Here is a 112,755-nt window from a genome sequence, read left to right as displayed (position 1 = left end):
GGCCCTTACGCGTGCCACGGGGCGGGCGTGCACCCGCCCCGGGCACGGCGAAGGGCCAGGGGCTGGAGTCGCTCCAGTCCTGGCCCTTCGGCTGCCGACGGCTACGTGCTCAGCGCACGCTCAGGCGCCGCCTCAGTTGTCGTCCTCGTCGATCAGAAAGCCCCGCATCGGCGCCGGCGCCTGCTGCATCGGCTGCGGCGCCTGCGGCCGCACCGGTGCCATCGGCTGCGTCATCGCCGGGGACATCTGCTGCTGGCCGCCGTAGGACGGGGCACCGCCCATGGACGGGCCGCCGCCCATCGGGCCGTTGCCGCCGTAGGACGGCGCACCGGCACCGGCGGACGCCATGGACGGGGCCGGCGGCAGCGAGGCCGTGGCCGGGGTCCGCGGCGGGGCCAGCGAGTCGTCCGCCTGGGTCTCCAGCTGACGCAGCTGCGACTCCAGGTAGGACTTCAGACGGGTCCGGTACTCGCGCTCGAAGCCGCGCAGGTCCTCGACCTTGCGCTCCAGCGTGGCGCGGGCGGACTCCAGGGAGCCCATCGCGACGCGGTGCTTCTCCTGCGCGTCCCGCTCAAGAGCGTCCGCCTTGGCGCGGGCGTCCCGCTCCAGGCCCTCGGCGCGGGAGCGCGCCTCGCCGACGATCTTGTTCGCCTCGGAGCGGGCCTCGGCGATCGCCTGGTCGGCGGTCTGCTGGGCCAGCGAGAGCACGCGCGCGGCGCTGTCGCCGCCGGGCTGCTGCGGAGGCTGCGGCTGCATCTGCTGCTGCGGGTGGCCCATGGGGCCGCCCTGCATCGGGCCGGGACCCATCGGACCGCCCTGCATCGGGCCGGGACCCATGGGTCCGCCCTGCATGGGGCCGGCGGGAAGCTGAGGAGCGCCGGAAGGCAGCTGCGGCGGGCCCATCTGCGGCGGCTGCTGCTGGACCGGCGGACCGGATATGGCCGCGGGCACGGGCGCGCCGGGACCGACGGGACGGTCCTGCGGCTCCGGCGGCTTGCGCATGGCCTGCTGCTGGTTCTGCGCGGCGGCGCGCGTCGCGGCGGCCAGCTTGGCGCGCAGGTCCTCGTTCTCGCGGAGCAGGCGGGTCAGCTCGGCCTCGACCTCGTCGAGAAAGGCATCGACCTCGTCCTCGTCATAGCCTTCTCGAAGGCGGACGGTCGTGAACTGCTTGTTCCGCACGTCCTCGGGGGTCAGCGGCATCTCTTCTTCACCTCTACGTAGTCGTCGGCAGTCGGCAGGACCGTATCGTCCACACTCACCTCGCGAGGGAGTTCACGACGGAGATGAGGATGTAGACGATGATCATCAGAACGAAGAAGGACAGGTCGAGTGCCACGCCCCCGAGACGCAGCGGCGGGATGAGCCGCCGCAGAAGCTTGAGCGGTGGATCGGTGACAGTGTAGGTGGCCTCCAGAACGACCACCATCGCCTTGCCGGGTTGCCATGAACGGGCGAACTGGAAGACGTAGTCCATGACCAGCCGGAAGATCAGGAAGACGAGGAAGCACATCAGCGCGATGTAGACCACCTGCAGTGCGACACCCATCCCGCGGTTCCCTCTCCCCTGGCTCTCGTGCTCTCAGCTTGCTCCGGCCGCTTCCGCGACCGGTCCGTCCGGTTTCGTTCTCAGCTCTGGTTGAAGAATCCGCCCTCTGCGATCCGGGCCTTGTCCTCCGCCGTGACATCGACGTTAGCAGGCGACAACAGGAACACCTTCTGCGTCACGCGCTCAATGCTGCCATGGAGCCCGAAGACGAGTCCGGCGGCAAAGTCGACAAGTCGCTTCGCGTCCGTGTCGTCCATCTCCGTGAGGTTCATGATCACCGGGGTGCCCTCGCGGAAGTGTTCCCCGATGGTACGGGCTTCGTTGTAGGTCCGGGGGTGCAGTGTGGTGATGCGGTACGGCTCCCGCTCGGACACGACCTTGGGCATGATCACCGGTGCGTTCTTCTCCAGGCTCGGGCGTTCGGGTGTGATGGATGCCACGGGGGCAATTCGGGCCGGACGACCGCTTTCGGCGAGTACCGGGGCAGAGTGGGCGACCGGTTCCCGGGGGGCGGGGGGCTGCACCACGCGCACCGGTTCCTCGCGCTCGATCTGGCGCGGCGGGGTGTGGCGTCGCTCCCGCTCGGGCTCCGGCTCCAGCTCGGGCTCGAAGTCGTCGTCGGGGTCGAAGCCCCGCCCGTCGTACCCATCGTCCTCCACGAGACCGAGGTAGACCGCCATCTTGCGCATCGCGCCGGCCATGCTCCGATTCCTCCGCTCTGTGGTGGATCGGCCTCGTCACCAAGTGCCCGCGATCCACGGGTCACCCCGCCGTTCGCGGAATGACCATATTTTCTGCTGTGGTCCGACCTGCTTCGCGACGTTACCCGAGCTTCGGGCGGACACCGAGTACCGCCGTACCGACGCGTACGTGTGTCGCCCCGGCAGCGATGGCGTCCTCGAGGTCCGCACTCATGCCCGCTGACACCATGTTCGCAGCCGGACGGGTCGCGCGCAGGGCAGTCGACAAATCCATCAGCCGGTCGAAGGCGGCCCGTTGCCTGCCCGCGTACGCGCCGACGAGCGGGGCGACGGTCATCAGGCCGCCGAGCCGCAGTCCGGGCGCCGCGTCGACGGCGGCCGCCAACTCCTCGATCCCGTCCGGCGACACGCCGCCGCGGTCGCCCCGGCCGCCGGCCTCGGCGTCGAGGGCGACCTGGATCAGGCAGCCGAGTTCGCGTCCGGCCCTCTCCGCGGCCGCGGAGAGGGAGGAGACGAGCTTGAGCCGGTCGACGGACTGCACCACATCGGCATAACCCACCACAGATCTGACCTTGTTGGTCTGCAACTGACCGACGAAGTGCCAGGTGAGATCGAGGTCGGCGCAGGCGGCCGCCTTGGGGGCGGCGTCCTGGTCGCGGTTCTCCGCGACGTTCCGCACCCCGAGTCCGTGCAGGATCCGCACGTCGCTCGCCGGGTAGGTCTTGGTGACCACGATGAGGGTCACCTCCTCGCGGGGGCGTCCGGCGGCGGCGCACGCGGCCGCGATCCGCTCCTCCACCCGCGCGAGGTTCTCCGCGAGTTCGGCCTTACGGTCCGTCATGCCTCTTACCTGCCCAACCAGACATATCCCGCGAGTCGCCCTGTGGTGCGATCGCGTCGGTACGAGTAGTGGTCCGGGGACTCCAGGGTGCAGACCCCGGCGTCCTCGACGTCGGTGACCCCGAGCCGGGCCAGCTGGGCGCGGACCCCGGCGGCGACGTCGACGGCGGGGGTGCCCCAGGAGGTCTCGGCGTACGCGTCGGGTTCGACGGCGGCGACCTCGGCGCGCATCGCCTCGGGCACCTCGTAGCAGCGTCCGCAGACGGCGGGTCCGGTGCGGGCGGTGATCCGGCCGGGCTCGGCGCCCAGCTCGGTCATCGCGGCGACGGCGGCGGGGACGACCCCGGCGATCATGCCCGGCCGCCCCGCGTGGGCGGCGGCGACGACCCCGGCGACCGGGTCGGCGAGGAGGACGGGGACGCAGTCCGCGGTGAGGACGGCGAGGCCGAGTCCGCGGCGGGTGGTGACGATCGCGTCGACGGCGGGGACGGCCTCGCCGCCCTCCCAGGCTCCGTCGACCACGGCGACTCCGGCGCCGTGGACCTGGTTCATCCAGACGACGAGCGACGGGTCGAGCCCCAGCTCCCCGGCGGCGCGGGCCCGGTTGGCCCGGACGGCCGCCGGGTCGTCGCCCACGGCGCCGCCGAGGTTGAGCTCCTCGTACGGAACGGCGCTCACCCCGCCCCACCTGTCGGTGAAGGCGAAGTGCGCGCCGTTCGTGGTGAAGCGGTGCCCTATCACTTCAGGAAGTCCGGCACGTCCAGCTCCTCGGCGGGGCTGTCCGTGTACGGGCGGGCCGGCGGGACCACCGGCGGGACGGGCGGCAGCGGGGCCTCGCTGACGGCCGGGGCCGGCTCGGCCGGAGGGGCGACGGGCTCCTCGCGGGGGGTCACCGTGCCGAGGCCGCCGAGCGGGCGGGGCGTCTCGGTGACGCGGGGCGCCGGGGCCGGCTCCTCGCGCTTGGCGGAGACCGAACCGATGATGTTGTCCCGGCGGGCCGGCGGCTGGCCGCCGTCGAAGCCGGCCGCGATGACGGTGACCCGGACCTCGTCGCCGAGGGCGTCGTCGATGACGGCGCCGAAGATGATGTTGGCCTCCGGGTGGGCGGCCTCGCTGACCAGCTGGGCGGCCTCGTTGATCTCGAAGAGGCCGAGGTCGCTGCCGCCGGAGATGGAGAGGAGCACACCGCGGGCGCCGTCGATGGACGCCTCCAGGAGCGGCGAGGAGATCGCCATCTCGGCGGCGGCCACCGCGCGGTCGTCGCCGCGGGCGGAACCGATGCCCATGAGGGCGGAACCCGCCTCGGACATGACCGACTTGACGTCGGCGAAGTCGAGGTTGATCAGACCCGGGGTGGTGATGAGGTCGGTGATGCCCTGGACACCGCTGAGCAGGACCTGGTCGGCCGACTTGAAGGCGTCGAGGACCGAGACCTGGCGGTCCGAGATGGACAGCAGGCGGTCGTTCGGGATGACGATGAGGGTGTCGACCTCTTCGCGGAGCTCGGCGATGCCGTCCTCCGCCTGGTTGGCGCGCCGGCGGCCCTCGAAGGTGAACGGGCGGGTGACCACGCCGATCGTCAGGGCGCCCAGCGAGCGCGCGATGTTGGCGACGACGGGCGCGCCGCCGGTGCCGGTGCCGCCGCCCTCGCCGGCGGTGACGAAGACCATGTCGGCCCCCTTGAGGACCTCCTCGATCTCCTCGCGGTGGTCCTCGGCCGCCTTGCGGCCGACGGCGGGGTTGGCCCCGGCCCCGAGGCCGCGGGTCAGTTCACGGCCGACGTCGAGCTTGACGTCGGCGTCGCTCATCAACAGTGCCTGCGCGTCGGTGTTGATGGCGATGAACTCGACGCCCTTGAGACCGACCTCGATCATTCGGTTGATGGCATTGACACCACCGCCGCCGACACCGATGACCTTGATGACTGCGAGGTAGTTCTGCGGTGCTGCCACGTCGAAGGCCTCTCGCCTCGAGTTACGTGTCGTCATTGCGCGGTGGTTGGCGCGCCGCGACGACGGATGCCGATGGGGTGGTCCGTGCGCCGACCCCAACCCTAACGTTGAAGTTTAGGGTTACCAGTGTCTCTGTTCGCTGGACTCTTCCGAACAGGACACTAAGTCGACAAGCGGCGCGCGTTCAACGAACACGCCGAACCTCCCGTTTTTCTTTTCACCCTATGTGATCACCCGTAGCGCTGGCCAACCAGGGTGCTGGCCAGCGCCGATGCGCGTCAACTCCCCGACGAGGCGGGCGCGCTGGGGGCACTTACGTCGAAGTGCCCCGCTTTGGGGGTCGCCTTCATGAGGGCGGTGAGCACCCGGGCCTTGGCGGGCCCGTGTTCGGCGCTCCCCCAGAAGACGGTGCGATCCCGGGTCAGCTCCAGAGTGACGGAATCGTACGAGGAGAGGCGTACGACACGAGTGTCCTTCGCGATCGCGTCCGGGAGTTCACTCCGAACGCGCACCGCCTCGGCCAGCAGGCGGTCCGCGTCGAACCGCCGCAGGCTGGGCGAAGCGGCCGCGTCGAGGACGAGCCGGGGCACTCCGCGGGGCGGAGTGGTGACGGTCGCGAACGGGACGGCGGCGGAGTCCACTTCGGTGAATGATCCGCGCTTCTCCAGAAGGAGCACCGGTTTCCGTTCGGTCACCTTCAGACCGATTCCGTGCGGCCAGGACCGGAATACGTCGACCGAGGCGATCCGGGGCAGTTTCTCCCTGAGTCGCGCCTCGATGGCTTCGGTGTCGACGGTGACCAGCGGCGCGCCGACCGGGACGGCGGCGACGGCCTCGACCTCGGCCGCGGCGAGCACCTCCGTGCCCGAAGTCTTCACACGTTCCACACGGAACCAGGTCGATCCGTAGAGGGCCCAGACCGTGCCGCCGGCGAGCAGCAGCACGCCGGCGGCGATCAGGGCGAGCCGCAGTCCGGTCGGGCGGAAACGGCCGCGCGTGCCCTCCGGCCGGGGCTGCCGGTCCGACGATCCTGGTCGCTTCCCGGTGCCGCTCTTCTCCGCGGTCGTCGGTCCGGCTGCCACGCGCGCCTCTTCCCTCGGTCCTCCGCTACGCCTGTCGGCGGGCGGCGATCGCCTCGTACACCATGCCGACGAGCAGGTCGTCGGCGTCCCGGCGGCCGAACTCGGAGGCGGCGCGGGACATCTCGTACAGCCGGTGCGGATCGGCGAGCACGGGCAGGACGTTGGCCTGCACCCACTGCGGCGACAGCTCCGCGTCGTCGACGAGGAGTCCGCCGCCGGCCTTGACCACCGGCTGCGCGTTGAGCCGCTGTTCGCCGTTGCCGATGGGCAGCGGCACGTAGGCGGCGGGCAGTCCGACGGCGGAGAGCTCGGCGACCGTCATGGCGCCGGCGCGGCAGAGCATCATGTCGGCCGCGGCGTACGCGAGATCCATCCGGTCCACGTACGGTACCGGCACGTACGGCGGCATCCCGGGCATGTTGTCGACCCGCGGCAGTTCGTTCTTCGGGCCGACCGCGTGCAGGATCTGGATGCCGGAGCGCTGGAGCACCGGGGCGACCTGCTGGACGACCTCGTTGAGCCGGCGGGCGCCCTGGGAGCCGCCGGAGACGAGCAGCGTGGGCAGGCTGGGGTCGAGGCCGAAGGCGGCGCGCGCCTCGGGGCGGACCCGGGCCCGGTCGAGGGTGGCGATGGTGTGCCGCAGCGGGATGCCGATGTAACGGGCGTTGCGGAGCTTGGAGTCCGGGGTGGCGACGGCGACGCCGGCCGCGTACCGGGAGCCGATCTTGTTGGCCAGGCCGGGCCGGGCGTTGGCCTCGTGGACCACGATCGGCACGCCGAGGCGCTTGGCGGCGAGGTAGCCGGGCAGCGCCACGTAACCGCCGAAGCCGACCACGCAGTCCGCCTTGGTCCGCTCCAGGACCTGCTCGGCGGCCTTGATGGTGCCGCGCAGGCGTCCGGGGACGGTGATCAGCTCGGGGGTGGGCTTGCGGGGCAGCGGTACGGCGGGGATGAGCGCCAACTCGTAGCCCCGCTCGGGGACGAGCCGGGTCTCCAGGCCCTTCTCCGTGCCCAGCGCCGTGATGCCCACGCTCGGGTCCTGCCTGCGCAGGGCGTCCGCGAGGGCGAGCGCCGGCTCGATGTGACCGGCGGTCCCCCCGCCGGCGAGTACGACATGCACCGAAATTCACCGCTCTCCGGACGGGCGCTTCTTGACGCGCCGTCGCATCGACTTCCATCTCACCCCGGCCCGCTTGCCCCATCCGGGGCGGCGCATGGCCAGGGCCGCTTTCGCGGCGGGTTCCTGTCGTGCGAACGCGATCAGGAGCCCGACGGCGAACATGGTCGGCAGCAGGGCCGACCCCCCGTACGAGAACAGCGGGAGGGGGACGCCGGCGATCGGCAGCAGACCGAGCACCGCACCGATGTTGATCACGGCCTGGGCCGTGATCCAGGTGGTCACGCCTCCCGCGGCGAATCGAACGAAGGGGTCCTCCGTGCGTCCGGCCACGCGGATACCCGCATAGCCTAGGGCCGCGAACAGGGCGACGACCGACAGCGTCCCCGCGAGGCCCAGTTCCTCACCGGTGACCGCGAAGATGAAGTCGGTGTGCGCTTCGGGCAGTTGGCCCCATTTTTCCACACTCGCGCCGAGCCCGGAACCGAACCATCCGCCCGACGCCAGAGCATAGATTCCGTGCGCGGCCTGGAGGCACGGGGCCCCCTCGCCGCCCGGATCGGTGGCGCCGATGCACTCGAAGCGCCGCATCCGGTTGGGGTTGGTCTTGATCAGCAGCACGCCGATCGACGTGGCCACCACGAGCACGCCGACGAAGAGGCGGGTGGGGGCGCCGGCCGTCCACAGCAGGCCGAAGAGGATCGCGGTGAGGATGATCGCGGTGCCCATGTCGCCGCCGAGCATGATCAGCCCGAGCAGCATGAAGGCGCCGGGGACCAGCGGCACGAGCATGTGCTTCCACTGGGCGAGGAGCTTCGTGTCCTGCTTGCGAGCGAGCAGGTCGGCGCCCCACAGGATCAGGCCCAGCTTGCCGAACTCGCTGGGCTGGAGCATGAACGGGCCGCCCAGCGAGATCCAGTTCTGGTTGCCGCCGACGGAATGCCCTATCCCCGGGATCTGCACGAGCACCATGAGGAAGACCGCGCCGACCAGGATCGGGTAGGCGAGCGCGCGGTGCAGCTTCACCGGCATCCGCGAGGCGACCAGCAGCAGGCCGGTGCCCAGCAGGGCGGCGAAGAACTGCTTGCGGAAGAAGTAGGACGGCACCAGCTCGTAGCGGAGCGCCGTGATCATCGAGGCCGAGTAGACCATCACCAGGCCGAGCGTGGTGATGAGCAGTCCCGCGCCGATGATCACGTAGTACGCCGTCAGCGGCCGGTCCCAGGCCCGCTGCGCCCGCGTGTAGAGCCCGCGTACGCCTCCGCCGCGCGCCCCCCTCGGGGTCGCTGGGACCCGCCCTCCGCCCGGTCGGGCGGAGGGCCGGCGCGTCCCGGCGATCTTGCTCGGCATGGTTCGCTGCCCCCTCCGGTCAGGCCCGGTAGGCCGGACCCTCGCAGTGGTCGGGTCAGGCGTCCCCGGTGGCGGCGAGGGCGCGGACCGCGTCCGCGAACGCCTCGCCCCGCTTGTTGTAGTTGGTGAACATGTCCATCGAGGCGCAGGCCGGGGCCAGGAGGACGGTGTCCCCCGGGCGGGCGAGCCGGGCCGCCTCGCGGACCGCCTCGGACATCGCCCCAGTGTCGGTCCGGTCGAGGTCCACCACCGGGACCTCCGGGGCGTGTCGCGCCAGGGCTTCGCGGATCAGCGCGCGGTCCGCGCCGATCAGCACGGCCCCGCGCAGCCGCTTCGCGGACTTCTGCACCAGCTCGTCGAAGGTGGCGCCCTTGGCGAGGCCGCCGGCGATCCAGACGATCGGGTCGTAGGCGGCCAACGAGGCTTCGGCTGCGTGGGTGTTGGTGGCCTTGGAGTCGTCGACGTAGGTCACGCCCTCGACCTCCTCGACCAGTTCGATCCGGTGCGGGTCGGGGTGGAAGGCCCGCAGCCCGTCGCGTACGGCCTTCGGCTCCACGCCGAAGGCGCGGGCGAGGGCGGCCGCGGCGAGCGCGTTGGCGATGTTGTGCGGGGCCGGCGGCTGCACGTCGGCGACCTCGGCGAGCTCCTGGGCGTTCTTCTGCCGGTTCTCGACGAAGGCCCGGTCGACGAGGATGCCCTCGACGACGCCGAGCTGGGAGGGGCCGGGGGTGCCGAGGGTGAAACCGATGGCCCGGCAGCCCTCCTCGACGTCGGCCTCGCGGACCAGGTCCTCGGTCACCGGGTCGGCCACGTTGTACACGCAGGCGATCTGGTTGCCCTCGTAGATCCGGCCCTTGTCGGCGGCGTACGCCTCCATGGAGCCGTGCCAGTCGAGGTGGTCGGGCGCCAGGTTGAGCACGGCGGCCGAGTGGGCGCGCACGGAGGGCGCCCAGTGCAGCTGGTAGCTGGAGAGCTCGACGGCGAGGACGTCGTACCGCTCCTCGCCGAGGACGGCGTCGAGGAGCGAGACGCCGATGTTGCCGACGGCGGCGGTCCGCAGCCCGGCCGCCTCCAGGATGGAGGCGAGCATCCGGGTCGTGGTGGTCTTGCCGTTGGTGCCGGTGATCGCCAGCCAGGGGGCCGCTCCGGGGCCCCGCAGCCGCCAGGCCAGCTCGACGTCGCCCCAGATCTCCACGCCCGCCTCGGCGGCGGCCGTGAAGAGCGGCTTGCCCGGCTGCCAGCCGGGGGTGGTGACGACCAGCTCGGTGCCGGCCGGCAGGGTCGCGCCGTCGCCGAGGCGGACGGTGATCCCGTCCGCCTCCAGTGCGGCGGCCTGCGTCCGGGAGCGCTCGTCGTCCCCGTCGTTGACCACGGTCACCACGGCGCCGCGGGCGGCCAGGGCCCGGGCGGCCGGGATGCCGGACACCCCGAGACCCGCGACCGTGACCCGCTTGCCCTGCCAGTCCAGCTCTTCGCTCACTTGTCGGCTGCCCATCCCGCGTAGAAGAGGCCCAGGCCCACGATGACGCACATGCCCTGGATGATCCAGAACCGGACGACGACCAGGACCTCGGACCACCCCTTGAGTTCGAAGTGGTGCTGGAGGGGGGCCATCCGGAAGACGCGCTTGCCGGTCATCTTGAACGAGCCGACCTGGATGATCACGGACATCGTGATCAGCACGAACAGGCCGCCGAGCAGGGCCAGCAGCAGCTCCGTACGGGAGCAGATGGCGAGACCGGCGAGCGCGCCGCCGAGGGCGAGGGAGCCGGTGTCACCCATGAAGATCTTGGCGGGCGAGGTGTTCCACCACAGGAAGCCGAAGCAGGCTCCCATCAGCGCGGAGGCCACGACCGCGAGGTCGAGCGGGTCGCGGACCTCGAAGCAGGCGTTCGGGTTGGTGAGGGTCAGCGCGTTGGCGCAGGACTCCTGGAACTGCCACAGCCCGATGAAGGTGTAGGCGCCGAAGACCATCACGGAGGCGCCGGTCGCCAGACCGTCCAGACCGTCCGTCAGGTTCACGCCGTTGGACATGGCCAGGATCATGAAGAGCGCCCAGACCACGAAGAGGACGGGACCGATCGACCAGCCGAAGTCGGTGATGAAGGAGAGCTTGTCGGAGGCCGGGGTCTGGCCGCGCGCGTCCGCGAACTGCAGCGAGAGCACGGCGAAGGCGATGCCGACGATCAGCTGGCCGGCCATCTTCGCCTTGGCCCGCAGACCCAGCGAACGCTGCTTGACGATCTTGATGTAGTCGTCGAGGAAGCCGACCAGGCCCATGCCGGCCATCAGGAACAGCACCAGGACGCCCGAGTACGTCGGGTCCTCGCCGGTGATGACCTTGGCCAGGGCGTACGCGATGAGCGTGGCCAGGATGAAGGAGATGCCGCCCATGGTGGGCGTGCCCTTCTTCCCGAGGTGGCCGCGCGGGCCGTCGTCCCGGATGAACTGCCCGTATCCCTTGCGGGCCAGCAGCTTGATGAGCAGCGGGGTGCCGATCAGGGTCAGGAAGAGGCCGATGGCCCCCGCGAAGAGGATCTGCCTCATCGGCCGGATACCTCGCCCTCAGTGTCGAGCAGCGCCAGGGCGACCTGCTCGAGACCGACCGACCGGGAGGCCTTCACCAGGACCACGTCCCCCGGGCGCAGCTCCCTGCGCAACAGGTCGACAGCCGCCTGCGCGTCGGACACGTGCACCGACTCCTCACCCCACGAACCCTCGTTATAGGCGCCCAGTTGCAGCCAGGACGCTTCCCTGTCCCCGACCGCGACGAGCTTGCTGACGTTGAGCCGGACGGCGAGCCGTCCGACCGCGTCGTGCTCGGCGAGCGACGCGTCACCGAGCTCGGCCATCTTGCCGAGCACCGCCCACGTACGGGCCCCGCGGGCCTGTCCGGCCCGGCCCATGGCCGCGAGCGCGCGCAGGGCGGCTCGCATGGACTCGGGGTTCGCGTTGTAGGCGTCGTTGACGATCGTCACGCCGTCCGGACGCTCGGTGACCTCCATGCGCCAGCGCGAAAGGGAGCCGGCCTCGGAGAGCGCGGTGGCGATCTCCTCGACAGGCATGCCCAGCTCGTGCGCGACGGCGGCCGCTGCGAGCGCGTTCGACACGTGGTGCTCACCGTACAGGCGCAAGGTCACGTCGCTGCACCCGGTGGGTGTGTGGAGCGTGAAAGAAGGCTGTCCGGCCTCCGTGAGACGGACGTTCTCGGCACGTACGGCCGCTTCGTCCGCTTCGCCGAAGAGGGTCACGCGGGCCTTGGTGCGGCTCGCCATCGCGCGGACGAGCGGGTCGTCGGCGTTGAGGACCGCCACTCCGCCGTCCTCGGCGGACGGCAGGGACTCGACGAGCTCGCCCTTGGCCTCGGCGATCTGCTCGCGTCCGCCGAACTCGCCGATGTGGGCGCTGCCCACGTTGAGGACGAGCCCGATCCGGGGCGGGGTGAGCCCGGTGAGGTAGCGGATGTGGCCGATGCCGCGGGCGCCCATCTCCAGGACGAGGTGCCGGGTCTCCTCGGTCGCCCTGAGCGCGGTGAGCGGCAGGCCGATCTCGTTGTTGAGGGAGCCGGGCGTCCAGACGGTGGGCGCGTGGTGGTCGAGGACCTGGGCGATCAGGTCCTTGGTGGAGGTCTTGCCGGCCGAGCCGGTGAGGGCGACGACATCGGTGCCGAGCCGCTCGACGACCGCGCGGGCGAGGGCGCCGAGGGCGCCCTGCACGTCGTCCACGACGATCGCGGGGACGCCGAGGGGGCGGACGGCGAGCACCGCCGCCGCGCCCGCCTCGACGGCGCGCTCCGCGTAGTCGTGGCCGTCGACGCGCTCGCCGGCGAAGGCGGCGAAGAGGCTGCCGGGCTTCACCTCGCGGGAGTCGATGACGACGGGCCCGGTGATCCGGGCGCCCGGATCCGGTATGTCGTGCGCCTGCCCGCCGACGATTTCGGCGATCTCGGCGAGGGAGAGGGCGATCACTGCTTCATCCCTGACTGTTCTGGTGACGGTGTTCGGTCGCCGCGGCGGCCGGTGCCCCGGTCGCCGCCTCGATCGCTTCGCGGAGGACCCGGCGGTCGTCGAAGGGACGGACCTGCCCGGCGATCTCCTGGCCCTGCTCGTGGCCCTTGCCGGCGACCAGGACGGTGTCGCCCGGCCGGGCGCGGGCGACGGCGGCGGCGACGGCGGCGGCCCGGTCGGGTTCGACCAGGACGTCTCCGCGCTCCGCCGCGGGCACCTCGGCGGCGCCCGCGAGCATCGCGGTGAGGATCGCGAGCGGGTCCTCGGAGCGGGGGTTGTCGGAGGTGAGGACGGCGGTGTCGGCGAGCCGGGCCGCGGCGGCGCCCATCGGGCCGCGCTTGGTGGTGTCCCGGTCGCCGCCGCAGCCGATGACCACGTGCAGCCGGCCCTCGGTGACCTCGCGCAGCGAGCGCAGGACCGATTCGACGGCGTCGGTCTTGTGGGCGTAGTCGACGACGGCGAGGTACGGCTGGCCGGCGTCGACGCGCTCCAGGCGGCCGGGGACGCCGGGGACGGCCGCGACGCCGTCGGCGGCGGTCCGCGGGTCGAGCCCGGCGGTCGCGAGGGTCGCGATGGCGGCGAGGGTGTTGGCGACGTTGAAGGGACCGGGCAGCGGGGCGGTGGCGGGGATCCGCACGCCCTCGGGGCCGACGGCCGTGAAGGTGGAGTCGGCGGCGCCCAGGACGACGTCCTCGGCCCGCCAGTCGGCGTCGGCACGGCCCTCGGCGGAGAAGGTGACGACCGGGACGGTCGCCTCCTCGGCGAGCCGGCGGCCGTACTCGTCGTCGGCGTTCACGACGCCGGTGCGGCTGCGCTCCGGGGTGAAGAGGGTCGCCTTGGCCCGGAAGTAGTCCTCCATGTCGGAGTGGAACTCCATGTGCTCCGGGCTGAGGTTGTTGAAGACGGCGACGTCGAAGACGCAGCCGTCGACCCGGCCGAGCACCAGGGCGTGGCTGGAGACCTCCATGGCGACGGCCTCGACGCCCCGCTCGCGCATGACGGCGAAGAGGGCCTGGAGGTCGGTGGCCTCCGGGGTGGTGCGCTCCGACTTGATGCGCTCGTCGCCGATCCGCATCTCGACGGTGCCGACGAGGCCGGTGTGCTTCCCGGCGCCGCGCAGGCCGCCCTCGACGAGGTAGGCGGTGGTGGTCTTGCCGGAGGTGCCGGTGATGCCGATCTGGAGGAGGCCCTCGCCGGGGCGGCCGTAGATCTCGGCGGCGAGTTCGCCCATCCGGCCGCGCGGGTCCTCGACGACGAGGACGGGCAGGCCGGTGGCGGCGGCGCGGTCGGCTCCGGCCGGGTCGGTGAGGACCGCGGCGGCGCCGAGGCCGGCGGCCTGGGCGGCGAAGTCGGCGCCGTGCAGGCGGGCGCCGGCGAGGGCCGCGTACACGTCCCCGGGGCGTACCGCCCGGGAGTCGTGGGTGATGCCCGAGACCTGGACGCCCTGTGCGGCGTCGGGGAGCTCGGTGCCCAGCCGTGCCGCGAGCTCGCCCAGGGGTGTCGGGCGGGCCCGCTCCGGGCGGGGCGGGGCGGTTCGGGACTGATCAGCGTGTGGCACGGCGGTGAGCGTACCGGGCGCACCCTGCGGGGGACCAAACGAGCCGGGGGCGTCGCCGGAGTTCGATTTCCGGTTCCCGGAGTGGGGGGTGATCGTCGTCACTGGTGGTGCTCCCGGGGGTCACGGGGTGGGTTCGAAGGTGACCGGCAGGCGGGGGGGTGCGCTGCCGGTGGGTGCCACGTGGAGGGTCTTGAGCGCGAACTCCATGACCTTCTTGTAGATGGGGCCGCAGATCTGGCCGCCGAAGTAGCTGCCCTTGGTGGGGTTCTGGATGGCGCAGTAGACGGTGACGCGGGGCTGGTCGGCGGGGGCGAAGCCGGCGAAGGAGGCGGTGTAGCCCTTGTAGCGGCCGAGTTCGGGGTCGACGCGGTTGGCGGTGCCGGTCTTGCCGGCGACGCGGTAGCCGGGGATGGCGGCCCGGGTGCCGGTGCCCTCCCGGTCGTCGACGACGGATTCCAGCATCTGTGCGAGGGTCTTGGCGGTCTGTTCGCTGACGACGCGGTGCTCGGCGGGCTTCTCGGCGGGGGTGAAGCGCCCGTCGGGGCCCTTGGTGCCGCGGACCAGGGTGGGTTCGATCCGTACGCCTCCGTTGGCGACGGTCGAGAAGACGGAGGCGGCCTGGAGGGCGTTGACGGAGAGGCCCTGGCCGAAGGGGATCGTGTACTGCTGGGAGGTGGACCAGTCCTCGGGCTTGGCGAGGATGCCGGGGGTCTCGCCGGGGAAGCCGAGGCCGGTGGGGCTGCCGATGCCGAAGCGGCGGAGGTAGCCGTCGAGGATCCGGTTGGACTCGGCCTGGTCCTTGCCGAGCTGGCCGGTGGCGAGGATGGTGCCGATGTTGCTGGACTTGGCGAGGACGCCGTTGAGCGTCAGGTACCAGGTCTTGTGGTCGATGTCGTCCTTGAAGAGCCGGTCGCCGCGGTGGAGCCGGTTGGGAACGGTGACGTGGGTGTCGGCGGTGGCCTTGCCCTCCTCCAGGACGGCGGCCATGGACATGACCTTGCTGGTGGAGCCGGGTTCGTAGGCGTCCTGGAGGGCGGCGTTGCCCATGGCGGCGGAGTTGGCGGCGGAGAGGTCGTTGGGGTCGAAGCCGGGGGCGTTGGCCATGGCCAGGACCTCGCCGGTGCGGGTGTCCTGGACGATGACGTAGCCGCGGTCGGCCCTGGACTTGCGGACCTGTTCGCTGATGGCCTGCTGGGCGGCCCACTGGATGTCCCGGTCGATGGTGAGCTCGATGTCGGAGCCGGGGACGGCGGGGGTGCCCTGGGAGCCGGCGGTGGGGACCTGCCGGCCGCCGGAGGCGGTGAAGCGGATCTTGCCGTCGCGGCCGGCGAGTTCGGTGTCGAGCATGGACTCGATCCCGCCGGCGCCGCGGCCCTCGGCGTTGACGTATCCCAGTATCCCGGCGCCGAGTTCGCCGTTCGGGTAGACCCGCTTGGTGCTGGGCTCGCTGAGGACGCCGCCGAGGAGGTTGACCCCGGTGCCGCCGGGCTCCCCGGCCTTCTCCGCGTAGACCTTCTTGAGGTCCTTGATCTGGTTCCAGACCTGCGGGGTCTGCTTGCGGGCGAGCAGGGTGTAGCGGGACTTGGGGGTACGGAGCTTCTTGGCGAGCTCCGCCGGCTCCTTGCCCAGGATCGGGGCGAGGAGGGCGGCGGCCTGCTCGGGCGCGTCGCGGAGCCGGGACTCCTCGGGGGTGAAGAGCTTGGGGTCGGCGGTGATGTCGTAGGCGTCGACGCTGGTGGCGAGGGCGATGCCGTTGCGGTCGGTGATCTCGCCGCGTTCGGCGGAGAGCGTGTACTCCTGGAAGCGGTACTTGTCGGCCTTGGCCGCGTACGCGCTGGCGTCGACGGCCTGGACCTGGAGCAGCCGCACCACGAAGACGAGCATGACGAGGGTGAGGCCGACGGAGATCAGCCGCAGCCGGGGCCGGGGGCTGCCGAGCTTGATGGTGCGCGGCCTGCGGGCCTGCGGCCGGGGCGCGGGGCGGCGGGCGGGCGGGCGCGCGGCGGGGCGGGACGCGGGCCTGGGCGGGCGGGCGGCCGCTCCGGATCCCGCGCGGGCGCCGGCCGCCGGGCCCGCTCCGGATCCCGCGGGGCGCGGGCGGGAGGGCCGGGCGGGGCCGGGGACACGGCGGCGCGGGGGCTCCTTGGAGGGCACTGCTCGGTCACCTGCCGGAGGTCGTGGGGGCGGTCGGGGTGGTTCCGGTGACGGTCGGCTTCGGGGTGGCGCTCGCGCCCGGCGCGGCCTGCCGCGGACCGGTGGCGGCGGGGTCGGGCGTACGGGCCGGGGCGCGGGACGGCGTGCGGGAGGGCTTCGGGGAGGCGGCGACGGTGGGCTCGCCGAGCACCTTGCCGTCGGGGCCGAGGAAGGCCGGGCTGCCGCCGGGGACCATGCCGAGCTCGCGGGCGCGGCGCTCCAGGGCGTCGGGCGCGGCGTTGGCGTCGACGTCGCGCTGGAGGGCCTGTTCCTCGTCGGTGAGCTCGGTGGTGCGGTCCTTGAGCTCGCGCAGCTTGAAGGAGCCCTGGTTGAGGGCGGAGTTCAGCAGCAGCAGGGTGATGAGGCCGCCGCCGAGGAGGAGGACGACGAGCAGGACGAAGGGGGTGCGGGCGGCCGAGCTGGGTCCGGACGGCATCAGCCGTCCGAGCCGCGCGGCCCGGCCTTTGAGCGGCCCCCTCGCCGCGCTCACAGCACGTCCTCCCGGATGCGCTCGACGCCCCGGAGCCGGGCGGGGGCGGCCCTGCGGTTCTCGGCCACCTCCTCCTCGGTGGGGAGTTCGGCGCCGCGGGTGAGGAGCTTGAGGCGGGGCTGGTACTTCTCGGGGACGACCGGCAGGCCGGGTGGGGCGGTGGTGGCCGCCCCGGCCGCGAAGACCTGCTTGACCAGCCGGTCCTCCAGGGAGTGGTACGAGAGGACGGCGACGCGGCCGCCGACGGCGAGCGCCTTCACGGCGGCCGGGATGGCTCGCTCCAGGACGCTCAGCTCGCCGTTGACCTCGATGCGCAGGGCCTGGAAGGTGCGCTTGGCGGGGTTGCCGCCGGTGCGCTTGGCGGCCTGCGGGAGGGCGTCGCGGATGAGCTCGACGAGCCGGGCGCTGTTGGTGAAGGGTTCCTTCTCGCGCTCGCGGACGATGGCGGAGACGATCCGCTTGGCCTGCTTCTCCTCGCCGTAGGCGCGCAGGATGCGGACGAGTTCGCCGGCCGGGTAGGTGTTGAGGACCTCGGCGGCGCTCATGCCGGTCGTCTGGTCCATGCGCATGTCGAGCGGGGCGTCCTGGGCGTAGGCGAAGCCGCGGTCGGCCTCGTCCAGCTGCATGGAGGAGACGCCGAGGTCGAAGAGGACGCCGTCGACCTTGTCGATGCCGAGCCGGTCGAGGACCTCGGGCAGCTCGTCGTAGACCGCGTGGACGAGGGTGGCGCGGTCCCCGTAGGGGGCGAGCCGCTCGCCGGAGAGGCGCAGGGCCTCCTTGTCGCGGTCGAGGGCGACGAGCCGGGCCTCGGGGAAGGTGCGGAGCAGGGCCTCGCTGTGTCCGCCGAGGCCCAGGGTGCAGTCGACGACGACCGCGCCGGGGTGCTGGAGGGCCGGGGCCAACATGTCCAGGCACCGCTGGAGCATCACCGGGACGTGTCGGTCGTTGCTCAACGCACCCTCTCAGAACGGGCACGGCGAGCGGGTAAGGGGGCGAGCCGTGGGTGCCGCCGCGCACACGGGGGAGAAACCGCTGCAAATCGCTCGATTGTCTCCAGGAACTCCGCGTCACTCTAGTCCACGGACGGGGCCGGTCAATCAACCGGCTGGCGCGTCGCGCGGCGCCGGGGGCAGGGGCGGGGATTCCGGGCGGCTCACCCGGTCGGCGGCGCCCGGCGGCCGCTGTGGGTTAGCTCACATGCGGGCCCATTGGCGCTCTTTGTCCTCTTCTCACAACGGGCCCGGCGGAGTGGTGCCCACTACCGTCGGAGCCATGACGACCTCCGCACACCCCTCCCCCGGCTCGCCCGGCGCGCGGCCCGCCGGCGGCTCGGTCACCGAGCGGCTCGTCGAGGCGAACGCGCGGTACGCCGCCGACTTCACCGACCCGGGCATGGACGCCCGGCCGGTGCTCCACGTCGCCGTCGTGGCCTGCATGGACGCCCGGCTCGACCTGCACGCCGCGCTGGGGCTCGAACTCGGCGACTGCCACACCATCCGCAACGCGGGCGGCGTGGTCACCGACGACGTGATCCGCTCCCTCACCATCAGCCAGCGGGCGCTCGGCACCCGCGCCGTGATGCTGGTGCACCACACCGGCTGCGGTCTGGAGTCGCTCACCGAGGACTTCCGGCACGAGCTGGAGGACGAGGTGGGGCAGCGGCCGGCCTGGGCGGTCGAGGCGTTCCGGGACGTGGACCAGGACGTCCGGCAGTCGATGCAGCGGGTCCGGACCTCCCCGTTCCTGCCGCACACCGACGACGTGCGGGGCTTCGTCTTCGACGTCACGACGGGGCTGCTGCGCGAGATCGACCCTGTGGAGAATGGTTCCGGCACCGGCCCGAGCACACCTTCCGCCGCCGCGTAAGACGACAAACCCCGGCATTTCCTCCGCAGTTGTCCACAGGCGAGTGACAGGGCCCGGCAAACCCAACAAGAATGCTCGGGTGACACCCCCCGTACATCCCAGCGGGGGCAGGTGTCCGTGTTCCTGCAAGGCCGAGGAGGGCCGGGGTGACGACCTATGACGACCGAGCGAGCCTCACAGACTTGACCACCACCGCGGAGCGCGTCCGCGGCTCGGTGGAGAGCGTGATCGAGGGCAAGCCCGAGGTCGTACGTCTCGCGCTGACCGTGCTGCTCGCGGAGGGGCACCTCCTCATCGAGGACGTGCCCGGCGTCGGCAAGACCATGCTCGCCAAGACGCTCGCGCGGTCGATCGACTGCTCGGTGCGCCGCATCCAGTTCACGCCCGACCTGCTGCCGTCGGACGTCACCGGTGTGTCGATCTTCGACCAGCAGCGGCGGGAGTTCGAGTTCAAGCCGGGCGCGATCTTCGCCCAGATCGTCATCGGCGACGAGATCAACCGGGCCTCGCCCAAGACCCAGTCCGCGCTCCTGGAGTCCATGGAGGAGCGCCAGGTCACCATCGACGGCCACACCTACGAGCTGCCCAGCCCGTTCATGGTCGTGGCCACCCAGAACCCGGTCGAGATGGAGGGCACCTACCCGCTGCCCGAGGCCCAGCGCGACCGCTTCATGGCCCGCGTCTCCATCGGCTACCCGAGCGCCGAGGCCGAGTTCCAGATGCTCGACGTGCACGGGGCGGTCAACCCGCTGGACGACCTCCAGCCGGTCGCCCACGCCCACGAGATCCTCAAGCTGATCGAGGCGGTCCGCGCGGTGCACGTCGCCGACGCCGTCCGGCGGTACGCGGTCGACGTCGTCGCCGCCACCCGCAACCACCCCGACCTGCGGCTCGGCGCCTCCCCGCGCGCCACGCTCCACCTGCTGCGGGCCGCCAGGGCCTCCGCCGCCCTCGCCGGCCGCGAGTACGTGCTGCCGGACGACGTCCAGGCGCTGGCCGTGCCGGTGCTCGCGCACCGGCTGCTGCCCACCGCGCAGGCCCAGCTCAACCGGCGGAACGCCGAGCAGGTCGTCCTCGACATCCTCCAGCGGACCCCCGTCCCGTCCTCGGCCCCGCCCGCCGGCCCGACCTACGGCCGGCAGACCGGCGGCCGGCAGCTGTGATGGCGACCCCCGCCGCGTCCCGGGGGCAGCGTGCCGACGACCGCGACGGCCCCCGGGCCGAGGACGGCCGGGGCGGCCTGCGGGCCGCCCTCGGCGGTCTCACCACCCGCGGCCGGTCCTTCCTGGCCGCCGGGGCGGCCGCCGCCGTCTGCGCCTACGTGCTCGGCCAGGCCGACCTGCTCCGGGTCGGCCTGCTGCTCGCCAGCCTGCCGCTGATCTGCGCCCTCGTCCTGCACCGCACCCGCTACCGGGTCGCCACCTCCCGCCTGCTCACCCCGCAGCGGGTGGAGGCGGGCACCGAGGCCCGCGTCCAGCTCCGCATGGAGAACGTCTCCAAGCTCCCCACCGGGCTGCTGATGCTCCAGGACCACGTGCCGTACATGCTCGGCCCCCGGCCCCGCTTCGTCCTCGACCGGGTCGAGGCCGGCGGCCGGCGTGAGGTCTCCTACCGGGTCCGTTCCGACCTGCGCGGCCGCTTCCCGCTCGGGCCGCTCCAGCTCCGGCTGAGCGACCCCTTCGGGATGTGCGAGCTCACCCGCTCCTTCAGCGCGTACGACACCCTGACCGTCGTCCCGCGGACCACGGCCCTGCCGCCGGTCCGTCTCGGCGGCGAGGCGTCCGGGTACGGGGACGGGCAGCAGCGCACCCTGGCCCTCGCCGGCGACGACGACGTCATCCCGCGCGCCTACCGGCACGGCGACGACCTGCGCCGGGTCCACTGGCGCTCCACCGCCCGGTACGGCGAGCTGATGGTCCGCCGCGAGGAGCAGCCGCAGCGCTCCCACTGCACCGTCCTGCTCGACACCCGCCGGGCCGGCTACCAGGGCTCCGGCCCCGACTCGGCCTTCGAGTGGGCCGTCTCCGGCGCCGCCTCCGTCCTCACCCACATGCTGGAGCGCGGCTACGCGGTCCGGCTGCTCACCGACACCGGCAGCGCGGTCCCCGGCGAGGGCTCCGACGGCTACGCCGGCGCGTCCTCCGTCGACTCCACGGAGACGGCCGGGCTGATGATGGACACCCTGGCGATCGTCGACCACTCGGACGGCGCCGGGCTCTCCCGCGCCTCCGACGTGCTGCGCGCCGGGAGCGACGGACTGCTCGTCGCCTTCCTCGGCGACCTCGACGAGGAGCAGGCCGCGCTGGCCGCCCGGATGCGCGGGCGGGCCGGCGCGGCCGTCGCCTTCGTCCTGGAATCCGGCACCTGGCTCACCGGCGGTGCCGTGGCCGGGGCCGTCGAGCACCGGGTCCGGCAGCTGCGCGAGGCCGGCTGGACCGTCGTCTCCGTGCCGCCCGGCGCCCGTATGCCCGATCTCTGGCAGCAGGCCGCCGGAGCGCTGCGGGAGACCGCCGCCGCAGACAGCTACGGAGGATGGGCATGAGCGGGCGCACCCGCCTGACACTGGCCGCCTGGGCGGCCTCCCTGATGGCCGCCGGCGCGCTGCTGCCGCTGGTCAAGCCGGCCACCTGGATCTTCACCGCCGCCTTCCTGCTGGCGCTGCAGAGCGGCACCGGCATGCTGTGCCGGCGGGTGCCGCTGGCCCGGCCGCTGACGGTCGCCGCCCAGCTGCTGGTCGGCGTGGTCGCGCTGACCGTGGTCTTCGCCCGGGAGCAGGCGTTCCTCGGCTTCCTGCCCGGGCCGCTCGCGGTCCAGCGGGTGGCCGAGCTGTTCCGCCTCGGCGCCGAGGACGTCTCCACGTACGCGATCCCCGCCCCGGACACCGAGGGCATCCGGCTGATGCTGGTCGCCGGCGTGCTGGCGATCGGGCTGCTCGTGGACGTCCTGGCGGTCACCTTCCGCCGCGCCGCCCCGGCCGGTCTGCCGCTGCTCGCGCTGTACTCGGTGGCCGCCGGGCTCTCCGGCGGCGGCGCCGGCCGGCTCTGGTTCCTGCTCGCCGCCACCGGCTACCTCCTGCTGCTCCTCGCCGAGGGCCGCGACCGGCTCTCCGCCTGGGGCCGGGTCTTCGGCGGCAGCCAGCGCTCCGGCCGGTCCGGGTCGCTGGTGGGCAGCGGCTCGTCCTTCGCGCCGGTGCGCACCGGCCGGCGGATCGGCGCGGTCGCCATGGGCACCGCCCTGGTGGTGCCGCTCGTCCTGCCGGGCTTCTCCGGCGGGCTGCTGGGCAACGGCGGCGGCGGGCCGGGCCAGGGCACCGGGGGCGGCGGCACCATCGCGGCCGTGAACCCGCTGGTCTCCCTCCAGGACAACCTGCGGCAGCCGGAGGACTTCGAGGTCCTCCGCTACCGGACCAACGCCCTGGACAACAGCAGTCTGTACCTGCGGCTGGTCGCCCTCGACCAGTTCGACGGCACCTCGTGGAAGTCCTCGGTCCGCCCGATCGAGGCGGTGCCGAAGTCGCTGCCGTGGCCCGACGGTCTCGCGCAGTCCGTCCGCACCTCCGAGGTGACCAGCAACTTCGTCGCCTCCGAGGGGTACGACCAGAAGTGGCTGCCGATGCCCTTCCCGGCCGCCCGGGTGGACATCGAGGGCCGCTGGCGGTTCGAGCCGGCCGGCCGGATGCTCGTCGGCGACGACAAGCAGTCCACCAAGGGCGTCCGCTACCAGGTGACCAGCCTCGACGTGCAGCCGACCGGGGAGCAGCTCGCCCAGGCCGGCCCCGCGCCCGAGCGGCTGCGCGAGGAGTACACCAAGGTGCCCGGCAGCCTCCCCGACGACGTGAAGTCGACGGCGCTGGAGGTCACCAAGGGCGCGCGGAACGACTACGAGCGGGCGGTCCGGCTCCAGGACTGGTTCGCCGAGGACGGCGGCTTCCGCTACGACGTCGACGTGACGTCCGGGACGGGCACGGAGGCGATCTCCCGCTTCCTGAAGGACAAGGAGGGGTTCTGCATCCACTTCTCCTTCTCGATGGCGGCGATGGCCCGCACGCTGGGCATCCCGGCGCGGGTCGCGGTCGGCTTCATGCCCGGCACCAACCAGTCCGACGGTTCGGTCTCGGTCGGCATCCGGGACGCCCACGCCTGGCCCGAGCTGTACTTCGAGGGCGCCGGCTGGACCCGGTTCGAGCCGACGCCGTCCCGTGGCTTCACCCCGTCGTACACCCGGCAGGCGACCCCCACCGCGGGGCCGACCGGTCCCGCGCAGCCCTCGCAGTCGGCCTCGGCGCAGCCCTCGGCGGCGCCGAGCGCCTCGGAGAGCTGCCCGCCGGAGATGCGCCGCCTCGGCGAGTGCGGCCAGGACCCGGCGGCGGCCGCCGACTCGTCCTCCGGCGGTGGTACGGACGTGCTGAAGGTGGCCGGATGGTCGCTGGCCGCGCTGCTCGTCCTGGCGCTTCCGCTCGTCCCGCTGCTGTGGCGGACCCGGGCGCGGGCCCGCCGGCTCGCCCCGGCGGCCGGGCCGCTGGCGGTGTGGCGGGAGATCGGCGACACGGCCTGGGACTACGGGGTCGAGCCGGACGAGGCGCAGACGCCGCGGAGAACGGCGGAGCGGATCGTCCGGGTGGGTGAGCTGCACGGCGCGGCCGCGGAAGCGGTGCACCGGGTGGCGGGGGCGGTGGAGGAGGCCCTCTACGCGCCGTCGCCGCGGCCGGTGGCGGGGCTGGGGCGGGAGGCCGAGCGGGTGCGGGCCGGATTCCACGCGGGTGCCTCGCGCGGCGTCCGTCTCCGTGCCCTCCTCGCCCCGCGCTCGGCGGTCCGCCTCCGCTGGGCCGCCTCGGCCCGCTGGACCACCCTGAAGTCCCGAGCCGCCACCCTCCGCCCCGCCCTGAAGACCCCCCGCTGACGGGCCCCCGGGGCCCGGGGGCACGGGCCCCCGGGGCCCGGGCTTCGGGGCGGCGCCTTCGGGCCCTCCGTGCCGACCGGCCCGGCTCCCGGGGCGGCGGCGCCGACCGGCCCTCCCCGCGCGGCGGTGCCCACCCTCACGCCGGGCGGCGCGGGGGCCGGCTTCGGGGCGGGCCCTCCGTGTGGGCAGGCGTTCCGCAGGGCGGAACGCCTGCACACAAACGAAACGGCGCAGCCGCCCTCGACTGGGCGCCGGGCGCGAGGGTGGCACCGGCCCAGGGGCACGAGGGACCGCAACGAAACGGCGGCGCCCCGGCCGGCGGAACGGGGCCCACGACGGAGCGGCGGCCGCCCGTGGCGGGGATATGGCGGCGCCCCGCCGGGGGCCGGCGGGGCGGGGTCGCTTGGGTGCGGGGTCTCCGCTCAGGGGGGCGTCAGTGGCCGCCGCCCTGCTGCTCGTCGCGGCGTCGCTGCCACCGCGCCTCGATCCGGTCCATCATCGAGCGTCGCGCCCGGACCTGATGGCCCCGGGCCTGCTGCGCCCGCTCGCCCGGCTTGGGCGCCTTGCGCCAGCCGGTGACCGCCAGGACCGCGCAGCCCAGCATGACGAGGAATCCCACCACGCTGATCCAGATCTGCTGTGCGACCATTCCGGCCATGAGGAGCGCGATACCCACCAGAAAGCCGGCGACTGCCTGGTAGACCCGTCGCCGGGTGTACGTGCGCAGCCCGCTTCCCTCGAGCGCTGTCGCGAACTTGGGGTCTTCGGCGTACAGCGCTCGCTCCATCTGCTCGAGCATTCGCTGCTCGTGCTCCGAGAGCGGCACGGAGTCCTCCTAGTCGTCGGTCGCGGGGGCGACCGGTTGCGGCCCTTTCAGGATAGGCAGGGAATCGCCCCCGTGAAACCCGCCCTCAATGCCGATCAGCCCATCCGGGCCGCCACGCGGTTCGGTTGGTGAGGCGTTGATTCCCCAGCCGCCCGTCCGTCATGCCGGATGGTTTCCCTCGATCATACGGCGCGAAGCCGCATATGGGGCGGCCTGTGGCAGAGCCGGGCCCGCACCTCCGAACGGGTGGCGCGGCCCCGGAGTTCCGCCGGGTCAGGCGGGCTTCTCGGCGAGCACGTGGAGCTGGGTGGCGACGGCGTGGAAGGCGGCCAGTTCGGCGGCGGCCGCCTCCAGCTTCAGCAGGGCCTCGGCGGCGCCGGGCTCGGTGTCGACGAGGACGCCGGGCACCAGGTCGGCGAAGATCCGTACGCCGTGGACGGCGCTCACGGAGAGGCCGGCCTCCTCGGCCAGTCCGGTGAGCTGCTCGGCGGTGAAGCGCCGGGGCACGGGGTCGCCGGCGCCCCAGCGGCCGTCGGGGTCGCCGAGCGCGGTCCGGGCCTCGGTGAAGTGTCCGGCGAGGGCGCGGGCGAGGACCGCGCCGCCGAGTCCGGCGCCGAGCAGGCTGAGCGCGCCGCCGGGGCGGAGCGCGGCCACCGTGTTCCGTACGCCCTCGGCCGGGTCGTCCACGTACTCCAGGACGCCGTGGCAGAGCACCGCGTCGTAGGCGCCGCGCTCGACCACGTCGAAGAGGCCGCGGACGTCGCCCTGGACGCCGGTCACCAGGTCGGCGACGCCGGCCTCGGCGGCGCGCCGCTCCAGGGCGAAGAGCGCGTTGGGGCTGGGGTCGACGACGGTGACGCGGTGGCCGAGGCGGGCCACCGGCACCGCGAAGTTGCCGGAGCCGCCGCCGGTGTCGAGGACGTCCAGGGCGGCGTTCCCGGTGGTCCCGACCCGGCGGTCGAGGGCGTCTTTGAGGACGTCCCAGACGACGGCGGTTCGCAGGGAGGCGCGCGACGGGCGCGACGACGCCTCGCGGCCGAAGGCGGGGGAAGGGTCCGGCACGGCTCTTGACTCCTCGGTGACGGGTACGGACGTCCCCACCCTATGGCCTTCGTGGCGCCGTGCGGATCAACCGGCGGCCCCGTCCGCCGGGGGCTGTCGGGGCAGTACCGGCTGGAGCACGAGCAGCCGCTCGACCAGGCGCAGGAAGTGGGCGGCGTCCCTGACCAGGTCGTCGGCCTCGCGCGGGGTGGCCGCGGCGGCGACCCCGGCCTCGGCGAGGGCACGGCGCGGGGCTCCGGAGGCGAAGAGGGCGCTCCATTCGGTGAGCTCGGGGGCGAGCTGCGGCAGCAGCTCCCAGGCGCTCCTTATGGCCTGGCGCCTGCGGGTGCGGGGGACGGGGCGGGCGCGGGCGGCGAGGACGGCGGCCGCGGCGCGCAGGGCGGCGAGGTGCGCGGTGGCGTACCGCTCGTGGGGCCGGTCGAGGGCGGCGGCCTCGTCGAGCCCGGCCCGGGCCTTGGCGAGCAGGTCGAGGGCGGCGGGCGGGGCGGCGGTCCGGCGGGACACGGGGTGGACGTCGGCTGCTGCGAAAGGACTGGCCATGACGAGCCTCCTGTCGTCGGGTGACGGCCTTGTCGCCGTCTGTGTCCATCGTGCAACCCCCCACTGACAATCGCCCTGACCTGGGGTTTTGCCAGCAAGGCGACTCCCGGGTAACTTTTGGACTGACCAGTCAGTTCAAAAGTGGGGAAGCGGGGGTGGATCCGTGGGATCCGAGGACCTGACCACACGACCGTCTTCGGAGGGCGCCGGCGGGAAGTCCGGCACGAGCGACGGCCCGGCGGCGCACGGCGCCGAGGTCGTGGTCGAGGGGCTGGGGCTCAAGGGCCCCCGCGGCTGGGCCTTCCGGGACGTGTCCTTCCGCGCCGGGGCCGGTTCGCTCGTCGCGCTCGAGGGCCCTTCGGGCACCGGCCGCACCTGCCTGCTGCTCGCCCTCACCGGCCGGATGAAGACCGGCGAGGGCCACGCCGAGGTCGGCGGCCTCCCGCTGCCGCGCCGGATGGCCGCCGTGCGCCGGGTCGCCGCGCTCGGGCAGGTCCCCGGCGTGAGCGAGCTGGACCCGTCGCTCACCGTCGCCGAGCACCTGCGCGAGCGGGCCCTGCTCCAGCGCCGCTTCGACGGCTCGGTCCGCGCGCTGCTGCGGCGCCCCGGCAGCCGGGCCGCCGAGGCCAGGACCCGGATCGACGAGGCCCTGACGGCCGCCGGGCTCGACCTCGCCGCCCTGCCGAAGGGCGAGCGGACCTCCGTACGCGATCTGGAGCGCCTGGAGGCCCTGCGCCTGTCGATCGCGCTGGCCCTGATGGGCCGCCCCCGGCTGCTGGGCGTCGACGACACCGACCTGAAGCTGTCGGACGCCGACCGGGCGGACGCCTGGGCGCTGCTGCGCTCGGTGGCCGCCGCCGGCACCACCGTCCTCGCCGTCTGCAGCGAGGCACCCGCCGACGCCCTGCGGATCACCACGACCGGCCCGCGGGACGAACCGGCCACCGAAGACGACATCACCGAGGAGGGGGCGGACGATGCGCTCGCCGAAACTGGCCGCGCTTGAGCTGAGGCGCTTCGGCAGGGGCAAGCTGCCGCGCGCCGCGCTGGTCGCGGTCCTGCTGCTGCCGCTGCTGTACGGCGCCCTGTACCTGTACTCGTTCTGGGACCCGTACGGCAGGCTCGACAAGCTGCCCGTGGCCCTGGTCAACGAGGACCGCGGCGCCGCCGCCGACGGCAAGCGGATCACCGCGGGCGAGGACATCACCGAGGGCCTGCTCGACAGCAGGACCTTCGAGTGGCACGAGGTCAGCGACGCCGAGGCGCGCAAGGGCGTCGAGGACGGCACGTACTACCTGTCCCTGACCGTGCCCGGCGACTTCAGTGAGCGGATCGCGTCCAGCTCCGGGGACTCCCCCGAGACCGGCGCCCTCAAGGTCCGTACGAACGACTCCAACAACTACATCGTCGGCCAGATCTCCCGGACGGTCTTCGCCGAGGTGCGCACCGCCGCCTCCACCAAGTCCTCCCGGACCTTCCTCGACAAGATCTTCATCTCCTTCTCCGACATCCACGAGGCCACCGCCGAGGCCGCCAAGGGCGCCGCCGACCTGAAGAAGGGCGTGGACAAGGCCAAGAAGGGGTCCAAGGACCTCTCCGACGGCCTGACCGACGCCAAGACCGGCAGCAGCGACCTGGCCGCCGGCCTGAAGAAGCTGGACAAGGGCTCCAAGGACGTCCAGACCGGTACGCGCCAGGTCGCCAACGGCACCCAGGCCCTCGCCGACAAGGTGAACGGCACCGCGGACAAGGTCCGCCCGTACCTGGCGAACAACGGCACGTCGATCCGCGACACCGCGAAGCTGGTCTCCGACTCGGCCACCGCCGCCCGCAACGACCTGGCGGACCTGGTCCGCCGCGCCCCGGCGCTGCGCACCGCCGCCCACAAGGCGGACGACACGCTCGGCCGGCTGCACCGCGAGTCCTGCGAGAAGCCCGGCGCCACCGCCACCCCGCAGATCGAGCTGCCGGAGGGCGTCACCCTCCCCGAGGGGTTCGTCCTCCCCGACACGAAGGAGTACTGCGCCGCCCTGAAGGAGGCGTCGACCACCGCCGGCGACGTCGCCACCGTCGCGGACGACGTGCACCAGCTGACCAAGGGCAGCAAGGGCGACCTGAAGACGCTCGACGAGCGGCTGAAGAAGCTCAAGAAGGAGGCCGACGAGCTGGCCGCGCGCGCCCCGCACCTGGACGAGGACGTCGAGGGCGCCATCCGGAAGATCAACGAGCTCAACAGGGGCGCGAAGAAGGTCGCCGACGGCGCCGAGCAGCTGCACACCGGCGTCACCGGCGCCCGCGCGGGCTCGGTCAGCCTGGACAGCGGCGTCGGCAGGCTGAAGAAGGGCGCCGGCGACCTCGACGGCGGCCTGTTCAAGCTGGCCGACGGCTCCGGCTCGCTCGCCACCGGTCTCAAGGACGGCGTCGACAAGATCCCGGACTACGACAAGGACGAGCGCGACCGGCGTACGGAGGTCATGGCCGACCCGGTGAAGCTGGCCGCGCAGTCGCTCCACAAGGCGCCGAACTACGGCACGGGCTTCGCGCCGTACTTCATCCCGCTCTCCCTCTGGGTCGGCGCCATGGTCGCGTACATGATCATCCAGCCGATGAACCGGCGGGCGCTCGCCGCGGGCGCCTCCGCCTGGCGGATCGCGCTGGCCGGCTGGCTCCCGGTGGCCGCGATCGGCGTCCTCCAGGTCGGCGCGCTCCTCGCCGTCCTGCACTGGGGGCTCGGGCTGGAGATGGCCAGGGCGGCCGGCACGATCGGCTTCCTCGCCCTGGTGACCTGCTGCTTCGCCTCGATCATCCAGTGGCTGAACGCCCGCTTCGGCGCGGCCGGCCGGATCCTCGTCCTGGCGCTGCTCATGGTCCAGCTGACCTCGGCGGGCGGCACCTACCCGGTGCAGACCAGCCCGGGCTTCTTCAACGCCGTCCACCCCTTCCTGCCGATGACCTACGTGGTCGAGGCCCTGCGCCGGCTCATCTCCGGCGGCGGCGTCGGCCCGGTCTGGGAGGCCGTCGCGGTCCTGACCGCCTTCACCCTCGGCGCGCTCGCCCTGACCGCGGTCACCGCGCGGCGCAAGCAGGTGTGGACGCTGGACCGGCTCCACCCCGACCTGTCCCTGTGACCCGACCCGTACCGCCTCTGTGAGAATCGATCCCATGGACAGCAGCAGCACCCGCCGCCAGGCGACCCGCGCCAAGCTCTACGAGGCGGCCGTCACCCTCATCGCCGAGCAGGGCTTCTCGGCCACCACGGTCGACGAGATCGCCGAGCGGGCCGGGGTGGCCAAGGGCACGGTCTACTACAACTTCAAGAGCAAGACCGAGCTCTTCGAGGAGCTGCTGCGCCACGGCGTCTCCCTGCTCACCGCCTCGCTGCGGACGGCCGCCGAGGAGACGGCCGCCCGGGGCGGCAGCCGGGTCGCCGCGCTGGACGCGATGATCCGCGCGGGCCTCGTCTTCATCGACCGCTACCCGGCCTTCACCCAGCTGTACGTGGCGGAGCTCTGGCGCACCAACCGGGCGTGGAACTCCACCCTCCTGGTCGTCCGCCAGGAGGCCGTCGCCGTCGTGGAGGGCGTCCTCCGCGAGGGCGTCGAGGCCGGCGAGCTGAGCGAGGAGATCGACGTCCAGCTGACCGCGGCCGCCCTGGTCGGCATGGTCCTGGTGGCCGCCCTCGACTGGAAGGCGTTCCAGAGCGAGCGCTCCCTCGACGACGTCCACGCGGCACTGTCCCTGCTGCTGCACGGGCGGGTGGGCGGAGGCCGCTGATCCCGGATCCAATATCCGGGATCCACGATCCGACGCGACGAAAGGCGCCGGTCCCGCGAAGCTCGATCCCCCCGAGCCACGCCGGACCGGCGCCTTCTTCGTGCACCCCCGTGCACGTCCCCCGTGCCGGCAGGCGCACGGCCCCGTTCCGCCGCCCCGTGCCGGCGGTTCCGGAGCCGTGCCCCTTCCGTGGCTCCACTCTCTCCTCCGGACGGCCCTTCCCCCATCCGCGCGGGTACTCATCTCGGCGCCTAGGTACGGATACTCAGTCGCCGTGCGGGCCGGGCGGATGGGGCCGTCCTGGTGACGGACGGAGTCCGTCTCGTTACGATCGCGGGCGTGTCCGTACTCCCCCTCGTCTTCACCAGCGGCTGGGCGAGCGGGATCAACGCCTACGCGGTGGTCCTGCTCCTCGGCGTCTTCGGCGCGACCGGGCTCACCGACGAGGTGCCCGAGGCGCTCCAGCGCACGGACGTCCTGATCGCGGCCGGTGTCCTCTTCCTGTGCGAGGCGGTCGCGGACAAGATCCCGTACGTGGACAACGTGTGGGACTCCGTCCACACGGTGATCAGACCGGTCGCCGGAGCGGTGGTGGCGGCGCTGCTGGCCGGCGAGAGCGGTTCGCTGCCGGAGCTGGCGGCGGGCGCGGTCGGCGGTTCGACGGCGCTGATGAGCCATCTGGTCAAGGCGGGCACCAGGATGGCGGTGAACACCTCGCCCGAGCCGTTCTCCAACATCGTGCTGAGCACGGCGGAGGACCTCACGGTCGCCGGGGTCATCACCTTCGCGATGTTCCATCCCGTGGCCGCGGCGGTGATCGCCGCCGTGCTGCTGGCGCTCGGCGTGTGGCTGGTGCTCTTCCTGGCCTCCCGGATCCGGCGCTTCCGGCGCCGCCGGGCGCAGCGCCGCGAGGAGCGCAGACTGGCGGCGGCCGGGGGCGGCCCACCTGCGGACCGCTCTGTCGGTGGAGGCCGATAAGGTCCCTGACATGGGACGGATTGTGGTGATCGGCGCGGGTCTCGGCGCCATGGCGGCGGCGGCACGGCTGGCGGTCGCCGGGCACGCGGTGACGGTGTATGAGCGGACGTCGACATACGGCGGGGCGGTGGGCCGCTTCGAGCGCGAGGGCTTCGCCTTCGACACGGGTCCCGGGCTGCTGCACCTGCCGGCGGTCTACCGCGATCTGTTCGTGAAGACGGGGAAGAAGCCGCTGGAGGAGTGCGTCGGGCTGAGCCAGGTCGATCCGGCCGCCCGGCACGTCTTCGCCGACGGCACGCGCGTGGACCTGCCGAACGCCTCCCGGGCCGGCACCGTCGCCGCCCTGGACGCGGCGCTCGGCGCGGGCGCGGGCGAGCGCTGGGGGGACTTCCTGGTGCGGGCCCGCGAGGCGTGGGACCGCACCCGCCGCCCGCTCCTGGAGGAGCCGCAGCCGGCCGATCCGAAGGCCCTGGCCCGCGAGCCGTACCCGGCGCTCAAGGCGGGGCTGCTGCGCCGTCCGACGCGGACGCTCGCGCAGGTCGGCGAGCGGGAGCTGCGGGACCCCCGGCTGGTGGCGCTCCTGGACTCGTACGCGGAGGCGTACGGCTTCCCGGCCTCCGCCGCCCCCGCGTCCGCCGCCGTCCTGCCGTACATGGAGCAGACCTTCGGCAGCTGGTACGTGGCCGGCGGCATGCGGGCGCTCGCGGACGCGGTGTACGAGCGCTGCCGGGAGCGGCGGGTGGAGTTCGTCTTCGGCGCGGCGGTGGCGGACGTGCTGACGGAGGGCGGACGGGCCGTGGGGGTCCGGCTGGAGTCCGGGGAGCCGGTGGAGGCGGACCACGTGGTCGCGGGCGCGCCCGTGCCCGCCCTCTACCGGGAGCACGTCGTGGCCTGGGAGCGGGCGGACGAGGAGTGGCCGCGGTTCCAGCGGCACGCCACCGGCCGGCTGACGGTCCTGCTCGCCCTCCGGGGGGCTCGTGAGAAGGGGGCCGTGCACCGCACGGTCGTCCACGGGGACGGGGACCGGCCGACGGTGACCGTGCTGCGCCCCGACGACCCGGCGCTCCGGCCCGACGCGGAGCACGAGTCGGTGACGGTCTCGGCTCGGCTCGACCTGGTGCCGGAGGAGGACGGGGCGGAGCTCGCCGACGCGCTGGTGGAGGCGGCCGCGGCCGCGGTGCCCCGCCTCGCCGAGCGGCTGCTCTGGCGCGAGGTCCGCACCCCGGAGGACGTACGGGCGGCGACCGGGTCGGCGGAGGTGCCGGGCCCGGCGCTGGCGGATGCCCGCGGGGAGTGGCTGCCGGCGCCCAACCTCTCCCCCGTGCCCGGGCTGTACTTCGCCGGCGGCTGGTCGCACCCGGGCGGCGGGCTCGCCCACGCGGGCATGTCGGGCGCGCTGGTGGCCGGGCTGATCGTGGAGGGCGCGGAGTTCCGCGGCTCGCAGTGAGCCGCGCCGCCCCGTCCGCTCAGTAGCGGTACCGGGACTGCTCGTCGGGGTGCTGGCCCTGGCCGTACGGCGCGGGCGGCTCGTCGGTGTCACGCTGCTGCGGGACCCAGACGCCGCCGGGCGGGGTGTCGTAGCTGTACGAGGGGGCGTACGGGTCGCCGTAGTACGAGGTGTACTGCTGGCCGTCGGTGCCGGGGCCGATGTACGGGTCGGAGTAGGCGGCGTACTGCTGCTGGCCGCCGGTGGCGCCGTAGTCGTAGGCAGGCTGCTGCTGCTCGTAGCCGGCGGCGTGGGTGTCGTACGCGGGGGTGCCGCCGTCGGCCGGCGCGTAGCCGCCGGTGCCGTAGCCCGAGGTGTCGTAGGTCCCCGTGTCGTAGGTCCCGGTGCCGTAGCCGCCCGTGTCGTAGCCGCCGGTCTCGTAGCCGCCGTACGCGGGAGTCTGCGCGGTCTGGTCGTACTGCCCGCCGCCGTAGACGCCGTACTGGCCGGTGTCCTCGGGCAGGGGCTGCGGCTCGTAGACGGAGGCCGGCTCGGCGCCGGCGTGCAGCTCCTCGGCGTCGGGGCCGGGGGCGTGGGCCGCGGCGGCGTCCTCGTAGGAGAGGCCGGAGACCTCCAGGGTGGGGCCGGCGTCGACGGCGGGGCCCGCCTTGCGGCGACGGCTGGCGCCGGGGTTGCCGCCGATCGCCCAGCCGGTGGAGAAGCCGCGGCGGAAGGAGAGGGTCACGAAGGTCTGGCCGACGGCGAAGGCGACCGCGCCCGCGATGATGACCGCGACCGAGGGCAGCAGGACGCCGGCGACCACGCCGAGGAAGCCGCAGAAGGCGAGGATCCGCCACCGCAGCCGCGCCTTGTACTGGAGGAGCACCTCGCCCAGCAGCCAGAGCGCCACCAGGCCGAACGCGATGTAGAGGACCGTCCACCCCATGCCCCGCAGCCCCTCTCTACGGCCACCGCCGCGGGTCAGGGGCGGGTACGACCGGTCAGGACTGCAGGTGCAGTCCGAGATTCTCGTAGATCTCGAGCGTCGCGGTGGAGCTGTTGAGCGTGATGAAGTGCAGTCCGGGGACGCCCTCGTCCAGCAGGCGCGCGCAGAACTCCGTCGCGAACTCGATACCGATGGAGCGTACAGCGGCGGCGTCGTCCTTGACCGCGAGGATGCGTTCTTTCACATCGGCGGGGAAGGCGGCGTTGCTGAGCTGGGGCAGCCGGTCGAGGGTCTTCGCGGTCACGACGGGCATGACCTCGGGGATGATCGGGGTCTCGCAGCCCGCCTTCTCGACGCTGTCGCGGAGCCGCAGGTAGTTCTCCGGGTCGAAGAACATCTGGGTGACCGCGTAGTCGGCGCCGGCCCGGCACTTGTCGACGAAGTGCCGGATGTCGGTGTCCCAGTCCGTGGAGCGGGGGTGCATCTCGGGGAAGGCGGCGACGCCGACGCAGAAGTCGCCGGACTCCTTGATGAGCCGGACCAGGTCGGCGGCGTACCGGACGCCCTCGGGGTGCTCGACCCAGTCGCCCAGCGGGTCGCCCGGCGGGTCGCCGCGCAGCGCGAGCATGTTGCGGATGCCGGCGTCGGCGTACTGACCGAGGACGTTCCGCAGCTCGGCGACCGAGTGGTCGACGGCGGTGAGGTGGGCGACCGGGGTGAGGGTGGTGTCCGAGGCGATCTTCTGGGTGGCCTTGACGGTGCCGCCGCGGGTGGTTCCGCCGGCGCCGTAGGTCACGGAGACGAAGCTGGGGCCGACGGCCTCGACGCGGCGCATGGCGTTCCAGAGGACCTGCTCGCCCTTCGCCGTCCGGGGCGCGTAGAACTCGAAGGAGTACGACGTGCCGGAGGCGAGGATCTCGCGGACCGTGCGGGCGCGGTCCGTACGGACGGAAGCGGTTCCAAGGGCCATACGGGCAGGTTAGACGGGGTCCAGCGAGGCGCGGAAACCGCGTCCGAGGGGTGGACACCTTTTCGGACACCGGTACGGGACGGGCGCGGCGCCGGTACGGCGGGGGCGCCTGGTCGGCCCGCACGGGTGCCGCGCCGACCCGCACGCGTGCCGCGCCGGCCGCACGGCTCCGGCGCCGGGCCCGGTCGCCGTCGTCGCCGTCGTCGCCGTCAGGCGCCGGCCCGCTCCCGGACGCGCTTGGCGAGGGAGGCCGCGGCCGCGGCCGGGTCGTCGGCCTCGGTGATCGCGCGGACGACGACGATCCGGCGGGCGCCGGCGTCCAGCACCTCGTCCAGGTTGTCCGCGTCGATGCCGCCGATGGCGAACCAGGGGCGGTCCTGGGCGAGCCCGGCCGCGTACCGCACCAGACCGAGGCCGGGGGCGTACCGCCCGGGCTTGGTGGGGGTGGGCCAGCAGGGGCCGGTGCAGAAGTAGTCGACGCCGGGCTCGGCGGCGGCAGCGGCCACCTCGGACTCGGCGTGGCAGGAGCGGCCGATCAGCACCTCGTCGCCGAGGATGGCGCGGGCGGCGGGGACGGGGAGGTCGCCCTGGCCGAGGTGGAGGACGTCGGAGCCGATGGCGTGGGCGACGTCGGCCCGGTCGTTCACGGCGAGGAGCTTGCCGTGCCGGCGGCAGGCGTCGGCGAGGACGGCGAGGTGCTCCAGCTCCTCGGCGGCCTCCATGCCCTTGTCGCGGAGCTGGACGATGTCGACCCCGGAGGAGAGCACGGCGTCGAGGAAGGCGGGCAGGTCGCCCTGGCGCTTCCGGGCGTCGGTGCACAGGTAGAGCCGGGCGTCGGCGAGCCGCTCACGAGGCGTGGGCATGGTGGTTCCCCCCGTCGGGTGGTGCCGGTGCCGCGGCGCGGGCCGCGGCACCGGCGGTGGTGGTTCGGTGCGTCAGAGGGCGAGCGCCTGGGCGCGGCGCTTCACCTCCGTGCCGCGATTCTCGCCGAGGGCCTGCGCGGGGGTGCCGGGCAGGGTCGGGTCCGCGGTGAAGAGCCACTCCAGCATCTCCTCGTCGGAGAAGCCGTCGTCCCTCAGGAGCGTCAGGGTGCCGGCGAGGCCCTTGACCACCTTGTCGCCCTGGATGAAGGCGGCGGGCACCTGGAGCGCGTTGTTCTCCCCGCGGCGCACGGCGATCAGCTGACCCTCCTTCACCAGCTGCCGCACCCGCGTCACCTCGACGTCGAGCATCTCGGCGATGTCGGGGAGGTAGAGCCAGGCGGGGACGAGAGCATCGATGTTTGCGTCAATCTCGGTCACGGGACAAGCCTGCCATCCGGGACCGACAGCCGGTAGTCGGGCCCGCCGCGACGGCCTCCGTCCGGGTTGTCACCGGACCGCGGACTTCAGCGGGACGGCCGGGTCGGCGGCGCGTTCGGGGTCGACGGGGGTGCCGGCCTCGATGAGCTTGCGGCCCTGGGCGAGGTCACGGGGCCGGCCGACGGCGAGGAGCGCGACCGGTACGCCGTCGCGCAGCCAGAGCACCGACCAGGAGGCGCCGGACGCGTCCCCGCGCCGGACGAGGGCGTCGGCGCCGGCGTGGTGGCCGGCGTACTGGACGAAACGGCCGAACTGCTCGGACCAGAAGTACGGGACGGGGTCGTACGGGGCCGGCTCGGCGCCGTCGGCGCCGGTGATGCCGGCGGCGACCGTACGGGGGCCCTGGAGGGCGTTGTCCCAGTGGTGGACGAGGAGCCGCTCGCCGTACCGGGCGGAGGGGAAGGAGGCGCAGTCGCCGACCGCGTACACGTCGGGCAGGGAGGTGCGCAGCCGGTCGTCGGCGGTGACGGCGCCGCTCGGGTCGAGGGCGATGCCGGAGCCGGCGAGCCAGTCGGTGGCGGGGCGGGCGCCGATGCCGACGACGACGGCGTCGGCGGGCAGTTCGCGGCCGTCGGCGAGGACGACGGTGCCGGGCCGGACGGTGTCCACGCGCGCGTGGGTGAGGAGTTCGGCGCCGCTCTCGGCGTACCAGCCGGCCATGGCGGTGGTGACCTCGGCGGGCAGGGCGCCGGCGAGCGGCAGGGGGGCGGCCTCGACGACGGTGACGGCGCAGCCGGCCTCGCGGGCGGCGGTGGCGAACTCGGCGCCGATCCAGCCGGCGCCGACCACGACGACGGCACCGCCGCCGGCGAGGACGGGGCCGAGGCGGACGGCGTCGTCGAGGGTGCGCAGCAGGTGGACGCCGGGGACGCCCTCGGTGCCGGGGAGGGTGAGGGGGTGGGCGCCGGTGGCGAGGACGAGGACGTCGTACGGGAAGCGGCCGGCCTCGGTGACGAGCTCGTGGTCGGCGGGGCGCAGCCCGGTGACGTCGAGGCCGAGGCGGAGGTCGACGCCGAGGGACTCGAAGTCGACGTCGAAGGCGGAGTGCTCGGCCTTGCCGAGGAGGACGGCCTTGGAGAGCGGGGGCCGGTCGTAGGGCTGGTGGGGTTCGGCGCCGATGAGGGTGACGGGGCCCTCGAAGCCCTGTTCGCGCAGGGCGACGGCGGTCTGCACGCCCGCCATGCCCGCGCCGACGATCACGACGTGCCGCTGGGTCTGCTTCTGCTCGCTCACCCGTCCACCTTACGCACCTGACGATTCGTCAGAAAGAGAGGTCCCCTGTGGCGCTCCGCCGTCGGGGGCTAGGGTGGCGGGCACACACCACTCGCGGGAGCCCGGACGCACCGGGCTGAGAGGGAGGCTGGCCGGCCTCCGACCGTACGAACCTGATCCGGGTCATGCCGGCGAAGGGAGGGGCGGGAACGCCCATGCGTTCTTCCGACACCATCGACAGCGCCACCGACGTCCTCGTGGTCGGCGGCGGCATCATCGGCCTGGTCACGGCGTGGCGGGCGGCCCGGCGCGGGCTGAGCGTCGCGCTCGTCGACCCCGAGCCGGGCGGCGGGGCCGCGCGGGTCGCGGCCGGCATGCTCGCCGCCGTCACCGAACTGCACTACGGCGAGGAGACCCTCCTGGGGCTGAACCTCGCCTCCGCCGCCCGCTACCCCGCCTTCGTGGCGGAGCTGGAGGAGGCCACCGGCCTCGACGTCGGCTACCGCGCCTGCGGCACCCTCGCCGTCGCGCTCGACGCCGACGACCGGGCCCACCTGCGGGAACTCCACGCCCTCCAGACCCGCTGCGGACTGGCCTCGGAATGGCTGAGCGGCCGCGAGTGCCGCCGCCTGGAACCCATGCTGGCGCCCGGGGTGCGCGGCGGGCTCCGGGTGGACGGCGACCACCAGGTGGACCCGCGCCGGCTGGCCGCCGCGCTGCTCACCGCCTGCGAGCGGGCCGGGGTGGTCTTCCACCGGGCGCTCGCGGACCGGCTCACGGTGGTCCGCGACCGGGCCCGCGGGGTCGTCCTCGGCGACGGCACCGAGCTGTCCGCCGGGCAGACCGTGCTCGCCGCGGGCAGCCTCAGCGGCCGGCTCGCCGGCGTCCCCGAGGCGGTCCTGCCGCCGGTCCGCCCGGTGAAGGGCCAGGTCCTGCGGCTGCGGATCCCCGCCCCGTACGCCCCCTTCCTCTCCCGCACCGTCCGGGCCGTGGTCCGCGGCAGCCACGTCTACCTGGTGCCGCGCGAGAACGGCGAGCTGGTCGTCGGCGCCACCAGCGAGGAGCTGGGCTGGGACACCACGGTGACCGCCGGCGGGGTGTACGAGCTGCTCCGCGACGCCCACGAGCTGGTCCCCGGGCTGACCGAGCTGCCGCTCACCGAGACCCTGGCCGGGCTGCGCCCCGGCTCCCCCGACAACGCGCCGCTGCTCGGGCCGAGCGCCCTCCCGGGCCTCCAGCTGGCCACCGGCCACTACCGCAACGGGGTCCTCCTCACCCCCGTCACCGGCGACGTCATGGCGGAGGCGCTCGCCACGGGCGTCCTCCCCGAGGAGGCGCGTCCCTTCTCCCCCCGCCGTTTCCCCACCGCTCTCCCCGTACGTCAGGAGCAGCCCGCATGAACGTGTCCGTGAACGGCGAGCCGCGCGCGCTCGCCGCCCCCGTCTCCCTGGCCTCCCTGGTCGCCTCCCTCACCACCGCCCCCGCCGGGGTGGCCGCAGCCGTCAACGAGGCGGTGGTGCCGCGCGGCGAGTGGGCGACGACGCTGCTCGCCGACGGCGACCGGGTCGAGGTGCTGACCGCGGTGCAGGGGGGCTGAGCGCGATGTCCGACGACGTGTTCGTCCTCGGCGGTACGGAGTTCTCCTCCCGGCTCATCATGGGCACCGGCGGCGCCCCCAGCCTGGACGTCCTGGAGCGCTCCCTGGTGGCCAGCGGCACCGAGCTCACCACGGTCGCCATGCGCCGTCTCGACCCGACCGTGCAGGGCTCGGTCCTCTCCGTCCTGGACCGGCTCGGCATCCGCGTGCTGCCGAACACGGCCGGCTGCTTCACGGCGGGCGAGGCCGTCCTCACCGCCCGGCTGGCCCGGGAGGCCCTCGGCACGGAGTGGATCAAGCTGGAGGTGGTCGCGGACGAGCGGACCCTCCTCCCGGACGGCGTGGAGCTCCTGGACGCCGCCGAGACGCTGGTGGACGACGGCTTCACCGTCCTCCCGTACACCAACGACGATCCGGTGCTGGCCCGGAAGCTGGAGGACGTCGGCTGCGCGGCGATCATGCCGCTCGGCTCCCCCATCGGCTCGGGCCTCGGCATCCGCAACCCGCACAACTTCGAGCTGATCGTGGAGCGGGCCGGTGTCCCGGTGATCCTCGACGCCGGCGCGGGCACCGCCTCGGACGCGGCGCTCGCGATGGAGCTGGGGTGCGCGGCGGTGATGCTCGCCTCGGCGGTGACCCGCGCGCAGGAGCCGGTCCTGATGGCCTCGGCGATGCGGCACGCGGTGGAGGCGGGCCGGCTGGCCCACCGCGCCGGCCGGATCCCCCGCCGGCACTTCGCCGAGGCGTCCTCCCCCGTGGAGGGCCGCGCCCGGCTGGACCCGGAACGCCCCGCGTTCTGACCCCGGCCCGGGGCGGGAAGCGCGGGGTACGTCACAAGCGTGCTGCGGTCGGGGCCCGTGGGGCGGGGGGAGCGCGTACCGGCTCGTAGACTCGACGCCGTGGACACGACCCTTCAGGACCCCCTCGTCGGGCGGCTGCTCGACGGCCGCTACCGCGTCGACGCGCGCATCGCCGTCGGCGGGATGGCCACGGTCTACCGGGCCGTCGACACCCGCCTCGACCGCGTCCTCGCGCTCAAGGTGATGCACCCCGCGCTGGCGGCGGACGCCGTCTTCGTCGAGCGGTTCATCCGCGAGGCGAAGTCCGTCGCCCGCCTCGCGCACCCGAACGTGGTCGCCGTCTTCGACCAGGGCGCCGAGGGCGCGTACGTCTATCTGGCGATGGAGTACGTCTCCGGCTGCACCCTGCGCGACGTGCTCCGCGAGCGCGGCGCGCTCCAGCCCCGGGCCGCCCTGGACATCCTGGAGCCGGTGCTCGCCGCGCTCGGCGCCGCGCACCGGGCCGGGTTCGTGCACCGGGACATGAAGCCGGAGAACGTGCTGATAGGGGACGACGGCCGGGTCAAGGTCGCCGACTTCGGGCTGGTCCGCTCGGTCGGCTCCGCGACCGCGACCACCGGCGCGGTCCTCGGCACCGTCTCGTACCTCGCCCCCGAGCAGATCGAGCACGGCACCGCCGACACCCGCGCCGACGTCTACGCCTGCGGCGTCGTCCTGTACGAGATGCTGACGGGCGCCAAGCCGCACACCGGCGACACCCCCGCGCAGGTCCTCTACCGGCACCTCAACACCGACGTGCCGGCCCCGTCCGCCGCCGTCCCGGGGCTGGCGCTGGAGCTGGACGAGCTGGTCGCCGCCGCGACCGCGCGCACCCCCGACGTCCGCCCGCACGACGCGGTGGCGCTGCTCGCCCTGGTCCGGGAGGCGCGGGCCGCGCTCACCGACGCCCAGCTGGACGCGCTGCCGCCGCGGGCGCGGACCGAGCAGCGGGACACCGGCGAGGACCGCACCAGCGTGATCGCCCGTGCCGTCCCGGCGGCCGGGGCCGAGGCCGCCGACCCGCACCCGGTGCAGCACACCAGCCGTCTCGCCACCCCCGAGCCCCCGCCGGCCGGACCGCTCCGTCCCGCCCGGCGCCGTCCCGCGAACGGCCCGCTCCTGATCGTCGTCGGCGTCCTGCTCGCGCTGGGCCTCGGCGCCGGCGTCTGGTACATCAACGCCGGCCAGTTCACCCGGGTCCCCGCCGTCCTCGGCCAGACCGAGGAGGTCGCGGCCCAGCGGCTCGCCGACGCCGGCCTGGAGCTGGGCACGACGAAGCGCGCCTTCAGCGAGGTGTACGAGCGCGGCACCGTGATGGGCGTCGACCCGGCGCCCGGCGAGCGGGTCCGCAGCCACGCCACCGTCACCCTCACCCTCTCCCGGGGGCCGGAGATCGTGAAGGTGCCCAACCTGCGGAACAAGCCGCTCGACGAGGCCAAGCGGATCCTCACCGAGGAGGGCCTCGCGCCCGGCGTGGTCTCCAGCGAGTTCAGCACGACCGTCGCCCAGGGCGCGGTGATCGGCTCGGACCCGGAGCCGGGCACCGAGCGCGCCCCGGACTCGGCCGTCGCGCTGGTGGTCAGCAAGGGCGCCCCGGTCGACGTCCCGGACGTGACCGGCGAGACCGTCGCCGACGCCACCGCCCTCCTCCAGGAGGCGGGCCTCAAGGTGTCCGTCGCACCGGAGCGGGTCCACTCCCCCGAGGACGCCGGCGCGGTCGCCGCCCAGTCCCTCGCCGAGGGCAGCCGGGCCGCGAAGGGCGACGCGATCACCCTGACCGTCTCCAAGGGCCCGCGCCAGGTCGAGGTCCCGGACGTCGTCGGCATGACGGCCGACGAGGCCCGCGAGGAGCTGGAGGCCGCCGGCTTCGAGGTGAAGGTCGAGAAGAGCTTCCCCTTCCTCGGCGACGAGGTCACGGGCCAGTCCGTCGAGGGCGGCGAGACCGCCCCGGAGGGCTCCACCGTCGCCATCACCATCAAGGGAATCTGAGACACCCATGCGCAACCCCGTCGGCGGCCACGTCCCCGTGGCCGGCGGACTCGCCACGACCGGCCTCGGCTACGCCCGCGAGCTCGGCGCCGAGACCGTCCAGGTCTTCGTCGCCAACCCGCGCGGCTGGGCCACCCCCACCGGCAACCCCGCCCAGGACGAACGGTTCCGCGAGGAGTGCGCGGCGGAGTCCCTGTCGGCCTGGGTGCACGCCCCGTACCTCATCAACTTCGGCTCCCACACCGAGGCCACCGTCGAGAAGTCGGTGGAGTCGCTGCGCCACTCGCTGCGGCGCGGCCGGGAGATCGGCGCCCGGGGCGTGGTCGTCCACACCGGCTCGGCGACCGGCGGCCGCCCCCGCGAGGAGGCGCTGGCGCAGGTACGGGAGCGGATGCGGCCGCTGCTCGACGAGCTGACCCACGAGGACGACCCGTACCTGCTCCTGGAGTCCACGGCCGGCCAGGGCTTCTCGCTCTGCTCCCGCGCCGAGGACTTCGGCCCGTACTTCGACGCGCTCGACCACCACCCCAGGCTGGGGATCTGCCTCGACACCTGCCACGTCTTCGCGGCCGGCCACGACCTCGCGGAGCCGGGCGGGGCGGTACGGACGCTGGACGAGCTGGTCGCCACGGTCGGCGAGGGCCGGCTGCGGCTGATCCACGCCAACGACTCCAAGGACGTGGTCGGCGCGCACAAGGACCGGCACGCCAACATCGGTGTCGGCCACATCGGCGAGGAGGCGTTCCGGCAGCTGCTGCGCCATCCGGCCACCGACGGCGTCCCGCTGGTCATCGAGACGCCGGGCGGCAAGGAGGGTCACGTCGCCGACATCGAGCTGCTCAAGAAGCTCCGCGCCTGATCCGGGACCGACCCGCTGCTGACCGCTCTCGATTGAGCAGTACCCCAAGGGGGTATGCGGCCCTCATGGAGCACGCAGCGCACGACCACCACGCGAGCCACGCGGACCACGCCGACCACACGGGCCACGCCGGTCACGGCGCGGGGACGGCGTCCTGGGGCATGGCCGCGAAGGCCACCCTGCACTGCCTCACCGGCTGCGCCGTCGGCGAGGTCCTCGGCATGATCATCGGCACCGCGCTCGGCTGGGGCAACGCGCCGACCATGGCCCTCGCGATCGTCCTGGCGTTCCTCTTCGGCTACTCGCTCACCCTGTGGGCCGTGAAGCGGGCGGGGCTGACCCTGAAGGCGGCCGTCGGCGTCGCGCTCGCCGCCGACACGATCTCCATCACCGTGATGGAGATCGTCGACAACGCCGTCCTGCTGGTGGTGCCGGGCGCCATGGACGCGCATCTGTCGGACGCGCTCTTCTGGGGTGCCCTCGCCTTCGCGTTCCTCGTCGCCTTCCTGGTCACCACGCCGGTGAACAAGTGGATGATCGGACGCGGCAAGGGCCATGCGGTGGTGCACCGGTACCACCACTGAACAGAGCCGTACGCGACGACCCCGGGGGTCACAGCTCCGGGCCGTCGCCCGGCCCCTCCTGGTACGAGTAGCGCTGCTCGGTCCAGGGGTCGCCGACGTTGTGGTAGCCGCGCTCCTCCCAGAAGCCCCGGCGGTCGGCCGTCATGTACTCGACGCCGCGGACCCACTTCGGGCCCTTCCAGGCGTACAGGTGCGGCACGACGAGCCGCAGCGGGAAGCCGTGCTCGGCGGTGAGCAGCTCGCCGTCCTTGTGGGTGGCGAAGATCGTGCGCTCGTCGGCGAAGTCCGAGAGCCGCATGTTGGCGCTGTAGCCGTACTCGGCCCAGACCATCACGTGCGTGACGTGCGGCGCCGGCGGCGCGAGCTCCAGGACCGTCCGGGCGGTGACGCCGCCCCATTCGGCGCCGAGCATGCTGAACTTCGTCACGCAGTGCAGATCGGCCACCACCGTGGAGAACGGCAGGGCCGAGAACTCCTCGTGGTTCCAGCAGCGCTTCTCGCCGTCGGCGGTCGCGCCGAAGACCCGGAACTCCCAGCGCTCGGGCTTGAACTTCGGCACCGGCCCGTAGTGGGTCACCGGCCAGCCACGCTGGAGCCGCTGCCCCGGCGGCAGCTCGGGCGAAATGTCCGGCATCCCCGCTTCCCGGTGTACTCCGCTGTCCGGCTGACCCATGTCATCCATGGTGACAGACCGCGAGGGGTGGTCATGACCAGCCACCCACCCGGACGCACCCATTCGGGCAACTCCTACTAAGCCTGCACTTACTGGACGCCCCCCATTCGGAGTGCGAGGATGCGGCCATCCTGCCCTGTGAGGGGCCGGACACACCCCGTGATGGAAGGAACCTTGAGCGATGCAGGGCGACCCCGAGGTCCTGGAGTTTCTGAACGAGCAGCTGACCGGCGAGCTGACGGCCATCAACCAGTACTGGCTGCACTACCGCATCCAGGACAACAAGGGCTGGACGAAGCTCGCGAAGTACACCCGCGAAGAGTCCATCGACGAGATGAAGCACGCGGACAAGCTGACCGAGCGCATCCTCATGCTCGACGGCCTGCCCAACTACCAGCGGCTCTTCCACGTGCGCGTCGGCCAGACCGTCACCGAGATGTTCCAGGCGGACCGCCAGGTCGAGGTGGAGGCCATCGACCGCCTCAAGCGGGGCATCGAGGTCATGCGCGCCAAGGGCGACATCACCTCGGCCAACCTCTTCGAGGAGATCCTCGCGGACGAGGAGCACCACATCGACTACCTGGACACCCAGCTGGAGCTGATCGAGTCGCTGGGCGAGGCGCTCTACCTCTCGACGCTCATCGAGCAGCCGAGCTGACCGGGGTCAGGCGGCCTCTGACAGGTCGGTGACCTCGGCCGTCAGGGCGGGCATGCCCTGGTCCAGGAGCTCACGGCGCGGGCAGTTCCCCCGCCCGAGGAGGGCCTGGATGCGCCGCACGCACGAACCGCAGTCCGTGCCCGCCTTGCTGGCGGAGGCGATCTGGCGGGGCGTGCAGGCGCCGGCCTCCGCGTGCTCCTTGACCTGCTTCTCCGTGACACCGAAGCATGAGCAGACGTACACGCGGTTCACCTCCCGCCGAGATCGATTAGGCTAACCTAACCTTACCCGGCGGGTGAGGGGCGCAAAAGCCTTCGATACGACGATGGGGCGCGGATCACAAGGATCCGCGCCCCATCGCTGTAGGAAGCTACTTACTGATCGCGGTACATCTCGGCGACGAGGAACGCGAGGTCGAGCGACTGGCTCCGGTTGAGGCGCGGGTCGCAGGCCGTCTCGTAGCGCTGGTGCAGGTCGTCGACGAAGATCTCGTCGCCGCCGCCCACGCACTCGGTGACGTCGTCACCGGTGAGCTCGACGTGGATGCCGCCCGGGTGGGTGCCCAGCGCCTTGTGGACCTCGAAGAAGCCCTTGACCTCGTCGAGCACGTCGTCGAAGCGGCGGGTCTTGTGGCCCGAGGCCGCCTCGAAGGTGTTGCCGTGCATCGGGTCGGTCACCCAGGCGACGGTGGCGCCCGAGGCGGTGACCTTCTCGACCAGCTCCGGAAGCCTGTCCCGGACCTTGTCGGCGCCCATGCGGACGATGAAGGTCAGCCGGCCCGGCTCGCGGTCCGGGTCGAGGCGCTCGATGTACTGCAGCGCCTCCTCCGCGGTGGTCGTCGGGCCCAGCTTGATGCCGATCGGGTTCGCGATCCGCGCGGCGAACTCGATGTGCGCGTGGTCCAGCTGGCGGGTGCGCTCACCGATCCAGACCATGTGGCCGGAGGTGTCGTACAGCTTGCCGGTGCGCGAGTCCGTACGGGTCAGGGCGCCCTCGTAGTCGAGCAGCAGCGCCTCGTGCGAGGCGTAGAACTCGACGGCCTTGAACTCCGCCGGGTCGGTGCCGCACGCCTTCATGAAGTTCAGCGCGTTGTCGATCTCGCGGGCGAGCGCCTCGTAGCGCTGGCCGGACGGGGACGACTTCACGAAGTCCTGGTTCCAGGCGTGCACCTGGCGCAGGTCGGCGTAGCCACCGGTGGTGAAGGCGCGGACCAGGTTGAGCGTGGAGGCGGAGGCGTGGTACATCCGCTTCAGGCGCTCCGGGTCCGGGACGCGGGCCTTCTCGTTGAAGTCGAAGCCGTTGACGGAGTCGCCCCGGTAGGTGGGGAGCGTCACGCCGTCACGGGTCTCGGTGCCCTTGGAGCGGGGCTTGGAGTACTGCCCGGCGATGCGGCCCACCTTCACGACGGGCACGGACGCCGCGTACGTCAGGACGGCGCTCATCTGGAGCAGCGTCTTCAGCTTGGCCCGGATGTGGTCGGCCGACACCGCGTCGAACGCCTCGGCGCAGTCGCCGCCCTGGAGCAGGAACGCCTCGCCACGGGCGACGGCTCCCATCCGGGCGCGCAGCTGGTCGCACTCGCCGGCGAAGACGAGCGGAGGATACGACTCGAGGTCCGCGATCACATCGCGCAGAGCCTCGGCATCGGGGTACTCGGGCTGCTGCGCCGCGGGCAGGTCTCGCCAGGTCGCCTTGGCGACGGCGTGGGATTCAGCGTTCACGGTCACGCGGACAACACTACGGGGTTCTTCGTCCTGTCCTGTCCCCTGCCCAGTGACTGAGACGCGCGCCCGTAATGTCCGGGCGCGATCTTCACGCCATCGAGTGGTGTTACCCTCACCCGCGTTTAGCAAACGAGCAAAACCTTCCTCCCAAATACATAGCTGACGACACAGGGGTGGGCGTGACCCAGAGGCACCGCAGGGATCGCAAGAAGAAACGACTCTTGTACGGAGCGGCGGCCGCGGTCGTCGCCACGGCCACGATCGGCACCATCGCGGTCGCCTCGCCGGGCCTCCTCGGCACGGCCGACGACCCGAAGCCCGGCTCCAACGCCACCCTCCAGGAACAGTTCGCGTCGGCGGCGGCGGAGTTCGACGTGCCGCAGAGCGTGCTGATGGCGGTGTCGTACCGCCAGACGCGGTGGGAGTCCCACGACGGGCAGCCGAGCGTCACCGGTGACTACAACGTCATGGGCCTGACGAAGGTCGACCCCGAGGACCTGGAGCAGAACACGGACGAGCAGCTGCTCGATCTGATGAATCGTTCCGGCGACCCGGCGATCGAGAAGAAGTTCGACGGGAAGAAGGCGCTGGAGACGCTCCGCAAGGAGACCGTCGACACCGACGACCCGCGGCTGCACACCCTGGACAAGGCCGCCGAGCTGATCGACAGCTCCACCGAGTCCGTCCAGAACGACACCGCCGCCTCCATCCGCGCCGGTGCCGCCCTCCTCGCCGACTACCAGAAGCAGGCCGGCGCGGAGCTGTCGGAGGAGCCGGGCGCCTGGTACCCGGCCGTCGCCCGCTTCAGCCAGTCCGAGGACCGCAAGGGCGCCGACCTGTTCGCCAAGCGTGTCTTCGAGTCGATCAAGACCGGTGAGAGCGCCCTGACGGCCGACGGCGAGCAGGTCGTCCTGCCGGCCGACCCGGACGTCGAGCCGGTGAAGCCCGCGAACGTCCCGCTGGCCGCGAGCTTCGCCGCGACCACCGCGGCGGTCGAGTGCCCGGCCGGTCTGGCGTGCGTCTACGACTCCGCCGCGTACGCGAAGGACCTCGGCAACTACAACATCGCCGACCGGGGCTCCAACGGCTACAACATCAACCAGATCGTGATCCACGACGTCGAGGGCACCCACGACGGCGCGGTCAGCGTCTTCAAGAACGCCAACAGCTGGGCGAGCGCGCACTACGTCGTGCGCAACGACGGTCGCGTGACCCAGATGGTCGAGACCAAGAACGAGGCGTTCCACGCGGGCAACAAGACCGTGAACATGCACTCGATCGGTATCGAGCAGGAGGGATACGCGATCAAGGGCGGCGGCGGCTGGTACAAGGAGCCGCAGTACGAGTCCACCGCCGCGCTGGTGAAGTACCTGGCGACCAAGTTCTCCGTGCCGCTCGACCGCGAGCACGTCATCGGCCACGACGACGTGCCGAGCATCCTGGACTCCAAGATCCAGGACCACTGGGACCCGGGCCCGTTCTGGGACTGGAACCTCTTCATGGGCAAGGCGGGCGCGCCGACCGGCGCCGGCAACGCGGGCGGCCTGCTCCAGGCCGGCCAGCTGGTCCGGATCGTGCCGCCGTTCACCTCGGCCAACCAGCCGACGCTCACGTACTACGACGACGTCGCCGGGACGAACAAGACGGCCGCCCCGCAGCCCGCGAACTTCGTCTACCTCTACTCGGAGCCCGTGGCCGACCCGGCCTACGCCCTCAAGGACCCGTACTTCACGGCGCTCTGGTCGCAGGGCTCGAACTGGGCCAACAAGGTCACGGCGGGCAGCGTGCACGTCGTCGCCGAGTCCCGCAGCAACTGGACCGCCATCTGGTTCGGCGGCAAGAAGGCGTGGTTCTACAACCCGGGCGGCCAGTTCACCTCGCTGGTCGGCGTGAAGACCGCGGTCACCGCCAAGGACGGCGCCACGTCGATCCCGGTCTACGGCCGCGCCTACCCCGAGGACTCCGCGTACACCGGCACCGGCGTCTCGGTCCAGGCCAACAACAACGCCTCGCTGACGAAGTACAGCCTCCCCGCGGGCCAGCAGTACGTGAAGGTCGGCCCCGCCGTTCCCGGTGACTACTTCTCCAGCACCTACAACGCCGTGGGCACCCGGGTCGTGGGCAAGACGAACCTGTTCGTCCCGATCCGGTTCAACCACCGCCTCGGCTGGGTGAAGGCCGCCGACATCAAGGAGGTCACCACCAAGGCGGCCGTCCCGACCACCGACCGCTACAACGTCATCGCCCGCGACAAGTCCGGCGTCCTCTGGCAGTACCAGGGCACCGGGTCCGGGACCGCGCCGTTCCTGACCCGCTACCGGGTCGGCGACGGGTGGGGCGTGTACAACGCGATCACGCCGATGACCGCGCTGCGGGCCGACGGGACCGGGGACATCGTCGCCCGGGACAAGGACGGCGTGCTCTGGTACTACAAGGCCACCGGCAACCCGTCCAAGCCCTTCGCCACCCGTCTGAAGGTCGGCGGCGGCTGGGGCGTCTACAACAAGCTCCTCGGCGCCCGGGACATGAACGCGGACGGCCGGCCGGACCTGATCGCCCGGGACGCCTCCGGCGTGCTGTGGCTGTACACGAACACCGGCGCCACCCCGAACCCCTTCGCGACCCGCGTGAAGGTCGGCGGCGGCTGGAACGTCTACAACGAGCTGATCAGCACCGGCGACATGACCGGTGACGGCAGGCCCGACCTGATCGCCCGCGACACGGCCGGCTACCTGTGGCTGTACAAGAACACGGGCGGCTCGCCGAACCCGTACGCCACCCGGGCCAAGGTCGGCGGCGGCTGGGGCGTCTACAACGTCATGGTCGGCCCGAGCGACCTCGACAAGGACGGCAAGCCCGACCTGATCGCCCGCGACGGCTCCGGCAACCTGTGGTTCTACAAGAACACCAACGGCTACCCGAACCCGTACGCCCCGCGCGTCTCGGTCGGCGGTGGCTGGGGGATCTACGACCTGATCGTCTGATCTCCGATCGCGTCACCCGCATCCCTTCGGGGCTCGTTCCGCGCCGTTCACGGCCTGGAACGGGCCCCGTTCCCGTCCCGCCCTGGGTTACAGTGCTCGCATGTACGCGCTTCCGACCCAGAACTGGTGGTGGACCGTCCCTCCGGCGGCCCACTGACTGCGCGTACTCCGAAGACCACGCGAAGGCCGCCCGAGGGGCGGCCTTTCTCGTACCTCCGAGGCCGTTCCTCTCCGTACTCCGACCGGAAGGAACCCACAGCCATGGACTTCGACCTCTCCCGTCTCCTCGACGACTCCGCACCGCCCTTCGCCCTGCTGCGCCGCCGCACCCCCGGCCGTGACCACGACACCGTCGAGGTGCTGGTCGGCGCCGTCCACGAGGCGGAGCGGCTGGCCGAGCTGCCCGTGGGCGAGCGGCCGGCGCTCGCGCTGGTGCCGTTCCGGCAGATCCGGGAGCGGGGCTTCGACGTGCGGGACGACGGCACCCCGCTCTCCGTGCTGGTCGCGGAGGAGACGTACGAGCTGCCGCTCGGCGAGGTGCTCGACGCGCTGCCCGCCCACCGGGTCGAGGTCACCGGCGGGGCCTTCGACGTCTCCGACGAGGAGTACGCCGGGATCGTGCGGCGGGTGATCGAGGACGAGATCGGCGCCGGCGAGGGCGCCAACTTCGTCATCCGGCGGACCTTCACCGGCGAGATCCCCGGCTTCGGGCGGGCCGACGCGCTGGCCCTCTTCCGGCGGCTGCTGGCGGGCGAGCGGGGCGCGTACTGGACCTTCGTCGTGCACACCGGGGAGCGGTGCCTGGTCGGGGCCAGCCCGGAGGTGCACGTGCGGATGTCGGGTGGCACGGTCGTCATGAACCCGATCAGCGGCACGTACCGGTACCCGGACGGGGGCGCGCCCACCGCCGAGGGGCTGCTCGGCTTCCTCGCCGACCGCAAGGAGACCGAGGAGCTCTCCATGGTGGTCGACGAGGAGCTGAAGATGATGTGCACGGTCGGGGACAGGGGCGGGGTGGTGATCGGGCCGCGGCTGAAGGAGATGGCGCATCTCGCGCACACCGAGTACGAGCTGCGCGGGCGGTCCTCGCTGGACGTGCGGGAGGTGCTGCGCGAGACGATGTTCGCGGCGACCGTGACGGGGTCCCCGGTGCAGAACGCCTGCCGGGTGATCGAGCGGTACGAGCCCCTCGGGGCGGACGGGGTCGGGCGCGGCTACTACGCGGGAGCGCTCGCGCTGCTCGGCACGGACGAGAACGGGGCGCAGACGCTGGACTCCCCCATCCTCATCCGGACCGCCGACATCGCCGCCGACGGGCGGCTGCGGGTGCCGGTGGGGGCGACCCTGGTGCGGCACTCGGACCCGGCCGGCGAGGTCGCGGAGACCCACGCGAAGGCGGCGGCGGTGCTGGCGGCGCTCGGGGTGCGGGACGGACGCCCGGCGGACGACTCCCCCGCCCGGCCGCGGCTGGCGGACGATCCGCGGGTGCGGGCCGCGCTGGACGCCCGGCGGGCGGACCTGGCGCCGTTCTGGCTGCGGATGCAGTCCCGGTCGGCGGAGCTGACGGGCCATGCGCTGGTGGTCGACGCCGAGGACACCTTCACCGCGATGCTGGCGCACCTGCTGCGCTCCTCGGGCCTGGAGGTGTCGGTGCTGCGGTACGACGAGCCGGGGCTGCGGGAGCTGGCGCTGGCGCACGAGGGGCCGGTGGTGCTGGGCCCCGGGCCGGGCGATCCGACGGACGCGGCCGACCCGAAGATGCGGTTCCTGCGCGGGCTCACCGCCGAGCTGCTGCGCGGCCACCGGCACGGCCTGCTCGGCGTGTGCCTCGGGCACGAGCTGATCGCGGCGGAGCTGGGCCTGGACATCGTCCGCAAGCGGGTCCCGTTCCAGGGCGCCCAGGTCCGGATCGACCTGTTCGGGCAGGAGCGGACGGTCGGCTTCTACAACAGCTTCACGGCGCGCTGCGACGAGCGGGAGGCGACGGAGCTGGCGCTGCACCGGATCGAGGTGAGCCGGGACGCGGAGACGGACGAGGTGCACGCGCTGCGCGGCGCCGGGTTCGCCGGCGTCCAGTTCCACCCGGAGTCGGTGCTGACGCTGGAGGGCGCGGCGGTGACGGCCTCGCTGCTGGCGGGGGTGCTGGTGTAGGCGTGTCCTACGCGGCGGCCCGCGGGACCAGGACGTTCTCGCCGCGCCGGCCGGCGGTGTAGTCGAGGACGTTCTGGACCGTGGTGTCGATGATCTGGCCGACCGCGTCCTCGGTGTAGTACGCCTGGTGGCTCGTCACCACCACGTGGGGGAAGGTCACCAGGCGGGCCAGGGTGTCGTCCTCGACGCCCGCGAGGGACTTGTCGAGGAAGAAGAGGCCGGCCTCGGCCTCGTAGACGTCGAGGCCGACGCCGGCGAAGCGGCCGGCGCGGAGTTCGGCGACGAGGGCGTCGGTGTCGACCAGGCCGCCGCGGCTGGAGTTGACCAGGACCGCGTCGTCCTTCATGGCCTTGAGGGCGGCGGCGTCGAGGAGGTGGTGGGTGGCGGGCAGCAGCGGCACGTGGAGGCTGACGAGGTCGGCCTCGGCGAGCAGCCGGTCCTTGTCCACGTACTCCATGCCCAGTTCGAGGCAGGCCGGGTTCTCGGCGACGTCCCAGCCGAGGAGCCGCATGCCGAAGCCGTGGGCGATCCGGGCGAACGCCTCGCCGATCTTGCCGGTGCCGAGGACGCCGGCGGTGCGGCCGTGCATGTCGCGGCCCATCAGGCCGTCGAGGCGGAAGTCGAAGTCCCGGGTGCGGTTGGAGGCGCGGACGATCCGCCGGTTGACGGCCATGGCGAGCGTCCAGGCGAACTCGGCGACGGAGTACGGCGAGTAGTACGAGACCCGGGCGACGGTGAGGCCGAGGCGCTCGGCGACCTCCAGGTCGATGTTGTTGAAGCCGGTGGAGCGCTGGGCGATCATCTGGGTGCCGCCGGCCGCGAGGGTCTGCAGGACCCGGTGGTCGAGGATGGCGTTGACGCTGGTGGAGATGATCTCGTAGCCGGCCGCGATGGGGGCGGTGTCCTCGTTGAGGAAGACGTCGAGGCAGCGGACGTCGTGGTGGCCGGCGAAGGCCCTCTCGATCATCGGCTTCTCGTCCGCCTGCACGCCGAACGCCAGGATCTCCACGCCAGTCCTCCCGCCACAGAGCCGCCAAAGAGCCGCATACGCGCCCGAATATACGGCTCCGTCCCCGCGTCCGCCCGGCGCCCGGGCCGGTCGGCCGTCCCGGTCAGCCCTCGTCGAGGCCGCGCTCGATCGCGTACCGGACGAGCTCGACGCGGTTGTGCAGCTGCAGCTTGCCCAGGGTGTTCTGGACGTGGTTCTGCACGGTCCGGTGCGAGATGACCAGCCGCTCGGCGATCTGCTTGTAGCTGAGGCCCTTGGCGACGAGCCGCAGCACCTCGGTCTCGCGGTCGGTGAGGCGCGGCGCCTCGGGCTCCCCGGCGCCGGCGGCGGGGGCGGGCTCGGAGGCGAGGCGGCGGTACTCGCCGAGGACCAGGCCGGCCAGGCCCGGGGTGAAGACGGGGTCGCCGGCGGCGGTGCGGCGGACCGCGTCGATCAGCTCCTCGGTGCTGGCCGACTTCAGCAGGTAGCCGGTGGCGCCGGACTTCACGGCCTCCAGGACGTCGGCGTGCTCGCCGCTCGCGGAGAGGACCAGGACCCGCAGCCCCGGCAGGGTGCCGACGAGTTCCTTGCAGACCTGGACGCCCGGCTTGGCCGGCAGGTTCAGGTCCAGGACGAGGACGTCGGGGGTGGCGGCCGGGGCGCGGCGGACGGCCTGCTCGCCGTCGCCGGCGGTGGCGGTCACGTCGAAGCCGGCCTCGGCCAGGTCGCGGGCGACGGCGTCCCGCCACATGGGGTGGTCGTCGACGACCATCACCCTGATCGGCCGCTCCGCCTGGTTGTGGACCTCGTTCACTGCTCTCCTGCCTTCCCCCGTGCGCCCCGCGCCGGTCGCGGGACCTTCAGTTCGACTTCGGTGCCCTGGCCGGGGACCGAGACCAGCTCGGCCGTGCCGCCCAGGTCGCGCAGGCGCCCCCGGATGGAGAGCGCGACGCCCATCCGCCCCTCGCCCTCCGCCTCGGAGAGCCGCCCCTCCGGGATGCCGGGCCCGTCGTCCCGGACGGTGACGATGACCTCGTCGTCCCAGTCCTCGACCAGGATCCACGCGCGCGCGTCCGCGCCCGCGTGCACCCGCACATTGTCCAGGGCGGCGCCGACGGCGGCGGCCAGTTCGCGGGCGGCCGCGGCGGGCAGCGGGACGGGCACCCCGGGGTCGGAGAGGGTGACCCGGGCGCCGGCCCGCGGGGCGAGCAGGGTGCGCAGGTCGACGGGGGTGCCGTCGTCGGGCTCGTCGTCGACCTCGACGACCCGGACCACCGCCCCCTCGGACTCGTCCTCGGAGACGTGGCTGGTACGGGTGAGGCCGCCGGCGACCAGGGTGCGCAGGGCGACCTCCTGCTCGCCGGCCATCCGGCCCAGCTCGGCGGCCTCCCCGCCGAGCGCGGTGCCGCGCCGCTGCACCATGGCGAGGACCTGGAGGACGCTGTCGTGGATGTCGCGGGCGAGCCGCTCCCGCTCCCGGGTGGCGGCCTCGATCTCCAGGGCGCGGGCGAGGGTGCGCTCGGAGGCGCGGGCGACCTCGACGACGTATCCGATGGCGATGGAGGCCACCCAGACCAGGATCACGTTGTGGACGGTGTCCCGGCTGGGGTGGCCGCGCTCGATGATGTTGGCGACGGCGACGAGGGAGGAGGCGAGGCCGGCCCAGCGCCAGCCGCCCTTGATGGCGTAGGCGAGGACCGAGCCCGCGGTCCATATCGTCGGCAGCGTGGGCCCGTCGACGGACTGGGCGTGGGCGTCGGCGAGCGGGGTGAGGAGGATGCCGGTGAGGGCGAGGGTCAGGTCGGCGACGAGGAACCGCTTGGTGCAGCTGGCCGCGTTCGCCACCCTGGGGAGGGTGACGAGGGTCCAGACGCAGAGCACCGCCAGATAGCCGACGGCGATCCAGGGCCGTTCGTAGTCGTCCCGGGCGGCGGCGAAGACCAGCACCGCGTAGACCATCGTCAGGACGCGGTAGCCGGTGAGCGCCCGCCACAGCGGCTGCTCGACCGACATGCGCACGACACGCTCGCGCTTGGCCATCTCCCCCACCCCCCCGGAAAGCCCTCGTCGGGCTTACGCGCCGGACTCTTCCCGAGCGGCGATCTCGGCCTTGACGGCCTCCTTGGCCGCCTTCTCCGCCTCCGCGATCTGCCGCTTCGCGGCGGTCGCGTAGATGTCCACGTACTCCTGGCCGGAGAGCTTCATGATCTCGTACATGACCTCGTCGGTCACCGAGCGCAGGATGAAGCGGTCGCCGTCCATGCCCTGGTAGCGGGAGAAGTCCAGCGGCTTGCCGATCCGGATCCCGGGGCGCATCAGCTTCGGGACGACCTTGCCGGGCGGCTGGATCTTCTCGGTGTCGATCATGGCGACCGGGATCACCGGGGCGCCGGTGGCCAGCGCCACCCGGGCGAGGCCGCCGGGCTTGCCGCGGTAGAGGCGGCCGTCGGGCGAGCGGGTGCCCTCGGGGTAGATGCCGAAGAGGCCGCCGCCCTCGATGACCTCGATGCCGGCCTTGATGGCCGCCTCGCCGGCGCCGCGGGCGCCCGAGCGGTCCACCGGGAGCTGGCCGACGCCCTTGAAGAAGGCGGCGGTCAGCCGGCCCTTCACGCCGGGCGTGGTGAAGTACTCCGCCTTGGCGATGAAGGTGACCTTGCGGTCGAGCACGGCCGGCAGGAAGAAGGAGTCCGAGAAGGACAGGTGGTTGCTCGCGAGGATCGCGGGACCCTCGGCGGGAACGTTCTCCAAGCCCTCCACCCAGGGCCGGAAGGCCAGCTTCAGGGAGCCTCCGATGGAGAACTTCATCGCGCCGTAGATCAACTCGCCATGCCTTCCGTGTGCCGTCGTGACGACTTTATCCCGTACCGGCGGGCCGCCCCCGCTGCGGCCCTGGTCGGGTGTCGGTCCGGTCGCGTACCGTGAAGGTCCTTCCCCCACCGCCGTACGACTCCGGCGCCCCCGACGCGCCGGAGCCGCAACCGAACAGGAGACCCCGGTGCCGGTCCTTCCCGGAGCCGAGCCGTACCGCCATGAGGGCGGAGAGGTCGGCGTCCTTCTCTGTCACGGATTCACCGGTTCCCCGCAGTCGATGCGCCCGTGGGCCGAGTACCTCGCGGACCGCGGCCTGACGGTGTCGGTGCCCCTGCTGCCCGGCCACGGCACCCGCTGGCAGGACATGCAGCTCACCACCTGGCACGACTGGTACGCGGAGGTGGACCGGGCGCTGCGCGAGCTGACCGCCCGCTGCTCCACCGTCTTCGTCTTCGGGCTCTCGATGGGCGGGGCGCTGACGCTGCGGCTCGCCGCGAAGCACGGCGACGCGGTCCGCGGCATCGTCCTCGTCAACCCGGGGAACAAGGTGCACGGCCTCGCCGCGCAGGCGCTGCCGGTCGTGCGGCACCTCGTCCCGACGACGAAGGGCGTCGCCAACGACATCGCGAAGGAGGGCATGACCGAGGTCGGGTACACCCGGGTGCCGCTGCACGCCGCGCACTCGCTGCGGCAGTTCTTCCGGCTGGTCGACGGCGAGCTGCCGCAGGTCACCCAGCCGCTGCTGCTGCTGCGCAGCCCGCAGGACCACGTGGTGCCGCCGGCCGACTCGGCCCGGGTGCTCAGCCGGGTCTCCTCCACCGACGTGAAGGAGGTCCTGCTGGAACAGAGCTACCACGTGGCGACGTTGGACCATGACGCGGAGAGGATCTTCGAGGAGAGTCTGGCGTTCGTCGAGCGTCTCGCCCCGGGACTCGTGGGCGGGAAGGGGAGCAGGAGCGGTGGCTGACCAGCAGGACGGTGGCGAGCGGGAGCCGCAGCCCATCGACGAGGAGGCGGCGTGGGCCGCGATCGTCGCCGGGTACGGCGAGGAGCCCGTGGACCCGCCGGGGACGCGGCCGTTCCGGCCGATCGAGAACCTGAGGCTGCCGGAGCCGGAGGAGCTGGAGGCCCGTGAGGCCCGGGCGGCCTCGGGCAGCGACGTGCCGAAGCCGGACAAGCCGAAGCGGGAGACGCCGTCGCCGCTCGCGCCGGAGCCGGAGCCGGGCCCCGACTCGGGCGACGAGGGCGACGAGAAGCCGGCCCTCGGCAGCTCGGTCGTCTTCGCGCCCGGGGTGCGGCCGGGCGGGCCGCGCGACTACAGCCTGGCGGAGCCGGAGTCCGGGGGCGCCTCGGACGAGGGGCACTTCGTCCCGCCGGAGCCGCCGCCGCTGCCGGAGGCGGACACCACCACCAAGTTCGCCTGGCTCGCGGTGGTCGGCGGCCCCGTCCTGATGCTGGTCGCCGTCCTCCTCCAGTGGGACATGACCTGGTGGCTCACCACCCTCTGCATCGGCGGCTTCCTGGGCGGTTTCGTGACCCTGGTGGCCCGTATGAAGGGCGACGACGAGGACGACGACGGCTACGACGACCCGGGCCGCGGCGCGGTGGTCTGATCCTCCCGCGCCGCTCGGCGCCGGGCGCATCCCGGGCTTCGGCGGCCCGTGGTCAGGCCGGGGCCGGGAGCCGGACCGCCGCCAGCACCGGCAGGTGATCGGTGGCGGCGGTCAGGTCGGCGGGGTCGAGGGCGGTGGGGACGCCGCAGCCGAGGAACTCGACGCCGTCCGTCGCCAGGACGGCGTCGACGCGGCTGCGCGGGGCGGTGGCCGGGAAGGTGGGGCCGGTGCCCAGGGGGCGGGTCTCCCAGCCGTCGCGGAGCGTCCGGGTGAGCCGGGTGAAGGCCGGGCCGCCGGGGCGCTCGTTGAGGTCGCCGGCGACGATCGTGTACGGGGTGTCCAGCGCGGCGACCCGGTCGAGGACCAGCCCGGCCTGGGCGTACCGCTCGTCCTCGCGCAGGCTCAGATGGCAGCTGACCAGGCCCAGCCGGACCGCGCCGAAGCGGACGACGGCGGTGGCGAGGCCGCGCCGGTGCAGGCCGGGGGTGAGCGGCAGGAGCACGTCCTCGGTCCGCTCGACGGTGGCCCGCAGCGAGCAGAGCAGCAGCGGCCCCGCGGCGGTGGCCCCGCCGGAGAGCATGACCAGTTCGCTCTTGGCGGCGAGCCGGGCCGCATGCTTGCGCCAGCGGAAGAAGCGCGGCGCCTCCTGGACGAGGACGACGTCGGGCGCGCAGGCCCGGATCACCCGGGCGAGGGCGTCCTCGTCGTCGCGCATCGAGCGGATGTTGTAGCTGAGGATCCGGACCACGGCCGAACCGTCCGGCTCGGTACGGGAGGCGGGCAGCACGCCGGTCGCGTCGAGGGCCATGGGCCCAACATAGGCCGGATGCCCGCCCCGCCCCAGAGGGCGCGGCGGGCATCGACCGGATGGCGCGGAGGTCAGCCCTGGCGGGCCAGGTCCGCGGCGCCGACGAGGCCGGCCTTGTTGCCCAGCTGGGCGGCGAGGACCTGGGCGTGCGGGCGGTAGCTGCCGCCGATCAGCCAGCGCCGGAAGGACTTCCGGATGGGGTCGAGGACGAGCTCGCCCTCGTCCGAGACGCCGCCGCCGACGATGAAGGCGGACGGGTCGAAGAGCGAGGCGAGGTCGGCCAGGCCGGCGCCGGCCCAGCGGGCGAGCTCGCGGAAGGAGTCGATGGCGACCGGGTCGCCGGCGCGGGCGGCCTCGCTGACGTGCTTGCCCTGGACGCCCTCGGGGGTGCCGTCGCCGAGCGCGAGGAGGACCTCGGCGTTCTCCGGGGTGGCGGCGGCGCGCTGCCGGGCGTACCGGACGAGGGCGCGGCCGGAGGCGTACTGCTCCCAGCAGCCCTGGCTGCCGCAGCCGCACAGCAGGCCGTCGGGGACGACCCGGATGTGGCCGAACTCGGCGGCGACGCCGAAGCGTCCGCGGCGCAGCTTGTTGCCGATGATGATGCCGCCGCCGAGGCCGGTGCCGAGGGTGATGCAGATGACGTCCTCGTGGCCCTGGCCGGCGCCGAAGCGGTACTCGCCCCAGGCCGCGGCGTTGGCGTCGTTCTCGACGACGACGGGCAGGCCGACGCGCTGTTCGACCTTGTCCTTGAGCGGCTCGTGCCGCCAGTCGATGTTCGGCGCGAAGAGGACGGTGGCACGCTTGTCGTCGACGTAACCGGCCGCGCCGATGCCGACGGCCTCGATCTGGTGGCCCTTGCCGGCCTCGGAGACGGCCGCGCAGATGGCGTCGACGATGCCTTCGGGGGTCGGCGGGGTGGGCACCGTGTGCGTGTCGAGGATGCTGCCCTCCTCGTCGACCACACCGGCCGCGATCTTCGTGCCGCCGATGTCGACGCCGATGGTGAGTCCCATGAAGTCCCTCAGTTTTCGGTCGAGCCCCGCTAGGGCCCACCGTACCCGAGGGGAGGGGCCGTACTGATCAGTCCAGGTCGATGGGGCGGCCGGTGACGGGGCCGTCGCCGCCGTCCTCGCGGTCGTCCGCGTCGGGCTCGCGGGGGGTGTCGGCGGCCCGGCGGGGGTCGTCCTCGTCGAGGCCGGGGCCCGCGCCGGGGCCGCGGGTCCAGCGGGTCTCGTGGCCCTCGACGGCCGAGCGGTAGGCGGCGAGGAGTTCGCTGCCGGCGGCGGCGAGGTGGTCGAAGACCTGCGGGTTGCGCTCGATGACCGGCTCGACGGCGGCCTTCGCCTGGTTGACGAGGCCCTTGACGGTCTCGGCGGCCTGGGCGGCGGCGCCCGCGGCCGGCCCGCCGAACAGCGGGGCCGCGGCGCCGAGTCCGCCGGTCAGCTTCTCGGCGACGGCCTCGAAGAGCTTGCGGAACTCCTCGGCGGGCGAGCCGGGCTCCTCGCCGTGCTCCGCGCGGCGGCGGGCCTTCTCCGCCTCCAGGTCCTCGGCGCACGCCTTGGCCCAGGCGTCCGAATCGCTGCTCATGGCGTACTCCTCCGTCGCTTCCCTTCCTTCGACGGTACACGCCGGGGGCGCCGGTCAGGAGGGCTTGGGCCAGAGTCCGGGGTCGGGGGCGAAGCGGATCGCGAGGTCGCCGTCGACGAGGCCCGCGCCGGTGACGGTGCAGCGGCGCAGGGCGGGCGGGAGGGGCAGGGTGCGGCGGAAGGGGCCCGCGCCGAGCAGCAGTTCGTCGCCCCTGCGGACGAGGGAGAGCTCCCCCTTGACCGCGCCGGGCAGGGGCAGGTGCCAGACGAGCACGCCGTCCTCCGCGCGCCGGTCCTCGACGGCCGGCGCGGGAGCGGGGACGGGCGGGAGGCCGGGGCGTACGGCGGCGAGCAGGGCGAGGTCCTCGGGGCCGCGCGGGTCACGGCCGAGGTGCGGCAGCTCGTGCAGGAGGTCGCCGGCGTCGGCGCGGAGGGTCTCCAGGTGCCGGTGCTGCTGGGTGGTGAGGGCGGCGAGCCAGGGGTCCTCGGAGGCGGCGGGGAGCAGCCGGTTGGCGATGACGGCGTCGAGGGCGAGGCCCTGGAGGGCGAGGCCGAGGCGGGCGTCGCGGAGGGTGGCGGCGGCGGCCGGGCCGGGTTCGACGACGAGCCGGACGGTGGTGCCGGGGGCCTCGAGGACGGCCTGGACGGCGGCGAGCTCCCGCTCCCAGCGGGCGGTGGTCTCGTACAGCCACTGGGCGGGCATGGGGACGCCGGCGAGCTGGGCGAGCATCGGGCGGAGCGCGCGGGCGGCCTGCCGCTCGGGCGGCAGCAGCCGGCGCAGATAGCGGCGGAGCTGGGCGGGGAGGGCGAGGAGGCCCAGGGCCTCGTGGAGCGGCGGCAGGTCGACGACGGCGAGGTCGTGGTCCCCGGCGGCGGCCTGGCGGACCGCGCGGAGCAGGGCGAACGGGCGGCTGCCGGGCAGTTCGGTGAGTTCGGCGTCCTCGAACGGCGAGGCGCCGAGGAGGTCGAGGACGGTCCCCGAGCGGGCCTGGAGGGCGAGGAACTCGCGCCGGAAGTCCGCCGCGGGGTCGGGCCGCAGGACGGTGAGCGTCCCGGGGCCCGCGGCGGCGGCCGCGTCCGCGGCGGGTCCGGTGCGCTCCGGCTCGGTGTCGCCGGGGACGAGCAGCACGCGGCGGCCCGCGTGGGCCTCGGCGAGGGCGGTCGCCGTGGCGACCGTGGTGCGCCCGGCGCCGCCGGTACCGGTGACGAGGATGATCCGCATGCGGGTGACGCTATCGCGGCCCCGCGGGCGCCTCGGGCGGCGGGCGGCAGGCGGGGGGCGGCGTGGGATCCGGGCCCCGGCTCAGGCCGTCCGGCGCCGGGGCCTCACGCCTGGGACTCGACGCGCTTCTTCAGGCCGGCGAGGGCGCGGTCGATGATGACCTTCTCGGCCTTGCGCTTGATCATGCCGAGCATGGGGATCTTGACGTCGACGGTGAGCTGGTAGGTGACCTCGGTGCGGTCGCCGGCGAGCGGGGTGAGCCGGTAGGAGCCGTCGAGGGAGCGCAGCATCTGGGACTTGACCAGGGTCCAGCTGACCTCGTGGGCGCCGGTCCAGGTGTAGGCGAGGGTGTGGTCGTCCTTGATGGCGCCGGCGTCGAGGACGAGCCGGACCTTCTCGGCGCGGCCGGCCTCGTCGGTGGAGAGGACCTCGGCCTGGGTGACCTCGCCGGTCCAGTCGGGGTAGCGGGCGAAGTCGGCGATCACACCCATGACGTCGGCCGGCGCCGCCTCGATGGTGATGCTCGAGCTGGTGTGTTCGGCCATCGCGGTGGCTCCTCCACTGTGCGGTCCGGCGGAAGTCTTGAGGGCACGGACACGTGCCGGTGGAAGGCTATCGCGCCCCCGTGCCGGGCCCGTCACCACTCCAGGGCGAAGGGGCGGCCGGTGGCCGCGAAGTGCCCGACGTTGACGCATTCGGTGGCGCCGATCCGCATCCGGCGGGCCAGCGGCTGGTGGACGTGGCCGAAGAGGGCGTAGCGGGGGCGGGTGCGGCGGATGGCGTCGAGGAGGGCGCGGCTGCCCCGCTCGAAGCGGCGGGCGACGGTGTCGTAGGTCAGCTCGGGGACCTCGGGCGGGATGTGGGAGCAGAGGACGTCGACCTCGCCGAGGGCCTCGACCTTGGCGGCGTACTCCTCGTCCGAGATCTCGTACGGGGTGCGCATGGGGGTGCGCAGGCCGCCGCCGACGAAGCCGAGGACGAGGCCGCCGAGCTCGATCCGCTCGCCGTCGAGGACGGTGGTGCCGGGGGCGGCGTACTCGGGCCAGAGGGTGGGGATGTCGACGTTGCCGTAGGTGGCGTAGGTGGGGGTGGGGAAGGCGGCGAAGAGTTCGGCGTACTGGCGGCGGACGGCGGCCTCGATGGCGGTGGCGCGGTCGACGGCGAGTCCGGCCCAGAGGCTGCGGCCGAAGTCCCGGGCCTCGTCGAAGCGGCGGGCGGTGCGCAGCTCGACGATCCGGTCGGCGTTCGCCACGCCGAAGAGGTCGGGGAAGATGCCCCGGCTGTGGTCGGCGTAGTCGAGGAAGAGGACCAGGTCGCCGAGGCATATGAGGGCGTCGGCGCCGTCCCCCGCCCGGGCGAGGGCGCCGGAGTTGCCGTGCACATCGCTGACCACGTGGACTCGCATGGGCCCACCTTAGGGCGTCGGACCTGCGGTTACTTGGGAGTCGGGAAAGCTGTGGATTACTGTGCGGAGAGGAGCGTCACGCTGGTGTGACGCACGGAACATCTGGCCGGGACCCCCTATCGGGAACCACGTACTGGTGGGTAACGTCCGGGCAGTCCACAGTCGTGCTCACCCCCACCGAGCACCTGCCCGATCATGGACCGCACCGGTGCGTCACACAGAGCCGTGGCACCGGAGCCCGATGAGGAGCAGCAGTCTTGCGCGAGTTCAGCCTTCCGGCCCTGTACGAGGTCCCCTCGGACGGCAACCTGACGGATCTCATCCGCCGCAACGCCTCCCAGCACCCAGATGTCGCCGTGATGGCCCGCAAGACCGACGGCGGGTGGGCGGACGTCACCGCCGAGGAGTTCCTCGCCGAGGTCCGGGGCGTCGCCAAGGGTCTGGTCGCGGCCGGGGTCGGGGTGGGCGACCGCGTCGCGCTGCTCTCCCGCACCCGCTACGAGTGGGTGCTCCTCGACTTCGCGATCTGGAGCGCCGGCGGGGTGACCGTGCCGGTGTACGAGACCAGCTCGCCGGAGCAGATCCAGTGGATCCTCGGCGACTCGGGCGCCTCGCTGGCGGTCGTGGAGTCCGCGGCGCACCAGGCGTCCGTGGAGTCCGTCCGCGAGGGGCTGCCCGCGCTCCAGGGGCTGTGGCAGATCGAGGACGGCGCGATCGCGCGGCTGACCGAGGCGGGTGCGGAGGTCTCGGACGAGACGCTGGACGCGCGGATGTCGGCGGCGAACGCGGACGACCCGGCGACCATCGTCTACACCTCGGGCACGACGGGCCGCCCCAAGGGCTGTGTGCTGACGCACCGGGCGTTCTTCGCCGAGTGCGGCAACGTCGTGGAACGCCTGAAGCCGCTCTTCCGTACCGGCGAGTCGTCGGTGCTGCTGTTCCTCCCGGCCGCGCACGTCTTCGGCCGGCTGATCGAGGTGGCCTCGGTGATGGCCCCGATCCGGCTGGGCTGCCTCCCGGACATCAAGACCCTCACGGACGAGCTGGCCTCCTTCCGGCCGACGCTGATCCTGGGCGTGCCGCGCGTCTTCGAGAAGGTCTACAACTCGGCGCGGGCCAAGGCGCAGGCCGACGGCAAGGGCAAGATCTTCGACAAGGCCGCGCACACGGCCATCGCCTACAGCCGCGCGCTGGCCACCCCGCAGGGCCCGTCGCTCGGCCTGCGGCTGAAGCACCGGCTCTTCGACAAGCTGGTCTTCTCGAAGCTGCGGGCGGTGCTCGGCGGCCGGGGCGAGTACGCGATCTCCGGCGGCGCGCCGCTGGGCGAGCGGCTCGGCCACTTCTTCCGCGGCATCGGCTTCACCGTCCTGGAGGGCTACGGCCTGACGGAGTCGTGCGCGGCGACCGCCTTCAACCCGTGGGACCGCCCGAAGATCGGCACGGTCGGCCAGCCGCTGCCGGGTTCGGTGGTGCGGATCGCGGACGACGGCGAGGTGCTGCTGCACGGCGAGCACGTCTTCACCGGGTACTGGAACAACGAGGCGGCGACGGCCGAGGCGCTGGCGGACGGCTGGTTCCACACCGGCGACATCGGCACCCTCGACGAGGACGGCTACCTGGCGATCACCGGCCGGAAGAAGGAGATCCTGGTGACGGCGGGCGGCAAGAACGTCGCCCCGGCGGTCATCGAGGACCGGATCCGTGCCCACGCCCTGGTGGCGGAGTGCATGGTGGTCGGCGACGGGCGTCCGTTCGTCGGCGCGCTGGTCACCCTCGACGAGGAGTTCCTGGGCCGCTGGGCGTCCGAGCACGGCAAGCCGGCCGGCACCACCGCCGCCACGCTCCGTGAGGACCCGGAGCTCCTGGCCGAGGTGCAGCGGGCGATCGACGACGGCAACGCGGCGGTCTCGAAGGCGGAGTCGGTCCGCAAGTTCCGCGTCCTGGCGTCCCAGTTCACCGAGGAGGCGGGCCACATCACCCCGTCGCTGAAGCTGAAGCGGAACGTGGTGGCGAAGGACTTCGCGGACGAGATCGAGGCGATCTACAGCAAGTGAGAGGCCATGGGGAAGGGGCCCGGCGCGGATGCGCCGGGCCCCTTCCCCATGCCTTACAGCAGCTCCCGGAGCTGCTCCGCGAGCAGGTCCCAGCGCCACTTCTCCTCCACCCAGGCGCGGCCGCGCTCGCCCATGCGGGCGCGCAGGCCGGGGTCGAGGAGGAGGGTGGTGACGCGGTCGGCGGTGTCCTCGGCGGACTCGCCGCGGACGACCCAGCCGGTCTCGCCGTCGAGGACGGCGTCGGGGGCGCCGCCGGAGTCGCCGGCGACGACCGGCAGGCCGGTCGCGGACGCCTCCAGGTAGACGATCCCGAGCCCCTCGACGTCGAGGCCGCCGCGGCGGGTGCGGCAGGGCATGGCGAAGACGTCGCCGGCGCCGTAGTGGGCGGGGAGCTCCGACCAGGGGACGGCGCCGGTGAAGCGGACCGAGCCGGCGACGCCGGTCTCGGCGGCGAGCCGCCGCAGGTCCTTCTCGTACGGGCCGCCGCCGACGATCAGCAGGACCGCGTCCGGCACCTTCCGCAGGATCCGGGGCAGGGCGCGGATGAGGGTGTCCTGGCCCTTGCGCGGGACGAGCCGGGAGACGCAGACCACGACCGGGCGGTCGGTGAGACCGAGCCGGGCGCGGACCTCGTCGCCGCCGGAGCCGGGGTGGAACGTCTTCTCGTCGACGCCGGGCGGCAGCTGCACCATGCGGCCGGCGGCGGCCGGGGTGAGGGCGGAGGCGATCCGGGAGCGGGTGTACTCGCCGAGGTACGTGAGGGTGTCCGTGCCCTCGCCGATCCGCCGCAGCAGCTGCCGGGCGGCGGGCAGCTGCGCCCAGCCGGCCTCGTGCCCGTGGGTGGTGGCGACCAGCCGCTTCGCACCGGCCCGGCGGAGCGCGGGGGCCATCAGTCCGAGCGGTGCGGCGGCGCCGAACCAGACCGACTCACAGCCGTGCTCGCGCAGCAGCGCGGTCGCCCGGGCGGTGACCCGTGGTGTGGGCAACAGCATGGTGGTGCGGTCCCGGACAACCGTGAAAGGCTGTTCGGCGTCGAACAGAGCGGTGGCCTCCGCCCCTTCGCGGCCTCGCTTCCACGTGGAGGCGTAGACCACGAGCCGGTCGGGGTCCAGTCGCAACGCCATGTTGTGCAGGAACGCCTGGATTCCGCCGGGACGCGGCGGGAAGTCGTTCGTTACGATCAGGGTCTTGTGCATCGTGACAGACAGTACGTGATGGCACGCGATCGCACCCTACGCCCGGCACCACCCCCCTCCGCGCGAGCGGACCGACAGGACAGGAACAGGACAGGTATGACGGGCGCAGTGGGGATCGGCTCGCGCACGGCCGGGCGGCTGCGGGAATTGCGTCTCCCGCTCGGCCTGTGGGCTCTGACCAGGATCATCCTCCTGGTGTGCGTCTTCAAGATCGTGGTGGTTCCGGGCCCGGACGTCACGAGCGACGTGGAGCAGATCTACCAGAGCTGGTACGAGGTCCTGAAGACCGGCACGTACCCGCAGGACGACGTCACCTGGCAGTACCCGCCGGCCGCCGCGCTCGCGATCCTCTCCCCCGTCCTGCTGCCGTTCCTGAACTACTCGGCCGCGTTCTTCGTGCTGGCCTTCCTCTGCGACGCCGTGGTCTTCGGGCTCCTGGCGCACACGGGCGGACGGCCGGGCCGGTCCATGCGGGGCGCCTGGCTGTGGCTGGCGGCGGTGCCGCTGATGGGCCCGACCGCGTACGCCCGCTACGACATCATGGTCACCGCCGTCGCCGTGGCGGGGCTGCTCGCCGCCATCCGCAGCCCGCGCGTGCTGGGCGCGCTCGCCGGTTTCGGCGCGGCGCTGAAGGTGTGGCCGGTGCTGCTCCTCGCGGGCACCCCGAAGGGCCGGGCGACCTGGCACTCCTGGCCGGCGGCGGTCGGCACGGCGGTGGGCGTGCTGGTGCTGTGCATGGTGTGGATGCCGGGCTCGCTGGCGTTCCTCTCGTTCCAGAGCGAGCGGGGCACGGAGGTGGAGTCGCTGGGCGCGATGGTCTTCCACGTGGCCCGGCACTTCGGCTGGGACGGCGAGGCGCGGATGAACTACGGCTCGATCGAGTTCCTCGGCCCGGGCGTCTCCGTGGTGTCGAAGGGCGCGATGGCGCTGACGGCGGCCGCCTTCGGCTGGCTGCTGCTGTGGCGGTTCAAGGCGCGCCGCTTCACCTCCTCGACGGTGGCGGACGCGGCCTTCGTCGCGGTGCTGCTCTTCACCGCGACGAGCCGGGTGATCTCCCCCCAGTACATGATCTGGCTGGTCGGTCTCGCGGCGGTCTGCCTGGTGTACCGGTCGAGCCGGATGCGGACGCCCGCGTATCTGATCCTGTGGGCGACCGCGGTCACGCAGTTCGAGTTCCCGGTCTGGTTCTCGCACGTGACGCAGAGCGACTGGCTGGGCGTCGGCGTGCTGTTCCTGCGCAACGGCCTGCTGATCGCGGCGACGCTGATGGCCTGCCGGATCCTGTGGAAGCACACGGTCACCGAGGCCGGCACGGTCATCCCGGTCCCGGAGGGTCAGCCGGAGCGCGAGAAGGTGCTCACCGGCTCCGTCTGAGCGGCGCGGGCGGTACGGCGGTGCAGCACCGCCAGCGCGCCGCCCTGCGCGGCCATGGCGAGGGTCATGGCCAGGCAGACGCCGGGCAGCCCGAGCCCTGACAGGGCGAGGGCGAGCGGCAGCTGGAGGAGGACGCCGGCGACGGTGATCCTGGCCAGGTACGGACTCGCCCCCGCGCCTTCGAAGACCCCGGCGGCGGCGATGTACGCGCCCAGGAGCGGCAGGTAGCCGGCGAGGCAGCGCAGGAAGAGCGCGCCCGCCGCGGCCACCCCGGGCTCCGCCCCGAAGAGCAGCATGACCCCGTCCGCGCCGGCCCAGAGCGCCGCGGCGAAGCCCGCGCCGAGCGCCGCCCCGAGCAGGGCGGCGGCGCGGGCGACGGGCCCGGGCCCGCCCGTCCCGGCGCCGAGCAGGTGCGCGGTGTGGATGGCGGCGGCCTGGCGGACCGCGTAGAAGGCCATGGTGGCGACGTACATGCCCTTGGTCGCGATGCCGTAGGCGGCGGTCTCGGCCACGCCGAGCCGGGCGACGACGGCGACGAGGGCGAGCGCCCCGGCCATCCGGACGGTGAAGTCGGCCGCCATCGGCAGGCCGGTGGCGGCGGTCCGGCGCAGGGCGGCGGCGGTGCTCCCGGCGGGCGCGGTGGCCCGGGCGGCCCGGAGCAGCGGGTTCCGGCGGAGTGCGGCCAGGGCGGCGGCGAGGGCGATCGTGCGGCCGAGGAGGGTGGCGAGGGCGGCGCCCGGCACCCCGTACGCGTGGATGAGGAGCGGGTCGAGGACCAGGATCAGGCCGTTGGCGAGGAGGGCGAGCCGCATGGGGGTGCGGGTGTCGCCGGCGCCCTTGAGGACGCCGTCGACGACGTGCCCGGCGAAGAAGACGGCGGTGCCGGGGAGCGAGACGGCGAGGTAGGCGACGGTGAGGTGGTACGCGTCCCCGCCCGCCCCGCCGAGGAGGAGGGCGGCCAGCGGTTCGCGCAGCAGCCAGCCGCCGAGGGCGACGGGCGGGACGAGCAGCGCGCACAGGGCGGCCCCGCCCCGGACGGCGGTGCGGACGGCGCCGGGGTCGGCGGCGCCGCGGGCCCGGGCGACGAGCACGGTGGTGCCGGAGCCGGCCATGAGGACGACGCCGAGCAGCAGGTTCTCGACGTTGCCGGCGAGGGCGACGGCGGCGACCGCGTCCCCGCCGAGCCGGGCGACCCAGACCATGTTGACGATCCCGGCGGCGACCCCGGCGAGCAGTTCCAGATAGACCGGCCCGCCCAGCCGGACGAGCACCCGCTGATGGCTCCGCTGACTTTCCATGGCTCCCCCTCGAAGCACGCACCTCGAAACGATGTACCTCGATTCGAGGCACCTCGAAAAGAGGTAGCATGCGGCGAGGAGCGAGGACAAGCGCGAGGAGGGGACGGCCGGTGCTGGAACTGTCGATCCTGGGCTTCCTGTACGAGCGACCCCTGCACGGCTACGAGCTGAAGGAGCGCATCCAGGCGCTCAGCGGCCACGTCCGCCCGGTCAGCGACGGCGCCCTCTACCCGGCGATCAACCGCCTGGTCGACAAGGGCCTGGTGGAGAGCCGCACCGAGCCCGGCACCAGCGCCGCCCCCCGCCGCACCCTCTCGCTCACCCCCGGGGGCCGCGCCGCGCTGCTCGCCCGGCTCCGCTCCCCCAAGGACGCCGAGATCACCGACGGCCAGCGCTTCTTCACCGTGCTGACCTTCCTGGGCCTGCTCCCGGACCCGGCCGAGCAGGCCGCCGTCCTGCGCCGCCGGCAGGACTTCCTGCTGACCCCGGCCAGCTTCTTCTACGAGGACGGCGCCCCGGCCACCGTCGAGCGGGAGCCCGACCTCTTCCGCCGCGGCATGCTCCGCATCGCCCGCGCGACCGGCACCGAGGAGAAGGCGTGGCTCGCCGAGGCCCTCGCCGAGCTCGATGCCCGCGCGGCCGGGACTCAGCCGAGCTGATCCCGCAGAGAGGCCCGCCAGGCCGCGGTGAACTCCTCCGGGCTCGTGTCCAGCACCTTCCGCAGGGCGCTCTCCACCGCGCCGTCCCGGCCCGGATGGGCGCCCACCTCCCGGTAGAAGCCGGTGAGCCGCTCCTCGCCCCAGCGGTCGGCGATCATCGCGCAGACCAGCCAGCCGGTCTCGTAGGCCCGGGCCAGCGCCTCGGAGTCGCCGGAGAAGCCGAAGTCGGCGTCCTCCGGCAGGGCGGCCGGCAGCTCCCCGGCCCGCACCGCCCGCCGCAGCTCGGGGGCGCCCTGGGCGGGCGTCCGGCCGGAGCCCCGGTAGGCGGTCCAGTCGGCGAAGCCCTCGGAGAGCCAGACCGGGGTGGACGGCGTGGTGTGGGCGCGGGTGGCGACATGGACGGTCTCGTGGGTGAGGATCAGCTCCCGGCCGAAGTCGCCCAGCACCCCGTACGCCTCCGGATTGACGATCACCCGGTCCGCCGGCGAGGTGGCCCGGCGCTCCGTCTCACCGGTGGTGACGGCCGCTATCCCCCGGTACTGGGAGCCGTCCACCGCGAGCAGTCCGCCCATCGCGTCCAGGGAGGCCGGCACCAGGACGAGCACCCGGCCCGGCCACTCCTCGCTCCACACCGCGTCGACGGCGGGCACCGCCCGGTCGGCGAGCCGGGCGATCTCGGCCAGCCGGTCCCGGTCCTGGCCGACGCCGAGCACCAGCGAGCGGTCGCCGCGCACCGCGGCGACCGGGCCCTGCTCCCAGAGCCGCACCGGGGCGCCCTCGGCGGGCCGCTCCCCGGTCACGTACCAGCGCCCGTCCCGCTCCACCAGCTCCATGACCCGGTCCGCGTCCAGCGGGCCCCGGTCGTACCCCTCGATGCGGTGGCCGCCCTCGACCCGGGCGGTGAGCCGGCCCTCGCCGGTCCGGTCGACCGCGGTGACCCGGTAGCTCCAGCCGGCCAGCGGGACCTCGGCGAGCCGGCGGAACTCGGTCAGGGCCGCCGCCCGGTGGGCGGGGTCCGCGGCGGCGAGCCAGGCGGTCTCGTCGCGGTCGAGGAGGGCCTCGGCGTGCCGGTCGAGCAGGGCCTGGACCTCGCGGAGGGCCGGGTCGGCGGGCCGGGCGGCGGTGGAGCAGCCGACGAGCGCGGCGAGGGCGAGGAGCAGGACGAGCAGCGCTCCCCCCGGCCGTCGTGCGCCGCACCCCTGTTCCACCACGCCCCCGATCGTACGGAAGGGTGACGGGGTCACGCCTCCCGGAGCGGCGGGGCGGCCGGGGTCAGAGCCGGGTCACCGTCACGTGGGACATCATGTTCACCGGGTCGTAGCGGACCCGCGCGCCCGGGTAGGGGGCGTGGATGACCTGCCCGTTTCCGGCGTAGATGCCGACGTGGCTGGCGTCGCCGCGGTAGGTGACGAGGTCGCCGGGCTGCGCCTGCGAGAGCGGCACCTGCCGGCCGGCGTACCGCTGGGCGGCCGAGGTGCGCGGCAGGCTGATCCCAGCCTGCTGGTACGACCAGACCATCAGCCCCGAGCAGTCGAAGGCCGAGGGGCCGGTCGCGCCCCAGACGTACGGCTTGCCGACGGCGCTGCGGGCGGCCATCACGGCGGCGGCGCCGCGCGAGTCGGCCGGGCCGAGGTCGGCGGCCGGCGGCAGCTCCTCGCCGGGGCCCGCGGCGCGTCCGCCGGAGCGGGACGCCCGCTCGTAGTCGGCGCGCTCGGCGGCGGTGAGCGAGGCGAGGACCCGGCGGGCCTCGGCGAGCTTCCGCTCCACCGACCGCTTGTGGCGGGCCACCTCGGCGCGGCTGCGCTCCAGTTCGCCGAGGGCGGTACGGGCCTCGGCGCGCTCCTGGTCGAGCCGGCGGCGCTCCCGCTGCAGCTCGGTGAGGGCGGCGCTCTGCCGCGCGGTGACCCGGTCGAGGGCGGACGCCCGGTCGAGGTAGCTGTCCGGGTCGGAGGAGAGCAGCAGGACGAGGGTGGGGTCGAGGCCGCCGGAGCGGTACTGGGCGCCGGCCAGCGCGCCGAGCGCGCCCCGCATCCGGTTGATGCGCTCCTGGCCGCGGGCCAGGCTGTCCTGGGCCTGGGCGACCTTGCGGCGCAGGGCGTCGGCCTTCTCGTCCGCCTGGTTGTAGCCCTCGGCGGCGCGTTCGGCCTCCTCGTAGAGGCGGTCGACCTTGGCGCGGGTGGCCTCGGTGCCGGCGCCCGGGTCGGCGGTCGCGGGGACGGCGCCGAAGGAGGCCGCCGCGGTGGCCGCGGCGGCTGCGGTCAGGACGGTGACCCGGGCGGGTCGGCGGTGGGAGGCCACGGCTCGCGCTCTCCGTTCGGCTCGTGCGGACTGGCGCCGCAGACAGTAGCCGCTCCCCCGGTCGCGTCCAACGAAGCCACCGGGCACACAAAATGACGCCCCGCCGGAGATCACAAGGTCACCGGCGGGGCGTCAGGTCAGCTCGGGGTGCGGCGAACCACCCGTTCGGGCGGCATGGCCGGGCGGGTCAGCCGCCGACGCGGACACCGAACTGGAACGTGCCCATGTAGTTCATCGACTCGTAGCGGACCACGGCGCCCGGCTTCGGGGCGTGCAGGATCGTGTTGTTGCCCGCGTACAGGCCGACGTGCGACAGGCCGTTGAAGAAGACCAGGTCGCCCGGCCGGAGCTGGCTGCGGCCGATCTTCACGCCGTCGTTCTGCTGGGTGTACGTGGTGCGGGTCAGCGTGGCGCCGGCCTGGCGGTAGGCCCACATGGTCAGACCGGAGCAGTCGTACGCGTTGGGGCCCTCGGCGCCGGAGACGTACGGCTTGCCGACCTGGGTGGCGGCGGCGGAGAGGGCCGCGGCGCCCAGGCCGCTGGCCGGGGCCTCGTTGCCGAGGTCGAGGCGGGGGGCGGCGGCGCGGGAGGCGCGCTCGGCCTCGGCCTGCTCCTGCTGCTGGATGCGGGCGCGCTCCGCGGCGGTGAGCGTGTTGAGCAGCTTGCGGGCCTCGGCGAGCTTGCCCTGGATCTTCTTCTTCTTCTCGCCGAGGGTCTTGCGGACGTCCTCCAGGTCGGCGAGCTTCGCGGTCGCCTCGGCGCGCTCCTGGGCGAGGGCGCGCTGCTTGTCCTGGATGGTGGCGAGGACGTCGGCCTGCTGGTCGGTGACCCGACCGATCGCGGACGCCTTGTCGAGGTAGTCGTCCGGGTCCGAGGAGAGGAAGAGCTGGAGCGCCGGGTCGATGCCGCCGGACCGGTACTGGGCGCTGGCGACCGAACCGATCTGGTCCCGGAGGGTGTTCAGCTCCTGCTGACCACGCGCCACCCGGTCCTGGATCTGGCCGATCTCCTTCTGCAGCTTGCCGCGGCGCTCCTCGGCCAGGCTGTGCTGCTCCGTGGCCTCTTCGGCCTCATGGTAGAGCTTGTCGACCTTCGACTTGACCTCGTCGATCTTCGGCTTGGGGGCCGCCTGGGCTCCGGTCTGGGCGGAGAGCGCGACGGCGGCGGCCGCGGTCGCGGTGAGCACGGTCACACGGGTGCGGCTCGGCTGCTTGGGTCGACGGTGGGACGCCACGAAGGCGAGCTCCTTCTTCCTCGAGCCGCCCGGCCGGTCAGGGGCAGGCGGTTCCTCCACGGATCGCCCGGGTGGGTGATCAACCGCGCGAAGGTTCGAGGCTCGACCCTAGTGACCAAGTTGTGATCAGTTCAAATCCCGATGGCAAAAATCTCGCCCACGCACCACTTTATTTACACGCATCGCACTGCCGGTGACGGGCACTTGACGGTGCGCCATCCATAAATCGGGCATAGAACCCAAGAGTTGCGACCCGGGCGAGTCGTTACGAGAGCCGCGAAAGGCGCTTGAGGAGCAGAGCCGACGCCACCGGCCGCGCACCGGCCTTGGCGACGCCGTCCGCGACCTCGCGGTCGGTGGAGACCACCACGACCGGCCGGCCCGGCGGCTCCGCCCGGACCAGCTGACGGATCAACTCGTCGGCCGTGACACCGGGCTTGGAGAAGAGCACCCGCACCCCGCGCGGCGGCGCGAGCAGCACCGGCGCGGCCAGCTCGGCCCCGTCGAAGACACAGGTGACCTCGGCGCCCGAGCGGGCCGCGAGCGCGGAGAGCCCGCCCAGCAGCCGCAGCCGCTGCTTCTCCAGCGGCATCGTCGGGTAGCCGGTCTTGGTGACGTTGTAGCCGTCGACGACGAGATGGGTCTGCGGCAGCGTCAACAGCTGGTCCAGCAGGGCAGGATCGGTCTCCGACAGCGCGCGGGTCGCGATGTCCTTCGGCGACATCCGCCCCGGCTCCACGGCGTCCACGGTGTCCGCGGGGTGCACCGACACCGGCGGCAGGGCCAGTTCGCGCCGCAGCCCCTGGGCCGCGTCGAGGACGGTGTCGAGCAGCAGCCGCAGCCGCATGTCCTCCACCGAACGCCCCTCGCGGGCCGCCCGGCGGCTCGCCTCCAGGGCCGCCTCGACCTCGCCGAGCCGGGCCCTGAGCCGCCGCGCCTCGCTCTCCGCGGCGGACACCTGCGCCGCCGACTCCGCGCGGGCGGCCTCGCTCTCCGCCTGGACGCGGCGCAGCGCGGCCTCGCCCCGCTTCACGTCGCTCTGCGCGCTGCGCAGCTTGCGGTGAAGCGATTCGGCTTCCTTGCGGGCGGCCTCCAGGTCGTGCCGGAGCTGCTCGGTCTCGCCCCGGGTCCGTTCCCGGGCGGCGGCAAGCTCCTCGCGGAGCCGCTCCAGCTCGCGCCGGCCCGCCTCGTCGGCGCGTTCGGCGTCGGCCCGCTGGACCTCCTCGCCGGCGGCGGCCACCAGCTTGACCCAGCCCGGGGGGCGGAGCACGTACGCCGCCGCGGCCACGTCGACGGGGTCGGCGGCGGCGGGCGGGGTGCCGGTCTCGACGGCCTCGGCCAGCTCGGGCTGGGTCTGCCGGAACCGCTCGCCGATCCGCTGCCGGAAGAGCGGATCGCCCTCCAGCGCGGCGGCCATCGCGTTGCCCGCGAACTTGGCACGCCGGCTGGCGGTGAAGCGGGCGTACTGACGCAGGGGGGCGGGCAGCTCGGCGACGGTCAGGCCGCCGAAGGCGTCGGCGACCAGCGCGATCACCCGCCGCCGTACCCCCTCCGGCAGGGGATGGTCGAGCGTCTCGGCAGCGTCACCCGCCGCGCCGGCCGGTTCGTCACCGTGCGCGGACTGCTCCACGATCCGTCACCCCTACTGTCGTCGGCGCCGTCCGTCAGGACTCGACGCCCGGCTTGTCCACGAGTTCGATCTGGTCCACCGCGTTGCACCAGCGGCAGCGGACCGACTCGATGGTCTCACTGAGCACCTCGCGCTCCTCGACCTTGGGCTCCCCGGCCAGGTCCAGATGGACGTACTCGACGACCTTGGAGGAGCGCGTCACGTCGAAGCGGGTCAGGTTGCCGCAGAGGGTGCAGCGCCAGCGGGTCTCGTCGGTCGGCAGGGGAACCGTCGTCATGGTTGCCGTCCTTCTTCCTGTCGTGGTGTACCAGGTACGGGAGCCGCGGTGCGCCGTCGGACTGCGGTGCTCGATCCCGTAACCCTACGGCCTCACCGGAGGGCGCCCGGCCCGGCGAGGCACTCTGTCCACTTCGTCCCTTCTGGGCCATGATCTGTCCATGATCGACTGGCGAGGCACGGCCCTGGGCGCCTGCCGGGGCGTCCGTACCGGACCCGCGGTGACCTACGCACTGATCGCCGCCTGCTGTCTCCTCTTCATTGTCAGCCCGGTCTCCGGACTGAACCCGGTGTACGGCACCGGGGACGAGGTGCTCGCGGCGCAGAGCGCGTACTTCCGGCGGTGGGGGGTGGTGCCGGCCGAGCTCATGCGGGGCGATCCGGGCGCCCTGCTCACCCCCTTCACCGCCCTCTTCGTGCACGGCGGCTGGCTCCATCTGCTCGGCAACATGCTCTTCCTCTGGGTCTTCGGGGCGATGGCGGAGGAGCGGATGGGGCACGTCGAGTTCGCCCTCTTCTACCTGGGCACCGGCTACGTGGCCCTGCTCGGGTACGCCATGGCGCACGCGGACAGCGAGCAGACCCTGGTCGGCGCCTCGGGGGCGATCTCCGCGGTGCTCGGGGCCTTCCTCTTCCTCTTCCCCCGCTCCCGGGTGACCAGCCTCTTCCCCTTCCTCTTCTTCCTGCCGCTGCGCTTCCCGGCCTGGGCGGTGCTGGTCTTCTGGTTCACGCTCCAGTGGATGGCCGCGCGGGCCGCGGGCGCGGGCCCGGGGGTCGCCTATCTGGCCCACGTCGTGGGCTTCTCGGTCGGCTTCCTCTACGCCTGGGTGCGGTTCCGGGGTGGGGATAGAGTGAAAACCCCAGCAGCGGCGACCGAGGGAGACAGCCAGCCGTGATCACCGCGATCGTCCTCATCAAGACCAGCGTGGACCGCATCCCCGAGATCGCGGAGTCGATCGCCGCGCTCGACAACGTCAGCGAGGTCTTCTCGGTGACCGGTACGTACGACCTCATCGCGATGGTCCGGGTGCCGCGCCACGACGACCTGGCGGAGGTCATCCCCGGCCGGATCAGCAAGATCCCGGGCGTCGAGGCCACGGACACGCACGTCGCCTTCCGCACCTACTCGCAGCACGACCTGGAGGCGGCCTTCGCCATCGGTCTGGAGTCCTGAGCCCGGACGCGCGGCATGGGTGAAGGGGCCTCCCGACCGGGAGGCCCCTTCACCCGTACGAGTGAGCGATCAGCCGCGGTCGGGGACGCAGCGGCCGTCCTCGGTGCGGTACTTCCACTGGGCTCCGTCGCGGACGAGCTCCTTCACGGCGCCGACGAACCGCTCGACGTGCTCGTCCGGCGTACCGGCGCCGAAGCTCACCCGGATGGCGTTGAGGGACCGCTCCCCCGGCTTCGCCTCGGGCGCGCCGCACTCGCCCGGGTCCTGGGCGTCCGAGCCGAGCAGGGTGCGGACCAGCGGGTGGGCGCAGAAGAGGCCGTCGCGGACGCCGATGCCGTACTCGGCGGAGAGGGCGGCGGCGAAGTGGGAGCTGTTCCAGCCGTCGACGACGAAGGAGATGACGCCGACGCGCGGGGCGTCGTCCCCGAACAGGGAGAGCACCTTCACCTCGGGCACGGCCGCGAGGCCCTCCCGGACCTTCTCGATCAGGTACCGCTCGCGGGCGACGAGCGTGTCGAAGCCGGCCTCGGTGAGCGCCTTGCAGGCGGAGGCGATGGAGTAGACCCCGATGACGTTCGGGGAGCCGGCCTCGTGGCGGGCCGCGGTGGTGTGCCACTCGACGTCCACGCCGCCGGCTCCCTCCCCGCTGACGCGCCGGGCCACCGTACGGGAGGCACCGCCGCCGGCCAGGTAGGGCTCGGCGGCCTGGAGCCAGTCGGCGCGGCCGGCGAGGACGCCGGAGCCGAAGGGCGCGTACAGCTTGTGCCCGGAGAAGGCGACCCAGTCCACGTCCAGGTCCTTCACCGACACCGGGTGGTGCGGGGCGAGCTGGGCGGCGTCGAGGACGATCCGGGCGCCGTGCGCGTGGGCGGCGGCGGCCAGTTCGCGCACCGGCCACAGCTCGCCGGTGACGTTGGAGGCGCCGGTGACGCAGACCAGGGCCGGGCCGTGGGGCTCGCGGTCGGCGAGGGCCCGCTCCAGGGTCTCGACGGCCTGCGCCGGGGTGCGGGGCGCGTCGAGGTACGTCACCCGGGCGTCCCGCCAGGGCAGCAGGGAGGCGTGGTGCTCGGTCTCGAAGACGAAGACCTGGCAGTCGGCGGGGACCGCCTGGGCGAGCAGGTTGAGCGAGTCGGTGGTGGAGCGGGTGAAGACGACCTGGTCGCCGTCGCGGCAGTCGAGGAAGGCGGCGACGGTGGCGCGGCTCTGCTCGAAGAGGTCGGTGGAGAGCTGGGAGAGGTAGCCGGCGCCGCGGTGGACGCTGCCGTAGTACGGGGCGTAGGCGGCCACGTCGTCCCAGACCCGCTGGAGGGCGGGGGCGCTGGCGGCGTAGTCGAGGGCCGCGTAGGTGACCTCGCCGCCGGTGACGAGCGGGACGGTGACGTCGCGGCCGAGGACGGGCAGCGGGCCGGTGCAGCAGGCGTCGGAGTCGGCGGCGGGGGCGGTCTCGACGGCGGTCTCGACGGCGGTGGCGGCGGCGTTCGGGCGTGCGGACATGGCGGTATCTCCCGGCGGGGCGAGGCGAGTGGCGTGAGTGGACCCGCAGGAGGCAGCGCGAATCGGCGTACCGCGTACGGGTGTTGACCTCGACGGGCGGCGCTGATGAAGAAGGGTGGCCGCACGGAGGTGGGAAGAAGGGGCCGGAGGCCCTAGCGCATTCGCTTGCTCACGAGACCGCTCCCTCGAGGACCAGGACCCCAGGGATGGCGCAGGGGTCCGCGCTTGCCGAGGACCTTGCTGTCCACGGCCTGGTCTTCACCCGGGGCACCCCGCCACGGACGGAGGGTTGCCGGACAGCCAGCCGGGGCTTGAGGGCTGTCACTCATGACCTGTCGCCGAACGTATGCCACCGCTCGCGGTCCGCGCAACCCCGTCCGCATTCCGGAACGGGGTCGCGCGGGCCGCGCGGTGGACCTCAGGCGTTGCTGGCGGCGATCCAGCGGTCCAGGGCCGCGGCGGCGGCACCGGAGTCGATCGACGCGGCGGCCCGCGCCATCCCGGCCCGCAGCTGCTCCGCGAGGGTGCCCTCGCCGGGCTCCAGGGCGGTGAGCGCCGCCGCCGCGTTGAGCAGCACCGCGTCCCGTACCGGTCCGGTCTCGCCGGCCAGCAGCCGGCGGGCGACGTCGGCGTTGTACGAGGCGTCGGCGCCGCGCAGCGCCTCCAGGGGCGCGTAGGCGATCCCGACGTCCTTCGGGTCGAAGACCTCCTCGCGGACGGAGCCGTCGCGGACCACCCAGACCCGGGAGGTGCCGGTGATGGTCAGCTCGTCCAGGCCGTCGTCGCCGCGGAAGACCAGGGCGGAGTTGCCGCGCTCGGCGAACACCCCGGCGACGATCGGCGCCATCCTCGGGTCGGCGACGCCGACGGCCTGGGCCTTCACCCGGGCGGGGTTGGTGAGCGGGCCGAGCACGTTGAAGGTGGTGCGGATGCCGAGCTGACCGCGGGCGGGGGCGACGTGCCGCAGCGAGGGGTGGAACTTCACCGCGAAGCAGATGGTGATGCCGGCCTCCTCGGCGACCTCGGCGACCCGCTGCGGGGTGAGGCCGAGGTTGATGCCGAGCTTCTCCAGGACGTCGGAGGAGCCCGAGGCGGAGGACGCGGCCCGGTTGCCGTGCTTGACGACCTTGGTGCCGGTGCCGGCGACGACGATCGAGGCCATCGTGGAGATGTTGACGGTCTTGGCGCCGTCGCCGCCGGTGCCGACGATGTCGACGGCCGGTCCCGGCACCTCGATCGTGTTGGCGTGCGCGTACATCGTCCGGACGAGCCCGCTGATCTCCTCGACGGTCTCGCCCTTGGCGCGCAGCGCCACCATGAAGCCGGCGATCTGGGCGTCGGTCGCCTCGCCGCTCATGATCAGGTCCATCGCCCAGGCCGTGTCGTCGGCGGACAGGTCCCGCCCGTCCAGGAGGCCGTTCAGGAGGGCGGGCCAGGAGCGGCCCGCCGTGGTCGGTCCTCCAGCGGGGGTCACAGCGCTCATGGCAGCTCCTGATGATCGTGGGTCGGACACGGGGTCCAGCCTAGCGATCCCCGGGTACGGCAAAGAGCCCCGTCCATCGAATGGACGGGGCTCTCGCCGTGGCGACCTACGTCAGGAGGTCAGGAGGGATCAGTGGTGGCCGTGGCCGCTCTGGATCTCCTTGTACTCCTCCTGGGTGGGCTTGGCGACCTGGTTGTCGTCGCCGTAGTAGCCCTTGTTGAGCTTGACCCGGAGCTTCTCCATCGCGCCGATCTTCCGCTGGACGCCGTTCTCGTCGACGGCCGGCGGCAGCTCGGCGGGCGCGTACTGCTCGTGCGCGGTGAGCTTGTACAGCTCGCCCTGGCTGAGCGGCTCGTGGACCTCGACGAACTCACCGTGCGGCAGGCGCTTGATGATGCCGGACTCGCGCCCGTGCAGCACCTTGTCCCTGTCCCGGCGCTGGAGGCCGAGGCAGATCCGCTTGGTGACGATGAACGCGATGACCGGGCCGGCGAAGAAGAAGATCCGCACGAACCAGGTGATCGAGTTGATCGACAGGTGGAAGTGGGTCGCCCAGAGGTCGTTTCCACCACCGACGAGCATGATCATGTACGCGGTGATCCAGGCGACACCGAAGGCGGTGCGCGTCGGAGCGTTGCGCGGGCGCTGCGCGATGTGGTGCTCGCGCTTGTCGCCGGTGATCCAGGACTCGATGAACGGGTAGACCGCGATGGCCGCGAGGACCGCCGGGAAGATCGCCAGCGGGATCATCACGCCGAGGACCAGCGTGTGGCCCCACAGGTTGATCTCCCAGCCCGGCATGACACGGATCAGACCCTCGGCGAAGCCCATGTACCAGTCGGGCTGGGCGCCGGTGGACACCTGGTCCGGGCGGTACGGGCCGAGCGCCCAGATCGGGTTGATCGAGGCGACCGCCGCGATGATCGCGATGACACCGAAGACCAGGAAGAAGAAGCCTCCGGCCTTCGCCATGTACACGGGCAGCAGCGGCATGCCGACGACGTTCTTGTTCGTCCGGCCGGGGCCCTCGAAGTGCGTGTGCTTGTGGACGAACACCAGGATCAGGTGCGCGACCACCAGGCCCAGCATGATGCCGGGGAGCAGCAGCACGTGCGCCGAGTAGAACCGGGCCACGAAGTCGCCGCCGGGGAACTCGCCGCCGAAGAGGAACATCGACAGGTAGGTGCCGACGATCGGCACCGACAGGATCGCGCCCTGCATGAAGCGGACACCGGTGCCGGAGAGCAGGTCGTCCGGGAGCGAGTAACCGGTGAAGCCGGTGAACATGCCCAGGAAGAACAGCAGGAAGCCGAACAGCCAGTTGATCTCACGCGGCTTGCGGAAGGCGCCGGTGAAGAAGACGCGCATCATGTGCACGAACATGCCGGCGAGGAAGATCAGCGCCGCCCAGTGGTGGATCTGCCGGATGAGCAGACCACCGCGCACCTCGAAGGAGATGTGCATGGTCGAGTTGAACGCCTCGGACATCAGCTGTCCCTGGAGCGGGACGTACGGGCCGGCGTACTCCACCTCGTTCATCGACGGGTGGAAGAACATCGTCAGGTAGACGCCCGTCAGGATGATGATGAGGAAGCTGTAGAGGCAGATCTCGCCCAGCATGAAGGACCAGTGGTCCGGGAAGATCTTCCGCATGTTGGCCTTGGCCAGCGTGTAGATCCCCAGGCGGCCGTCGGCCCAGTCGGCGACCCGCTCACCGGCGGGGGCCTTCTTCTGCGTGTTGGTCACAGTGCTCATCCGCGCTCCCAGAATGCGGGACCGACGGGCTCGTCGAAGTCGCCGTGCGCTTCGAGGAAGCCCTTGTCGTTCACGCCGATCCGCAGCTGCGGGAGGGCGTGACCGGCCGGGCCGAAGATGACTCGGGCGCCGTCGGACAGGTCGAAGGTGGACTGGTGGCACGGGCAGAGCACGTGGTGCGTCTGCTGCTCGTACAGCGAGATCGGGCAGCCGACGTGGGTGCAGATCTTCGAGAAGGCGACGATGCCGTCGTGCGACCACTCGAGCTCGCGCTTGTCCTTGATGTCCTCCGGCTGGATGCGGACGATCATCAGGGCGGCCTTGGCGATCTGCACCTGGAAGTCGTGGTCGTGCTCCGAGAGGCCCTCGGGCATCGCGAAGGTCAGCGAACCGACGGCGACGTCCTCGGGGCGCAGCGGCTCGTGCGTGTTCATGTTGATGAGCAGCTTGCCCTTGGCCCACAGCGTCGTGCGGAGCTTCTTCTCGGGCAGCGGACCCATGTCGCGCAGCAGCATCACGCCGGAGAGCGGCACCAGGGCCAGCGCGCCGAAGAGCGTGTTGCGGATGAGCTTGCGGCGGCCGAAGCCGGACTCGGCGGCACCGGCCGCGAAGTCCGCCATGACCTTCGCCTTGACCTCGGGCGAGGCCGCGATCGGGTGACGCTCGTCCGCGATCTCGACGTCGGACATCAGGGTGCGGGCCCAGTGGACCGCGCCCGCGCCGATGAAGAAGAGGGCGAGGCCGAGCGTCCAGCCGAGCGCGAAGTTGAGCGCGGACACGTGGCCGAAGGGCCAGATGTACACGATCTTGTCGACCGGGAAGATCACGTACGAGGCGATGAAGCCGATGGTGGCCAGCATCGACAGCACGAACATGAAGGCGACGGCGCGCTCGGAGCGCCGGGCGGCCTTCTCGTCGATGTCCTGGACACGCGGCTTGTGGGGCGGAAGGCCCGGGTCGGCGAACGGGTTGTCCGCGACCTTCACCGCGCCGTGCGCGGTGTCCTGCCCTGCCGGCAGGTTCTCTTCAGGAATCTCTTGGGTACTCATGACTTCTTGGCCTTAGCGGTGTGGGCCGCGACCCAGATGGCAACTGCGATCAGCCCGCCCAGGCCGAAGACCCAGGCGAACAGGCCCTCGGAGACGGGGCCGAGGCCGCCGAGCGCCAGACCGCCCGGGCTGGGGGTCTCGTCGCCGTTGACTGCCTGGACGTACGCGATGATGTCCTTCTTCTCCTTCTCCGGCATGGTCGTGTCCGGGAAGGACGGCATGTTCTGCGGGCCGGTCTGCATGGCCTCGTAGAGGTGCTTCGGGCTGACGCCGTCGAGGGGCGGGGCGTACTTGCCGTGGGTCAGCGCGCCGCCCTCACCGGTGAAGTTGTGGCACTGCGCGCAGTTGGTGCGGAACAGCTCGCCACCCTTGGCGATGTCGGCGCCCTCGGGGCTGTACTCGCCCTCCTTGGGCGTGATCGGGCCGGCACCGAGGGAGGCGACGTACGCCGCGAGCTGATCGATCTCAGCCTGCGTGTAGATGACCTTCTTCCTCGGGACCTGGGCACCCGGCTGCTGCGCCGGCATACGGCCGGTGCCGACCTGGAAGTCGACGGCCGCGGAGCCGACGCCGACCAGGGACGGGCCGTCAGAGGTGCCCTGACCGCCGGTTCCGTGGCAGCTGGCGCAGCCGACGGAGTAGAGCTTCTTGCCCTCCTCGATGGCGAGGGACTGGGCGGTTTCATCGGCCTTCGCCGTGCCCGCGGGCGCGAACGCGGCGTACAGCCCCCCCGTGGCCGCCAGCGCGAGAAGTAGGACGACGACCGCCGCCAGCGGATGGCGTCGTCGTGCGGAGAGCTTTTTCACGGATTACCCCGGTGTCAGGATCTTCTGCGTCGATGCTTGCTGGATGTCGGTCCGCCGCGATGGGCGGTGACCGACTACTTGATCATGTAGATCGTGGCGAAGAGGCCGATCCAGACGACATCGACGAAGTGCCAGTAGTAGGACACGACGATGGCGGCGGTTGCCTGCTCGTGAGTGAACCTCTTGGCGGCGTACGTCCGGCCGAGGACCAGCAGGAAGGCGATGAGACCGCCCGTCACGTGCAGGCCGTGGAAGCCGGTGGTCAGGTAGAACACCGTGCCGTAGGGGTCCGACGAGAGCGAGAGGCCCTCGTGCTTGACCAGCTCGGTGTACTCCAGGACCTGGCCGCCGATGAAGATCGCACCCATCACGAACGTGATGATGAACCACGTCCGGAGCTTCTTCACGTCGCCCCGCTCGGCGGCGAAGACGCCGAGCTGGCAGGTCAGGGAGGAGAGCACCAGGATCGTGGTGTTGGTCGCCGAGAACGGGAAGTTCAAGGCCGCGGCCTTTTCTGCCCAGAAGTCGGGACCGGTCACCGATCGCAGGGTGAAGTACATCGCGAAGAGGGCCGCGAAGAACATCAGCTCGGAACTCAGCCAGATGATGGTTCCGACGCTGGTGAGGTTCGGTCGATTGACCGACGGGTGCGCGTGCCCGGTTTCTACTGTCGTTACTGTCGCCACGACCGACATTATGTCGGTCGCTTATCCCGCCCTCACTCCGGGGGGTGCCGTTCGGAGTGTCAGAGGGGTGTGTCCTGCCCGAACGGCCCATCACCAGGCCCTCCCGGCACCCTTCGAACAGGTGTTGAACGGGTGTTGACGGGGTGTGGAGCGGAGTAGCATCCCGCGCACCGGTCGAGGACGACCGGCCCGCCTTCCGGACGGAGGAACGATGCAGTCGAGTGCCACGGTCCTGGTCTACAGCGACGACGCGAACACCCGGGAGCAGGTCCGGCTCGCCGCCGGGCGGCGGCCCGCGGCGGACGTGCCCCCGGTGGAGTTCGTGGAGTGCGCCACGCTCCCGGCCGTGCTGAAGCGGCTCGACGAGGGCGGAATCGACGTCTGCGTGCTGGACGGCGAGGCCGTCCCGGCGGGCGGCATGGGCGTCTGCCGGCAGATCAAGGACGAGATCTTCCGCTGCCCGCCGGTGCTGCTGCTGATCGGCCGCCCGCAGGACGCCTGGCTGGCCACCTGGAGCCGCGCGGACGCCGCGGTCACCCTTCCGGTGGAACCGGTCGAGTTCGCGGCGTCCCTGGCGACCCTGCTGCGCGCGCGGCTGTCGATCGACGCGTAGCCCTGCGGGGGCTGCAGCGCCGGGCGAGTGAGCCGAAGGGGCGCGACGGCGTCGAGACGGCGAGCGCGCGCAGGCCCGACGAAGGAGGGCCGAGCACGGTCGTCGTCCCGACACCGTCACCGAGCGCCCCGGAGGCGAACCGAGCCCTCTAAAGAGACGGCCGGAGGCGGGCTTTGGCGTCTTCGGTGGCCGTGGGGTCGCCCTTCTCGGCCACCAGGGCGCTGCCCCGGCGCCACTTGTCCCAGGACAGGTTCCAGTCGCCGAAGCCGTTGCCGAAGGTGTCCATCATGTCGCCGTAGCTGTTGACGGTCTTCACGATGTCGCCGGGGCGGACGGTCTCGTAGAACCAGGCGGCGTTGCCGGTGGACATGCCCACGCAGCCGTGGCTGACGTTGGCGACGCCCTGGGAGCCGACGGACCAGGGGGCGGCGTGCACGTACTCGCCGCTCCAGGTGACCCGGGTGGCGTAGTACACCGGCAGGTCGTACGACTCCGAGCTGCCCTCGGAGATGCCGATGCTGGTGCCGCGCATCCGGACGTAGTACTCCTTGCCGAGCACCACCTTGATCCCGTTACGGGTGGAGAAGCCCGGTTTCCCGGTGGTCACCGGAATGGTGTTGATCACTTCTCCGTTCCGCCGCACCGTCATGTAGTGGGTCTCCGCGTCCGCGACGGCCTCGATCCGGTCGCCGATCTTCAGCCGGAGCGGCTTGGACGGGCCGCCGTAGAGCTTGTCGCCGACGCGGAGGCCGTCCAGGTTGCCGGTGACGGAGACGAGCGTGCCGGCCGGCCAGTACTCCTTGGGCCGGAAGTGCAGCTTCTTGTCGTCCACCCAGTACCAGGAGCCCTCGACGGCGGGCGTGGAGCGGACCTTGAGGGCCCGTTCGACGACGGCGCGCGCGGCCCGGTCCTTCACCGGGAGGCTGAGGTCGGCGGTGATCGGCTGCCCGACGCCGTACGTGCCCGCCTCCGGCCCGAAGGTGACGGTCAGGGCCCTTTTGGCCGGGGCCGTCTCGAACGTGTACGTACGGGCGCCAGGGGCCCCGTCCTCGTCCTCCGTCGCCACTCTGACGGTGTAACGGGTGCCGGCGGCCAGGGAGCCCGTGGAGCGCCAGGTGCGCCCGTCCGCGGTCAGTTCGCCCGCCAGGTGCCGGCCGGCCGCGTCGGTGGCGGTGACGTCGGTGATCCGCCCGTCGTCGCCCTTGGCGGTGATCTCCAGCGGCTTCGCGGGGTCCAGCCGGGTGCCGTCGGCGGCCGCGAAGGCGATCTGGTCGGCCGCGTCGTACGGGCTCGCCGACAGCGGGTGCCCGTCCGGGCCCGCGCACGCCGTCGCGCCCGCGGTGACGGTGAGGGCCAGCAGGGTGCAGCTCAGAACAGTCCGAATGCGCGGCGTGTCGTTCATGACCTCACGCTAAGGACTGTTCCGCGCGCGGGCGCGCCGAGCGCGGCAAAAGAGGGGCCCGGCCGCTTCGCGTACGAAGTGACCGGGCCCCTCGGGGTGTTACGGGGTCCTGCTACTGGTTCTGGTTCTCACCGCGGTAGAACTCGAAGACCCAGCCCCAGATGCCGACGAGGATCAGCGGGGCGGAGAAGTACATGATCCACCAGCCCATCGCGATCGAGAGGAACGCGAGGGCACCGCCGAGGGCCAGCGAGAGCGGCTGCCAGCTGTGGGGGGCGAAGAAGCCCACCTCGCCGGCCTCGTCCGCGACGTCGGCCTCCTTGTCGTCCTGCGCCATCGCGTCGACCCGCTTGGCCGTGAAGGCCAGGTAGTAGCCGATCATGATGGCCAGGCCGAAGGCCAGGAAGAGCGCCGTCGTGCCGACCGGCTCCTTGGACCAGACGCCGTACAGGATCGCCATGGCAAGGATGAAGACGCTCAGCCAGATGAACATCTTGCCCTGGATCTTCACTTGCCGGCCTCCTTGCTGCCCGTGAGGGCCGCGGCCTCGTGCGGCTTGTTCTCCAGCTGGTCGACAGCCGCGATCTCAGGGTGGTGCAGGTCGAACGCCGGGGATTCGGAACGGATCCGCGGCAGGGTGAGGAAGTTGTGCCGCGGCGGCGGGCAGGACGTCGCCCACTCGAGCGAACGGCCGTAGCCCCACGGGTCGTCGACCTCGATCTTCTTGCCGTACTTGGCGGTCTTCCACACGTTGTAGAAGAACGGCAGCATCGACAGGCCGAGCAGGAACGACGAGATCGTCGAGATCGTGTTCAGCGCGGTGAAGCCGTCGGCGTCCAGGTAGTCCGCGTAACGACGCGGCATGCCCTCGGCACCGAGCCAGTGCTGCACCAGGAAGGTGCCGTGGAAGCCCACGAACAGCGTCCAGAACGTGATCTTGCCGAGGCGCTCGTCGAGCATCTTGCCGGTGAACTTCGGCCACCAGAAGTGGAAGCCGGAGAACATCGCGAAGACGACGGTGCCGAAGATGACGTAGTGGAAGTGCGCCACGACGAAGTACGAGTCGGAGACGTGGAAGTCCATCGGGGGCGAGGCCAGGATGACGCCGGTCAGACCACCGAAGGTGAAGGTGATCAGGAAGCCGACGGCCCAGAGCATCGGGGTCTCGAAGGACAGCGAGCCCTTCCACATCGTTCCGATCCAGTTGAAGAACTTCACGCCGGTCGGTACGGCGATGAGGAACGTCATGAAGGAGAAGAACGGGAGGAGCACGCCACCGGTGACGTACATGTGGTGCGCCCACACGGTCACGGACAGACCGGCGATCGCGATGGTCGCGGCCACCAGACCGATGTAGCCGAACATCGGCTTACGGCTGAAGACCGGGATGACCTCGGAGATGATGCCGAAGAACGGCAGGGCGATGATGTACACCTCTGGGTGTCCGAAGAACCAGAAGAGGTGCTGCCAGAGCAGTGCGCCGCCGTTGGCCGCGTCGAAGACGTGGGCACCGAACTTGCGGTCCGCCTCCAGGGCGAAGAGCGCCGCCGCCAGGACCGGGAAGGCGAGCAGGACCAGGACACCGGTCAGCAGCACGTTCCAGGTGAAGATCGGCATGCGGAACATCGTCATGCCCGGAGCGCGCATGCAGATGATCGTGGTGATGAAGTTGACCGAGCCGAGGATCGTGCCGAAGCCGGAGAAGGCCAGACCCATGATCCACATGTCGGCGCCGACACCCGGCGAGCGGACGGCGTCCGACAGCGGGGAGTAGGCGAACCAGCCGAAGTCGGCCGCACCCTGCGGGGTGAGGAAGCCGGCCACCGCGATGATCGAGCCGAAGAGGTACAGCCAGTACGCGAACATGTTCAGCCGCGGGAACGCCACGTCGGGCGCGCCGATCTGCAGCGGCATGATCCAGTTGGCGAAACCGGCGAACAGCGGCGTCGCGAACATCAGCAGCATGATCGTGCCGTGCATCGTGAACGCCTGGTTGAACTGCTCGTTCGACATGATCTGCGTGCCCGGACGGGCCAGCTCGGCGCGCATGAAGAGCGCCATCAGGCCGCCGATGATGAAGAACACGAACGAGGTGACCAGGTACATCGTACCGATGGTCTTGTGGTCGGTGGTGGTCAGCCACTTCACCACCACATTGCCGGGCTGCTTGCGGCGGACGGGCAGCTCGTTCTCGTACGAGTCCTCAGCCGCGGCACCCTTGGTTTCGTTGGGGATGCTCACAGTTGGTTCTTCTCCGCGTTCCTGGCCGGGTCCGTCTGCTCGATGCCGGACGGAATGTAGCCGGTCTGGCCCTTCTCAGCCAGCTCCTTCAGGTGCGCCTGGTAGCGCTCCGGGGAGACCACCTTGACGTTGAAGAGCATCCGGGAGTGGTCGACACCGCACAGCTCGGCGCACTTGCCGAGGAAGGTGCCCTCCTGGGTCGGGGTCACCTCGAAGACGTTGGTGTGGCCCGGGATGACGTCCTGCTTGAAGAGGAACGGCACCACCCAGAAGGAGTGGATGACGTCACGCGAGGTCAGGACGAACCGGACCTTCTCGCCCTTCGGCAGCCACAGGGTCGGGCCCGGGTTGCCGGTCTGCGGGTTCCGGTCACCGGGGATGCCGGCGTCGTAGACGCCGCCCGCGTTGGCCGGGAACGCGTCCAGGTACTTGTCCGGGATCGACGCGAGGTTCTCGTCCTTCTTCGCGTCACCCTCGACGCCGGGGACGTCCTCGATGTAGTTGAAGCCCCAGCTCCACTGGTAGCCGACCACGTTGATGGTGTGGGCCGGCTTCGGGGAGAGCTCGAGGAGCTTCGACTCGTCGCGCGCGGTGAAGTAGAAGAGCACCGAGACGATGATGAGGGGGGTGACCGTGTACAGCGCCTCGATGGGCATGTTGTAGCGGGTCTGCGGAGGTACCTCGACCTTGGTCCTGCTGCGCCGGTGGAAGATGGTCGCCCACAGGATGAGGCCCCACACCAGGATGCCGGTGAGGAGCGCGGCGGCCCAGGAGCCCTGCCACAGGGAGAGGATCCGAGGCGCCTCTTCCGTGACGGGGGTGGGCATGCCAAGGCGGGGGAAGTCTTCCCAGTTGTACGAGCAGCCGGTGGCTGTCGCCAGGATCAGGCCCGCAGTCAGCACCTGCGGCAGCTTCCGCCGCATCGGGCGCCGCGACGAGCGGTCGGAGCCGTTGGGACTCACGTAGCGCCTTCCCGAGAGTCTCGGCCCGCGTTTGGTCGGCCACGGCCGTCCGTCTCGCTGGTCGGTCGCCGCCCCGGCCGCGGGCAGGGGTTTGGATGTTTATGCGGACCAAACCCTACTGGACGCTATTTGGGGTCGCGCGGGGAGGGTGCCCAACGCGCCGTCCGAGTCCCCGAAGGGGTGGACCGCGGGGTTCCGGGGAGTCGCCGGAGGCGCCCGTTCGGGGGTCTGGCGGCCGGTGGCGGCGGTCTTCTGACGGGCGCTCACCCGGGGCCGCGGGCGCCGCGCGCCGCCCGGCGGGGACGGGGGCCTACCGTGGGTGGATGCCGTACTTCGACGCCGCGTCCGCCGCCCCCCTGCACCCCGTCGCCCGTCAGGCGCTGCTCGCCGCCCTCGACGAGGGGTGGGCCGACCCGGCCCGGCTCTACCGGGAGGGCCGGCGGGCCCGTCGGCTGCTCGACGCCGCGCGGGAGGCCGCGGCGGAGGCGGTGGGCTGTCGTCCCGACGAACTCGTCTTCACTCCTTCGGGGACGCGCGCGGTCCACTCGGGCGTGTCGGGGGCGCTCGCCGGGCGCCGGCGGGTGGGCGGCCGGCTGGTCGTCTCGGCCGTCGAGCACTCCTCGGTGCTGCACGCGGGCGAGGCGCACGCGGCGGCCGGCGGGACGGTGACGGAGGTACCGGTCGGGCGGACCGGCGCGGTGGACCCGGAGGTCTTCGCGGCCGAGCTCGGCGAGGGGGTCGCGCTGGCCTGCCTCCAGTCGGCCAACCACGAGGTGGGCACGGAGCAGCCGGTCGCCGAGGTCGCGGCGGCCTGCCGGACGGCCGGGGTGCCGCTGCTCGTGGACGCGGCCCAGTCGCTGGGCTGGGGGCCGGTGCCGGAGGGCTGGTCGCTGCTGGCCGCGAGCGCGCACAAGTGGGGCGGGCCGGCGGGGGTCGGGCTGCTCGCGGTGCGGAAGGGGGTGCGGTTCGCGCCGCAAGGCCCGTCCGACGAGCGGGAGTCGGGCCGCGCGCCCGGCTTCGAGAACCTGCCGGCGATCGTCGCGGCGGCGGCCTCGCTGCGGGCGGTCCGGGCCGAGGCGGCGGCGGAGGGCGCCCGGCTGCGGGGCCTCGTGGACCGGATCCGGGCGCGGGTGCCGGAGCTGGTGCCGGACGTGGAGGTGGTGGGCGATCCGGTGCGGCGGCTCCCCCACGTCGTCACCTTCTCCTGTCTGTACGTCGACGGGGAGACGCTGCTGTCGGAGCTGGACCGGGAGGGATTCTCCGTTTCGTCCGGTTCGTCGTGCACCAGCTCGACGCTGACGCCCAGCCATGTGCTGCGCGCGATGGGGGTGCTGAGCGAGGGGAACGTCCGCATCTCGCTGCCGGCCGGCACGGAGCCGGCCGACGTCGACCGCTTCCTGGCGGTGCTGCCGGGGGTCGTGGCGTCGGTACGGGACCGGCTGGGCGCGCCGGCCGCGCCCGCCCCCGCGCCGGCCGGGGGCGACCTGGTGGTCGACGCGCGCGGGAAGCGGTGCCCGATCCCGGTCATCGAGCTGGCGAAGGTGTTCGGGTCGGTGCGGGTGGGGGGGACGGTGACGGTGCTCTCGGACGACGAGGCGGCGCGGCTGGACATTCCGGCGTGGTGCGAGATGCGGGGCCAGGAGTACGTGGGCGAGTCGCCCGCGGCCGACGGGGGCCACGCGTACGTGGTCCGCCGCACCTCATAGGCCGCGCGCCGCGCCCGGCTGAGCCCCGTCCCTTCTGTGGGCTGCGCCCGGCTGGGCCCCGTTGTGGGCAGGCGTTCCGCCCTTGCGGAACGCCTGCCCACACGGGAGGTGCGGCGAACGGGCCCCGTCCGGAAGCCGGGCCCGGGCCGGTCGGGGTCAGGAGAGGTGGGTGTGGACCTGGGTGGCCGCTTCCTCGCCGTACGCCTTGGTGAAGCGCTCCATGAAGTTGGCGCGGCGGAGCGTGTACTCCTGCGTGCCCAGCGTCTCGATGACCAGCGTCGCCAGCATGCAGCCGACCTGCGCCGCCCGCTCCAGGCCGACGCCCCACGAGAGGCCCGTGAGGAAGCCCGCGCGGAAGGCGTCGCCGACGCCGGTGGGGTCGACCTTGGCCTCCTCCTCGGGGCAGGCGACCTCGATCGCCGGCTCGCCCGCGCGCTCGATGCGGACGCCGCGCGAGCCGAGCGTGGTGACGCGGTGGCCGACGCGGGACAGGATCTCCTCGTCGGTCCAGCCGGTCTTCGACTCGATGAGGCCCTTCTCGTACTCGTTGGAGAAGAGGTAGGTGGCGCCGTCGAGGAGGAGACGGATCTCCTCGCCGTTCATGCGCGCGATCTGCTGGGAGAAGTCGGCGGCGAAGGGGATCGACCGGGCCTTGCACTCCTCGGTGTGGCGCAGCATCGCCTCGGGGTCGTCGGCGCCGATGAGGACGAGGTCGAGGCCGCCGACGCGGTCGGCGACGGCCTTGAGCTCGATGAGGCGGGCCTCGCTCATGGCGCCGGTGTAGAAGGACCCGATCTGGTTGTGGTCCTTGTCCGTGGTGCAGACGAAGCGCGCGGTGTGCAGGACCTCGGAGATGCGGACCGAGCCGGTGTCGACGCCGTGGCGGTCGAGCCAGGCGCGGTACTCGTCGAAGTCGTAGCCGGCCGCGCCGACGAGGATCGGGCTGCCGCCGAGCTGGCCCATGCCGAAGCAGATGTTGGGGCCGACGCCGCCGCGGCGGACGTCGAGGTTGTCCACCAGGAAGGAGAGGGACACCGTGTGCAGCTGGTCGGCCACCAGCTGGTCGGCGAACCGGCCGGGGAAGGTCATGAGGTGGTCGGTGGCGATGGAGCCGGTGACTGCGATACGCACGGCTGGGCGCTCCTGCGGGTGAAGGGTGATGACTATCAACGGTATCCGGTGACGGGGCCGCTGCCGAACAGCGGAAACTACCCCAGAGTAGGGCTTTTCTCCGGAGGCGGGTGGTGCATACGGTGCGGCCATGACCACGTACCCCGCTCCCCGCGAGCGCCACGAGTCCGAACTGAGCCTCGCCGAGCTGCGCGGCGCCAGTGCCCGGATGGTCCCGCACTGGGTGACGCCGGCCGGTCCGGCGCCCGCCCCGGTCTCCCCCGCCTCGATCCACGGGGTGGTCGTCCCGGACGCCTCGGCGCGGCTGATCGCCGCCACCGCCGAGTACGGCGGCTGACGGACGGAACCGACCGCGCCCCCGCCCCGTCCCACCGGTGTCCGATCGACACGAGGGAGCGTTGCGGTGAGCGGTACGGAGAGCGGACACGGCCGGCGGACCGCGCTCGTCGTCACGGTGGCGGCGGGTGTGCTGCTGGCCGGTGGCGGCGGGTTGTATCTGACCGCCTCGGGTGACGAGGGGGCGGACACCGCCTCGCGGGCGGCCGCGGGTGCGCCCGCGCCGCCGCCCCTGCGGCTCGGGGGCGGGAGCGGCGGTACGGGCCCGGACGCGGGGATCGCGCCGGGCGAACCCGACCCGGGCGGCGGCCCGAGCGGGACGGTCTACAGAGCCGAGGGCCCACTCCCCCAAGGGCCCTCGTCGGCCGCGGTCCACCGGCCGGCGGGCCTGGTCACCTCGGAGGAGGTGGCCAGGCTGGCCGCGGCGCTCGGGGTCGAGGGGCGTCCGGCGCTGGTCGGCGACGTGTGGACGATCCGCCCCGAGAAGGACGGTCGGGGGCCGCGCCTCGACGTCGCGCGGCAGGCGCCGGGGAGCTGGACGTACTCCTGGTACGACGGCGGCCCGGCGGGCGACACCTGCCTGAAGGGCAAGGGCTGCCCGCCGCCGGGCGAGGTGAAGCCGCCGGCCGGGGGCACCCCGGTGAGCGAGGCGGCGGCGCGGGCGGCGGCCGCCCCGGTGCTGAAGGCGCTGGGGCAGGACGACGCCAAGGTGTCGGCGACGCAGGTGATGAACGGCTCGGTGCGGGTGGTGAACGCCGATCCGGTGGTCGGCGGGCTGCCGACGTACGGCTGGTCGACGGGACTGCACATCGGTCCGGACGGGCGGCCGGTGGCGGGCAGCGGGACGCTGAAGGAGCCGGCGAAGGGCGAGACGTACCCGGTGGTGTCGGCGGAGCGGGCGCTGGCGCGGCTGAACGAGGAGTCGAAGGGCACGGGCCCGATCGGCATCGGCGGCTGTGCGACGGATCCGCCGGCCGGTGAGCCGGAGGGCGGGTCCGGGAAGGACGCGCCCTGCCAGACGATCGTGGACATGGCCCCGCCGCGCGAGGTGCCGGTGACGGGCGCGGTGCTCGGGCTCGCCGCCACGGAGACCGAGGACGGGCGGATGCTCGTGCCGACGTGGCTGTTCACGGCCGATCCGGCGGACTCGGCGCCGTACACGGTGACCTCGACGGCGGTGGCGCCGGAGTATCTGGTGCCGCCGGCGAAGCCGTCCCCGGAGCCGACGCCCGACCCGGGCGACGGCGCGGCGCCGGTGCGGCGGATCGACTCGTTCACCGTCGAGCCGGACGGGCGGACGCTGGCGGTGACCTTCTGGGGCGGGGTGTGCGGCACGTACACGGCGCACGCCGTCGAGGACCCGCGGCAGGTGCGGGTGCGGATCGAGGAGAAGACGGATCCGGAGCGGGTCTGCATCCTGGTCGCCAAGGAGATCACCGTGAAGGTGACGCTGGAGGCGCCGCTGGGCGACCGGCCGGTGGTGGACGCGGCGAGCGACGAGGCCGTGCCGCGCCGGTAGGAGCGGCGCCGGGAGCCGTACACGCGGCAGGGCGGTGGTCCGGGAGGTCGGTCTCCCGGACCACCGCCCTGGTCTTGGTGCGGTGCCGCTTTCAGCCGAGCGAGATCTAGCTGAACGAGTCGCCGCAGGCGCAGGAGCCGGTGGCGTTCGGGTTGTCGATCGTGAAGCCCTGCTTCTCGATGGTGTCGACGAAGTCGATGGAGGCGCCGCCCAGGTAGGGGGCGCTCATGCGGTCGGTGACGACCTTGACACCGTCGAAGTCCTTGACGACGTCACCGTCGAGCGAGCGCTCGTCGAAGAACAGCTGGTAGCGCAGGCCGGAGCAGCCGCCGGGCTGGACGGCGACGCGCAGCGCCAGGTCGTCGCGACCCTCCTGCTCCAGCAGCGCCCTGACCTTGGCCGCGGCGGCGTCGGTGACGATGATGCCGTCGGTGACGGTGCCGGTCTCGTCCGATACGGACATCTACATCTCTCCCGGGTTGTACGGAGACTGCTTGCCGACGGTGCAAACCGACGGTGTCCCGGATTCATTCCGGGTCGGGTGGGATTTCCCTCCTTCATGCTCGCACATGCCGCCCGCGGACGCGGAGGGCGAATTCGTCACATCGACACTATGGACATCGTCAGAATGACGTGAAGGGGTTATGATAGATAGCGTCATTTAGACGAAAAGGTTCCCCGAAGAAAGGGTGCGTGACGTGACCACCGCCCAGACCCCCCTGGACGTCCAGCCGACGCCGCTCGCCCTGCTGCTGCTCGGCCGCGAGGCCGACCCCAAGAGCGAGCGCGGCGTGGAGTGTCCCGGCGATCTGCCGTCGCCCTCCGACCCCGACCTGGTGGAGCGCGCCCGCGCGGCCAAGGAGAAGCTCGGGGACAAGGTCTTCGTCCTCGGCCACCACTACCAGCGTGACGAGGTCATCCAGTTCGCCGACGTCACCGGCGACTCCTTCAAGCTCGCGCGGGACGCCGCCGCCAAGCCGGAGGCCGAGTACATCGTCTTCTGCGGCGTGCACTTCATGGCCGAGTCGGCCGACATCCTCACCGGTGACGACCAGAAGGTCGTCCTGCCGGACCTCGCGGCCGGCTGCTCGATGGCCGACATGGCCACCGCCGAGCAGGTCGCCGAGTGCTGGGACGTGCTGACCGAGGCCGGGATCGCCGAGCAGGTGGTGCCCGTCTCGTACATGAACTCCTCGGCCGACATCAAGGCGTTCACCGGCAAGCACGGCGGCACGATCTGCACCTCGTCCAACGCCGAGCGGGCCCTGAACTGGGCCTTCGAGCAGGGCGAGAAGGTGCTCTTCCTGCCGGACCAGCACCTGGGCCGCAACACCGCCGTCCGCGACATGGGCATGTCCCTGGACGACTGCGTGGTCTACAACCCGCACAAGCCGAACGGCGGGCTCACCGTCGAGCAGCTGCGCGCCGCGAAGATGATCCTGTGGCGGGGTCACTGCTCGGTGCACGGCCGCTTCTCGCTGGAGTCGGTCGAGGACGTGCGCGCCCGGATCCCCGGCGTGAACGTGCTGGTCCACCCGGAGTGCCGGCACGAGGTCGTCGCCGCCGCGGACTACGTGGGCTCGACCGAGTACATCATCAACACCCTGGAGGCGGCCCCGGCCGGCTCGAAGTGGGCCATCGGCACGGAGCTGAACCTCGTCCGCCGACTGGCGAATCGTTACGCCGACCAGGGCAAGGAGATCGTCTTCCTCGACAAGACGGTCTGCTTCTGCTCGACCATGAACCGGATCGACCTGCCGCACCTGGTGTGGGCGCTGGAGTCGCTGGCCGAGGGGAACCTCGTCAACCGGATCGAGGTCGACAAGGAGACGGAGGCGTTCGCGAAGCTGGCGCTGGAGCGGATGCTGGCGCTGCCGTAGCGGTGAGGCGGTACCGCCGTTCCCCGGTGCCGCCGTCCTCCGGTACGTACGCCGAAGGGGCGCCCCACGAACTCGTGGGGCGCCCCTTCGTCCGTGTCAGGCGTTCACCGGCTCCTTCTGCTGCGGCGGGACCTGGGCGTCGCCGCCCGCCGCCTTCTTCGCCGCCTTCTTCGCCGCGCGGCGCTCCTTGCGGAGCTCCACCATCGCGTAGAGCGTCGGGACGAGGAGGAGGGTCAGCAGGGTCGAGGTGATCAGGCCGCCGATCACCACCACCGCGAGCGGCTGGGCGATGAAGCCGCCCTCGCCGGTGATGCCGAGGGCCATCGGCAGCAGGGCGAAGATGGTCGCGAGCGCGGTCATCAGGATCGGGCGGAGCCGGTGCCGGCCGCCCTCGATCACCGCCTCGACGACCCCGTACCCCTGGGCCCGGTACTGGTTGATCAGGTCGATCAGGACGATCGCGTTGGTCACGACGATGCCGATGAGCATCAGCATGCCGATCATCGCCGGGACGCCCATCGCGGTGCCGGTGGCGACCAGCAGGCCGATGGCGCCGGTGGCGGCGAACGGGATGGAGACCAGCAGGATCAGCGGCTGGATCAGCGACCTGAAGGTCGCGACCAGCAGCATGAAGACGATCGCCACGGCGGCGAGCATCGCCAGGAAGAGGTTGGCGAACGCCTCGGTCTGGTCCTCGGAGACACCGCCGATGGTGGCGGAGGCGCCCTCGGGCAGGTCGAGCGCGGCGATCTTCGACTGGAGCGCGGTGCCGACGGCGCCGGTGTTGTCCGTGGTCGGCTTGGCCGTGATCGTCGCGGCGCGGGCGCCGTCGATCCGGGTCATGGAGACCGGGCCGGGGACGAGCTCCACGGTGGCGATGTCGCCGAGCTTCACCGGGCCGAGCGGCAGCGCCTTCAGCTGGGCGAGCGTGGTGGCCGGGGCGGCCGAGGTGATGAGGATGTCCCGCTCGGCGTCGTCGAGGGTGGCCTTGCCGGCCGGGGTGCCGCGGACGGCCTGGCCGACGACCATGCCGAGGGTGGTGTCGTCGAAGCCGGCGTCGGCCGCCTTCGCGTTGGCCCGCACGGAGATCCGCGGGACCGACTGGGAGAGGTCGCTCTGGACGTCGGTGACGTCCTTCAGCTCCGCGACCGCCTTCTGGACCTGCTCGGACGCCTTCTGGAGCAGCTCCCGGTCACCGGCCTTCACCACGACGCTGAGGTCCTGGGCGGCGAAGCCGTCGCCGGCCGAGATCGAGGTGTCGCCGATGCCGTCGAGCCGGCCGAGGCCCGCCTCGATGGCGTCGCGGGTCTTCTCGTACGAGGCGGACTCCTCCAGGGTCACCTGGAAGGACGCCTGGTTGGCGCCGGTGCCGCCGCCGAAGGCCGCCATGAAGCCGGAGGAGCCGACCGTGACCTGGTAGTCCTTGACGCCCTCGGTCTCCGCGAGGACCTTCTCGACCTTCTTCGCGGCCTCGTCGGAGGCGTCCAGGGAGGTGCCCGGCTCCAGCTTCTGCTTGACCGTCAGGACCGGCTGGTCGCCCTGGTCGAAGAAGTTGGTCTTCATCAGCGGCGCCATGCCGAAGGTGACGACCAGGACGACGAGGGCGATCGCCACGCTGGTGAGACGGCGGCGGGTGGCGAAGCGGAGGACCGGCACGTAGGCGCGCTGGAGACGGCTCTTCGCCTCCTTCTCCTCGGCGAGCCTGCGGGCCTCGTCCGGGTCCTCGGAGGTGCCCTTGGGGGCGCGGAGGAACCAGTACGAGAGCACCGGGACGACCGTCAGCGACACCAGCAGCGAGGCCAGCAGGGCCGCCGTGACGGTGAGGCTGAAGGAGCCGAACAGCTCGCCGACCATGCCGCCGACCAGGCCGATCGGCAGGAAGACGGCGACGGTGGTGAGGGTGGAGGAGGTGACCGCGCCGGCCACCTCCCTGACGGCCGTGATGATCGCGGACTGGCGGTCCTCGCCGTAGCCGAGGTGGCGCTTGATGTTCTCCAGGACCACGATCGAGTCGTCGACGACCCGGCCGATGGCGATGGTGAGCGCGCCGAGCGTCAGCACGTTGAGGGAGAGGTCGCGGGTCCACAGCACGATCAGGGCGAGGACCACCGAGAGCGGGATGGAGACCGCGGTGACCAGGGTGGAGCGGATCGAGGCGAGGAAGACCAGGATCACCAGGACGGCCATGACGAGGCCGAGGGCGCCCTCGGTGGTGAGGCCGGAGATCGACTTGGCGACGGCCGGGCCCTGGTCGGAGACGACGGTCAGCTCGGCGCCCGCGCCCAGCTGCTTCCGCAGCTCGGGCAGCTTCTCCTCGACGGCCTCGGAGATGGCGACGGCGCTGCCGTCCTTGTCCATGGTGGCCATGACGGCGAGGCTGGGCTTGCCGTTGGTGCGGGTCAGCGAGACCCGGGCGGACTCCTCCTGCCGCACGGTGGCGACGTCGGCCAGCCGGACCGCCTTGCCCTGGGCGGGCTTGATCCGCAGGTCCTGGATCTGCTGGAGCGAGGTGTAGCCGCCGCCGACCTGGACGGTGCGGCTCTTGCCGGCCTCGGAGAAGGAGCCGGCGGGCAGGGTGGCGCCGCCGTTCTGCAGGGCCTGGGCGAGGTTCATCGAGGTCAGGCCGGCCGCGGCGAGCTTGCGCGGGTCGGGGGTGACGGAGACCTGGAGGTCCTGGACGCCGTCGACGCTGACCTGGCCGACGCCGTCGATGTCCTCCAGGGCCGGGACGACGGTCCGCTCCAGCTGGTCGGCGAGCGCCTGCTGGTCCTTGTCGGAGGTGGCGGCGAGGACGACGGTCGGGATGTCGTCGGTGGAGCCGGCCACGACCTGCGGGTCGACCGTGTCGGGCAGCATCGCCCGGGCCCGGTTGACGGCCTGCTGGACGTCGGCGACCAGCTGCTTGGTGGACTCGTCGCCGTAGTCGAAGGAGGCCATGATGACGGCGCTGCCCTCGGAGGCGGTGGACGTGATGCCCTTGATGCCGTCGACGGCCTTGAGGTTGTTCTCCAGCGGCTCGACGACCTGCTGTTCGACCACGTCGGGAGAGGCGCCCTGGTAGGGGGCGATGATCGAGACCATCGGGAGCTCGATCGAGGGGAACAGCTGCTGCTTCAGCTGGGGTATCGCGATCAGTCCGAAGACGACGGCGACGATGGACATCAGCCCGATCAGGGCCCGTTGCGCGAGGCTGAATCTGAACAGCCAGGACATGGGGTCTCTCTTCTGTGGCGTACTCGTCGGCAGGCGGCGGGCAGCCAGAGCGCCCCCCTTCCCCCTACCTTGGGCCACGTCCGACCGGAATTCCTCGGCCCCCAGACGCACTTCCCGGCCGCCGCGTACCGCGTCCGCAGTACGCCGGCGGACGCGGTCACTCCCCCCGCGGGCGTACCAGTCCGGTCTCGTAGGCGGTGACCACCAGCTGGGCGCGGTCGCGGGCGCCGAGCTTGGCCATGGTGCGGTTGACGTGGGTCTTCACGGTGAGCGGGCTGACGTCGAGGCGTTCGGCGATCTCGTCGTTGGAGAGGCCGCCGCCGACCAGGACGAGGACCTCGCGCTCCCGGGCGGTGAGCGCGGAGAGCCGCTCGGCGTCCACCCCGGCCCCGGCCGGGCCGGCGGTGCTCTGGGCGAGGAAGGTGGCGATCAGGCCCTTGGTGGCGGCCGGGGAGAGCAGCGCCTCACCGGCGTGCGCGATCCGGATCGCGCCGAGCAGCTCCTCCGGTTCGGCGCCCTTGCCGAGGAAGCCGGAGGCGCCGGCGCGCAGCGACTCGACCACGTACTCGTCGATCTCGAAGGTGGTGAGCATGACGATCCGGACCCCGGCGAGCTCGGGGTCGGTGGTGATCATGCGGGTGGCGGCGAGGCCGTCGGTGCCGGGCATCCGGATGTCCATGAGGACGACGTCGGGCCGTTCGGTACGGGCGAGGGCGGCGGCCTGGGCGCCGTCGGCGGCCTCCCCGACGACCTCCATGTCGGGCTCGGAGTCGACGAGCACCCGGAAGGCGCTGCGCAGCAGGGCCTGGTCGTCGGCGAGCAGCACCCGGATCGTCATCTTTCCTCCCCCGCCTCCCCGGGCGTCCCCGGGCACACCGGCAGTATCGCCTGGACGCGGAAGCCGCCGCCGTAGCGGGGTGCCGCGGTGAGCGTGCCGCCGAGGGCGGTGACCCGCTCGCGCATGCCGAGCAGCCCGTGTCCGCCGGAGGGCTCGGTGGCCGGCCCGTCGGGCGGGGTGCCGTCGTCGAGGACGGTGATCTCGACCGTACGGCCCACGAGGACGATGCTCACCTCGGCGCTGGCGTCCGGCCCGGCGTGCTTGCGGACGTTGGTGAGCGCCTCCTGGACGATCCGGTACGCGGCGAGGTCGACGGCCGACGGGAGCTGCCGGCCGCCGTCGGCGCGGGCCAGCGAGACGGGCAGTCCGGCCTTGCGGAAGCTGTCGAGGAGCCCGTCGAGGACGGCGAGGCCGGAGACGGGTTCGGTGGGGGCCGCGGGATCGCCGGACTGGCGGAGCAGGCCGACGGTGGCGCGCAGCTCGTCGAGGGCGGAGCGGCTGGCCTCGCGGACGTGGGCGAGGGCCTCCTTGGCCTGGTCGGGGCGCTTGTCCATGACGTGGGCGGCGACCCCGGCCTGCACGTTGACCAGGGCGATGTGGTGGGCGACGACGTCGTGGAGGTCGCGGGCGATCCGGAGGCGTTCCTCCGCGACCCGGCGGCGGGCCTCCTCCTCGCGGGTCCGCTCGGCGCGCTCGGCGCGCTCCCGGATCGCGTCGACGAAGGCGCGGCGGCTGCGGACGGCGTCGCCCCCGGCGGCGGCCATGCCGGTCCAGGCGAAGACCCCGAGGTTCTCCTGGGCGTACCAGGGGGTCGGGCCGAAGGCCATGGCGGCGACGGCGAGCACGGTCATGGTGACGAGGCCGACCCGCCAGGTGGTGGGGCGGTCGGTGCGGGAGGCGACCGTGTAGAGGGCGACGACGGCGCTGATGGAGACCGGGGCGGGGCGGGTCTCGCCGAGCAGCTCGACGAAGGCGAGCCCGCCGGTGAAGACGAGGACGGCGAAGGGCCGACGGCGGCGGAACACCAGGGCGACGGCGGCGACGGTCATCATGGCGACGCCGGGGAGGGTGGGGGCGCGGTCGCCGAAGGTGGGGCCGGTGGGGCTGCCGTGGGGGTCGGTGAAGGACGCGGCGATCATCGCGACGAGGACGCCGAAGGCGAGGAGGGTGTCGAAGGCGAGGGGGTGGTCGCGGAAGCGGTCGCACAGGCGGGCGAGCCCGGGGGGGGGGGCGGGGGGGGTGTCTTCTCCTGTGCGGGTCACGCCCCAGACGGTACGCGGTTCCCGACGTTCCCTGGAACGGCGCCGGCCCGCGGGAGGGGCGGGGTGCTCGGGCCGCCGCGGAGGGCGCCGTCCCGGTGTGCCCGCCCTCCCCCGGACGTCGCTAGCCCGGGATCAGGCCGTCGCCGGAGAGCATCTTGCGCACGTCGTCCAGGGTCGCGTCCGGGGACGGGAGGATGAGTGCGGAAGGCTCCAGGGCGTCGTCCGGGAGGGGGGTGCCCAGGCGGCGGACGGCGTCGAGGAGGGCTCCCAGCGTGCGCCGGAAGCCTGCCTCGTCGCCGGACTCCATCTCGCTCAGCAGCTCGTCGTCGAGCCTGTTCAGCTCGGCGAAGTGGCTGTCGGCCAGCTCGCGCTGGCCCTCCCCCATGATCCGTACGATCATGACGCCGTCCTTGCCTACTGCTTGTCGAAGCGGGGGTGGGACTGCTGCTGGTTCTGCTGCGGGGTGCCCGCCGCGCCGCCCTCGATCGCCTGCTGGGAGGGGCCGCCGGCCAGCTCCGCCTTCATCCGCTGGAGCTCCAGCTCGACGTCGGTGCCGCCGGAGAGGCGGTCCAGCTCGGCCTGGATGTCGTCCTTGGCGAGGCCCGACTGGTCGTCGAGCGCGCCGGAGGCGAGGAGCTCGTCGATGGCGCCGGCCCGGGCCTGGAGCTGGGCGGTCTTGTCCTCGGCCCGCTGGATGGCGAGGCCGACGTCGCTCATCTCCTCGGAGATGCCGGAGAAGGACTCGGCGATCCGCGTCTGGGCCTGGGCGGCCGTGTACGTGGCCTTGATGGTCTCCTTCCGGGTGCGGAAGGCGTCGACCTTGGCCTGGAGCCGCTGCGCCGCGAGCGTCAGCTTCTCCTCCTCGCCCTGGAGCGTCTGGTGCTGCACCTCCAGGTCGCTGACCTGCTGCTGGAGCGCGGCCCTGCGGGACAGCGCCTCGCGGGCGAGGTCCTCGCGGCCGAGCGCCAGCGCCTTGCGGCCCTGGTCCTCCAGCTTGGCGGACTGGCCCTGCAGCTGGTTCAGCTGGAGTTCGAGCCGCTTGCGGGAGGTCGCGACGTCGGCGACGCCCCGGCGCACCTTCTGCAGCAGCTCCAGTTGCTTCTGGTAGGAGTAATCGAGGGTTTCGCGCGGGTCCTCGGCCCGGTCAAGGGCCTTGTTCGCCTTCGCGCGGAAGATCATCCCCATACGCTTCATGACACCGCTCATGGGCTTCGCGCGCCCCCTTCTGACGGACTTGGCACCAGCTCTTCGTCAGGATCCACACTACGGTCCCTGTCTCCATTACCGCACTGTTCGGAGCGGGATGCGCTCCTCCCCAAGGACGACTGCGCGCCCTCCTCCCTCCGGCGGGAGGAGGAGGGGGATCTCGGGGAGAACCCCCTGCCGCGCCGTGCGCCCTCGTGTGCGTACCGGCTACGACGCCGGCTGTGAGCGGATCGTTCCCTCCCGGACTGGGGTTCCATGCCTCCCACCCCGTACCCTTGGGTTTTGTGTTCCGTAGCCGTTCGAAGGATGAGAAGGCCCCCACCGAGAAGGTGACGGCGGACCTCTCCAAGCAGCCCCGCGACCCCGAGGCCCCCAAGGGCCGCCCGACCCCGAAGCGGAGTGAGGCCCAGACGCAGCGCCGCCGTGCGCAGTCCGTCCCGCTCGACCGCAAGGAGGCCGCCAAGCGCCAGCGTGAGGCGCGGCGGGCCGACCTGACGCGCCAGCGCGAGGCGCTGAACAGCGGTGACGAGCGTTATCTGCCGGCCCGTGACAAGGGTCCGGTGCGCCGTTTCGTGCGCGACTTCGTCGACTCGCGCTTCGCGATCGCCGAGTTCTTCCTGCCGATGGCCGTGGTCATTCTGGTGCTGTCGCTGTTCGGCAACGCGAACCGCTCGCTCCAGAACATCTCGCTGCTGCTCTGGCTCGGCGTGATCGTCCTGATCGTCATCGACTCCATCGGCATCTGGATCCGTCTGCGGAAGCAGCTCAACGAGCGCTTCCCGGACACGCCGAAGCGCGGCGCGATCGCCTACGGCCTGATGCGCACGCTTCAGATGCGCCGACTGCGGCTGCCGAAGCCGCAGGTCAAGCGCGGAGAGCGGCCCTGAGCGCGGACGGCTCGGCCTCCGGCGGGCACGTCTTCGGCGTGCCGGCCACCGGGACGGGCGGTCCCGTGCTGCCCGCCGTCGTCCACTGGCCCGCCGGTCACGGCGGGCTCAGGGACACCATCCGGCAGGAGATCGTCGCCCGGCAGGTCGACGAGCAGATAACCGGCCGCTACCCGGTGGGGCAGCGGCTGAGGATCCTCGACGCGGGCATGGGGGCCGGTACGCAGGCGCTGCGGCTGGCCCGGGCCGGGCACACCGTCACGGGCCTGGAGGCCGATCCCGAGCTGCTGAAGACGGCCCGGGAGTCGCTGGCGACCGAGCCGGCCGGGATCCGCGAGCGGGTCCGGCTGATCGAGGGCGACGGGCGCGAGACCGGCGTCCACTTCCTGCCGGGCAGCTTCGACGTGGTCCTGTGCCACGGGGTGCTCATGTACGCCGACGAGCCGGACGCGCTGCTCGCGGGGCTGGCCCGGATGCTGGCCCCCGGCGGCCTGCTCTCCCTGGTGGTACGGAACGCGGACGCCCTCGCCATGCGGCCGGGGCTCGCCGGGGACTGGGCGGGCGCGCTGGCCGGCTTCGACACGGACGTCTACCAGGACGACGACGGCGTGAAGGTGCGGGCCGACCGGCTGGAGGCGCTGACGGCGACGCTCGCGGGCATCGCGGCGCCGCTGCACGCCTGGTACGGGGTGCGGGTCTTCACCGACGGCGTCCCCGCGGAGGCGGGGCTGCCGGCCGCCGAGGAGCTGGAGCGGCTGCTCGCCGCCGAGGAGCGGGCGGGCAGGACCGATCCGTACCGGCGGGTGGCGGCGCTGCTGCACCTGTGCGGGGTGCGGGGCTGAGACCCCGCCCGATGTGACACGGCCGAGGGGCCGGTGCGCCGACGCGGCGCGCCGGCCCCTTCGCATGTCGCCTGCTCCCGGCCCTTACCCTGCCCGGTCCGGCGCGGGGTACGCCTGTTCGGCGGCGCCCACCGGGACGGGCGAAAGGTGCGGAACGGATACTCCGGACATGGATGTCTCCCGCGCCCGCACGCGTACCCGTGTCCGACGTACCGCCCTCTCCCTCGCCGCCGGGGTCTGCGCCGCCGCGCTGGCCGCGGGCTGCTCCGCGGACTCCGGGACGTCCACCGCGCCCGAGCCGTCCACCGCGCAGGCCGCGGCGCCGCTCGCCGCCAACGAGCTCCAGGACGACTACCAGGCCGTGATCAAGGACGTGCTGCCGTCCGTGGTGCAGATCGACGCGGCGGAGAGCCTCGGCTCGGGGGTGGTCTACGACGACAGGGGCCACGTCGTCACCAACGCGCACGTGGTCGGCGAGGAGCGGAGCTTCCGGGTCACCGCCGCCACCGGCGGGGAGCCGGTCGCGGCCCGGCTGGTCGCCGCGTACCCGGAGCAGGACCTCGCGGTGATCCGGCTGGAGACGGTGCCCGACGGGCTGAAGCCGGCCCGGTTCGGCGACTCCTCGGCGGTCGAGATGGGGCAGATCGTGCTGGCCATGGGGTCCCCGCTGGGCCTCTCCGGCAGTGTCACCCAGGGCATCGTCTCGGCCACCGGCCGGACCGTCAGCGAGGGCCGGACGGGCGGCGGCACCGGCGCCACCATCGGCAACATGGTGCAGACCTCGGCCGCGATCAACCCCGGCAACAGCGGCGGCGCGCTGGTCGACCTGGACGGCCAGGTCATCGGCATCCCGACGCTCGCCGCCAGCGACCCGGCGATGGGCGGCGGCGCCGCGCCCGGCATCGGATTCGCGATCCCCGCCTCGATGGTGAGGACCGTCGCCGACCAGATCATCAAGGACGGGAAGGTCACCGACTCGGGCCGGGCCGCCCTCGACATCACCGGGCGCACGGTCCTGAACGACGACTACGAGCCGGCCGGCGTGGCCGTGGTGGAGGCCGAGCCGGGCGGCGCGGCGGCGGACGCGGGGCTGCGGGCGGGCGATGTGATCACCCGGCTCGCGGACGACGACGTCACCACGATCACCTCGCTCGCGGAGTCCCTGGCGGACCGCAGCCCGGGCGACGTGGTGTCGGTGACGTACGTGCGGGACGGCGCGACCCGCAAGGCGGAGGTCACGCTCGGCGAGATGTGACGGCGGCGCGATGGGACGGCGGCGGGGTGCGGTGAGGGGCGGGAGCGGGGAAGGGGCGGGATCCCGCGGATCCCGCCCCTTCCCCTAGGCCGTCAGGCGCCTTCGGCGTCCAGCGGCATCGGGCCGTAGATCTTGGTGCTGTCCTCGGAGAGGGTCACCTGGTCCGCGCCGCCCGCGAGGAGGTCGCGCCAGTGCTCCCCGAGCCAGCTCTCGGCGTCGCCCTGGGTGCCGAACTCCTCCGGGGTCACCACCGGGGCGACCTCCGTGCCGTCGGACTTCTCGAACCGCCACGTCCATGCCATGTCCGCCTCCTGGGGCTCACCGGATGATCGGTTTCCTGCCCGCAGAGTAGCCGGGCGCGCACCGCGCGCGGGGGCGCGGGAGGATCAGTGCGTGGAACTGACTCTGCTCGGCACCGGCTCCCCGCTCGGCCTGCCCCGCCCCGACTGCCCCTGCGCGGTGTGCGCGCGCTCCCGTGGCACGCGCGCGCGTGCCGCGACCGCGCTGCTCGTGGACGGGGCGCTGCTGCTCGACCTGACCCCGGGGGCGGCGCTCGCCGCGGCCCGTGCGGGGCGTTCGCTGGTGGGGGTGCGGCAGGTGCTCCTGACGCATCCGCACGACGGCCCCGCGGTGGAGGTGCCGGCCGGGCTGCCGACGGCCGGGCGGGTGCCCGACGGGCGGGAGCTGACGCTGATCAGCGGGCACCGGGTGCGGGCGGTGCCGATGGACTCCCCCGGCACCGGGTACGAGGTGGTGTCGGCCGACGGGCAGCGGCTGCTGTACCTGCCGCCGGGGGCGGCGCCCGCGGGGCTGCCGGAGAACCACCAGGAGCCGTACGACCTGGTGGCGGCGGACGTGACGGGACGGCCCGACGCGCTGGCGCGGCTGCGGGCGGCCGGCGCCGTGGGGCCGGGCACGGAGGTGATCGCCGTCCATCTGGACCACGACGCGCCGGCCGGGGCGGAGCTGGACCGGCGGCTCGCGGCGGCCGGGGCGCGGGCGGTGCCGGACGGGACGGTGCTGTACCTGGGCGAGTACCACGAGCTGCCGGAGGTGCCGCGGCGGACGCTGGTCACCGGCGGCGCGCGGTCGGGGAAGTCGGTGGAGGCCGAGCGGCGCCTGGAGACCTTCCCCGAGGTGGTGTACGTGGCGACCGGCGGGACCCGCGAGGGCGACCCGGAGTGGGCGGAGCGGGTGACCCTGCACCGGGAGCGGAGGCCCGGCTCCTGGCGGACGGTCGAGACGACCGACCTGGTGCCGCTGCTCGCCGAGGACGACGGTCCGGCGCTGCTGGTCGACTGCCTGTCGCTGTGGCTGACCGACGCCATGGACCGGGTGGGCGCCTGGGACGACGGCGTCTGGGCGGACGGCGGGCAGGCGGCGCTGCGGGAGCGGACGGCGGAGCTGGTGGCGGCGGTGCGGGCGACCCGCAGGACGGTGGTGGTGGTGACCAACGAGGCCGGCTCGGGCGTGGTGCCGGCGACGGCGGCGGGGCGGCGGTTCCGGGACGAGCTGGGACGGCTCAACGCGGCCTTCGCGGACGAGTGCGAGCAGGTGGTGCTCGTGGTCGCCGGTCAGGCGCTGGTGCTGCGCGGGTAGGGTGCTGATCCCGATGGCCCGTGCCGAACCTCGCTGATGTCACAAGGCGGAAACCCCCGATGGACCCTCTGCAGCCCCTGAACCTCGACGACTTCTCCGATCTGATCGAGCGCCCCGACGGCGGGATCCGGCGTGACGCCGAGGAGCGCCGGGAGCGGCTCGCCGTCCGCCCGGGCGCGCTCGGCCGCCTCGACGAGCTGGGCGAGTGGCTGTCCGCGGCCCAGTCGGCGGTGCGGGTGCGGGCGATCGAGCAGCCGAAGGTGGTCGTCTTCGCCGGTGACCACGGCATCGCCGCGCAGGACGTGTCGGGCCGCGCGGCCGGCACCGCCCACGTCCTGGTGCGGGAGCTCCTCGACGGGGCGAGCCCGCTCGCCGTGCTGGCCCGCTCGATGGACGTGCCGGTGCGGGTGGTGGACGCGGGCCTGGACTGCGACCCGGAGCTGCTGCCGGAGGCGGTGACCCGGCACCGGGTGCGGCGCGGCAGCGGCCGGATCGACGTCGAGGACGCGCTGACGCCGGAGGAGACCGAGGCGGCGGTGCGGCTCGGGATGGCGATCGCCGACGAGGAGGCCGACTCGGGCACCGATCTGGTGGTGCTCGGCGATCTGAGCGTGGGCGGCACGACCCCGGCGTCGACGCTGATCGCGGCGCTGTGCGGGACGGACGCCTCGGTGGTGACCGGGCGCGGCGGCGCGGGCATCGACGACCTGGCGTGGATGCGCAAGTGCGCGGCGATCCGGGACGCGCTGCGGCGGGCGCGGCCGGTCCTCGGCGACCAGCTGGCGCTGCTCGGCGCGGTCGGCGGGGCGGATCTGGCGGCGACGACCGGCTTCCTGCTCCAGGCGGCGGTGCGGCGGATGCCGGTGATCCTGGACGGTGTGGTGGGCGCGGCCTGTGCGCTGGTGGCGCAGCGGGCGGCGTTCCGGGCGCCGGACTGGTGGCTGGCGGGTCAGGTGTCCGGCGAGCCGGCGCAGGCGAAGGCGCTGGACCGGATGGCACTCAACCCCCTGCTCGACCAGGGCGTCCTGGTGGGTGAGGGAACCGGGGCACTGCTCGCGCTTCCCCTCGTCCGGGCCGCGGCGGCCCTCGCCGCCGAGCTGCCCGAACGTCCGGAGCCGACCACTCCGGAGGAGCCCGTCTCGGCCGAGGCGGTCTGAGGGGACGGCGCACTCCATCGGTGAGAGGCCCGGAGGCGGCCGCCCGCGACGCGCGGGTGGCCGCCTCCGGCGTCGCCGCACGGGAAGCGGTGCCCCATATGATCGCTTTTCATGGGAGAGGTCCGTTTGTCCGCCGAAGGAACGCCCCGGGGCACCGACCGCTCGCGGCGGAGCGCCGCGTTCGCCGTCTGGTACCTCCGCGTCGTCACGTTCATCAATTTCCTGAGTGCCGTGTGGGTCTCCTTCGGGCAGGACCTGCGGCGGCACAACGAGGACGACTTCTTCACGCCGTACATGCTGACGGCGGGCTTCGCCTCCGGCGTCTTCACGCTCTTCCTGGCGATCACCATGCGCCGCCGCAAGCGGGCCGCCTGGATCCTCAACACGGTGCTGAGCGGCCTCTTCCTGCTGCTGTTCGCGCTGGTGATGCTCTTCCCGGAGATCCGGGAGCACGCCCAGAACTGGGTGTCGCTGGCCCTGACCGCCGCCTTCTTCGCCGCCCTGCTGCTCGGCCGCAAGGAGTTCTACGCGAAGGGCGACCGCTCCAACCCGCTGCTGGCCGCGCTGGTCGCGGTCGGCGGTCTGCTGGTCACCTCGCTGCTCGCCGCGCTCCTGGTCACCGTCACCAACACGGCCGCCGGGCACTCCACCTTCCTGGAGCGGTGGCGGTACGGCGTGATGCGGCTGGTCACGCTGGCCACCGACGACTCGCGCTTCCCCACGATCACCACCCCGGGCTGGGTCGACGTGGTCATCAACGTGATGTCCACGCTGCTGCTCTTCGCGGTGCTCTTCGCCGCCTTCCGCTCCCGCCGGGCGGTGGACCCGCTGACCGAGGAGGACGAGGAGCGGCTGCGGGCGCTGCTCGACAAGCACGGGGAGCGCGACTCGCTGGGCTACTTCGCGCTGCGCCGCGAGAAGAGCGTGGTCTGGTCGCCGAGCGAGAAGGCCGCCGTCGCCTACCGGGTGGTGGGCGGGGTCTCGCTCGCCTCCGGCGACCCGATCGGCGACCCCGAGGCGTGGCCGGGGGCGATCGAGCCGTGGCTCGCCGAGGCGCGGGAGCACGGCTGGATCCCGGCCGTCATGGGCGCGAGCGAGGAGGCCGGGGTGATCTACGCCCGGCACGGCCTGGACGCCCTGGAGCTGGGCGACGAGGCGATCGTGGAGACCGACGAGTTCACGCTCGACGGGCGGGCCATGCGAACGGTCCGGCAGGCGTTCAACCGGGTCAGGCGGGCCGGGTACGAGGTGCGGATCCGGCGGCACGAGACCATCCCGGCGGAGGAGATGGCCGAGCTGCTGCGGAAGGCGGACGACTGGCGGGACGGGGCCACCGAGCGCGGCTTCTCGATGGCGCTCGGGCGGCTCGGGGACCCGCGCGACGGGCAGTGCGTGATGCTGGAGTGCACCGACGGCACGGGCGAGCTGCGGGCGCTGCTCTCCTTCGTGCCGTGGGGGCCGAAGGGGCTCTCGCTCGACCTGATGCGGCGGGACCGCGACTCCGAGAACGGGCTGATGGAGTTCATGGTGATCGAGCTCCTCCAGCGGGCGAAGGAGATCGGGATCACTCAGGTCTCGCTGAACTTCGCGATGTTCCGGTCCGTCTTCGAACGCGGCTCGAAGCTCGGCGCCGGACCGGTGCTGAGGCTGTGGCGCTCGCTGCTCAGCTTCTTCTCCCGCTGGTGGCAGATCGAGTCGCTGTACCGCGCCAACGCCAAGTACCGACCGATCTGGGAGCCCCGCTTCATGCTCTTCGAGAAGAGCGCCGACCTGCCGCGCATCGGCATCGCCGCCGGCCGTGCCGAGGGCTTCCTGGAGGCCCCCGGGCTGCCGAAGTGGCTGCACCGCAAGCACCTGGCGGGCGGGCGTTGAGCGGGGCGGTCCGCCGCTTCGCCCGGCGCGAGTGGGGCCCGCTCGCCGGCACGGTACGCCGGGAGCTGACGGGGCGTCGACGGGGACACCTCCCCGCTCGGGCGAAGCCGAGAGCTTGGGGGAGGGCGGTGCCGCTGACGCTGTCGGCGGTCGGTCTCACCGCGCTCTTCCAGTTCGTCCAGAACCAGGAGTGGGGCTACGGGCCGGTGCAGGCGATCGGGGCGGTGCGGGCCGAGGACCCGCTGTGGCTCGCCCTGCTGCGTACCCCGCTGTCGCTGTTCGTCCCCGCGCTCGACCTGCCGGTCTGGGGTGCGCTCGCCCAGGTCCTGCTGGTCTTCGGGATCGCCGAGCTCTGCCTGGGGCGGTGGCGGACGCTCGGGATCGCCTATCTGGCGACCCTCTGCGGCACCCTGTACGCGCGCGTGGGCATCGCCCTCGGCCCCGGCACGCCCCTCGGCCTGCCCGCCTCCGACGCGCAGGTGGTGGACACCGGGCCGTCGGCGGCGGTGGTCGGCCTGGCCGTCTACGTCTGCTGGCGGCAGCGGGCGTACTGGACGGGCGCGGCCGTCGTCGTGGCGATGGTGGCCGAGGTGGTCGTCAAGCCGAACCTCGCGGGCAAGGAGCATCTGGCGGCCATCGCGGGCGTCCTGGTGCTGATCGGCGTCCTGATGTGGCGGGAGCGCGGTCAGGACGGGGTGGAGCCCCGGCCGGGCACGCGCTCCTGGAAGCCGCCGATCAGGTCCTGAACCCGCCGCCGCACCCGGGTCCACCGCTTGTCGTGCCGGTAGGCGCGCACCGTGCCACGCGCGCGTGCGCGCTCCCGGCGGCCGTAGAAGTGCCGCCACCACCAGGAGCCGGGGCGGGCCAGCCGGAGGGCGCCGACGATCGCCACGAAGGGCACGAAGACGCCGATCAGCGCCAACCGCAGCTTGCCCTTGACCAGGGTGACCAGGATGAAGAGGAAGTTCAGCACGAGGGTGAGGAGGAAGCTCACCCGGTCCTGCCGCTCCTCCTCGGTGACGTCGTCGACGCCCAGCGGGGAGAAGCCGCTGAGGGGCAGCAGCATCAGGGCGGCGGTGAGGACGACGACCTCGACGCTCTTCCGGCCCTCCTCCGACCAGTACACGTCGTCCAGATGGAGGATGAGCGCGAACTCGTCCAGGACGAGTCCCGCGCCGACCCCGAAGACGACGGCGAAGGCGGCCGCGCCGAAACCGTGCCGTCCGCTGGCGACCGCGCCGAAACCGCCGAGCACGGTGAGGACCACGCCGGGCACGACGTGATGGATGTGCACCCCGCCGGAGGAGACGTTCCCGAAAGGTCCCTTGCCGGCGCGGATGAGCCGGGTGACGGTGCGGGTGACCAGGAACGTGAGGACGAACGAGGTCAGCGCGAGGAGCATCGGGAGCTTGCCCGGCTCCAGGATGTTGCGGGAGAACCAGTGACCCATGCCACCCCGTTCCGCTATGCCCGGTAGATACGGATACGCGCAATCTACCGTCCGGTCCCGGCGATTACCCTGCCCGGATGGACGGCCTGCGTTTCGCCTTCGGGACCCTCACCGTGTTCCCCGCCCGCATCACCCGCTGGGACCGGGACGCGGCGCGCGCCGGCATGCTCTGCGCCCCGGCCGCCGGACTCGTCGTCGGCCTCGTCGCCGCCGCGGCCGGCGGGGTGCTCCTGCCGCTCGGCTCCGGGCCGCTGCTCGCCGCCGTCGTCACCGTCGCCGTCCCCGCGCTGCTCACCCGCGGCCTCCACCTCGACGGCCTCGCCGACACCGCCGACGGCCTCGGCAGCGCCAAGCCGGCCGAGGACGCGCTGCGCATCATGAAGCAGTCCGACATCGGCCCGTTCGGCGTCATCACCCTGGTCCTCGCCCTGCTCGCGCAGGTCGCCGCCGTGTACGAGCTGTACGGGGAGGGCTGGGCGCACGGCGCGGTCGCCGTCGTCCTGGCCGCCACGGTCGCCCGGCTGGCCCTCACCCACGCCTCCCGGCACGGCGTCCCGGCCGCCCGGCCGGAGGGGCTCGGCGCGATCGTCGCCGCCACGGTGCCGGTCCGCGCGGCGACCCTCTGCACCGCCGCCGTCCTCCTCCTCGCCGCCGGCACGGGCCTGCTCCTCTCCCCGTCCGACGCCGTCCGGGGCGTCCTCGCCGCGGGCGCGGGCCTGGCCGCCGCCGCCCTCCTGCTGCGCCGCTGCGTCCGCCGCTTCGGCGGCGTGACCGGCGACGTCTTCGGAGCGGTCGAGGAGACGGCGGCCACGGTGACCCTGGCGGCGCTGACGCTGGGCTGAAGGGGCGTCAGCAGGCTTGGCGCCAGGCGTCGAGGTCGTATCGCTTGCGCAGGGAGCTGAGGCCCAGTTCCCGGGTCTCGGGGCAGAAGTCGGCGGGAGAAAGTTCGTACTCGGCGTGGAAGACCGGCTTGTCCGCGGCGATGAAGGGGGACAGGCGGTGGCACTCGTCGTACTGGGCGCACTGCTCGTTGACCGCGAAGTCGAAGTCGGCGAGGAGCTGGGGGATCTGGTCGAGGTCGTTCTTGAGCCCGACGGCGAGGCCGCGGTCGTGGGCGAGGCGGGCGATCAGGCGGTTGTAGGCGAGCTGGTCGGCGGCGGTGAGGGGGAAGCCGGTGCGGTTGCGGTAGCCGTCCATGTTGTCGGGTTCGACGGCGTCGAAGCCCTTGGCGCGGCACATGTCGATGCGCTCCGCCATCAGCGGTTCGAGGACGTCGGTGCGGCGGATGTCGAGCCAGCGTTCGCCGGCCCAGCCGTTGCCCCTGCCGAGGACGGACTTCGGGAAGCGGCCGGCGTCGGGGCGGAACTCCTCCCAGGCGCCGGTGGAGAGGTAGCAGATCACCTTCCGGCCGCGGCGGTGCAGGTCCGCGACGGTCGCGGCCGGGTGGTCGAAGCCGTCGATGTCGTACACGGGCACGTCGACGGTCGGGTCGAGCTTCCCGCTGAGCTGCCACTGCCAGGCCAGGCCGGCCGTCGGGCGCCAGCGGCCGCCCCCGGACTCGGGGTCGGGGTCGGGTGCGGGGCCCGCGGTGCAGGCGGTGACCAGGAGCAGCAGCCCCGCGAGGAGGAGCGGCAGACGTCTCATCGGGCGGGCTCCGGGAGGCCGTGCGGCAGGGTGCCCCAGGGGTGGGCGCCGGTCCCGGGGACCGCGCAGTGGACCGCGGTCGCGGGGCGGAAGCCGGGCGGGGCCGCGTAGACCAGGTGGCAGTGGTGCGGGGCGGCCGGCAGGTCGAGGGTGCGGTAGGTGTCCCAGGGGCCCTCGAAGGTGACGAGCAGGTCGGCCAGTTCGGCGTACCCCTCGTCGGGTCGGGTGCCGTGGTTGAGGACCAGGGTGGCGGCCCCGGCGGCGCGGGCGGCGACGGCGAGCCGCCGGTAGTGCGGCAGCGCCTCGGGCGCGGTCGCCACCTGGTCGAGGAAGGCGCCGTCGGCGCCGTACCAGTCGCGGTGGCGGAGCAGGTCGGCGACGACCTTCGCGTGCGGGCGGCGGCCGTAGGCGGTGTCCGCGTACCCGAGGATCCGCACCCCGGCGGCGCGCAGCCGGTCGGCGGCCTCGGCGAAGGCCGGGTCGGGGGCCTGGCCGGCGCCGTTCGCCGGGTTGAGGACCACGCCGTACAGCGCCGGCGCGGCCGCGACCAGGGCCGCCCAGCCCTCGGGGCGGTCGGTGGGGTGCTCGTAGAACGGCACCAGGAGGGAACGTTTCACGCGCGGTGTCCTTCTAGAGGCGGTGGGCGGTCGGTCGTACCAGCAGAACATGGCTGACGACGGCCAGCACGGCCGCCGCTCCCCCGGCGGCGAGCGGGCCCGCCGCCGGTTCGAGGGTCTGCGCGGCGGCGGCGAGCAGGCAGACGGCCGCCGCGCCGAGCACGGCGCCGAACGCCTGGAGAAGCAGCCCCAGCCAGAGCACGGTGCCGATGAGCAGGAGGGCGAGCAGCCGGTCCAGGTCCGGCCACGGGGTACCGGGCCAGAGCAGCGTCGCGGTGACGGTGAGGGCGAGCAGCGCGGTCAGATAGCCGCCGAGGCAGAGGACGAGGGTGCCGGTGACCGCCCGGCGGAAGGCGCGGGCGGTGGTGAGGGTCCGCAGCCGGGCGAGGCTGCCGCCGCGGAAGCGGAGCAGCAGCCATTCGGCGGGCCCCATGGAGAGAGTGAGCGCGATGACCGCGCCGGTGCCGGTGGCCAGGGAGTCGCCGAGCCCCGCGTGGAGCACGAGGACCCCGCTGCCGAGGCCGAAGAGGCCGTACGGGACGGAGGCCGCGAGCGGCGGTCCGCCCCGTCCGGCGGCGCCGCGCGCGGTGCCGGGGCGCAGCGCCCGGGCGGCGATCAGGCAGGCGGCGGTGAGCGAGACGGCGGGCAGGCCGGCGCGCAGCGGGTCGGGCAGGTCCCAGCGGAGGGCGGGGAGGGCGCCGAGGAGCGGCAGCAGGGCGACGAGCAGGGCCCGTTCGCGGCCGAGGACGAGGAGGACGGTGGCGGCGGCGAGGTAGAGGGACTGCCCGGCGGCGAAGACGGCGGCGGGCAGTTCGCCGTCACGGGCGGCGGCGAGGGCGACGGCGGTGCCGGCGAGCGCGCCGGCCGGGGCGCCGGTGAGCAGGGCGCGGGCGGCGGCGGGCCGGTCGCCGAGGCCGAGCCAGGTGTAGGCGCGGTGGGAGAGGGCCTGGTTCCACACCCAGCCGGTGACGGCGCCGGCGAGCAGCGGGACGGTGCCGGCGGGGAGCCCGTACCGCCCGTGGGCTCCGGCGAGCAGGGGTCCGGCCAGGACGTAGGCGAGGCCGGGGAGGGCGAAGACGAGCCCGCGCAGCAGGCAGCCGCCGAGCCCTTCGGACCAGCCGGGGGCGCCGGGGGCCTTCCGGGGCGGGTCGGGGTGGCGCCTGCGCACGCGCGCGTACAGGTCCTCGGCGAGCGCGAAGGAATCGTTCCGCCCGTAGGTGAGCCGGATGTGGTCGTCGGTCATGCCGTCGGATTCGAGGAGCGCGGCGATCTCGTCCGGGTGGACGGCCGCGGCGACGAACGCGTCGAGCCGGACGGCGAGTTCGTCGAGCGGGTCGGCGGCGACACCGGTCGTGGGGTCGGTCGCGGTGTGGGCCGCGGTGTCGGTCGCCGTCTCGGGCCCTGCCCCGGGACCGGGGCCCGGAGCCGGCTCGGGGGGCCGGGGGCGGGGCACGGTCGGCAGGGGCGGGG

At 73.0% G+C, this 112,755-nt stretch carries 105 protein-coding genes and 2 riboswitches; of the genes, 39 read left to right on the top strand and 66 right to left on the bottom strand.

Features of this window, described 5'->3' with window-relative positions; genetic code table 11:
* Nucleotides 1–132: 132 nt before the first annotated feature.
* The 16 genes from IF73_RS0113455 to rsmH form a co-directional block, all read right to left on the bottom strand.
* Nucleotides 133–1,200 carry a DivIVA domain-containing protein gene (locus IF73_RS0113455; protein WP_031007135.1) on the bottom strand — a complete coding sequence of 356 codons (1,068 nt, stop codon included), beginning with the start codon at nt 1,198–1,200 and terminating at the stop codon, nt 133–135.
* 55 nt (nt 1,201–1,255) lie between these two features.
* Entirely contained in the window at nt 1,256–1,546 is a 291-nt protein-coding gene (locus IF73_RS0113450; protein ID WP_031007132.1) for a YggT family protein, read from the bottom strand.
* A gap of 80 nt (nt 1,547–1,626) precedes the next feature.
* Nucleotides 1,627–2,247: a cell division protein SepF gene (locus IF73_RS0113445; RefSeq protein ID WP_031007130.1), complete on the bottom strand. Its 621-nt coding sequence runs from the start codon at nt 2,245–2,247 to the stop codon at nt 1,627–1,629.
* Nucleotides 2,248–2,368: 121 nt separating this feature from the next.
* The gene (locus IF73_RS0113440; protein WP_031007128.1) at nt 2,369–3,088 is read right to left on the bottom strand and encodes a YggS family pyridoxal phosphate-dependent enzyme; all 720 of its coding nucleotides are present in this window, start codon (nt 3,086–3,088) and stop codon (nt 2,369–2,371) included.
* Between the two features lie 5 nt (nt 3,089–3,093).
* The gene (gene pgeF, locus IF73_RS0113435; RefSeq protein WP_031007126.1) at nt 3,094–3,828 is read right to left on the bottom strand and encodes a peptidoglycan editing factor PgeF; all 735 of its coding nucleotides are present in this window, start codon (nt 3,826–3,828) and stop codon (nt 3,094–3,096) included.
* Nucleotides 3,825–5,039: a cell division protein FtsZ gene (gene ftsZ / locus IF73_RS0113430; RefSeq protein ID WP_031007123.1), complete on the bottom strand. Its 1,215-nt coding sequence runs from the start codon at nt 5,037–5,039 to the stop codon at nt 3,825–3,827. The genes pgeF and ftsZ overlap by 4 nt, the downstream gene beginning before the upstream one ends.
* Before the next feature lie 278 nt (nt 5,040–5,317).
* Entirely contained in the window at nt 5,318–6,121 is an 804-nt protein-coding gene (locus IF73_RS0113425) for a cell division protein FtsQ/DivIB (RefSeq protein ID WP_031007119.1), read from the bottom strand.
* A gap of 25 nt (nt 6,122–6,146) precedes the next feature.
* A complete protein-coding gene (gene murG, locus IF73_RS0113420) occupies nt 6,147–7,241 on the bottom strand; it encodes an undecaprenyldiphospho-muramoylpentapeptide beta-N-acetylglucosaminyltransferase (RefSeq protein ID WP_031007117.1) in 1,095 nt (364 codons plus the stop codon).
* A gap of 6 nt (nt 7,242–7,247) precedes the next feature.
* Nucleotides 7,248–8,588, bottom strand: a complete 1,341-nt coding sequence (gene ftsW / locus IF73_RS0113415) for a putative lipid II flippase FtsW (RefSeq protein WP_031007115.1) — start codon at nt 8,586–8,588, stop codon at nt 7,248–7,250.
* Between the two features lie 55 nt (nt 8,589–8,643).
* Nucleotides 8,644–10,083: a UDP-N-acetylmuramoyl-L-alanine--D-glutamate ligase gene (gene murD / locus IF73_RS0113410; protein WP_031007113.1), complete on the bottom strand. Its 1,440-nt coding sequence runs from the start codon at nt 10,081–10,083 to the stop codon at nt 8,644–8,646.
* On the bottom strand, nt 10,065–11,135 hold the full coding sequence (gene mraY / locus IF73_RS0113405; protein WP_031007111.1) for a phospho-N-acetylmuramoyl-pentapeptide-transferase: 1,071 nt from the start codon (nt 11,133–11,135) through the stop codon (nt 10,065–10,067). The genes murD and mraY overlap by 19 nt, the downstream gene beginning before the upstream one ends.
* Entirely contained in the window at nt 11,132–12,556 is a 1,425-nt protein-coding gene (locus IF73_RS0113400) for a UDP-N-acetylmuramoyl-tripeptide--D-alanyl-D-alanine ligase (protein WP_031007110.1), read from the bottom strand. Before IF73_RS0113400 ends, mraY begins: the two co-directional genes overlap by 4 nt.
* Nucleotides 12,557–12,560: 4 nt before the next feature.
* A complete protein-coding gene (locus tag IF73_RS0113395) occupies nt 12,561–14,255 on the bottom strand; it encodes a UDP-N-acetylmuramoyl-L-alanyl-D-glutamate--2,6-diaminopimelate ligase (protein WP_031007109.1) in 1,695 nt (564 codons plus the stop codon).
* 18 nt (nt 14,256–14,273) lie between these two features.
* Nucleotides 14,274–16,307 carry a peptidoglycan D,D-transpeptidase FtsI family protein gene (locus IF73_RS0113390; protein ID WP_031007108.1) on the bottom strand — a complete coding sequence of 678 codons (2,034 nt, stop codon included), beginning with the start codon at nt 16,305–16,307 and terminating at the stop codon, nt 14,274–14,276.
* A 7-nt stretch (nt 16,308–16,314) separates the two neighbouring features.
* Nucleotides 16,315–16,836 carry an FtsB family cell division protein gene (locus IF73_RS0113385; protein ID WP_420706553.1) on the bottom strand — a complete coding sequence of 174 codons (522 nt, stop codon included), beginning with the start codon at nt 16,834–16,836 and terminating at the stop codon, nt 16,315–16,317.
* Nucleotides 16,833–17,789: a 16S rRNA (cytosine(1402)-N(4))-methyltransferase RsmH gene (gene rsmH / locus IF73_RS0113380; RefSeq protein WP_078868046.1), complete on the bottom strand. Its 957-nt coding sequence runs from the start codon at nt 17,787–17,789 to the stop codon at nt 16,833–16,835. The genes IF73_RS0113385 and rsmH overlap by 4 nt, the downstream gene beginning before the upstream one ends.
* Nucleotides 17,790–18,108: 319 nt before the next feature.
* Here rsmH and IF73_RS0113375 point away from each other — a divergent pair, with 319 nt between their 5' ends.
* From IF73_RS0113375 to IF73_RS0113360, 4 genes are all read left to right on the top strand, one after another.
* Nucleotides 18,109–18,702, top strand: coding sequence for a beta-class carbonic anhydrase (locus IF73_RS0113375; protein WP_051716736.1), 594 nt, complete (start codon nt 18,109–18,111; stop codon nt 18,700–18,702).
* A gap of 146 nt (nt 18,703–18,848) precedes the next feature.
* The gene (locus tag IF73_RS0113370) at nt 18,849–19,865 is read left to right on the top strand and encodes an AAA family ATPase (RefSeq protein ID WP_031007104.1); all 1,017 of its coding nucleotides are present in this window, start codon (nt 18,849–18,851) and stop codon (nt 19,863–19,865) included.
* Complete coding sequence (locus tag IF73_RS0113365; RefSeq protein ID WP_031007102.1) at nt 19,865–21,244, top strand: DUF58 domain-containing protein; 1,380 nt, start codon at nt 19,865–19,867, stop codon at nt 21,242–21,244. Before IF73_RS0113370 ends, IF73_RS0113365 begins: the two co-directional genes overlap by 1 nt.
* On the top strand, nt 21,241–23,601 hold the full coding sequence (locus IF73_RS0113360; RefSeq protein ID WP_031007099.1) for a transglutaminase TgpA family protein: 2,361 nt from the start codon (nt 21,241–21,243) through the stop codon (nt 23,599–23,601). Before IF73_RS0113365 ends, IF73_RS0113360 begins: the two co-directional genes overlap by 4 nt.
* Before the next feature lie 433 nt (nt 23,602–24,034).
* Here the strand turns inward: IF73_RS0113360 and IF73_RS0113355 are convergent, their stop codons facing one another.
* From IF73_RS0113355 to IF73_RS0113345, 3 genes are all read right to left on the bottom strand, one after another.
* Nucleotides 24,035–24,427 carry a DUF3040 domain-containing protein gene (locus tag IF73_RS0113355; protein WP_031007097.1) on the bottom strand — a complete coding sequence of 131 codons (393 nt, stop codon included), beginning with the start codon at nt 24,425–24,427 and terminating at the stop codon, nt 24,035–24,037.
* Between the two features lie 273 nt (nt 24,428–24,700).
* On the bottom strand, nt 24,701–25,489 hold the full coding sequence (locus IF73_RS0113350; protein ID WP_031007095.1) for a class I SAM-dependent methyltransferase: 789 nt from the start codon (nt 25,487–25,489) through the stop codon (nt 24,701–24,703).
* A gap of 66 nt (nt 25,490–25,555) precedes the next feature.
* A complete protein-coding gene (locus tag IF73_RS0113345; protein ID WP_051716734.1) occupies nt 25,556–26,029 on the bottom strand; it encodes an SAV_6107 family HEPN domain-containing protein in 474 nt (157 codons plus the stop codon).
* A gap of 259 nt (nt 26,030–26,288) precedes the next feature.
* On the opposite strand from IF73_RS0113345, the gene IF73_RS0113340 reads away from it, so the two are divergent.
* From IF73_RS0113340 to IF73_RS0113320, 5 genes are all read left to right on the top strand, one after another.
* Nucleotides 26,289–27,035: an ATP-binding cassette domain-containing protein gene (locus tag IF73_RS0113340; protein WP_031007091.1), complete on the top strand. Its 747-nt coding sequence runs from the start codon at nt 26,289–26,291 to the stop codon at nt 27,033–27,035.
* Nucleotides 27,007–29,157 (top strand): YhgE/Pip family protein, encoded by a 2,151-nt coding sequence (locus tag IF73_RS0113335; protein ID WP_031007089.1) that lies wholly within the window; start codon nt 27,007–27,009, stop codon nt 29,155–29,157. The genes IF73_RS0113340 and IF73_RS0113335 overlap by 29 nt, the downstream gene beginning before the upstream one ends.
* Before the next feature lie 34 nt (nt 29,158–29,191).
* The gene (locus IF73_RS0113330) at nt 29,192–29,803 is read left to right on the top strand and encodes a TetR/AcrR family transcriptional regulator (RefSeq protein WP_031007086.1); all 612 of its coding nucleotides are present in this window, start codon (nt 29,192–29,194) and stop codon (nt 29,801–29,803) included.
* Between the two features lie 339 nt (nt 29,804–30,142).
* Nucleotides 30,143–30,781, top strand: coding sequence for a DUF4126 domain-containing protein (locus tag IF73_RS0113325; RefSeq protein WP_031007084.1), 639 nt, complete (start codon nt 30,143–30,145; stop codon nt 30,779–30,781).
* A 10-nt stretch (nt 30,782–30,791) separates the two neighbouring features.
* Nucleotides 30,792–32,228, top strand: a complete 1,437-nt coding sequence (locus tag IF73_RS0113320; RefSeq protein WP_031007081.1) for a phytoene desaturase family protein — start codon at nt 30,792–30,794, stop codon at nt 32,226–32,228.
* Between the two features lie 19 nt (nt 32,229–32,247).
* Here IF73_RS0113320 and IF73_RS0113315 read toward each other — a convergent pair whose 3' ends face one another.
* The 5 genes from IF73_RS0113315 to IF73_RS0113295 form a co-directional block, all read right to left on the bottom strand.
* Nucleotides 32,248–33,153, bottom strand: coding sequence for a hypothetical protein (locus IF73_RS0113315; protein ID WP_031007079.1), 906 nt, complete (start codon nt 33,151–33,153; stop codon nt 32,248–32,250).
* 55 nt (nt 33,154–33,208) lie between these two features.
* A complete protein-coding gene (metF, locus tag IF73_RS0113310) occupies nt 33,209–34,123 on the bottom strand; it encodes a methylenetetrahydrofolate reductase [NAD(P)H] (RefSeq protein ID WP_031007077.1) in 915 nt (304 codons plus the stop codon).
* Between the two features lie 209 nt (nt 34,124–34,332).
* Nucleotides 34,333–34,986 carry a thiamine phosphate synthase gene (thiE, locus tag IF73_RS0113305; protein WP_031007075.1) on the bottom strand — a complete coding sequence of 218 codons (654 nt, stop codon included), beginning with the start codon at nt 34,984–34,986 and terminating at the stop codon, nt 34,333–34,335.
* A gap of 72 nt (nt 34,987–35,058) precedes the next feature.
* On the bottom strand, nt 35,059–35,424 hold the full coding sequence (locus IF73_RS0113300) for an Rv2175c family DNA-binding protein (RefSeq protein WP_031007073.1): 366 nt from the start codon (nt 35,422–35,424) through the stop codon (nt 35,059–35,061).
* A gap of 69 nt (nt 35,425–35,493) precedes the next feature.
* The gene (locus tag IF73_RS0113295; RefSeq protein ID WP_031007071.1) at nt 35,494–36,717 is read right to left on the bottom strand and encodes an NAD(P)/FAD-dependent oxidoreductase; all 1,224 of its coding nucleotides are present in this window, start codon (nt 36,715–36,717) and stop codon (nt 35,494–35,496) included.
* An 83-nt stretch (nt 36,718–36,800) separates the two neighbouring features.
* Nucleotides 36,801–36,914, top strand: a riboswitch (TPP riboswitch).
* Between IF73_RS0113295 and thiO the strand changes: the two genes are divergently transcribed.
* The 6 genes from thiO to IF73_RS0113265 all read left to right on the top strand — a co-directional run bounded on the left by thiO (nt 36,912) and on the right by IF73_RS0113265 (nt 42,564).
* The gene (thiO, locus tag IF73_RS0113290; RefSeq protein WP_031007068.1) at nt 36,912–38,096 is read left to right on the top strand and encodes a glycine oxidase ThiO; all 1,185 of its coding nucleotides are present in this window, start codon (nt 36,912–36,914) and stop codon (nt 38,094–38,096) included. Its footprint overlaps the riboswitch before it by 3 nt.
* Entirely contained in the window at nt 38,093–38,293 is a 201-nt protein-coding gene (gene thiS / locus IF73_RS0113285) for a sulfur carrier protein ThiS (protein WP_031007065.1), read from the top strand. The genes thiO and thiS overlap by 4 nt, the downstream gene beginning before the upstream one ends.
* A 5-nt stretch (nt 38,294–38,298) precedes the next feature.
* Nucleotides 38,299–39,093: a thiazole synthase gene (locus IF73_RS0113280; protein ID WP_031007063.1), complete on the top strand. Its 795-nt coding sequence runs from the start codon at nt 38,299–38,301 to the stop codon at nt 39,091–39,093.
* A 99-nt stretch (nt 39,094–39,192) separates the two neighbouring features.
* Nucleotides 39,193–41,121 carry a Stk1 family PASTA domain-containing Ser/Thr kinase gene (pknB, locus tag IF73_RS0113275; protein ID WP_031007061.1) on the top strand — a complete coding sequence of 643 codons (1,929 nt, stop codon included), beginning with the start codon at nt 39,193–39,195 and terminating at the stop codon, nt 41,119–41,121.
* 7 nt (nt 41,122–41,128) lie between these two features.
* Nucleotides 41,129–41,980, top strand: coding sequence for a deoxyribonuclease IV (locus IF73_RS0113270; RefSeq protein ID WP_031007059.1), 852 nt, complete (start codon nt 41,129–41,131; stop codon nt 41,978–41,980).
* Nucleotides 41,981–42,045: 65 nt separating this feature from the next.
* Complete coding sequence (locus tag IF73_RS0113265; RefSeq protein ID WP_031007057.1) at nt 42,046–42,564, top strand: DUF4396 domain-containing protein; 519 nt, start codon at nt 42,046–42,048, stop codon at nt 42,562–42,564.
* Between the two features lie 28 nt (nt 42,565–42,592).
* Here the strand turns inward: IF73_RS0113265 and IF73_RS0113260 are convergent, their stop codons facing one another.
* Entirely contained in the window at nt 42,593–43,237 is a 645-nt protein-coding gene (locus IF73_RS0113260; RefSeq protein WP_031007055.1) for a sulfite oxidase-like oxidoreductase, read from the bottom strand.
* A gap of 181 nt (nt 43,238–43,418) precedes the next feature.
* Between IF73_RS0113260 and bfr the strand changes: the two genes are divergently transcribed.
* Nucleotides 43,419–43,895, top strand: a complete 477-nt coding sequence (gene bfr / locus IF73_RS0113255) for a bacterioferritin (protein ID WP_030493020.1) — start codon at nt 43,419–43,421, stop codon at nt 43,893–43,895.
* 6 nt (nt 43,896–43,901) lie between these two features.
* Here the strand turns inward: bfr and IF73_RS0113250 are convergent, their stop codons facing one another.
* Complete coding sequence (locus IF73_RS0113250; RefSeq protein WP_031007053.1) at nt 43,902–44,147, bottom strand: (2Fe-2S)-binding protein; 246 nt, start codon at nt 44,145–44,147, stop codon at nt 43,902–43,904.
* A 122-nt stretch (nt 44,148–44,269) separates the two neighbouring features.
* Nucleotides 44,270–45,622 carry a class II 3-deoxy-7-phosphoheptulonate synthase gene (locus tag IF73_RS0113245; RefSeq protein ID WP_107049243.1) on the bottom strand — a complete coding sequence of 451 codons (1,353 nt, stop codon included), beginning with the start codon at nt 45,620–45,622 and terminating at the stop codon, nt 44,270–44,272.
* Between the two features lie 218 nt (nt 45,623–45,840).
* On the opposite strand from IF73_RS0113245, the gene IF73_RS0113240 reads away from it, so the two are divergent.
* From IF73_RS0113240 to IF73_RS0113235, 3 genes are all read left to right on the top strand, one after another.
* Nucleotides 45,841–48,603: an N-acetylmuramoyl-L-alanine amidase gene (locus IF73_RS0113240; RefSeq protein WP_234338221.1), complete on the top strand. Its 2,763-nt coding sequence runs from the start codon at nt 45,841–45,843 to the stop codon at nt 48,601–48,603.
* A gap of 100 nt (nt 48,604–48,703) precedes the next feature.
* Nucleotides 48,704–48,760 carry a trp operon leader peptide gene (locus tag IF73_RS42840; protein WP_107049246.1) on the top strand — a complete coding sequence of 19 codons (57 nt, stop codon included), beginning with the start codon at nt 48,704–48,706 and terminating at the stop codon, nt 48,758–48,760.
* Between the two features lie 104 nt (nt 48,761–48,864).
* A complete protein-coding gene (locus tag IF73_RS0113235) occupies nt 48,865–50,754 on the top strand; it encodes an anthranilate synthase family protein (protein WP_031007046.1) in 1,890 nt (629 codons plus the stop codon).
* A 7-nt stretch (nt 50,755–50,761) separates the two neighbouring features.
* Here IF73_RS0113235 and IF73_RS0113230 read toward each other — a convergent pair whose 3' ends face one another.
* From IF73_RS0113230 to IF73_RS0113215, 4 genes are all read right to left on the bottom strand, one after another.
* Nucleotides 50,762–51,763 carry a 2-hydroxyacid dehydrogenase gene (locus tag IF73_RS0113230; protein WP_031007044.1) on the bottom strand — a complete coding sequence of 334 codons (1,002 nt, stop codon included), beginning with the start codon at nt 51,761–51,763 and terminating at the stop codon, nt 50,762–50,764.
* A 103-nt stretch (nt 51,764–51,866) separates the two neighbouring features.
* Complete coding sequence (locus IF73_RS0113225) at nt 51,867–52,514, bottom strand: response regulator (protein WP_037879101.1); 648 nt, start codon at nt 52,512–52,514, stop codon at nt 51,867–51,869.
* Between the two features lie 38 nt (nt 52,515–52,552).
* Nucleotides 52,553–53,782: a MacS family sensor histidine kinase gene (macS, locus tag IF73_RS0113220; RefSeq protein WP_031007040.1), complete on the bottom strand. Its 1,230-nt coding sequence runs from the start codon at nt 53,780–53,782 to the stop codon at nt 52,553–52,555.
* A gap of 33 nt (nt 53,783–53,815) precedes the next feature.
* The gene (locus IF73_RS0113215; RefSeq protein WP_031007038.1) at nt 53,816–54,562 is read right to left on the bottom strand and encodes a lysophospholipid acyltransferase family protein; all 747 of its coding nucleotides are present in this window, start codon (nt 54,560–54,562) and stop codon (nt 53,816–53,818) included.
* A gap of 175 nt (nt 54,563–54,737) precedes the next feature.
* Here IF73_RS0113215 and IF73_RS0113210 point away from each other — a divergent pair, with 175 nt between their 5' ends.
* Both IF73_RS0113210 and IF73_RS0113205 read left to right on the top strand, forming a co-directional pair.
* Nucleotides 54,738–55,520 carry an alpha/beta hydrolase gene (locus tag IF73_RS0113210; RefSeq protein WP_031007036.1) on the top strand — a complete coding sequence of 261 codons (783 nt, stop codon included), beginning with the start codon at nt 54,738–54,740 and terminating at the stop codon, nt 55,518–55,520.
* Nucleotides 55,513–56,166 (top strand): hypothetical protein, encoded by a 654-nt coding sequence (locus IF73_RS0113205; protein WP_031007034.1) that lies wholly within the window; start codon nt 55,513–55,515, stop codon nt 56,164–56,166. Before IF73_RS0113210 ends, IF73_RS0113205 begins: the two co-directional genes overlap by 8 nt.
* 52 nt (nt 56,167–56,218) lie before the next feature.
* Here the strand turns inward: IF73_RS0113205 and IF73_RS0113200 are convergent, their stop codons facing one another.
* From IF73_RS0113200 to IF73_RS0113175, 6 genes are all read right to left on the bottom strand, one after another.
* The gene (locus IF73_RS0113200; RefSeq protein ID WP_031007032.1) at nt 56,219–56,974 is read right to left on the bottom strand and encodes an endonuclease/exonuclease/phosphatase family protein; all 756 of its coding nucleotides are present in this window, start codon (nt 56,972–56,974) and stop codon (nt 56,219–56,221) included.
* Nucleotides 56,975–57,045: 71 nt separating this feature from the next.
* The gene (locus IF73_RS0113195; protein ID WP_031007029.1) at nt 57,046–57,987 is read right to left on the bottom strand and encodes an ROK family glucokinase; all 942 of its coding nucleotides are present in this window, start codon (nt 57,985–57,987) and stop codon (nt 57,046–57,048) included.
* Between the two features lie 67 nt (nt 57,988–58,054).
* Complete coding sequence (locus IF73_RS0113190) at nt 58,055–58,561, bottom strand: DUF5304 domain-containing protein (RefSeq protein ID WP_031007028.1); 507 nt, start codon at nt 58,559–58,561, stop codon at nt 58,055–58,057.
* A 54-nt stretch (nt 58,562–58,615) separates the two neighbouring features.
* A complete protein-coding gene (locus tag IF73_RS0113185) occupies nt 58,616–59,782 on the bottom strand; it encodes an ArsA-related P-loop ATPase (RefSeq protein WP_031007026.1) in 1,167 nt (388 codons plus the stop codon).
* A gap of 104 nt (nt 59,783–59,886) precedes the next feature.
* Entirely contained in the window at nt 59,887–60,327 is a 441-nt protein-coding gene (locus IF73_RS0113180; RefSeq protein WP_031007023.1) for an SRPBCC family protein, read from the bottom strand.
* 92 nt (nt 60,328–60,419) lie between these two features.
* Nucleotides 60,420–61,187 carry a metallophosphoesterase family protein gene (locus IF73_RS0113175; protein ID WP_078868045.1) on the bottom strand — a complete coding sequence of 256 codons (768 nt, stop codon included), beginning with the start codon at nt 61,185–61,187 and terminating at the stop codon, nt 60,420–60,422.
* A 257-nt stretch (nt 61,188–61,444) separates the two neighbouring features.
* Between IF73_RS0113175 and IF73_RS0113170 the strand changes: the two genes are divergently transcribed.
* Nucleotides 61,445–63,241, top strand: a complete 1,797-nt coding sequence (locus IF73_RS0113170; RefSeq protein WP_031007018.1) for an AMP-dependent synthetase/ligase — start codon at nt 61,445–61,447, stop codon at nt 63,239–63,241.
* Between the two features lie 53 nt (nt 63,242–63,294).
* On the opposite strand, the gene IF73_RS0113165 is transcribed toward IF73_RS0113170, so the two are convergent.
* Entirely contained in the window at nt 63,295–64,437 is a 1,143-nt protein-coding gene (locus IF73_RS0113165) for a glycosyltransferase family 4 protein (protein ID WP_031007016.1), read from the bottom strand.
* A gap of 96 nt (nt 64,438–64,533) precedes the next feature.
* Here IF73_RS0113165 and IF73_RS0113160 point away from each other — a divergent pair, with 96 nt between their 5' ends.
* Entirely contained in the window at nt 64,534–65,811 is a 1,278-nt protein-coding gene (locus IF73_RS0113160; RefSeq protein WP_031007014.1) for a glycosyltransferase family 87 protein, read from the top strand.
* Here the strand turns inward: IF73_RS0113160 and IF73_RS0113155 are convergent.
* Complete coding sequence (locus IF73_RS0113155; RefSeq protein ID WP_051716732.1) at nt 65,772–67,109, bottom strand: MATE family efflux transporter; 1,338 nt, start codon at nt 67,107–67,109, stop codon at nt 65,772–65,774. The two genes, IF73_RS0113160 and IF73_RS0113155, sit on opposite strands and share 40 nt — an antisense overlap.
* Before the next feature lie 110 nt (nt 67,110–67,219).
* Here IF73_RS0113155 and IF73_RS0113150 point away from each other — a divergent pair, with 110 nt between their 5' ends.
* Entirely contained in the window at nt 67,220–67,768 is a 549-nt protein-coding gene (locus IF73_RS0113150; RefSeq protein ID WP_031007009.1) for a PadR family transcriptional regulator, read from the top strand.
* Here the strand turns inward: IF73_RS0113150 and IF73_RS0113145 are convergent.
* The 5 genes from IF73_RS0113145 to IF73_RS0113125 all read right to left on the bottom strand — a co-directional run bounded on the left by IF73_RS0113145 (nt 67,756) and on the right by IF73_RS0113125 (nt 73,207).
* Nucleotides 67,756–68,979, bottom strand: a complete 1,224-nt coding sequence (locus tag IF73_RS0113145) for a hypothetical protein (protein WP_031007007.1) — start codon at nt 68,977–68,979, stop codon at nt 67,756–67,758. The two genes, IF73_RS0113150 and IF73_RS0113145, sit on opposite strands and share 13 nt — an antisense overlap.
* A 61-nt stretch (nt 68,980–69,040) precedes the next feature.
* Nucleotides 69,041–70,066 carry a C40 family peptidase gene (locus IF73_RS0113140; RefSeq protein WP_031007005.1) on the bottom strand — a complete coding sequence of 342 codons (1,026 nt, stop codon included), beginning with the start codon at nt 70,064–70,066 and terminating at the stop codon, nt 69,041–69,043.
* 187 nt (nt 70,067–70,253) lie between these two features.
* Nucleotides 70,254–71,300: a C40 family peptidase gene (locus IF73_RS0113135; protein WP_031007002.1), complete on the bottom strand. Its 1,047-nt coding sequence runs from the start codon at nt 71,298–71,300 to the stop codon at nt 70,254–70,256.
* Between the two features lie 265 nt (nt 71,301–71,565).
* The gene (locus IF73_RS0113130) at nt 71,566–72,930 is read right to left on the bottom strand and encodes an NYN domain-containing protein (protein WP_031007000.1); all 1,365 of its coding nucleotides are present in this window, start codon (nt 72,928–72,930) and stop codon (nt 71,566–71,568) included.
* 34 nt (nt 72,931–72,964) lie between these two features.
* Entirely contained in the window at nt 72,965–73,207 is a 243-nt protein-coding gene (locus tag IF73_RS0113125; protein WP_031006997.1) for a hypothetical protein, read from the bottom strand.
* Nucleotides 73,208–73,367: 160 nt separating this feature from the next.
* Here IF73_RS0113125 and IF73_RS0113120 point away from each other — a divergent pair, with 160 nt between their 5' ends.
* Both IF73_RS0113120 and IF73_RS0113115 read left to right on the top strand, forming a co-directional pair.
* Nucleotides 73,368–74,102, top strand: a complete 735-nt coding sequence (locus IF73_RS0113120) for a rhomboid family intramembrane serine protease (protein ID WP_031006996.1) — start codon at nt 73,368–73,370, stop codon at nt 74,100–74,102.
* A complete protein-coding gene (locus IF73_RS0113115; RefSeq protein ID WP_031006995.1) occupies nt 74,099–74,380 on the top strand; it encodes an Lrp/AsnC family transcriptional regulator in 282 nt (93 codons plus the stop codon). The genes IF73_RS0113120 and IF73_RS0113115 overlap by 4 nt, the downstream gene beginning before the upstream one ends.
* A 69-nt stretch (nt 74,381–74,449) precedes the next feature.
* Here IF73_RS0113115 and IF73_RS0113110 read toward each other — a convergent pair whose 3' ends face one another.
* From IF73_RS0113110 to IF73_RS0113085, 6 genes are all read right to left on the bottom strand, one after another.
* Nucleotides 74,450–75,874 (bottom strand): aminotransferase class V-fold PLP-dependent enzyme, encoded by a 1,425-nt coding sequence (locus IF73_RS0113110; protein WP_031006993.1) that lies wholly within the window; start codon nt 75,872–75,874, stop codon nt 74,450–74,452.
* A 216-nt stretch (nt 75,875–76,090) separates the two neighbouring features.
* Nucleotides 76,091–76,207: riboswitch (SAM riboswitch) on the bottom strand.
* An 85-nt stretch (nt 76,208–76,292) separates the two neighbouring features.
* Entirely contained in the window at nt 76,293–77,357 is a 1,065-nt protein-coding gene (gene trpD / locus IF73_RS0113105; protein ID WP_031006992.1) for an anthranilate phosphoribosyltransferase, read from the bottom strand.
* A 129-nt stretch (nt 77,358–77,486) separates the two neighbouring features.
* Nucleotides 77,487–79,112 (bottom strand): cytochrome b, encoded by a 1,626-nt coding sequence (locus IF73_RS0113100; protein ID WP_031006991.1) that lies wholly within the window; start codon nt 79,110–79,112, stop codon nt 77,487–77,489.
* Entirely contained in the window at nt 79,109–80,161 is a 1,053-nt protein-coding gene (locus tag IF73_RS0113095; protein ID WP_031006990.1) for a Rieske 2Fe-2S domain-containing protein, read from the bottom strand. Before IF73_RS0113095 ends, IF73_RS0113100 begins: the two co-directional genes overlap by 4 nt.
* A complete protein-coding gene (locus IF73_RS0113090; protein WP_031006987.1) occupies nt 80,158–80,967 on the bottom strand; it encodes a c-type cytochrome in 810 nt (269 codons plus the stop codon). The genes IF73_RS0113095 and IF73_RS0113090 overlap by 4 nt, the downstream gene beginning before the upstream one ends.
* A 74-nt stretch (nt 80,968–81,041) precedes the next feature.
* The gene (locus tag IF73_RS0113085) at nt 81,042–81,662 is read right to left on the bottom strand and encodes a cytochrome c oxidase subunit 3 (protein WP_031006986.1); all 621 of its coding nucleotides are present in this window, start codon (nt 81,660–81,662) and stop codon (nt 81,042–81,044) included.
* Between the two features lie 202 nt (nt 81,663–81,864).
* On the opposite strand from IF73_RS0113085, the gene IF73_RS0113080 reads away from it, so the two are divergent.
* On the top strand, nt 81,865–82,266 hold the full coding sequence (locus IF73_RS0113080; RefSeq protein ID WP_031006984.1) for a hypothetical protein: 402 nt from the start codon (nt 81,865–81,867) through the stop codon (nt 82,264–82,266).
* Between the two features lie 148 nt (nt 82,267–82,414).
* Here IF73_RS0113080 and IF73_RS0113075 read toward each other — a convergent pair whose 3' ends face one another.
* The 4 genes from IF73_RS0113075 to coxB all read right to left on the bottom strand — a co-directional run bounded on the left by IF73_RS0113075 (nt 82,415) and on the right by coxB (nt 86,871).
* Nucleotides 82,415–83,668 (bottom strand): L,D-transpeptidase, encoded by a 1,254-nt coding sequence (locus IF73_RS0113075; protein WP_031006982.1) that lies wholly within the window; start codon nt 83,666–83,668, stop codon nt 82,415–82,417.
* A gap of 112 nt (nt 83,669–83,780) precedes the next feature.
* The gene (locus IF73_RS0113070; protein WP_031006980.1) at nt 83,781–84,179 is read right to left on the bottom strand and encodes a cytochrome c oxidase subunit 4; all 399 of its coding nucleotides are present in this window, start codon (nt 84,177–84,179) and stop codon (nt 83,781–83,783) included.
* The gene (gene ctaD, locus IF73_RS0113065) at nt 84,176–85,909 is read right to left on the bottom strand and encodes a cytochrome c oxidase subunit I (protein WP_030497553.1); all 1,734 of its coding nucleotides are present in this window, start codon (nt 85,907–85,909) and stop codon (nt 84,176–84,178) included. Before ctaD ends, IF73_RS0113070 begins: the two co-directional genes overlap by 4 nt.
* Nucleotides 85,906–86,871, bottom strand: a complete 966-nt coding sequence (gene coxB / locus IF73_RS0113060; protein ID WP_031006978.1) for a cytochrome c oxidase subunit II — start codon at nt 86,869–86,871, stop codon at nt 85,906–85,908. The genes ctaD and coxB overlap by 4 nt, the downstream gene beginning before the upstream one ends.
* A 323-nt stretch (nt 86,872–87,194) precedes the next feature.
* Between coxB and IF73_RS0113055 the strand changes: the two genes are divergently transcribed.
* Complete coding sequence (locus IF73_RS0113055) at nt 87,195–88,577, top strand: cysteine desulfurase/sulfurtransferase TusA family protein (RefSeq protein WP_031006977.1); 1,383 nt, start codon at nt 87,195–87,197, stop codon at nt 88,575–88,577.
* Between the two features lie 156 nt (nt 88,578–88,733).
* Here IF73_RS0113055 and IF73_RS0113050 read toward each other — a convergent pair whose 3' ends face one another.
* Complete coding sequence (locus IF73_RS0113050) at nt 88,734–89,708, bottom strand: carbohydrate kinase family protein (RefSeq protein ID WP_031006975.1); 975 nt, start codon at nt 89,706–89,708, stop codon at nt 88,734–88,736.
* A gap of 130 nt (nt 89,709–89,838) precedes the next feature.
* Between IF73_RS0113050 and IF73_RS0113045 the strand changes: the two genes are divergently transcribed.
* Both IF73_RS0113045 and IF73_RS0113040 read left to right on the top strand, forming a co-directional pair.
* Nucleotides 89,839–90,045, top strand: coding sequence for a hypothetical protein (locus IF73_RS0113045; RefSeq protein ID WP_031006972.1), 207 nt, complete (start codon nt 89,839–89,841; stop codon nt 90,043–90,045).
* A gap of 66 nt (nt 90,046–90,111) precedes the next feature.
* Nucleotides 90,112–91,563, top strand: a complete 1,452-nt coding sequence (locus tag IF73_RS0113040) for a hypothetical protein (RefSeq protein ID WP_031006969.1) — start codon at nt 90,112–90,114, stop codon at nt 91,561–91,563.
* Between the two features lie 106 nt (nt 91,564–91,669).
* Here the strand turns inward: IF73_RS0113040 and IF73_RS0113035 are convergent, their stop codons facing one another.
* Nucleotides 91,670–92,026 (bottom strand): HesB/IscA family protein, encoded by a 357-nt coding sequence (locus tag IF73_RS0113035; protein WP_031006968.1) that lies wholly within the window; start codon nt 92,024–92,026, stop codon nt 91,670–91,672.
* A gap of 235 nt (nt 92,027–92,261) precedes the next feature.
* Here IF73_RS0113035 and nadA point away from each other — a divergent pair, with 235 nt between their 5' ends.
* Complete coding sequence (gene nadA / locus IF73_RS0113030; protein ID WP_031006965.1) at nt 92,262–93,443, top strand: quinolinate synthase NadA; 1,182 nt, start codon at nt 92,262–92,264, stop codon at nt 93,441–93,443.
* A gap of 96 nt (nt 93,444–93,539) precedes the next feature.
* On the opposite strand, the gene IF73_RS0113025 is transcribed toward nadA, so the two are convergent.
* The 5 genes from IF73_RS0113025 to IF73_RS0113005 all read right to left on the bottom strand — a co-directional run bounded on the left by IF73_RS0113025 (nt 93,540) and on the right by IF73_RS0113005 (nt 99,962).
* A complete protein-coding gene (locus tag IF73_RS0113025; protein WP_031006963.1) occupies nt 93,540–96,656 on the bottom strand; it encodes an efflux RND transporter permease subunit in 3,117 nt (1,038 codons plus the stop codon).
* A gap of 157 nt (nt 96,657–96,813) precedes the next feature.
* Nucleotides 96,814–97,494 (bottom strand): response regulator, encoded by a 681-nt coding sequence (locus tag IF73_RS0113020; RefSeq protein WP_031006961.1) that lies wholly within the window; start codon nt 97,492–97,494, stop codon nt 96,814–96,816.
* The gene (locus IF73_RS0113015) at nt 97,491–98,756 is read right to left on the bottom strand and encodes a sensor histidine kinase (protein WP_420706552.1); all 1,266 of its coding nucleotides are present in this window, start codon (nt 98,754–98,756) and stop codon (nt 97,491–97,493) included. The genes IF73_RS0113020 and IF73_RS0113015 overlap by 4 nt, the downstream gene beginning before the upstream one ends.
* A 121-nt stretch (nt 98,757–98,877) precedes the next feature.
* The gene (gene pspAA / locus IF73_RS0113010; RefSeq protein ID WP_031006957.1) at nt 98,878–99,156 is read right to left on the bottom strand and encodes a PspA-associated protein PspAA; all 279 of its coding nucleotides are present in this window, start codon (nt 99,154–99,156) and stop codon (nt 98,878–98,880) included.
* Between the two features lie 14 nt (nt 99,157–99,170).
* Nucleotides 99,171–99,962: a PspA/IM30 family protein gene (locus IF73_RS0113005; RefSeq protein ID WP_031006955.1), complete on the bottom strand. Its 792-nt coding sequence runs from the start codon at nt 99,960–99,962 to the stop codon at nt 99,171–99,173.
* 284 nt (nt 99,963–100,246) lie between these two features.
* On the opposite strand from IF73_RS0113005, the gene IF73_RS0113000 reads away from it, so the two are divergent.
* The 3 genes from IF73_RS0113000 to IF73_RS0112990 all read left to right on the top strand — a co-directional run bounded on the left by IF73_RS0113000 (nt 100,247) and on the right by IF73_RS0112990 (nt 102,946).
* Nucleotides 100,247–100,849, top strand: coding sequence for a DUF3043 domain-containing protein (locus IF73_RS0113000; RefSeq protein WP_031006953.1), 603 nt, complete (start codon nt 100,247–100,249; stop codon nt 100,847–100,849).
* A gap of 65 nt (nt 100,850–100,914) precedes the next feature.
* Nucleotides 100,915–101,691, top strand: coding sequence for a class I SAM-dependent methyltransferase (locus IF73_RS0112995; protein WP_234338223.1), 777 nt, complete (start codon nt 100,915–100,917; stop codon nt 101,689–101,691).
* Nucleotides 101,692–101,860: 169 nt separating this feature from the next.
* Complete coding sequence (locus IF73_RS0112990) at nt 101,861–102,946, top strand: S1C family serine protease (protein ID WP_031006949.1); 1,086 nt, start codon at nt 101,861–101,863, stop codon at nt 102,944–102,946.
* 92 nt (nt 102,947–103,038) lie between these two features.
* Here IF73_RS0112990 and IF73_RS0112985 read toward each other — a convergent pair whose 3' ends face one another.
* Nucleotides 103,039–103,248: a hypothetical protein gene (locus tag IF73_RS0112985; protein ID WP_031006947.1), complete on the bottom strand. Its 210-nt coding sequence runs from the start codon at nt 103,246–103,248 to the stop codon at nt 103,039–103,041.
* Nucleotides 103,249–103,339: 91 nt separating this feature from the next.
* Here IF73_RS0112985 and IF73_RS0112980 point away from each other — a divergent pair, with 91 nt between their 5' ends.
* The 4 genes from IF73_RS0112980 (at nt 103,340) to IF73_RS40985 (ending at nt 108,320) form a co-directional block, all read left to right on the top strand.
* The gene (locus IF73_RS0112980; RefSeq protein ID WP_031006946.1) at nt 103,340–104,545 is read left to right on the top strand and encodes a bifunctional adenosylcobinamide kinase/adenosylcobinamide-phosphate guanylyltransferase; all 1,206 of its coding nucleotides are present in this window, start codon (nt 103,340–103,342) and stop codon (nt 104,543–104,545) included.
* Between the two features lie 77 nt (nt 104,546–104,622).
* Nucleotides 104,623–105,702, top strand: a complete 1,080-nt coding sequence (cobT, locus tag IF73_RS0112975; RefSeq protein ID WP_031006944.1) for a nicotinate-nucleotide--dimethylbenzimidazole phosphoribosyltransferase — start codon at nt 104,623–104,625, stop codon at nt 105,700–105,702.
* Between the two features lie 111 nt (nt 105,703–105,813).
* Complete coding sequence (locus IF73_RS0112970) at nt 105,814–107,574, top strand: phosphatidylglycerol lysyltransferase domain-containing protein (RefSeq protein ID WP_031006942.1); 1,761 nt, start codon at nt 105,814–105,816, stop codon at nt 107,572–107,574.
* Nucleotides 107,571–108,320, top strand: coding sequence for a hypothetical protein (locus IF73_RS40985; RefSeq protein ID WP_031006940.1), 750 nt, complete (start codon nt 107,571–107,573; stop codon nt 108,318–108,320). Before IF73_RS0112970 ends, IF73_RS40985 begins: the two co-directional genes overlap by 4 nt.
* Here the strand turns inward: IF73_RS40985 and IF73_RS0112960 are convergent.
* Entirely contained in the window at nt 108,260–109,024 is a 765-nt protein-coding gene (locus IF73_RS0112960; RefSeq protein ID WP_031006938.1) for a hypothetical protein, read from the bottom strand. The two genes, IF73_RS40985 and IF73_RS0112960, sit on opposite strands and share 61 nt — an antisense overlap.
* 77 nt (nt 109,025–109,101) lie before the next feature.
* Here IF73_RS0112960 and IF73_RS0112955 point away from each other — a divergent pair, with 77 nt between their 5' ends.
* The gene (locus tag IF73_RS0112955; protein WP_031006935.1) at nt 109,102–109,866 is read left to right on the top strand and encodes an adenosylcobinamide-GDP ribazoletransferase; all 765 of its coding nucleotides are present in this window, start codon (nt 109,102–109,104) and stop codon (nt 109,864–109,866) included.
* A 7-nt stretch (nt 109,867–109,873) separates the two neighbouring features.
* Here IF73_RS0112955 and IF73_RS0112950 read toward each other — a convergent pair whose 3' ends face one another.
* From IF73_RS0112950 to IF73_RS0112940, 3 genes are read right to left on the bottom strand one after another with little or no spacing between them, the layout of a single operon-like run.
* Nucleotides 109,874–110,668: an endo alpha-1,4 polygalactosaminidase gene (locus IF73_RS0112950; RefSeq protein WP_031006933.1), complete on the bottom strand. Its 795-nt coding sequence runs from the start codon at nt 110,666–110,668 to the stop codon at nt 109,874–109,876.
* Nucleotides 110,665–111,285, bottom strand: coding sequence for a spherulation-specific family 4 protein (locus tag IF73_RS0112945; RefSeq protein ID WP_031006932.1), 621 nt, complete (start codon nt 111,283–111,285; stop codon nt 110,665–110,667). The genes IF73_RS0112950 and IF73_RS0112945 overlap by 4 nt, the downstream gene beginning before the upstream one ends.
* A 13-nt stretch (nt 111,286–111,298) precedes the next feature.
* On the bottom strand, nt 111,299–112,747 hold the full coding sequence (locus IF73_RS0112940; protein WP_051716738.1) for a hypothetical protein: 1,449 nt from the start codon (nt 112,745–112,747) through the stop codon (nt 111,299–111,301).
* Between the last annotated feature and the right edge of the window lie 8 nt (nt 112,748–112,755).

This window comes from Streptomyces sp. NRRL F-5727 (genome assembly GCF_000719555.1).
In the GTDB taxonomy this organism is placed as follows: Bacteria; Actinomycetota; Actinomycetes; order Streptomycetales; family Streptomycetaceae; genus Streptomyces.
This window is presented reverse-complemented; position numbering and strand designations above follow the sequence as displayed.

What these genes read in the sequence shown, in the direction of transcription:
- IF73_RS0113455 (WP_031007135.1), bottom strand. Translation starts at nt 1,200, where the DNA reads ATGCCGCTGACCCCCGAGGACGTGCGGAACAAGCAGTTCACGACCGTC.
- IF73_RS0113450 (WP_031007132.1), bottom strand. Translation starts at nt 1,546, where the DNA reads ATGGGTGTCGCACTGCAGGTGGTCTACATCGCGCTGATGTGCTTCCTC.
- IF73_RS0113445 (WP_031007130.1), bottom strand. Translation starts at nt 2,247, where the DNA reads ATGGCCGGCGCGATGCGCAAGATGGCGGTCTACCTCGGTCTCGTGGAG.
- IF73_RS0113440 (WP_031007128.1), bottom strand. Translation starts at nt 3,088, where the DNA reads ATGACGGACCGTAAGGCCGAACTCGCGGAGAACCTCGCGCGGGTGGAG.
- ftsW (WP_031007115.1), bottom strand. Translation starts at nt 8,588, where the DNA reads ATGCCGAGCAAGATCGCCGGGACGCGCCGGCCCTCCGCCCGACCGGGC.
- murD (WP_031007113.1), bottom strand. Translation starts at nt 10,083, where the DNA reads ATGGGCAGCCGACAAGTGAGCGAAGAGCTGGACTGGCAGGGCAAGCGG.
- mraY (WP_031007111.1), bottom strand. Translation starts at nt 11,135, where the DNA reads ATGAGGCAGATCCTCTTCGCGGGGGCCATCGGCCTCTTCCTGACCCTG.
- IF73_RS0113375 (WP_051716736.1), top strand. Translation starts at nt 18,109, where the DNA reads ATGACGACCTCCGCACACCCCTCCCCCGGCTCGCCCGGCGCGCGGCCC.
- IF73_RS0113365 (WP_031007102.1), top strand. Translation starts at nt 19,865, where the DNA reads ATGGCGACCCCCGCCGCGTCCCGGGGGCAGCGTGCCGACGACCGCGAC.
- IF73_RS0113360 (WP_031007099.1), top strand. Translation starts at nt 21,241, where the DNA reads ATGAGCGGGCGCACCCGCCTGACACTGGCCGCCTGGGCGGCCTCCCTG.
- IF73_RS0113345 (WP_051716734.1), bottom strand. Translation starts at nt 26,029, where the DNA reads ATGGCCAGTCCTTTCGCAGCAGCCGACGTCCACCCCGTGTCCCGCCGG.
- IF73_RS0113335 (WP_031007089.1), top strand. Translation starts at nt 27,007, where the DNA reads ATGCGCTCGCCGAAACTGGCCGCGCTTGAGCTGAGGCGCTTCGGCAGG.
- IF73_RS0113330 (WP_031007086.1), top strand. Translation starts at nt 29,192, where the DNA reads ATGGACAGCAGCAGCACCCGCCGCCAGGCGACCCGCGCCAAGCTCTAC.
- IF73_RS0113320 (WP_031007081.1), top strand. Translation starts at nt 30,792, where the DNA reads ATGGGACGGATTGTGGTGATCGGCGCGGGTCTCGGCGCCATGGCGGCG.
- IF73_RS0113315 (WP_031007079.1), bottom strand. Translation starts at nt 33,153, where the DNA reads ATGGGGTGGACGGTCCTCTACATCGCGTTCGGCCTGGTGGCGCTCTGG.
- metF (WP_031007077.1), bottom strand. Translation starts at nt 34,123, where the DNA reads ATGGCCCTTGGAACCGCTTCCGTCCGTACGGACCGCGCCCGCACGGTC.
- thiE (WP_031007075.1), bottom strand. Translation starts at nt 34,986, where the DNA reads ATGCCCACGCCTCGTGAGCGGCTCGCCGACGCCCGGCTCTACCTGTGC.
- thiO (WP_031007068.1), top strand. Translation starts at nt 36,912, where the DNA reads ATGCGTTCTTCCGACACCATCGACAGCGCCACCGACGTCCTCGTGGTC.
- thiS (WP_031007065.1), top strand. Translation starts at nt 38,093, where the DNA reads ATGAACGTGTCCGTGAACGGCGAGCCGCGCGCGCTCGCCGCCCCCGTC.
- IF73_RS0113280 (WP_031007063.1), top strand. Translation starts at nt 38,299, where the DNA reads ATGTCCGACGACGTGTTCGTCCTCGGCGGTACGGAGTTCTCCTCCCGG.
- IF73_RS0113270 (WP_031007059.1), top strand. Translation starts at nt 41,129, where the DNA reads ATGCGCAACCCCGTCGGCGGCCACGTCCCCGTGGCCGGCGGACTCGCC.
- IF73_RS0113265 (WP_031007057.1), top strand. Translation starts at nt 42,046, where the DNA reads ATGGAGCACGCAGCGCACGACCACCACGCGAGCCACGCGGACCACGCC.
- IF73_RS0113260 (WP_031007055.1), bottom strand. Translation starts at nt 43,237, where the DNA reads ATGGGTCAGCCGGACAGCGGAGTACACCGGGAAGCGGGGATGCCGGAC.
- bfr (WP_030493020.1), top strand. Translation starts at nt 43,419, where the DNA reads ATGCAGGGCGACCCCGAGGTCCTGGAGTTTCTGAACGAGCAGCTGACC.
- IF73_RS0113235 (WP_031007046.1), top strand. Translation starts at nt 48,865, where the DNA reads ATGGACTTCGACCTCTCCCGTCTCCTCGACGACTCCGCACCGCCCTTC.
- IF73_RS0113225 (WP_037879101.1), bottom strand. Translation starts at nt 52,514, where the DNA reads ATGGTCGTCGACGACCACCCCATGTGGCGGGACGCCGTCGCCCGCGAC.
- macS (WP_031007040.1), bottom strand. Translation starts at nt 53,782, where the DNA reads ATGGCCAAGCGCGAGCGTGTCGTGCGCATGTCGGTCGAGCAGCCGCTG.
- IF73_RS0113200 (WP_031007032.1), bottom strand. Translation starts at nt 56,974, where the DNA reads ATGGCCCTCGACGCGACCGGCGTGCTGCCCGCCTCCCGTACCGAGCCG.
- IF73_RS0113195 (WP_031007029.1), bottom strand. Translation starts at nt 57,987, where the DNA reads ATGGGACTCACCATCGGCGTCGACATCGGCGGCACGAAGATCGCGGCC.
- IF73_RS0113190 (WP_031007028.1), bottom strand. Translation starts at nt 58,561, where the DNA reads ATGAGCAGCGATTCGGACGCCTGGGCCAAGGCGTGCGCCGAGGACCTG.
- IF73_RS0113185 (WP_031007026.1), bottom strand. Translation starts at nt 59,782, where the DNA reads ATGCGGATCATCCTCGTCACCGGTACCGGCGGCGCCGGGCGCACCACG.
- IF73_RS0113180 (WP_031007023.1), bottom strand. Translation starts at nt 60,327, where the DNA reads ATGGCCGAACACACCAGCTCGAGCATCACCATCGAGGCGGCGCCGGCC.
- IF73_RS0113175 (WP_078868045.1), bottom strand. Translation starts at nt 61,187, where the DNA reads ATGCGAGTCCACGTGGTCAGCGATGTGCACGGCAACTCCGGCGCCCTC.
- IF73_RS0113165 (WP_031007016.1), bottom strand. Translation starts at nt 64,437, where the DNA reads ATGCACAAGACCCTGATCGTAACGAACGACTTCCCGCCGCGTCCCGGC.
- IF73_RS0113160 (WP_031007014.1), top strand. Translation starts at nt 64,534, where the DNA reads ATGACGGGCGCAGTGGGGATCGGCTCGCGCACGGCCGGGCGGCTGCGG.
- IF73_RS0113155 (WP_051716732.1), bottom strand. Translation starts at nt 67,109, where the DNA reads ATGGAAAGTCAGCGGAGCCATCAGCGGGTGCTCGTCCGGCTGGGCGGG.
- IF73_RS0113125 (WP_031006997.1), bottom strand. Translation starts at nt 73,207, where the DNA reads ATGACGACGGTTCCCCTGCCGACCGACGAGACCCGCTGGCGCTGCACC.
- IF73_RS0113120 (WP_031006996.1), top strand. Translation starts at nt 73,368, where the DNA reads ATGATCGACTGGCGAGGCACGGCCCTGGGCGCCTGCCGGGGCGTCCGT.
- IF73_RS0113110 (WP_031006993.1), bottom strand. Translation starts at nt 75,874, where the DNA reads ATGTCCGCACGCCCGAACGCCGCCGCCACCGCCGTCGAGACCGCCGTC.
- trpD (WP_031006992.1), bottom strand. Translation starts at nt 77,357, where the DNA reads ATGAGCGCTGTGACCCCCGCTGGAGGACCGACCACGGCGGGCCGCTCC.
- IF73_RS0113100 (WP_031006991.1), bottom strand. Translation starts at nt 79,112, where the DNA reads ATGAGCACTGTGACCAACACGCAGAAGAAGGCCCCCGCCGGTGAGCGG.
- IF73_RS0113095 (WP_031006990.1), bottom strand. Translation starts at nt 80,161, where the DNA reads ATGAGTACCCAAGAGATTCCTGAAGAGAACCTGCCGGCAGGGCAGGAC.
- IF73_RS0113085 (WP_031006986.1), bottom strand. Translation starts at nt 81,662, where the DNA reads ATGTCGGTCGTGGCGACAGTAACGACAGTAGAAACCGGGCACGCGCAC.
- IF73_RS0113080 (WP_031006984.1), top strand. Translation starts at nt 81,865, where the DNA reads ATGCAGTCGAGTGCCACGGTCCTGGTCTACAGCGACGACGCGAACACC.
- IF73_RS0113075 (WP_031006982.1), bottom strand. Translation starts at nt 83,668, where the DNA reads ATGAACGACACGCCGCGCATTCGGACTGTTCTGAGCTGCACCCTGCTG.
- IF73_RS0113055 (WP_031006977.1), top strand. Translation starts at nt 87,195, where the DNA reads ATGCCGTACTTCGACGCCGCGTCCGCCGCCCCCCTGCACCCCGTCGCC.
- IF73_RS0113045 (WP_031006972.1), top strand. Translation starts at nt 89,839, where the DNA reads ATGACCACGTACCCCGCTCCCCGCGAGCGCCACGAGTCCGAACTGAGC.
- IF73_RS0113035 (WP_031006968.1), bottom strand. Translation starts at nt 92,026, where the DNA reads ATGTCCGTATCGGACGAGACCGGCACCGTCACCGACGGCATCATCGTC.
- IF73_RS0113025 (WP_031006963.1), bottom strand. Translation starts at nt 96,656, where the DNA reads ATGTCCTGGCTGTTCAGATTCAGCCTCGCGCAACGGGCCCTGATCGGG.
- IF73_RS0113020 (WP_031006961.1), bottom strand. Translation starts at nt 97,494, where the DNA reads ATGACGATCCGGGTGCTGCTCGCCGACGACCAGGCCCTGCTGCGCAGC.
- pspAA (WP_031006957.1), bottom strand. Translation starts at nt 99,156, where the DNA reads ATGATCGTACGGATCATGGGGGAGGGCCAGCGCGAGCTGGCCGACAGC.
- IF73_RS0113005 (WP_031006955.1), bottom strand. Translation starts at nt 99,962, where the DNA reads ATGAGCGGTGTCATGAAGCGTATGGGGATGATCTTCCGCGCGAAGGCG.
- IF73_RS0112990 (WP_031006949.1), top strand. Translation starts at nt 101,861, where the DNA reads ATGGATGTCTCCCGCGCCCGCACGCGTACCCGTGTCCGACGTACCGCC.
- IF73_RS0112985 (WP_031006947.1), bottom strand. Translation starts at nt 103,248, where the DNA reads ATGGCATGGACGTGGCGGTTCGAGAAGTCCGACGGCACGGAGGTCGCC.
- IF73_RS0112970 (WP_031006942.1), top strand. Translation starts at nt 105,814, where the DNA reads ATGGGAGAGGTCCGTTTGTCCGCCGAAGGAACGCCCCGGGGCACCGAC.
- IF73_RS0112960 (WP_031006938.1), bottom strand. Translation starts at nt 109,024, where the DNA reads ATGGGTCACTGGTTCTCCCGCAACATCCTGGAGCCGGGCAAGCTCCCG.
- IF73_RS0112955 (WP_031006935.1), top strand. Translation starts at nt 109,102, where the DNA reads ATGGACGGCCTGCGTTTCGCCTTCGGGACCCTCACCGTGTTCCCCGCC.
- IF73_RS0112950 (WP_031006933.1), bottom strand. Translation starts at nt 110,668, where the DNA reads ATGAGACGTCTGCCGCTCCTCCTCGCGGGGCTGCTGCTCCTGGTCACC.